Here is a 112,698-nt window from a genome sequence, read left to right as displayed (position 1 = left end):
CGGCGCCAGCCGGTCGGACGGATGGGCGTCGAGGAAGCGGCGGAAGCCGGCCTCGGCCGCGTCGTACTCGCCGCGCATGACGTGATTGTACGCGGCATCGTAGGCGTCGCGCGGGTCGAGCGCCGTCGGCAGCGCCGCCACCTGCGTGCCCGCGGCGGGCGGATAGGTGGCGTCGCTCGCCGTGTCGAGCGGCGGCAGCGCCGCAGAGGGCGTCCCGGCCACCGGTGCGCCACCACCGGACATGGCCGTCAGGTCGAGCGGGCCGCTGCTGAAGTCGAAGCCGCCGGCGCCGTCGAGCGGCAACTGGCCGAGCGACTGCGGCGGCGCCGCAGTGACGGCGGAGGAGCCGGCGGCGACACCCGGCAGCGCGTCGGACGGAGACAACGGCTCCATGGCGAACCCGGAGCCGACGTCGAGGGCGCTGCCGCCGACGGCCGCGCCATCCAGCGTGCCGCCATCGAACGAGCCGGCACCTGGCGCGGCGTCGGCCGGCGGGATCGTCAGCGTCGCGGTGTCGGTGCCGCCGGTGGCGGGCGCCGCGGCAGGGGCGTCGGTGCGCTTCTTGCCGCGACCGGCCTCGAGCTCCTGGAAGCGGAACTCGTTGTCCTCCTGCATGCGTCGGATCTGGTCGGTGAGCTGGCGGATCTGGAAGGTCAGTTCCTCGACCTGGCCGTTGAGGGCGCGCATCTGGCCCTCGATGCGCTCGATGCGCAGCGCCGCCTCGCCGGCCTGGCGGGTGTTGGTCGGCGTATCGCGGATGATCTGGGCGGTATCCCAGCTCTGCTGCGCCGTCGCCGGCGTCGCCACCACCATCAGGACGGATGCGGCGACCGCCGCGCCAAATCCCGCTCCCGCGTAACGCCGCTCCGCACCCAGCATCCGCATCGTCATCGACCGCCTCTCGACCTCAGCCGGCGCCCCGCCCCGGAGCGCCGACGGTTTCCATGCGCCACGGCCGCCGTCAAGACCGCGACGCAAAACGAAGAAGGGCCGCGGCGCAATGCGCTCGCGGCCCCTCGTTTCTCACCCGCTTCTGCGGCCATTTGAGGGCTCGCCCGCGGCCGCCCCGCGACTTCGGCGCGGCGGACCGGCGGTCAGAGCCCGGCCGCTCAGCTGCCGGCGGCGTTCAGCACCGTCACGGCGCGGCGGTTCTGGGTCCAGCAGGATTCGTTGTCGCAGACCGCGACCGGCCGCTCCTTGCCGTAGGAGATGACCCGCAGGCGTGCCGGGTTGATGCCGCGGCTGACGAGGTAGGCGCGGGTGGAGTTGGCGCGGCGGGCACCGAGCGCGAGGTTGTACTCGCGGGTGCCGCGCTCGTCGGCGTGGCCCTCGACGGTGGCGGTGTAGCGGTTGTACTGGGTCAGCCACTGCGCCTGGCGATCGAGGATGGCGGCGGCCTGGGCGTTGATCTCCGAGGAGTCCTCGGTGAAGTAGACGCGGTCGCCGACGTTGACGACGAAGTCCTGCGGCGTGCCCGGCGCAACGGTGCCGGCCGCCGGCACGACGTCCTTCTTGGCGCAGGCCGCGGCGGCGAACACCAGCGCGAAGACGAGGGCGAGACGGGCCACCCGACCCTGACCCGAAAACAGCTGCATGTGGGAATTCTCCTCTGCGCCGGGGGCCCCGGGGCACTGGGGCGGACGATAGAGTCCGATGGTTAAATGGCGGTTGTCCGACATGGTGAACGGCAGTTTAACCGCCGTTCGTGACGCCGTGAAACGTCAGGGCAGCGGCGGCGACCAGGCCGGATCGGAGGCGAAGCCGGAGGTCTCGATGCGCCGCTCGTTGCGGCCGGTGAGGTCGACGGTGAACAGCGACGGACCGCCGCCGCCGCCGCTCTCGCGGAAGAACATCAGCACGCGCCCGTTCGGTGCCCAGGTCGGCCCCTCGTTGTGGAAGCCTTCCGTCAGGATGCGCTCGCCGGTGCCGTCGGGCTTCATCACGCCGATCGAGAACTTGCCCTGGCTCTGGCGCGTGAAGGCGATGAGGTCGCCGCGCGGCGACCAAACCGGCGTCGAATAGCGCCCCGGCCCGAACGAGATGCGCGTCGCCCCGCCGCCGCCGGCGCTCATCACATAGAGCTGCTGCGTGCCGCCACGGTCGGATTCGAAGACGATCTGCGAGCCGTCGGGCGAATAGGATGGGCCGGTGTCGATCGAGGCGGAATTGGTCAGCCGCGACATCTGCTTCGTGGCGATGTCCATGGCGAAGATGTTGGCGTTGCCGTCTTCCTGCAGGCTCATCACCACCTTCGAGCCGTCGGGCGAGAAGCGCGGCGAGAACGACATGTTGGGGAAGTCGCCGAGCTTGACGCGCTGGCCGGTGCCGATGTCGAGCAGGTAGACCTGCGGTGTGCCGCCGCCATAGCTCATGTAGGTGATGCGCTGGCTCGACGGCGAGAAGCGCGGCGTCAGCACCAGGCTGTCGCCGTTGGTCAGCGCGCGCATGTTGGCGCCGTCCTGGTCCATGATGGCCAGCCGCTTGATGCGCTTGTCCTTGGTCCCGCTCTCCGAGACGAAGACGATGCGGGTGTCGAAGTAGCCCTTCTCGCCGGTCAGGCGCTCGTAGACGACATCGGCGATCTTGTGGGCGAGGCGGCGCCAGTTCTCGGCCGAGGTGGTCAGGCTCTGGCCGATCATCTGCTCGCCGGCGAAGACGTCCCACAAGCGGAAGTCGGCGCGCAGGTTGCCGCCCTCCGGCGTGATCGTGCCGGTCACGAGGGCCTGGGCGTTGATCGCCCGCCAGTTGGCGAAGTTCGGCGTCGAGGAGGCGTCGACGGCGCGGTCGATGAAGGCGGCCTGGTCGAGCGGCGAAAACAGCCCGGACGAGCGCAGGTCGTTGGCGATCACCTCGACGATCTGCCGGCCCATCGCCGGGTCGCCGCCGAAGTCCGGCAGCGCGATCGGCATCGGCTCGACGACGCCCTGGTTGATGTCGATCTCGATCAGGGCCGCGGCAGGGGTCACGGCGACGCCGGCGAGGGCGAGGCCGGCCGCCACAGCCGTGGCGACGCCGAGCGCCCGCCTGCGCAGCACCACAAGGCCTGCGGCGACCCGCTCCGACAACGGGCTGCGCCGGGCGAGTTCGGCGGGGATCGAAACGGTGGTCGCGAAGAACATGGGCAGGAACCGCGTCAGGGGGCGCAGGAAAAGGGCGGAGCGGGCGGCGCCGGTAAGCGCGCCGGCAATGGCGGCGGAAAGCGTAGAGAATGTGGCGGTGCGGGTCATCCGCGGAACATCTCGCTGACGGAAAAGTTGATGATCACGTCCTTCCAGGTGTCATACTTGTCGGCCGGCATGAAATCGTAGGGGCCGCACCGCAGCACCGCGCGTCGCGCCGCCTCCGCCATAGGGCGGAAATAGGGGTTGGAATCGGAGTTCTGCACTTCGGGAAAGCCGTCAACGACGCCTTCCGGTGTCAACTTGAATTGGAGGCGGACGACCAACTGGTCCGCTCCCTCGGCGCCGACAGGCGGATTGAAGCAGGGATAGATCGCCGCCTGCAGCGCCGCGAGTTCCGTCTGTGACATCTTCGAAACCGTCGTGCCCCTCGACGAGCCGAGCGCCGTCTGGCCGGCGGGCGTCTGCGTGCCGCCACCGGACGGCTGCTGCTTGTCGAGCAGGGCGGAGATCTTGTCGGAGTTGAACTTGCTCTCCGCGTTCGCCGTGGCGGTCTGGCGCTTCGGCGGCGTCGGCTTGGTCTTCGGCGTGCGGGTCGCCTGCGCCGGCGCGGCCGAGGGCTCGGGCGGCGGCGGGGTGGCCTCGGCCGGCTGTTCCGCGGGCGTCGGGGCGGGCTCCGGCGGAGTGGGCTCCGCCTCCTGGGCCGGCGGCTCTGGTTCGGTAACTTCCGGCTCCGGCTCGGGAGGGGGCGGCGCGCCGGCGTCGGGCGTCGCCGCGACGTTGCCCGGATCGGGCACCGGCGGGGCATCCTGCGAGGTCTGCGAATTGCCGGCGTCTTCCACCGGCGGCGCGTCGGGCGTGTCGGTCTCCACCGTCGAGGCGCGGTCGACCTCGGCGTCCGGGGCGGTCTTCGAGCCGAGGCGCAACGCCGTCAACTCGCCGATCTCGACGAGCTCGACGGGCATCGCGTCCACCGGCTCGGCCGGGTACGGCTTCGCCCCCGGCAGCCCAACGACGGCCCAGGCGACGATCGCGACGTGGCCGAGGATCGAGACGATCGGTCCGACGCGCATCAGCTCAGCTGCCCTGTTCCTCCAGGGTGACGAGACCGATGCGGCGGAAGCCGGCCTGGTTCAGCCGTCCCATCACCTGCATCATCGAGCCGTATTCGGCATCCCGGTCACCGCGCACGAAGATGCGCTCCTCGTAGCCCGCGGTGGCGATCGCCTGCAGCCGCGGCACCAGTTCCTCGACGGTGATCTCCGTGTCCTGCAGGTAGATCTTGCCGTCGCTGCCGACCGACACCGTCAGCGGTTCGGTCTCAGTCTGCAGAGCCTTCGCACGGGTTTCGGGCAAATCGATGGGCACGCCGACAGTGAGCAGCGGCGCCGAGATCATGAAGACGATGAGCAGCACCAGCATGACGTCGACGAACGGCGTCACGTTGATCTCGCTGATCGGCGCCGAGCGGCGCCGGCGATGCCGCCGGCCGCTGCCGCCGCCACCACCCCCGACGGGGCCGACCGAAGCGCCCATCGCTCAGGCCCTCTCGTCGATCTGGCGCGACAGGATCGCCGAGAACTCGTCGGCGAAGCTCTCCATGCGGCTGCCGAGGTGCGACACCTCGGCGTTGAACTTGTTGTAGGCGATGACCGCCGGGATCGCCGCGAGCAGGCCGAGCGCGGTCGCGAACAGCGCCTCGGCGATGCCCGGCGCCACCACGGCGAGGCTCGTGTTGTTGGAGGCGGCGATCGACTGGAAGCTCGTCATGATGCCCCAGACGGTGCCGAACAGGCCGATGAAGGGCGCTGCCGAGCCGACGGTTGCGAGCACCAGCAGGCGCTTTTCCAGCCGCTCCGTCTCGCGGGCGATCGTCACGTCCATGACGCGGTCGATGCGCTGGGACAGCGAGGCGATCGCCGGCCGGTCGCCCTCGTGGCTGCGCTTCCACTCGCGCATCGCCGCGACGAACAGCGCCGCAAGCGCATTGGCGGGGCGTCCGGCGAGGCTGCGGTAGAGCTCCTCGAGCGACTGCCCCGACCAGAACACTTCCTCGAAGCGGTCCATCGTCTTGCGGGTGCGGGCGACGAGGATGAACTTGTCGACGATGATCGCCCAGCACCAGATCGAGGCGATGACCAGCCCGATCATCACCAGCTTGACGACGAGGTGGGCCTGCAGGAACAGCGCGATCAGCGAGATGTCGGCGTGGGGCGCCACCGCCAGCACCTCTGTCGTCACGTCAGCGGGGTTCATCGTCCGTCCATCCTCGTCCTTCGCGGGGGCCGCCCGCCGTGCCGCGGGGGAAGCCATCGGGGCTTCGCACCGGTGCTGCCGCGGTCGCCGCTGGGGCGCCGTGCATCGTCCGTGCCGATCTCGACTTGACGGCGGCGGGCGGTCGGCGACGGCAAACGCTGAACCCGGCCGTCGCCGGGAGCCCGAGCCCGCCGCCGTGCGCCTCCATTGTCGGCAATCGTGTCGAAACTAGGTTCGCACCGCCACCGCGGACGGCCACGCCCGGCCGCGCGCCACCCGCCCCATTCGTGCGCGGAACGTGGTTGACGGCGGGTTAACGGCGGTGGGGAGGGCGGTGGCGAAACCCGCATTGTCGCGAGTGCCGCAGGCGGTCGCGACTGCGCTCGGCGGACCGCTTGTTTGAGGCGGTCAGCCGAGCCGCTCGCGGATCGCCGCCGGCAGCCGGCACGGCCGGCCGTCGCCGTCGATGACGACCACCGTCACGCTCGCCGTCACCAGCACCTCGCCCGCCCGCGCGATCGACTGGTCGAGGACGATGCGGGCGCCGGAGAGTTCGGCCCCGCGCGTCGCCACCTCGAGCACGTCGTCGATCGTCGCGGGCCGGCGGAAGTCGAGCGTCATCGAGCGCACCGCGAACGCCCGCGCCGCCCCGAAGGCACCGGCCGCCATCGCCGCGTGGCCGATGCCGAGGAGCCGCAGGAAATCCGTCCGCCCGCGCTCGAAGAAGCGCAGGTAGCTCGCGTGGTAGACGACACCCGAGAAGTCGGTGTCCTCGTAGTAGACGCGCACCGGCAGCACGTGCCCCCCGTCGACAAGCCGGCCTGCGAGGTCGGGCCAGGGGGCGGACGGGGGCGGGGAGGGGGGGCGGGTCATGACTATCGGGGTACTGCCGGTGCGGCACGGCGGCAAGTGAGATCGGAGCGGCGGCCTCCCACCACGGGCTAGGTGGTGACGCGGGAGGTTCTCCGCCGGCCTCCTTTCACCTCGTCATGGCCCGGCTTGACCGGGCCATCCATCCACCCGGCAACGTCGGCGGTCGTCCGCGCAAGAATGGATCGCCCGGTCAAGCCGGGCGATGACGGTTGGATGGGGCGGAGTAAGCCAACGGCGCGGGGAGCATGGTGTTCGGTCATTGCCGAGTCGTTGGTCTCTACCCGAGCACAGCGCGAACCCTCCCCCCTCGCGGGGGAGGGCAGGGAGGGGGGGCCGCGGGCACGGCGCCCACGACCAGGCGGGGTGCCCGGCCTCGAAGCTCTTTCGCCGCGCTCCCGCGCGGCCCCCTCTCCCGGCGGCTGCGCCGCCGACCTCCCCCGCGAAGGGGGGAGGGGTCGCGACAGCCGTTCGCTTCAAATCTCACTGGACCGAAAGCGCTTCCAACGTTGGCCCGCATTCGCCTCGGCCACCCCCCATCTTCCCCCCCGCCCCACAAACCACTATCTCTGCCGCCGACCCTTAATCCTCCCCGGCCGCCCCCGCGGGCCGGCAACAGGAGCACTCCGGACATGGCAGCCAATCCGGCAACGGCCACCGCAGCCAGCCCCGCCGCGGCCCCCGCCCGCATTCCCGTCACCGTGCTGACGGGCTTCCTCGGCTCCGGCAAGACGACGCTCTTGAACCGCATCCTCACCGAGGACCACGGCAAGCGCTACGCCGTCATCGTCAACGAGTTCGGCGAGGTCGGCATCGACGCCGACCTCCTCGTCGATACCGACGAGGAGGTGTTCGAGATGAACAACGGCTGCATCTGCTGCACCGTCCGCGGCGACCTCATCCGCACCGTCGAGAACCTGCTGAAGCGCAAGGGCGCCTTCGACGCCATCCTCGTCGAGACCACCGGCCTCGCCGACCCGGCCCCGGTCGCCCAGACCTTCTTCATGGACGACACCGTCCGCGCCGCCGCCGCTCTCGATTCCGTCGTCGCGGTGGCCGACGCCAAGCACCTTGCGCTGCGCTTCGCCGACTCGACCGAGGCCGTCGACCAGATCGCGTTTGCCGACGCGATCCTCTTGAACAAGACCGACCTCGTGACGCCGGCCGAGCTCGCCGAGATCGAGCGCGCCATCCGCGCCATCAACCCCTTCGCCACCATCCACCGCACCGAGCGCTGCGCCATCGCGCTCGACAAGGTGCTCGACCGCGGCTCCTTCGACCTCGAGCGCATCCTCACCCTCGACCCGGAGTTCCTCCACGGCGAGGACCACCACCATCACGACCACGACGATCCGAACCACGTGCATGGGCCGGATTGCGGCCACGACCACCATGATCACGATCATCACCACCACCATGATCACCACCACCACCACCACGACCACGTGGCGGCAGCCGGCATCACCTCCGTCTCGCTGACCGCCGGCGACCTCGATCCCGACCGCTTCTTCGCTTGGATCGGCCGCATCACCCAGGAGCAGGGGCCGAGCATCCTGCGCCTCAAGGGCATCCTCGCTTTGAAGGACGACCCGGACCGCTACGTGCTGCAGGGCGTCCACATGATCGTCGAGGGCGACCACCAGCGGCCGTTCAAGCCGGGCGAGCCGCGGCAGAGCCGGCTCGTCTTCATCGGCCGCGACCTCGACCCGAAGGCGCTCGAGGCGGGCTTTACCGCCTGCGCCGCCTGAGCGAGCGGCAGCCCGCCGTGCCCGCCACCACCGCCGTCCGCCTCGCCGTCACCGAGCACGCCCTCGGCGCCTATGTGATCGCCGCCGAGTTCCTCGCCGGCCGCCCGGCCTTCGCGCTCGGCGACGGCACCGTGCGTCTCGATCAGGGCGGTACGCTCACGACGGTGCGCACCCACCCGACCGCGCTGCTCGCCGCCGCCCTCTCGCAGGATGGCGGCACGCTCTATGCCGGCGGCGACGATGGCCGGCTCGTCGCCGTCCATCCCGACGGCACGGCGGAAGACCGCGCCTCGGTCGGCCGCATCTGGATCGACCAGGTGGCGGCCGGCCCGAACGGCGCCATCGGCTTCGCCGGCGGCCGCAACGCCTGGGTGATCCGCCCCGACGGCACGCTGAAGACCTTCGCCCACCCGCGCTCGGTCGGCGGCGTCGCCTTCGCGCCGAAGGGCCTGCGCCTCGCCGTCGCCCGCTATGACGGCGCGACGCTGTGGTGGGCCGGCACCGAGGCGCCGGCGCAGCAGCTCGAATGGAAGGGCATGCATGCCGGCATCACCTGGTCGCCGGACGGCAAGTACCTCGTCACCGCGATGCAGGAGAATGCGCTGCACGGCTGGCGCGTCGCCGACGGCCGCCACATGCGCATGACCGGCTACCCCACCAAGGTGCGCTCGCTGTCGTGGTCGCCGAAGGGCCGCTACCTGGCGTCCGCCGGCGCCAATGCCGCGGTGCTCTGGCCGTTCCACTACAAGGACGGGCCGATGGGCCGGCCGCCGCTCGAGCTCGGCTACCGCGACGTCTTCGCCACCCGCGTCGCCTGCCACCCGGAGGACGACGTGGTGGCGATCGGCTACATCGACGGCGCCATCGACGTCGCCCGCATCGAGGACGCCGCGGTGGTGCGCCTGCGCGAGCCGGACGGCGCGCCGCTGTCGGCGCTCGCCTGGGACGCCGACGGCGGCCGCCTCGCCTTCGGCGGCGAGGGCGGTGCGGCCGGCGTCATCGACCTCGCGGGCTGATCGCGCGGCGACCTGAGCGCGGGGCGAGCCGAGGACGCGCGAGTTGGAACCGCGCGGCCGCCGCGGCGTTCCCGCCCGGCGGCTGACGGGCCGCGGCCGGATACGGCACGGACGCCGGCCCGACCGTCGGCGACAGGGAGAGGCCGATGATCGGCAGGACCATCGCCGTCGCCATCGCCGCCGTGGTCGGCGTCGGCGCCTCGCAGCTTCCCGAGTTCGGCCAGCAGTATCGTCAGCGCCTCGGCGGCGCGGTGGATGAACTGCGCCGCGTCGCCGCGAGCTTCGACCAGGACGCCGCCGACAACGGCCTCGACAGGCCGGCCGCGCTCGCCGAGATGTCGCGCAACCCGAGCGGCCTCGTCCAGGACCGCGCCGCCTCGATGAGCGAGACGATGGAGCGTCTCGGCGACCTCGAGGCCCAGCAGCAGGCCTTCCGCGACGCGGGCGCCTTCGGCCGGCTCTACACGCTGACCACCCATTTCGACCCGCCGCTCGTCAACGCCACCTGGCAGGACTACGAGCCGGCGGTGCCGGTCACCTCCGAGGGCTTCGTCGCCGCCGGCGGCGGCTTCCTCGCGACGCTCCTCCTCCTCCTCGGCCTCGGCCGTCTGGTGCGCCGCAGGCCGTGAGCGTGGAAGGGCAGGGGAAGCCGGAACTCTGGGCCGCAGGCTATACGGCGGCCGAGCTCGACGACGCGCAGGCGCGATTTGGCCTTCACTTCCCGCCCGACCTCGTCGCCTTGCTGCGCGACCGCCGACCTCTGCAGGGCTACGACTGGACGGGTCCGGAGGAGCCGATCCGCCGCAAGCTGTCTTGGCCGCTGGAAGGCCTGCTCTTCGACGTCGAGAATGGGCTGTGGCGGTCTGACTGGGGCGAGCGGCCGGCGCGTGCTGAAGCGCGCGCCGGGATCGTCGCCGCCCTCGTGGCGGCAGCGCCGCCGCTGATCCCGATCCTAGGCCACCGCTACCTGCCGGCGGAGCCCTTTGAGGCCGGCAACCCGGTGCTCTCCGTGTACCAGTCCGACATCATCTACTACGGCCGCGATCTCGAGGACTATTTCGTCCAAGAGTTCGGCGGCGGCACCGGGCCCGTCACCGGCCCCGTCCGCCGCATCCGCTTCTGGTCGGACCTGATCGACGGCGCCGGCACCGGCTGGCCGGCCTGAACCGTCGCGGCCGCCGTCTCACTTCTTCTGCGGGCAGAGCGGGTCGCCGCGCAGGCAGCGGAAGTAGAGGGCGTAGAAGATCGCCTCGGCGGTGGCCGTGGCCACGCCCGAACTCTGCTGCGACGAGGCCATCACCATCACGCCGAGGCCCATCTCGGGCGAGACCAGCGTCTGCGTGGTGAAGCCGGCGATGCCGCCGTCCTTGGCGAGCACGCGCGGCTTGCCGCCGTCCCTGGGGAACACCTGCCAGCCGAGGCCGGCCTGGGCGCGGCCGGACGGGCAGTTCTGCAGTGCCGGCGGGCCGGCCTCGCAGGCGAACGGCGTCTGGGCGAGGCGGAAGGCGTCGCGGATCGGCTTCGGCACCTTCGCCCCGCCGGTGCGGCGGGCGAGCATGGCCGCCTGGGTGAACCGGCTCATGTCGCGGATCGACGACTTCAGGAATCCCGCCGGCGCGACGATCGCCACCCGCTGGTGCTGGGGTTGCGAGGGCGCAAACCTCACCACCGGCCAGGCGACGTAGCCCGAGCCGCCCTCGACCACCGCGATCGCGCGCACCGCCCCGGCGAAGACACGCCCGACCACCCGCGCTTGGGTGCCCCCGACGTCCGTCTGGCCGCCGTCGATACTGAACCTCGGCGGCGTCGCACCGACGGCGATCGGATCGCGCAGCACCACCGCGACGACGCGGCCATTCTCGACGATCACCGGCGCGTCGGGAACGGGCACCCCGTCCCGCAAGAGCCGCGGTCCGAGCTGGTAGCCACTGCCGCCCGCCGTCACCGTGACGCTCGCGATCGTGTGGTCCGGGCCGGCCTGCGCCGACAGCACCGCGCCGCTGCCGCCGCCCCCCTCGATGGTCACCGCCACCGGGCCCGGCGGATAGCTCGCACCGGCGTTCTGCAGGGTGAAGCCGGTGATGGCGCCGCCGGTCACCTCCGCTGCCCCGAAGGCGGGGCTGTAGCCGTTGGCGACGCGCGGCCGCGCGTCCGCCGGCACGGCGAGGAAGGTACTCGCCATGCCGAGCGGCTTCAGCACCCGCGTCCGCACCTCCTCGAACCAGCCGTTGACCGACTTGTCGGTGATCGGCTGGCCGGCCGGCGTGCCGAGAATGAGCCCGACCAGGGCGTTCGAGGTGTTGGAGTAGTTGTAGGGGGCCGGCAGCGACGTCACCGGCGGCGGCGGGTCGGCCTGCCAGTTGCGGAGACGGGTCTGGCGCAGCAGCGTCAGGAAATCCGCCGCGCCATAGGCCTTCAGCCCCGGACGGAAGGCGCCGGCCGGCGGCATGCAGCCGGTCTGCGCCGGCTGCTGGTCGTTCCGGCAGGTCGGCGGCACGTCGAGCAGGCCGGAGGTGAAGATCGCCATCTCGCCGATGGTGATCTGCTGCTTCAGGGCTCCCTGCACGGCGCCGCCGAGCGGGCCGACCGCCGCTGAGAAGTCGGCGAGGTCGTCGTCGAGCGAGATCAGGTCCTCCGCCACCCACTGGGCCAGCACGTTGGTCGTCAGTACCTTGGTGTTGGAGCCGAGCGAGAAGATCGTGTCCGGCCCGACCGGCACGGCGGCGCGCCTCCCGGTGGCGAGCTTGGCGGTGCCGTAGGTGAGGATGACCGGCTTGTCCTCGCCCAGCACGACTGTGACGGCGAGCCCGACCGCCCGGCCGTGGGCGAGCGTCCACCCCGCCAGCGGATCGATGACGGCGGCGAGTGCCGCATTCGCGGTTGGCGTCTCCGCCGCCAGCGCGGACCGGGGGACGGGGCCGGCGAGGAGAAGTGCCGCACTGAGCAGGAGGGCGGACGCGCTCGCGCAGGCCACCGCCCGTGGCCGGAATACAGCCGTCGCCATCGCACACCCCCGGTCGCGATCAGCCCTTCAGCCGCCCTCGCGCAGGCTACCGGAGCGTGCGTGCGGCGGCAACGGCACGCCGCGCCGCCCGCACGCCGGAGCCCGCCTCCCTAGAACTCGATGATCGACTGGAAGCCGCCATAGATCATCCGCTTGCCGTCGAAGGGCAGGTTTTCCATCTGCGGCTTCATGCGCGGGTCGGCGAACACCTTCTGCATCGTCTCGTCGCGGGCGGCGCGCGAGGGATAGGTGGCCCAGGCGAACACCACCACCTCGTCGTCCTTCGCCATCACGGCGCGCGGGAAGGAGGTGTGCTCGCCCACGGACACGTCGTCGGCCAGGCACTCCACATAGGAGAGCGCGCCGTGTTCCATCCACACCTTGCCGGCGAGCGTCGCCGCCTCCTTGTAGGTCTCCATCTTGTCCTTCGGCACGGCCAGCACGAACCCGTCGACATAAGGCATGGCTCTCTCCTTCACGTTGCCCCGCGCGCCCCGAGGACGAATGGGCGGGCCCGGTTCCGACAGGCTGCCTCAACTTTTCGTGCAATGGGGCACCCGGACGAAAGTCTGCCCGAAAATCCGCAAATCGGGTTGTCGGCCCGCACCGGTCGGCGGCGTCCTCGGGGCGACCGTCGCAGCCTGTGGAGGAGTTCGATGCGCGCTTCAAACCTGTCCGTTCGCCACGGTGCCCCGGCGCTCACCGGTCTCGCCTGGCTCGCCGTCTTCTCGGCCGGGCTCGAGGCGGCACCGGCGGTTCGGAGTGGCTACGCCACCGTCGATGACGGCCACCGCGTCTACTACGAGGTCGCCGGTGCCGAGCACGCGGGCGTGCCGATCGTCCTCCTGCACGGCGGCATGATGTCGATCGACACCGCATTCCCGGACCTCATCGAGCGCTTCTCCCGGACCCGCCGCGTCGTCGCCATCGAGGCCCAGGGCCACGGCCACACCGCCGACCGCGACGGCCCGATCACGCTGGATCGGATGGCCGCGGACGTCGTCGGCGTACTCGACCACCTCGGCGTGCCGCGCGCCGATCTCCTCGGCCACAGCCTCGGCGGCATGACCGCCACCCTCGTCACCATCCGCCGGCCCGAGCGCGTGCGCACGCTGACCGTGCTCAGCGCCTCTTTCCACTTCGAGGGCTTCCTGCCCGAACTCGCCGCGATGAACCGCGACCCAACCCGCGCACCCTCGCCGGAGCTCGTGCCGCTGCTCCCCACCCAGCGCCACTTCGCCGAGTGGACGGAGAGCTACCAGCGCAACGCGCCCGACCCCACGGCCCTCGTCGGCGTGCTGGCCCGCGTGCAGGCGTTCCTCGTCGCCTGGCCGGGCTTCACCGTCGCCGAGCTGTCCGCCATCACCGCGCCGACGCTGATCGCCTATGGCGACCGCGACTTCTTCACGCCCGAGAGCATCCACGCCTTCACACGCCTTGTGCCGAACGCGTCGCTCGCCATCCTGCCCGGCACGACGCACACCGAGGTCGTCGACCGTGGCGCCTGGCTGGTGCCGATGGTCGAGGCGCACATCGCCGGCGGCGAGTTCGGTGCGGATTGAAGCAGGGCCGGGCGGCCGGCCGCGCGATCATCGCCGGCCGGCGGCAAGGCGCGTCCGTGAGGGGTGTTCCCGCGATAATCCTCGCTATTCCGCGGGATCGGCGTAAGGTGACGGCTTCGAATTCTTTTGCAGTCGATGTTTTTCGCTTCTTCAGCAAAATGTCTCGACGGCTTCAGGCGATGCCTCGATCCCACTGATCGATCGGTTCAAAAGATCGAAGCCGCCACCGGCGCGGCTCGCCGGTTTCGCTTCTTCACCACGGTGTCCCCATGTCCATCCGTTTTCTCAACGCCAGCCGCAGCTACGACGCCACCCGGCGCAGCGTCTGCTTCTGGGGCCACGACGCCACCTTCGAGATCACCTTCAGCGTCGAAGAAGACGCGCTGCGCCTGATCAGCCCACAGTCGAACCGCGGCGAGGCGGGCTTCCTGCAGGCCTTCGACGCCAACCGCTCGCGCATCGAGACGGCCGCCAGCAAGGCCTACGGCCGCTCGCGCCAGAGCTTCTACCGCCTCTCCGGCGCCGACTTCTGAACCCGTATTCCTGAGCCCGATGGCGGCCAGGGCAGGCCGACGTCGCACGGCGGATGGTCGCCGAGCCGCAGCCCTTGACCTCCATCCGTCATCGCCCGGCTCGACCGGGCGATCCATCCACCCGGTGAGGGCGGAGGGGCGCGGTCCCGCCCGTCATCCCGGCTCGCCCCGCTTTGCATCGCGTCGGGGAGACGCCGGAGAGCGCGCGCGCCCTGCGCTTCCGCCTCACCCCCTTACGGCCACGCAACCGCCGGCGGCATGGAGGAGAGGATCGAGTCGACGTTGCCGCCGGTCTTCAGGCCGAACAGCGTGCCGCGGTCGTAGATGAGGTTGAACTCCACATAGCGGCCGCGCCGCACCATCTGTTCCTGGCGCTCGGCCTCCGTCCACGGTTTCGCGAGGTTCGCCCGCACGATGCGCGGGTAGACGTCGAGCAGCGCCTCGCCGACGGCGCGGGTGAAGGCGAAGTCGGCGTCGCGGTCGCCGCTGTCGAGATAGTCGTAGAAGATGCCGCCGACGCCGCGCTGCTCGCCCCGGTGCTTGATGGTGAAGTAGTCCTCGCACCACGCCTTGTAGCGGTCGTAGTCGGCGACCGGGTGGGCCGCGCAGGCGCCACGCATCGCCGCGTGGAAGGCGATCGTGTCCGGGTCGTCCTGGGTGCGCCGCCGGTCGAGCATCGGCGTCAGATCGCCGCCACCGCCGAACCAGCGCTTCGTCGTCGCCACGAGCCGCGTGTTCATGTGCACCGTCGGCACGTGCGGGCTCCACGGGTGGACGATCAGCGAGATGCCCGAGGCGAGGAAGCGCGGGTCCTCTTCGGCACCGGGGATCTGCGCCCGGAACTCCGGCGCGAACTCGCCGTAGACGGTCGAGACATGCACGCCCGCCTTCTCGAACACTTTTCCGCGCAGCATCCCCATGACGCCGCCGCCACCCGGCGAGCCATCGTGGTCGGTGCGGGTCCACGCCGTGCGCTCGAAGCGGCCGGCCGGCCCGGCGACGGCGCCGGCGAGGCCCTCCGCCTCCGCCTCGATCGCCTCCAGTGCCGCATGGATGCTGTCGCGCAGGCTCTCGAACCACGCCCGCGCCCGTGCCGCGAAGACGTCGTCGTGGGCGCTCGCGGTCGCCGTCTCCGTCGCGCCGGCGGTCGTCGCCGTTGCGTCTGCCGCGTTCTCTGTCGTCACCCGTCCCGTCTCCGTCCCACCCGTGCCGTCGCCGCTCATGCCCGCCGTCCCGTCAGCCCGGCGACCGACGTCGTCACCGCGTGCACCGCGAAGCCGAGGAACAATAGCCCCGAGGCGCGCACGATCCACAGCTCGTGGCGCCGGTAGAAGCGCCGCACCACGCTCGCGCCGGTGACCGCGATGAGCACCACGTAGGAGGCGACGAAGCCGCCGCAGGCCGCCGCCAGCAGCCCGGGCACGCCGGCCCAGTCGAGGCCGGCGGCGTAGCTCGCCAGCACCGCCGTGAAGGTCGCCACCGCCACCGGGTAGCCCTTCGGGTTGGTCAGCCCGAAGATCAGCCCGCGCCGCAACGGCTGCCGCACGACGATGTCGAGCGTGCCGGCGCTCGTCCGCTTCACCGTCACGGCCCGCCAGCCGAGCCAGCCAAGATAGGCGCCGCAGACGAGGCCGAGCACGTCGAACACCACCGAGCCGATCGCCTTCGCCCCGACGATGGCGGTGAGCGCCAGCGTCGTCCAGACGATGTCGCCGACGAAATGGCCCGACAGGAACGCAATCCCCGCCTTCCGCCCCTGGTTCGCCGAGATGCCGAACAGCGCCAGCACCGCCGGCCCGGGCGTGATGCCGTAGACGAAGCCGGCGAAGCCGGAGGCGAGAAGGAGCGAGGTGTTCATGGGGACGGCCGCCGCGCGAGAGTGACGGTTGGGACACGACCATTGCGGCGGGCGCCGGTCAAGCGGCCACGAACCCTCCCCTGGAGGGGGAGGGTCGGCGGCCGCCGGCCGACGGGGTGGGGTGGCGCCGCCGGGAGGCGGCGGAAAGGATAGCAACGGCTGCTCCCGAGCAACTGATGCGCGGGCTCCCGCCCGCGGTCACCCCACCCCGCCGCGCTTCGCGCGTCGACCCTCCCCCTCGAGGGGAGGGTGGCAATCCGGAGCAGTCCAAGGGGCCCGAACTCGCGCCGTTGGCGACGGGGTCGTCCCGCCGCCCCGCCACGGCTACTCTGCCGGCCGCCAGTCTCGGAGCCTCGACATGCCCGCATCACCCCTCCCCACCGCCGCCCCCGCCGCCGTCGGCTTCCGCCCCGATCTCGTCGAGCGCTTCGATGCCGGCGTGCGCTCCGGCCTGCTGCGCGACCTGCACGCCGTCGTCATCGCCCGCCACGGCCGCATCGTGCTGGAGCGCTTCTTCGAAGGGACGGACGAGGCCTGGGGGCGGCCGCTCGGCACCGTCGCCCACGGTCCCGAGACGCTGCACGACCTGCGCTCGGTGACGAAGAGCATCGTCTCAGGCCTTCTCTACGGCATCGCGCTCGCCCGCGGCCTCGTGCCGCCGCCGGAGACGCCGCTCGCCGCCGTCTTCCCCGAGGTCGCCGCCCTAGCCGAGCCCGACCGCGCCGGCCTGAAGATCGTCCACGCCCTGACGATGACGCTCGGCCTCGCGTGGGACGAGAGCCTGCCCTACACCGACCCGAGGAACAGCGAGATCGCCATGGAGGCGGCGGCCGACCGGCTCGCCTTCGTGCTGTCGCAGCCCGTCGTCCACCCGCCCGGCACGCAGTGGACCTATGGCGGCGGCGCCACGGCGCTCATCGGTGCCATCATCGCCCGCGGCACCGGCCGGTCGTTGCAGGACTTCGCCCGCGAGGCGCTGTTTCAGCCGCTCGGCATCGACCGCTTCGAGTGGCACGCCGGCCACGACGGCGTCGTCTCCGCCGCCTCCGGCCTGCGCCTCACCGCCCGCGGCCTGCTGCGCCTCGGCGAACTGCTGCTCGCCCGCGGCCGCGCGTCGGACGGCACCGAGATCGTCCCGGAGGACCTTCTCCAAGCCGCCATCGCGCCGGCGGCAACCGTGGAGCCCGGCTTCGACTATGGCCGCGGCTGGTTCCTCGCCGCTTCCCCCGTGCCTGCCCTCGGTGGCGGCGACCGGCGCTGGGTCGGCGGCTTCGGCAATGGCGGCCAGCGCCTGTTCGTCATGCCGGAGACGGGGATCTCGTGTGCGATCTTCTCCGGTGCCTACAACGCCCCCGATGACTGGGTGACGCCGACCCGCGTCTGGCGCGAGATCGTGCTTTCGAACCTCGTCGCGGCGTGAGCGGGCCGCGTGACGGCGGCGCGGCGCCTCACCCCGCCCCGCCGATCCGCGCCCGCCAATCCTGCGGCGTCAGCCCCGTCCGCCGCCGCAGCATCACGGTGAGCGCGCTCGGCGTGTAGCCGAGTTCGGCCGCCACCACCTTCGCCGGCCGCCCCTCGGCCAGGTGGGCGAGCGCGCCTTCCACCTGCACGAGTTCGCGCCAACGGCGGAAGCTCATGCCGAGCTCGCGGTCGAACAGCCGAGAAAGCGTCTTCGACGAGGCACCCGCCGCCCGCGCCAGCGTCTCGAAGTCCGCCGTCAGCGACGGGTCGGCCACCACCGCTTCGCAGAGCCGCTTCAGCCGCGGCTCGGCCGGCATCGGGATCGGCGAGGCGCCGCCCTCGGCCGCCTCGATCTCCTCGCCGATGAGATCCACCAGCAGCGCGTCGCGGCGGCCGGCCGGCGCGTCCGGGTCGATCGCCTCCAGCGCCAGGATGAGTTCGCGCAGCAGCGGGCTGATGGCGATCGCCTTGCACGGCACCGCCTTCCAGCGCGCCGCCGGGCGGACGTGCAGCGAGGTGATGCGCACCGCCGTCAGCATGGCCGTCTCGTGGGTGAGGGCGGCCGGCAGCCACACCGCCTTCTGCGGCGGCAGGATCCACGAGCCCGCCGGCGTCGTCACCGCCACCACCCCTGACGACGCGTAGAGAAGCTGCGGCCCGGCGTGGGCGTGCGGATCGAGCCGGTGGCCGCGCCGGTAGTCGCGGACGATCAGCGTGAACGGCGCCGCATCCGCAGCGGCGCCGGGGCGCGGCGTCTGCCGCCGCCGGCCCGCCGTCTCGCCGTTCGTGTCCGAAACTCGCAAGCGATTGTCCTCCGGCCGCGCAAATTCGGACTGTCTCGCCTTCCCGTCGCTGGTTAGCGTCAGTGGAAAGGCGGCGCAACGGCCGCTGCGCAACGAGATGCTGGAGGAGACCCCATGCTGCCCTTGTCCGAGGAACAGGTGCTGATGCGGCAGAGCTGCCGCGCCTTCGTCGACGACGTCGTGCTGCCGTTCATCCGGAAGAACTGGAAGGGCGAGTGGAACATGGAGCCGGAGGGCCGGCTGCCCCCGGAAATCCTCGAGGGCTGCGAGGAAATCGGCATCCGCACGCTCGGCGTGCCCGAGCGCTTCGGCGGCGTCGAGCTCGATCCGGCCACCGAGGCGCAGACCTTCGCGATCATCTCCGAGGAGATCGCGCGCGGCGATTCAGGGCTCGCCGACAAGCTGGTGCAGAACTGGAAGATCGCGGTCCTCCTGCGCACCGTCGCGCCGGAGCACCTGCAGGAGAAGTGGTTCGCCCGCCTGCTCGCCGACCCGCAGTTTCTGCTCGCCCACTGCTCCACCGAGCCGCGCGGCGCCTCCGACCGCTGGCTGCCCTACAACGTGCCGGAGGCCGGCATGACCACCCGCGCCGTCCGCGACGGCGACCACTGGGTGATCAACGGCCGCAAGCAGTTCATCTCCAACGGCTACGACGCCAGCCTCTATGTGGTGAACTGCAACTCCAATCCCGAAGTGGGCATGCTGCAGGGCACGTCCAGCTTCCTGGTGCCGCGCGACACGCCGGGCCTCACCGTCGTGCGCTGCAACGAGACGCTCGGCTGCCGCTACATGAACAACGGCGAGCTCGTCTTCGAGGACATGCGCCTGCCGGCCGACCACCTGCTCGTCGAGAACCAGGCGATCGGCCGCCTCGGCGTCTACCACCGGCCGGGCAAGATCGTGCAGGCGGCGAAGAACCTCGGCGTCGGCATGCGCTGCCTGGAGGTGGCTTCGGACTACGTGCAGACCTACGTGCAGGGCGGCCGCATCCTCATCAAGCACCAGGCGGTGGCGCTGCGCATCGCCGACATGGCGGTCCGGCTCGAAGCCGTCCGCGGTATGGTCGAACGCGCCGCCCACGCCGTCGACACCAACGCGCCGAACGCCGACGTGATGTGCAACATGGCGAAGGTGTTCGCGTCGGAAGAGGTGATGAAGGTCGCCATGCACTGCGTCGAGCTGCACGGCGGCAACGGCATGATGCTGGAGTTCGGCGTCGAGAAACTCTTCCGCGACGCCGCGATCTTCCTCCACATGGACGCCACCGTCGACATCTCGAAGTTCAAGATCGTCAAGGGGCTCTATCCGGCCACGGCGGGCAAGTATGCGGGGCCGGAGGGGTAGGCGGGGAGAGGGCGGCGCTCCTGACGGGAGTTGCCTGTGACGGGGCGCCCTGAGACAGTGGCCCCATGACACGCATGAGTAGAAGATCGCTGCTGGCGGGGATGGCGATCGGCACCGCTTGCTTCGGCGCGGGCGTCGGCGCTGCGACGGGGGCAGCCGTGAAGTCGCAGGATGAGATCAGGAAGGCGGAGTTGGAGTGGTGGCGGCAGGCGATCGCCCGCCTTCCCTTCGAACGCGTCGCCGTGCCGGGCGCCGAGGCGATGGCGGCGTGGCGGCGGCTTCGTGATGCCGGTCGGGGCTATCCGGTCGTCGTCGGCGACGAGGAGGCCCTCGGGCGCATCGCCGAGCACTACGTCATGGACGACCCGGGGCTGGTTCCGAATGTCACCGTCCGCCGCCCGGGCGCCGCGGAGGTCATTGAGGCGGCGGGGCGCCTCCGGATTCCGCAGGATCTCTCCGCCTGGCAGGCCGAGGTTTTCGGGCTGGATGGCGAGGTCCTCACGCCGCCGGAGGGTACTTGGCCGAAGATCCCGGCCAGGGCGGCCGAGGGTCCGAGCGTGGCGCGCAACGTGCGCACCGGCGCCTTCCTGCCCGAGGTCTTCATCCTCCTCGTTCCGGCCGCCGAGGGCTACGAGGTGCCAGCCTACTTGAAGTGGGGCGGCTGGAACGCCTGCCCGCCGGACGCCTATCACGTCGCGGTCCTGCGCTCCTGGCATGATCGGTTCGGCGCAGAGCTCGTCGGGCTCGGCTTCGACGTCATGGACCTGATGGTTGGCCGCCCGCCCGACAGTCGCGAGGCGGCTCTCGAACTCGCGCGCGAGGAGTATCTCTACTGCCCGGATTCGATCGATCAGGGCGCCGGCAGCGTCGCCGCCCGGGCCGCGCATCTGATGAACAGCCGCTGGTGGCAGTTCTGGTGGGACTGAAGGCCCGCCGCCGCCGTCGACCTGCTGGCGTCTCCGTTCCGCGCCGCCCTCGCCCGCGTTGGAACCGTCGTATCGGCGTGGTTTAGTCACGCGAGCAAGCGGCGGCCTCAAGCCGCGAAACACGAGGGAGCGCCTCAGTGAGCGTCTATGCGATCCGGCACGGGGAGACCGAGTGGAGCCTCTCGGGGCAGCACACCGGCACCACCGACATTCCGCTCACCGACAACGGCCGCGCGCTCGCCGAAAAGCTGCGGCCGGTGCTGGGCAAGCCCGACTTCAAGCTCGTCCTCGTCAGCCCGATGCGGCGCGCCCGCGACACCTGCGAGATCGCCGGGCTCGCCGGCCGCGCGGAGGTCGATCCCGACCTGATGGAGTGGAACTACGGCGCCTACGAGGGCATCACCTCGGCCGAGATCCACAAGACGCGACCCGGCTGGCAGGTCTTCCGCGACGGCGGCGGCCCGGGCGGCGAGAGCCCGGACGCGGTCGCCGCACGCGCCGACCGTGTGATCGCGCGGGCCCGCGCCGTGAAGGGCGACGTCGCGCTGTTCGCCCACGGCCACATCCTGCGCGTCGTCGCCGCCCGCTGGATCGGCCTGCCGGCGCAGGCGGGCGAGAACTTCCTGCTCGGCACCGGCACGCTCTGCATCCTCGGCGACTATCGCGGCACGCCGGCGATCGACGTCTGGAACGGCCCGCTCGCCTGACGCCCCGCCCGGTGGCCTGACGCCCCGCCCTCGGCCCCACCCGCCCGGTGCCCGGCGACCCCTCTCGCCGGACGACCCGCAGCGTTCCGAAAGAAGTGACCGCCGCCCCCGTCGCGCCGGGCTATGATGCCGGCCGGGGTCGAACGATGCGCGCCTTCCGGTGCGACACGTCAGGCTGGGGGAGAAGCGTCATGGTCGAAGGTCGAATCGGGCTGGTGTCCGCATTCGTGCGCATGCGGCTGCGCCCGGCACTCCTCGTCTCCGCCCTGGTGGCGACGGGGCTTTCGGGCGCCGCCACCGCCGCCGCGGCGGAGGCCCTGCCGGAGTTCATTGGCCCGATCTGCTCCACGACGGACGCCGGCGCCGGGGCGGGGGCGGCCCTCTCGGCCCGCACGGCTCTCGCCTTCCTGTCGTCGGCCCAGGCGCAGGAGGCGGCGCCGGCCCAGGCTGCCGCGCCCGAGCCGGTCATCGATCCGTCCGTCCGTCCGCCCTACCGCGAGCCCGTCGTGCTGGCGAGCGAGGGCGGCGTGCTGGAAGTCCGCCTGACGGCGCGCCAGAGCGAGGCGGTGCTCGATACCGTCGCCGTGCCGGTGAAGAACTTCCTGCTCTACGACTACGAGCTCATCCGCGGCACCGCCTCGAACGGCGAGCGCACCGGCACGCGGCAATATCCGGCGCCGACGCTGCAGGTGTTTCCCGGCGAGAAGCTCGTCGTCCACATGGAGAACGCGCTCTCGGGCCTCACCATCCGCGACTTCTTCAGCCCGGCCTACACGCCGGTCGGCGGCTTCGTGCCGCTCTATCCGCCGCAGCTCGAGACGGCGCCGATCAACCTGCACACCCACGGCCTGCACGTCACGCCGAAGGGCAACGGCGACAACGTGCTCCTCTACATGCCGGCGGGCACGGCCAATACCCACGTCTACGACATCCCCATGAACATGCCGCAGGGGATGTACTGGTATCACCCGCATCTGCACGGGCTGACGTCGCCGCAGGTCTACATGGGCCTTGCCGGCATGCTGGCGATCGGCCGCCCGGACGGCGGCCTGCCGGTCGTCACCGAGCGCGGCCTGCCGGTGCGCTCGATGGCGCTGCAGGTCAACTACGTCGCCGGCCGCGCTCTCGGCCGGGCCGAGCTCAACAACACCTCGTGGCCGATGTGGATGAGCACGATCGTGCCGCCGAAGCCGGGCGAGCTCGAGGACGGCACCTACCGGCCGCTCTTGACGCCGACCGGCTTCGAGGACTGGCCCACCGGCTCGAAGTCCTTCACCGTCTGGTATGCCGGGCCGCTGTCGATCGACAACAAGCGCGCCTTCTTCTCCTACATCCCGAGCAACCTGCAGCGCTTCACCGCCTCGGGCGACGACCGCAGCCTCGACGTGCCGCCCGATCCGGCGCTGCCCGACCACGCGCGCGACGTGCAGTTCACCGTCAACGGCCAGTTCCAGCCGGTGCTGAAGGCGAAGCCCGGCCAGACCGAGATCTGGGTGCTCGCCAACATCTCCGACCTCGCCTACATCACCGTCCGCCTGACCGAAACCGCCACCGGGCGCCATCCGCCGATCATGATCGTCGGCCAGGACGGCAACCCCTACCCGGCGGTCCACACCCCGCCGATCGAGGGCGGCACGCGCCTCGTCATCCCGCCGGCGAGCCGCTTCGCCATCGCCGTGACGATGCCGGCGGAGGGCGACCTCGTCCTCGACATGCCGCCGCTCGGCTACGGCGCCAAGGCGCTGACCGCCCCCGGCGTGCTCTACACCAACACCGGCACCGACAAGGTGCCGGCCGTCCTCGGCAACCTCTCGGTCGAGCCGACGGCGATCAGCTATTTCGACGGGTTCTTCAGCTTCCCGTCGCAGATGCTGCTGCGCGCCGAGCCGGACGAGGGCCGCGGCGAGACGGTGGCGTTCGTCCCCGGCCAGGAACTCGGCGCCTTCACGTCCTTCGACGACGTCTCGGAGGTCACCCCCGACGTGACGCGGACGATCTCGATCGTCGGCGGCTTCCTCAACGACATGGCGAGCAAGGACGACCCGAAGTCGTTCACCTACTCCTTCGACGGCGGCACCTTCCCGAACGTGCCGCTGCTGCAGCCGCGTCTCGGCTCCGTCGAGGAGTGGCGCTTCGTCAACTACAACAACGACGAGCACCCCATCCACATCCACGTCAACGACTTCCAGACGATGGAGAACTACGACCCGACGACTGGCCTGCGCACCGGCCCGGACAAGTTCGGCCTCGACAACGTCAACGTCGCCGCCCCGACGATGGGCTCGGGCGAGGCGGTGGTGGAGCCCGGCTACCTGTCGCTCAGGACGAAGTTCGAGGACTATGGCGGCGTCTTCGTCATGCACTGCCACCGCCTCAACCACGAGGACAACGGGCTGATGATGATCGTCAGCGTCATCCCGGCGGTGTCGAGCTATGCTGTCGCCGTGCCCGGCGCGGCCGGGACGGATGCGACCGTCCGCGTCGTCGACGGCACCGGTGACCGCCCGCTCGCGACCGTCACCCCGTTCCCGGGCTACGCCGGCCTCGTCGCCACCGCGATGGGCGACGTCGACGATGACGGCGTCCTCGATCTCGTCGTCGGCTCCGGTCCGGGGCGGCCGGCCGAGGTCGTGGTCTTTGCGGGTGCTGCCCGCAACGACGCGGCGGCGTTCACCCGGGTGATCGCCCGCTTCGCACCCTTTGGCCCGGAGGTGACCGGTGGCATCACGGTGGCCTCCGCGCAGATCGACGGCGGCAGCGCCGACAACATCATCGTCGGCTCGGCGCCGGGCCAGCCCAGCGAGGTGCGGGTCTACGGCGGCGCGCTCGCCACGACCGACGGCGAGGCGCCGCCGCTGTTCGCGAGCTTCGCCCCCTATGCGGGCGACACGTCCGGCGTGACGATCACGACCGGCCTCACCGACTTCGCTACCGGCCGCTTCTCGATCGTCACGGCGCCCGGGCCCGGCACCGAGGCCGAGGTGAAGCTGTTCGCCTTCCCGCTTCTGACGGTGATCGACCCGGCGGCCGTCGCGGCCGTCGCCGGCCACGGCGAGGTACCGCCTCCCGGCACGCCGCGCCAGACCGCCGCCTTCAAGCCGTTCGGCGACGGCTACACGGGCGGCGTCTCGCTCGCCACCGGCTGGTTCGCCGGCCAGTTCGGCGGCGCCGAGCGCATCGTCGTCGGCCAGACCGACGGCGGCGCGGTGAAGGTGTTCTCCTCCGGCTCGGCCCTCGACGGCGGACCGGACCTCTATCTCCACAGCCCGAACGAGCACGGCCACGGCCCGACCCTGCGCGAGATCGCCGGCTTCACCCCCTTCGAGGGCGGCGGTGCGGTGCGGGTCGCCGCCACCAGCACCACCACCGGCGCCGACCTCCTCGTCGCCGGCGCCGGCCCGGATGGGACGGCCCGCGTCGTGCGCTACGACTTCGACCGCTCGGCACCCGACGCGCGCGACCTCGCGCCGAAGCGCTTGCGTGAGATGGTGCCGGCGGACGCGGCTGCCTTCGGCCTCGGCGGCGACTGAGGCGGGCGGCGCCATCCGTGCAACGCTGCGTCGCCCCCGGTGGGGGACGCCGGCGGCGCCGCCTTGCTTGACACCGCCGGCCGGGCGCCCCTACCGTCCAAGAAGGTATACGCGTCAAAAGCCGTGCATACGGCGACACCGGGCGCAGCGCTGCCGGCCCGGATGGCCGGGCGTCTGAAGCCCGAGGAACTGGAGGAGCGAAGATGGCCCTGGTGATCGATTCCGCGACCGTCGCCGACGAGGATCTCGGCTCCGGAGCCAGCAAGCGCCGCCTGTTCGACGCGACGATCGACAAGAGCGCGCGCACCATCGTCGACCGCATCGCGCTGACGGCGAACGGCAGCGTCCGCCTGAAGGTGCCCTCGAAGGGCGTCACCTACGTTCAGGTGCTCTCCGGCTCGGTGTCGCTGAAGGCGCCGGACGGCGTCCACGGCCTGGAGGACCGCCACGTCGTCTTCCTGCCGCCGGACACCGAGGTGACGGTGCGTGCCTCGACCCGCGCCACCCTCCTCGTCTGCGAGGTGCCCGATGCGGTGGCCCTCGATCCCGAGTACGCCAAGCACCCGGCCGAGTTCCGCGTCATCGACTGGCAGGACGAGCCGCTGCTCGACAGCGTCCACGACGCCCGCAAGCGCATCTATCTCGCCACGCCGAAGCTGTTCGGCAGCAAGGCGATCAAGGCGGAGATGATCATCTATCCGCCGGTGACCTCGGGCGCCAACCATTACCACGAGGGCGCCGACCACTTCATGTACTTCACCGCCGGCAGCGGCACGGCGTTCGCGAACGAGCAGCCGGTGCGCGTCAAGGAAGGCGATCTGATCTATTTCCCCGACGGCGAGCGCCATTACCTGACGTCCGACGACGGCAACGGCGACATGATCTTCGTCGAGTTCTTCACGCCCGGGAATTACGAGACGGTGTGGGTGAACGCCAAGGCGTGCTCCTGGGCGCCCACCGGCAAGAACATCCGCGGCGAGACGGCCTCCCGCGAGATCAAGGCGCACAGCGGCAGCCTGGTGCCTGAGGACGTCTGAGGGACGGCCGTCGGCGGTCGGCAGTAGGCAGTAGGCAGTCGGCAGTCGGCAGTAGGTTCCCCCCAGTCCCGACGCGACCCCTCCCCCCTCGTGGGGGAGGTGGCCGGCGAAGCCGGCCGGAGGGGGCCGCCGCACGCAGTGCGGCGGTGCAACGCCCGAAACTGTCGAGCCGTCACCCGTCACCGCACACCCCCATACCCGCATCCCGTGCACACCCGCCCCGCTCGCCACCCCCGTGGCGAGGCGCGTCGCCTCGTGACATCATCGCGTCGCAGCCGGCGTGGCTTCCTCCCGCGCCTGCGACACGCCGGCGCGCGGGTGGCCCGACGCGCCGGTGGCACCCCCGAAAGGACCACGCGATGAGCTTCGTGAAATCCGGCGACGGCACCGAGATCTTCTACAAGGACTGGGGTCCGAAGACGGCGCAGCCGATCGTCTTCCACCACGGCTGGCCGCTCTCGGCCGACGACTGGGACGCCCAGATGCTGTTCTTCTTGGCAAACGGCTACCGCGTCGTCGCCCACGACCGGCGCGGCCACGGCCGCTCCAGCCAGGTCTGGGACGGCCACGACATGGACCACTACGCCGCCGACGTCGCCGCCGTCGTGCAGCACCTCGACCTGCGCGACGCCGTCCACATCGGCCACTCCACCGGCGGTGGCGAGGTCACCCGCTACGTCGCCCGCCACGGCCAGGGTCGCGTCGCCAAGGCGGTGCTGATCGGCGCCGTGCCGCCCTTGATGCTGAAGACCGAGGCGAACCCCGGCGGCCTGCCGCTGGAGGTGTTCGACGGCTTCCGTGCCGCGCTTGCCGCCAACCGGGCGCAGTTCTATCTCGATGTCCCGACCGGCCCCTTCTACGGCTACAACCGCCCGGGTGCCGAGCCCTCGAAGGGCGTCATCGGCAACTGGTGGCGCCAAGGCATGATGGGCGGCGCCAAGGCGCACTATGACGGCATCAAGGCCTTCTCGGAGACCGACTTCACCGAGGACCTGAAGGCGATCGACGTGCCGACGCTCGTCATGCACGGCGACGACGACCAGATCGTCCCGATCGCCGATTCGGCGCTGCTCGCGGTGAAGCTCCTGAAGCACGGCACGCTGAAGGTCTACGAGGGCTTCTCCCACGGCCTGTGCACGGTCAATGCCGACGTCATCAACGCGGATCTGCTGGCGTTCGTGAAGGGCTGAACCCGTCGCTCAGCGCAACAGCGCGACGAGCAGGCCGGCGACGTGGCGAAGCACCTCGTCGCCGGACCGGCGCGGGTGCCAGGCGAGATGCAGCGGGAAACCCTCCACCGGGATCGGCGGCGGCAGCAGGATGAAGCCCTCTGCCGCCGCCGCGACGCGCGACGGCAGCATCGCGATCATGTCCGACCCGGCGAGCAGCGGCGGCACCATCTGGAAGCTCGGCACCACCACGCCGACCCGCCGCGACAGTCCGCGGCGGGCGAGCTCCGCATCGAGCGGCGCGCGCGTCGCCCCGCGGCCGGAGACGACGACGTGCGGGTAGCGCAGCCACGCCGCGAGGTCGAAGCCAGCGGCGGCGGGGTGGCCTGAGCGCATCGCCACGACATAGTGCTCGGTCAGGACCTCCTCGCGGTGCAGGTCGTCGTCCGCCGCCGGAAACACCGAGATGGCGATGTCCGTGCTGCCCTCGATGAGGCCTTGCCGCGCCGCCTCGGCGCCGCGCCAGGGCTGGATGACGAGATCGACGCCAGGTGCCGTTCGCTGCAGCGCCTGCTGCAAGGGGGCGATGACTATCAACGCCGGGTAGTCCGCCATCTCGAGGCGCAGCATGCCGCGAGCCTCGGCGAGCGGCACGCGTGGCGGGTCGACGAGATCATTGACCCCCGCCAGCACGGTTTTCAGCGGCGCGCGCAGTGCCTGCGCCTTCGCGGTGAGGCGCATCGTGCCACGGCCGCGCTCCAGCAGCGGATCGCGAAAGAGCCGTCGGCAGCGCTGTAGCGCCGCTGTCGCCGCGGGCTGGGAGAGGTTCAGCCGGTCGGCGGCGCGGCTCACATGCGCTTCGTCGAGCAGCGCATCGAGCACAACGAGCAGGTTGAGGTCGATGCCCCGTAAATTCATGAAAGCGATAATAGTGCATACCGAATATCGATTGGATCAATTTTAGTTGCCGCCGCATCGTCTCCTCGTCGCGCCAGGAGGCGACCGCCATGCCGAACACCCTGATCCTCCTCTTCCACCCCGACCTGTCCCAGTCCAAGGCGAACGTTGCGCTGGCGGAGGCCGCCGCTTCCCTGCCGGGCGTCGAGATCGTCGACATGCACGCGGCCTACCCCGCGGGCATCACCCTCGAACGAGACGGTGCCGTGGAGGCGCGCCGCCTCATGGCCGCCGACCGTCTCGTTCTGCAGTTCCCCGTCCGCTGGTATTCGACGCCGCCGCTCCTGAAGGCGTGGCAGGACGCCGTTCTGACGCGGATGTTCTACATCGCCTACGAAGCCGAGGGCCGGGCGCTGGAAGGCCGGCCGCTGATGGTCGCGGCCACCGCCGGCAACACCGCCGAGGCCTACCGGCCGGGCGGCCGCAACCTGTTTCCATTCTCCGCGCTGTTCGCGCCCCTGCAGGCGACCGCCCATCGCTGCGGCCTCGCCTGGGCCGAGCCCTTCGTCGTCTATCGCGCCGACAAGCTCGAGCCGGCGGAGCTGAAGCTGGCGGCGGCCGGATATGCGGCTGCGCTCGCCGGCTTGATGGCGACGCCCACGCGGTCGGCAGGAGAGGCAGCCTGAGCCATGGAAAAGCTGCACGACACGCTCGTCGATCTCGGCCAGGGCACGCCGATCTGGTTCTTCGCCTCGGCGCGGCTGCTGCCGCTCGCCTTGCTGGCGCAGTTCCTCAGCGCCGGCCTCGCGCTGTTTCCCGCCGCCGATCTCTGGGGCCTCCACGCGGCCGTCGGCGTGGCCATCGGGCTGCCGGTCCTGGCCCTCGCGGGCGGTGCCATCGCGGTCGCCCGTCTCCGCGGCTTCGGATGGTGGGCGGGTATTGTCCTGGTGCTCTACAGCGTCCAGGTGGCGCTCGCCGCCGGCGCGGACCCGCTGCTGCTCGGCCTGCACCCTCTCAATGGTGCCCTGCTCCTTGCCGCCAGCCTTGTCCTCCTCGCCAAGGTCGAGCGCCGCCGCGCCGCCACGCAGGGCCCACGGGGCGCCGGCTGAGTGTGCGGTTTGACATCCGGCCGCCGAAGCCGGCAAGACCCGTGGACAGCAAGGCCCGGCGAGCGCTCCGGCGAGCGGCTCGCGGGACGCGCCGCATGGCTGTCGCAGAAGGCCAATCCCATGAAAGCCGTCGTCCTCCAGAAATCCCCCGACCCCGTCCTCGTCCTCTCCGACGTCGCCGATCCCGTCCCCGGCCCCGGTGACGCCCTCGTGCGGGTCGAGGCGTTCTCGCTCAATCTCGGCGAGGTCAGGCGCGGTTACACGATGGCGGCGGCCGGGTGGCGGCCGGGGTGGGATTTCGCAGGCACGGTCGAACAGGCCGCCGCCGACGGCCAGGGCCCGAAGGCCGGCACGCGCGTGGTCGGCTTCCTGGAGGAGGCCGCCTGGGCCGAGCGGCTCGCCGTGCCGGTGCGGGCGCTCGCCGCCCTGCCGGATGTCGTCTCGACGGTGCAGGCGGCGACGCTGCCGGTCGCCGGTCTGACGGCCCTGTTCGCGCTGGAGCGCGCCGGCCCGCTCGTCGGGCGGCGCGTGCTCGTCTCCGGCGCCTCGGGTGGCGTCGGCCATTTCGCCCTGCAGCTGGCGCGCGCCGGCGGGGCGCACGTCGTCGCCGCGGTGCGCCGGCCGGAGCTCGCCGCCGAGGCCGAGGCCGACGGCGCCCACACGGTCGTCGACGACGCGTCGCTGGCGGCCGCCGCGGCGCACGGGCCGTTCGACGTCATCCTCGAATCCGTCGGCGGCGCCGCGCTGTCGAACGCCCTGACGATGCTGACGCGCGCCGGCGTCTGCGTCACCTTCGGCAACTCGTCGCGCACGCCGGCGCCGGTCGACGCCGGCCGCTTCTACCTGACCGGCCGGCCGCGCCTCGAAGGGCTCTACGTGCTGTCGGAACTCCGCCACGTGCCGCCGTCCGAGGGCCTCGGCCGCCTCGCCCGCCTCGTCGCCGACGGCCGGCTGAAGCCGCGCATCACGCTCGAGGCGCCGTGGACGGACATCGAGCGCGTCGCCCGCGCCCTTGTCGACCGCAAGGTCGCCGGCAAGGCGGTGCTCACGATCGGGTGAATCGATCGCGCGCCGCGCGAGCGTTGGCGCCGACAGCCGTCAACACGCCCTCACGCGACGCCGGCGATCTCCGCCAGCGTGATCGACGTCAGCCCGGCCGCCAGGATGTCGCGTTCCACCTGGGCGGCCGGCATCGCCGCGCCGAACAGGTAGCCCTGGCCGGCGGTGCAGCCGGCTTCGGCAAGGAAGTCCGCCTGTTCCTCCGTCTCGACGCCCTCCGCCACCACCTCGATGCCGAGGTTGGCGGCGAGCTCGATCATCGCCCGCACGATCACCGCGCTCGCCGGCTTGCGGTGGACGTCGCGCAGGAACGAGCGGTCGATCTTGATGACGTCGATCGGGAAGTCGCGCAGGTGCGACAGCGAGGCGTAGCCGGTGCCGAAGTCGTCGAGGGCAACGGCGATGCCGGCGTCGTGCAGCTCGGCGAGGATCGCGCCGACGAGGTTGGTGTCCTCGCCGAGCAGGATCCTCTCCGTCACCTCGATCTTCAGCATCGAAGGCGGGATGTCGAGGCGCGCCAGCCGATGCAGCACGCGCTCGGCGAAGTCGGCCGACTTGAAGTAGTACTCCGAGACGTTGATGCTTATGCGTCCGGCCGCGAGGCCTTCGGCCCGCCAGCGGGCGACGTCGGTGGTGGTCAGGGCGAACATCTGGTCGTCGATCTGGCGGGCGCACTCCGGGTCGTCGAAGGCGCGCCAGAACACGCTCGGGCCGCAGACGCCGTTCGGACCCTCGATGCGCACCAGCGCCTCGAAGCCGAGCGGCGAGCGGTCGGGCAGGCGCACCATCGGCTGGTAGTAGGGGGCGATGCGGCCCTCCGTGCCCGCGTTGCGGACGAGGTCGACGGCGGCGCGGCGCTGGTCGAACAGGCCGCCGAGGTCGCGCGTGAAGAAGGCGGTGGTGCCGCGCCCGGTCTTCTTCACCCGGTAGAGCGCCACGTCGGCGCACTTGTGCAGCTCGTCCGGCGTGGTGGCGTCCTGCGGATAGCGGGCGATGCCGATCGAGCCCGACAGGAACAGCCGGCTGCCGTCCACCGGGATCGGCCGGCGCACCTGCGCGGCGATCTCGTTCGCCACCCCCTTCAGCGTCGCCTCGTCGTCCTCCTCGATCACCGCGGCAAACTCGTCGGAGCCGAGCCGCGCCACGAAGGCGTCGCCGCCGGCGGCCGAGGCGAAGCGTTCGGCGACTGTGCGGATCACCTGGTCGCCGGCGCGATGGCCGAGGCTGTCGTTGACCTCCTTGAAGGCATCGAGGTCGAGGATCAGGAGCGCGAGCCCGTGGGCGTCGAGGCGGGCGAACTCGATCGCTTCCGCCAGGCGGGCGAGGAAGCGCGCGCGGTTGGCGAGGCCGGTGAGGCCGTCGACGTTCGAGGCCCGCCACAGCCGCCGTGTCGTCTCGTGCTCGGCGCTGACGTCCTTGATGACGCCGACGAGGCGGCGCGGCGCGCCGTCCTCGGTCTCGATGTCGCCCCGCGTCTTCACGTGCTTGCGCCGGCCCTTCGCCGTCACGATGTCGAGGTCGAACTCGAAGGCGCGCCGGCCGACGAGGGCCTCGGCGAGTTCGCGCTCGGCCACCTTGCGGTCGCCGGCCGGGAAGCAGGCGAGGTTCTTCTCGAGGTCGAACGGCGCGTTCTCCTCGAGATCGTGGATCGCGTAGAACTCCCGCGAGCCGGTGACCTCCTCGGTGTGCAGGTCGAGCCGCCAGGCGCCGATCGAGGCGAGCGTCTCGATCTGCCGGAGATAGAGGGCGTGGCTCGTGGCCTCGCGGCGGCGCTCCTCCGCCTCGCGCTCGGCCCGCTCCGCCCGCCGCTCCGCCCGGTGGCCCTCGATGAGCCCCTCGACGATGGTGGCGAGGGCGCGGAAACGGTCGAGCTGCTCGGCATCGGGCGTGCACGGCTCGCGCCCGAGCACGCACAGCGTGCCGACGTTGAAGCCGCCGTCGATCGTCAGCGGCACGCCGGCATAGAAGCGCAGCTTCTGGCCGCCGGCGACGAAGGGGTTCTCGCTGTAGACCGGGTCGGCGGCGGCGTCGGGAATGACCAGCGGCTCGGAGCCGAGGATGGTGTCGCGGCAGAAGGCGAAGCGGCGCGGCACCGCCGTCGGCTCGATGCCGACGCGCGCCTTGAACCAGACGCGGTGGCTGTCCACCAGCGTCACCAGCCCGACCGGCATGTCGAAGAGCTCGGCGGCCAGCCTCGCCACCGCATCGAAGGCGGGACTCGACGGCGTCCCGAGGATCTCGAGATCCCGCAGCGCCGCCATCCGGCCGGGCTCGTTGTCCGGCTCCCTGTGCGGCATGCGGCTAGGCTCCTCCTGCCCTCATGGTGCGCCGCCGGGGGAGAGCGACGTGACCTTTGAAGGGGGAACGGCCGGGCCGGCCGTCCCGTGCTGCCGGCGCATCCGCCGGTGTCTCGGAACGACCGTCGGCGCTGTCGCTTGCGCCAGACTTGCACTGCGGCGGCGGGGCCGACGATCACGCGAAGGATCGCGCGCGTCTTGGCGTATGATGTGAAGACGCCCGCCCGAAGACGCGGGTTCGTCAACAGGAGTTTTCGTGATGATCCGCACCACCCTCGCCGCCGTGGCCGTCGCCGCCGCCGGCGCCGTTTTCGCCACCGCCGCGCCGGTCCCGGCCACCGCCGCCGTCGTCTATTGCACCGGCCCCGGCTATCCCGCCGGCTGCGTCGTGCGTCCCGGCCCGGTTGTCGTCGCCCCCGCTCCGGTTGTCGTCGCGCCGCGTCCCGTCGTCGTTGCCCCGCGGGCGACCGTCGGCGTCGGTGCCCCCGGCGTCGGTGTCCGTCCCGGTGTCGGCGTCGGCCGCCCCGGCGTCGGCGTCAACCGCGGCGGCCCGGTCAACCGCGTCGGCGTCCGCTGAGCCATTGACGGATCGGTACGCCGCTTGCAACTTTCTGGAGTGTCGCGAGCGGCAAGTCGGTTGCCCGGCACCCGCAGTGCGGGTGTTGGGGTTGTGCCTGGCCGCTCGGGCCGGTGCACGCGATCACGCGATGAACGGGGATTGAATCAGTATGGCTACCTTCGACGCTCTGAACGCCTATGTACTGAGCGGAACCGATCCCAACTTCACGATCGGCAGTCTCTACGGCAGCGGCACGTACAACTGTGTCGACGCGGATGGGAGCGACACGACGTTCGAAACGGGCGACACCGTCACGGTCGACGGCCCGGATGCCTCGTTCGTGGACTTCGAATATGTGGGGTTCTTCGAGAACGGCTGGATCGGCGTCATCGGCGGCTCCTACTTTCTGTTCACCAACTCCACCTATTCGGACGGCGATCCCATCACGTCCGACTCCGCTGCCTTCACCACCTGCTTCCTCGCCGGCACCCACATCGCGACGCCGTCGGGCGAGCGGCCGGTCGAGATGCTGGCGATCGGCGACCTCGTGCTCGGCGCCGACGGCCGGGCCCGGCCGGTGCGCTGGATCGGGCGGCAGGCGGTCGTCGCCGTCTTCGCCGATCCGCAGCGCAACTTCCCCATCCGCATCGTCTCTGGCGCCCTCGGCGAGAACACGCCGTCACGCGACCTCCTCGTCTCGCCGGATCACGCCCTCCTCGTCGACGGCCTGCTCGTGCAGGCCGCCGCCCTCGTCGACGGTGTCGCCGTTCGCCACGAGCCGGCGCCGGCGGAGCGCTTCACCTGGTACCACATCGAGCTGGAAGACCACGCGCTGGTACTCGCCGAGGGGGCGCCGGCCGAGACCTATGTCGACCACGTCACCCGCCGCCGCTTCGACAACTTCGCAGAATACGAGGCGCTCTACGGCGCCGAGGTGCCCGCCATCGCCGAGCTGCCGCTGCCGCGGGTGAAGTCCGCCCGCCAGCTGCCGGCGGCCGTCCGCGCCCGTCTGGATGCCCGCGCAACGGCGATCGGCAAGGTCGCCCTGGCCGCCTGAAGCCCCGACGGGCAGGGGACGGCCGGCGCTCTCACACGGGCGCCGGCCCCGTTCCTCACTCCGCCGCGGCGAGGACCGGCGCCTCGGCCGCCGTCGCCGGGAGCGCCGCGACAGCCTGCGCCCGTTCCTTCTGCCGCGCCTTCAACATCCGGTTCAGCGCCTTGTTCGTGTCCGGCAGCGGGCCGATGAGGTCGGTCGGCGCCGGTCTGCGGCTGGCCGGTCTTCGTCAGCGCCTTGCGCATCTCCTTCGGCGTCGCCACGGCGAGCTTCTTGCCCTTCAGCGCCCCCTGGATCATCGCCACCGCCGCCGTCGTCTACTGCCCGGCCCCGGCTACCCCGCCGGCTGCGTCGTGCGCACCGCCCCGGTCGTCGTCGCGTCGGCCCCCGTCGTCGTCGCGCCGCGTCCCGTCGTCGTGGCCCCGCGCGTCGGCGTCGGCGTCGGCGCCCCCGGCGTCGGCGTCCGTCCGGGTGTCGGCGTCGGCCGCCCCGGCGTCGGCGTCAACCGCGGCGGCCCGGTCAACCGCGTCGGCGTCCGCTGAGGCGAGGCCGGGGAGGCCTGCCGCTTGCAACCTGCCGGTGAGGCATTGACCGAGCGGCAAGCCATTTGCAAACTGTAACGGCGTTCCGGGAGCCATTGTCGGTGGTCACGCACCCGCGATGCGGGTGCGTGACGGTTGTGCGTGGCCGCTCCGGCCGGTGCACCCAATCGACGATCCAACGGGGGACTTGACAGGCATGTCAACTTTCATCGCTGAGAACGCCTATTTGCTGAACGGGGAATCTCCGAACTTCACGATCGGTACTCTCTACGGAACCGGCACCTACGACTGCGTCGACGCAGAGAGCGACACGACGTTCGACGTAGGCGACACCGTCGTCGTCTTCGGTCCGGGTTTCCCCACCGTGAGTTTCACGGCTGTGGGCTTGTTCGAGGGCGGGTGGATCGGCGTCGACCGCGACGCCTACTTCCTGTTCACCAACTCCACCTATGCGGACGGCTCTCCCGTCACCGCCTTGCCTGCCGCCTTCACCGTCTGCTTCCTTGCCGGCACCCACATCGCGACGCCGACGGGCGAGCGGCCGGTCGAAGCGCTCGCAATCGGCGATCTCGTGCTCGGCGTCGACGGCCGGGCCCGGCCGGTGCGCTGGATCGGCCGGCAGGCGGTCGTCGCCGTCTTCGCCGATCCGCAGCGCAACTTCCCCATCCGCGTCACGGCCGGCGCCCTCGGCGACAACACGCCGTCGCGCGACCTGCTCGTCTCGCCGGACCACGCGCTCCTCGTCGACGGCCTGCTCGTGCAGGCCGCCGCCCTCGTCGACGGTGTCGCCGTTCGCCACGAGCCGGCCCCGGCGGAGCGCTTCACCTGGTACCACATCGAGCTGGAAGACCACGCACTGGTACTCGCCGAGGGAGCGCCGGCCGAGACCTATCTCGACCACGTCACCCGCCGACGCTTCGACAACTTCGCCGAATACGAGGCGCTCTACGGCGCCGAGGTGCCCGCCATCGCCGAGCTGCCGCTGCCGCGGGTGAAGTCCGCCCGCCAGCTGCCGGCCGCCGTCCGCGCCCGTCTCGACGTCCGCGCCGCCGAGATCGGCGCCGCCGCCCGGGCTGCCTGAGAGCCCAAGACGGACGGGGGCCAGCCGGCACCTTCACACGGCGCCGGCCCCTCTCCTCACTCCGCCGCGGCGAGGACCGGCGCCTCGGCCGCCGTCACGGGTGCCGCTGCGACAGCCTGCGACCGCTCCTTCTGGCGCGCCTTCAACAGCCGGTTCAGCGCCTTGTTGGTGTCCGGCAGCGGACCGATGAGGTCGGCGCCGGTCTGCGGCTGGCCAGTCTTCGTCAGCGCCTTGCGCATCTCCTTCGGCGTCGCCACCGCGAGCTTCTTGCCCTTCAGCGCCCCCTGGATCATCGCCACCGCGCCGGTGACGATCGGCGAGGCCGACGAGGTGCCGCTGAACTGACCCGTATACTGCTTGCGCCGTGAGCCGCCGTCGAAGGCGTCACCGTAGCCGGTGGTGGCGACATTCTCGCCCCAGCCCTGCACGTCGAGGCGCGAGCCGAAGCTCGAGAAGGACAGACGCTCGCGCGTCGCCGACGAGCCGGCGCCGACGATGATCGCGCCAGAATCCCGCTTCGACCGGTCGAACTTGCGCTTGCAGGCCGGCCCGTCGAGGTCGACTGCGCCGTTTCCGGCCGCCTCGACCACGACGATCCCCTTGGCGGTCGCCGCCTTGATGGCATCGAAGCTCGCCTGGAAGAACTCGACCGGGCCGCAGCCGACCTGGGTCTCGCCGCAGGCCCCGCCGCACACCGCCGTCTGCTGCTCGATCAGGATGACGTCGCCCTTCTTCAGCGCCCCGGTCGCCACGCCGATGGCGAAGGCGACGTCGAAGCCGCGCTCCACCGTATCGGCGGGCGACACCTTGATCGTCGCCTTCGGCGCGAGGCCGGTGACGCCCTTGCCGTTGTCGATCCCCGCGAGCACCCCCAGCACCGCCGTGCCGTGGTTGGTGTCGTTGAAGAAATCGAACGGCGTCAGCTTGCCGAGGATCGCCTTCTCCTTGTCGAGCTTCAGGTCCTCGTGGGCGAACAGCCAGGAGAACTCGATGTCGACGATCGTGACGTTCTTGCCGTCGCCGCCGCGGTGGGTCAGCGTGTCGAGCCGTCCGATGCCCGTCGCCGGTGGCAGCGCGTAGCCCTGCAGGCCGGTGAGGTCGGGCGAGACCGGCAGTGGGCTCGGCGCCGGCTGCGGCTCGGCCACCTCGACGAACGGCAGTGCGTTCAGCCGGGCGGCGAACTCTGCCGCCCCGAGCGAGCCCGTCACCGTCACCACATAGTAGTTGTTGAGGTCGGCCAGCGCCTCGCCGCTCTCCGCTTCGCTCGTGGCGCGCTCGGCATCGAGCTCGGCCTCGCTGCGCGCGTGCAGGCGGCGGAAGTCCGACAGCGCCACCCCGGCCTCGGCCAGCACCGCCCGGAGTGCCTTGTCCTCGACCGAGGAGAGCCCGCGCGTGCGGCCGCTGGCGATGCGCACCTTCACGCCCTCGGAAAACTTCACCACCACCCGCCCGGTGGTGCGCACCGACTGCATCTCGGCGAGCGTCGGCTTGTCCGGCACGGCGCGCGGCGCGAGCGGCGTGTCGGCGAAGGCGGGCAGGGCGCCCAGTACCGCTGCGGCGAGAAGGGCGGCGATCGTGGCGCGCGCCCGCGGGCTCCCGGAAGTGTCGGTCATGCTGTCGTTTCCCCCGCCGTCGCCACGCCGTCGCCGGCGGGCGCGTTTCCAAACCGCGCACCGCGGTGCTCTTCGTCACCGCGTCGCGCGGCATGTCGCAAGCCCCGACCTTTCGTAAGCCACGCCCGCGGCGCTTGTCGATATGCCCCGCCGCGACCGGCGCCGTCTCGCCACCGCCGCCGATCACGATCGCTTCAGTCCGGCCTCAATCGCGGCGCCCACCGCCGCGCGCGATACGCGACCGGGGCGCCGCGAGCCTCAAGGCCCGCGACGCCACGGCGCCGTCGCATTCCCCCGCCACAACCTGCGCTTCCACGCGCCGGCGGCCCCACCGCCGGCCGTCTCGCGTTCCGGTGCCGCCGCCCTCCATGGCCCGCGCCAGTGCGCCCCCCGATTCAGGACGTCGGCCATGTTCTCCTTTTTCGAGCGGCGCATCGACTGGCGCCGCCCCCCGGACGGCCCGCCGCCGGAGGGCCTCGCCGCCTTCTACTGGCACCACGTCCGCCAGGCCTGGCCGTGGTTCGCGCTCCTCATGCTGGCGGGCTTCTTCGTCACCCTCGTCGAGGTGTCGATGTTCGCCTATGTCGGCGACCTCGTGGACATCCTCGGCGCCACCACGCCGGACCGGCTGCTCGCCGAGCACGGCACGCTGCTCGCCTGGATGCTGTTCGTCGTCCTCGTCGCCCGCCCGGCCGCGAACTTCTTCCACGACCTCATCGTCCGCCAGACGATCATCCCGCCGTTCACCGCGCTGGTGCGCTGGCAGTCCCACCGCCACGTCTCGCGCCAGAGCCTGTCGTTCTTCCAGAACGACTTCGCCGGCCGGATCGCCAGCCGCGTCATGCAGACGGCGCCGGCGCTCCGCGCCTCCGTCATCGAGTCGCTGGACGGCGTCTGGTACGCCACCCTCTACGCGCTCTCCGCGCTCGTGCTGTTCGCCGACGCCGACCTCTATCTGGCGATCCCGCTGTTCCTCTGGATCATCGGCTACATCCTGGCGCTCCGGGCCTTCGTGCCGCGCCTGAAGGGCCTGTCGAAGGAGCTCTCCGAGCGCCACTCGCTGCTGACCGGCCGCATCGTCGACGGCTACACCAACGTCATGACGGTGAAGCTCTTCGCCCACGCCGAGCGCGAGGACGGCTACATCGAGGAGGCGATCGACGAGCACGTCGCCGCCTACCGCCGGCAGCTGCGCACCATCACCACCATGGTGATGACGGTGACGACGCTGAACTCGCTGCTGCTTGCCGGCACCGGGCTTGCCGCCGTGCTGCTCTGGTCGAACGGCCTCGTCAGCCTCGGCGCCATCGCGCTGTCGACGGGTCTCGCCATCCGCATCGTCAACATGGCCGGCTGGATCATGTGGGAGGTCACCGGCATCTTCGAGAACATCGGCGCGGTGCAGGAGGGCATGATGACCATCGCCCAGCCGCTCACCGTCGTCGACGCGCCGGCCGCGAAGCCCCTGACGGTCGCCCGCGGTGACGTCCGCTTCGAGCACGTCCGCTTCCACTACGGCCAGGAGTCGGGCGTCTTCGAGGACCTCAATCTGTCCGTCGCCCCCGGCGAGCGCGTCGGCCTCGTCGGCCGCTCCGGTGCCGGCAAGTCGACGCTGGTCGGCCTGCTGCTCCGCTTCCACGACCTCGAGGGCGGCCGCATCCTCGTCGACGGCCAGGATGTCTCGACCGTCACGCAGGAGTCGCTCCGCGCCGCCGTCGGCGTCGTCACCCAGGACACCTCGCTGTTGCACCGCTCGGTGCGCGACAACGTCCGCTACGGCCTGCCCGACGCCGACGAGGCCTCGATCCGGGCGGCGATCGCCCGCGCCAAGGCGGACGAGTTCGTCGAGAGCCTGATCGACCCGAAGGGCCGCACCGGCCTCGACGCCCAGGTCGGCGAGCGCGGCGTCAAGCTTTCCGGCGGCCAGCGCCAGCGCATCGCCATCGCCCGCGTGCTGTTGAAGGACGCGCCGATCCTGGTCCTCGACGAGGCGACGAGCGCGCTCGATTCCGAGGTCGAGGCGGCGATCCAGGACGAGCTCGACACCCTGATGGCCGGCAAGACGGTGATCGCCATCGCCCATCGCCTCTCCACCATCGCCCGCATGGACCGGCTGGTCGTGCTGGACGAGGGGCGGATCGTCGAGACCGGCACGCACGAGGAGCTGATCCGCCGCGGCGGGCTGTATGCGGAGCTGTGGGCGCGGCAGAGCGGCGGGTTCCTGGGGGAGACGGAGGGGGCGCTCAGGGTTGGGTAGGGGGGCGACGGTGCTTGAGTCTGAAGTTACCAACCCCCTCGTCGTCACCCCGGACCAGCGAGCCGCAGGCGAGCGCCCCCGAGCCTGTCGCCGTCCGCAAAACCCGGATAGCGGGCCGGATGCTGCACCGCGCGCATCATCTCGGCATGCGTCCAGTCCTGGTCGCCGAGGTGGTAGGTGACGAGGCCGAGTGCACCGTGCCGGACCGAGAACGACAGGGCCTGCCGTCCCCGCGTGAACGCGCCCGCGGCATAGGGGCCGCCAGCACTGTCGCCGCTGGACGTCACCGCGAAGGTGAATCCGAGCGGGGCGAGCCGGGCCCCGAGGATGGCCGCCCCGGCCGCCAGTTGCTCGTCATGGTTCACGGCGTCATTCCCTCGCTCTCTATCGTCACCCCGGACAAGCGAGCCGCAGGCGAGCGCCGATCCGGGGCCTAGCGCAAGACGGGCGCGCCTCGGGCGCGCGCCATGCCGCGCCTCCAGCGCGACTTCTCTCTTGGATCCCGGATCAGGCGCTCGGCTGCGCCTCGCTGGTCCGGGATGACGGCATTGAGGGATGTGGGATGCGTGCCGCAGCACCGTCGCGTGCCGCAGCACCATCTAACTCTCGCGCTGCGCCCGTATCGCTCACGCATTCAGACGCTCGTAGAGAGCGTCCCACGCAGGGTTCATCTTCTCGATCATGGCGAGCTTCCAGTCCCGCCGCCAGCGCTTCAGGCGCTTCTCGTGGGTGATGGCCGAGACGACGTCTTCGAACGCGGAGTACCAGACGAGCCGCTGGCAACCGTGCTGGTGCGTGAACCCGTCGACCAGGCCTTCGCGATGTTCATAGCTGCGCCGCGGCAGGTCGGTGGTCACACCGGTGTAGAGCGTGCCGTTGCGACCCGAGGCGACGATGTAGACCCATGCGGTCATCGGTGGCGGCCAAGAGAGGGCGTTGGCTCAATGCAACTTCAGGATGCCTTGGACGGCCAAGGCCGGCAAGGGGCCGCGTGGCCGACCCGGGCCTGTGCTCCTCGGCCATCGACACCGTCCATCGCCACCCCCTCCACCGTCACCCCGGCCAAGGGAGGCGCAGCCGACCGCCGAGCCGGGGCCCAGCGTCAAGAGAGCGCGCCGCAGGCGCGCGCAGTGCCGCGCCTCCGGCGCGAATTCTCTCCTGGATCCCGGATCAGGCGCTCGGCTGCGCCTCGCTGGTCCGGGATGACGGCCGAGGGTATTGCACACGGTTCGTCACGTGCCGCGCTCCACTGCCCACTGCCCACTGCCCACTGCCCACTGCCCACTGCCGCTCCCACCCAACTCCACTATAGGAATAAAACCCTTGATACGGACACTATCCCCATCTAAACTCTCCCTCGTCCACTCGGAGGGGCGCAGCCGGAGGCGTACCGGTGCCCGCGGGGTGGACGGCGGTGACCCGCGGCTGGAGAAGACGCGCAAACTCCTTCCCCGGGGGGATCGTGGGTAAAGCCTCCCGCCGCCACCACGAGCGGCGTCCCGGGCCTCCGCGAGGGCGGAGGCAGCTTCGGTCCTTCGGGGCTGAGGCCAGGGAGTAGCGCCTGCGGCGACCTAGGCGAGGAAAGCGCGCCGGCCCGCAGGACCGCCAGGGGGAGCACCGGGACCCAGGCAACACCGCAGAAACGGGGCGCCGAAAGGCGCGGGTGCCGCAAGGCACCCTGCGGCGGGCAACCGCCGCCACCACTACGGATTGCGCCGTTCGGCACCCCGTCCCCTCCACAAGGAGGGGGAAACGACAGGCAAAACCCCGGCGGGAGACCGCGTGGGGGTGGCGGTGTTTCGTCCCGTCCGCCGTCATTCCCGGGCACGTCCCGGAACCCATGCGACGGAGCCGAGGCGGCGGTGCTCGGGGACAGGTGTCAGGCAGGGCTTCGGGGGAGTTTCAGGAGGAAGGGGAGGGTGGGTCTTGCCGCAGCATCGTCGGAAGCAGGTGAGCCGTCGCCGGACAGCACGTCGTTCCCGAGCATTCAACGATGCCGCCACCCGCCCCTCGAGGGGGCGGGTCGACGCGCGCAGCGCGGCGGGGCGGGGTGACCGCGGGCGGGAGCCCGCGCACGACCTCACCGCGGCCAGCGTCGCAGTCTTTCCCGCCGCCTCCCGGCGGCGCCACCCCGCCCCGGCGACCTGCGGTCGCCGACCCGCCCCCTCGAGGGGCGGGTGGGTGCCCCCACTGCCCACTCCCCCACCACCCACCCCCACCCCCGATTGCACCCGCCCACCCCCGCGTCTTCCCGCCGCAATCGGACTCCCCCTTTCCCCAGAATGGCGCTATCGGCCGGACCACGTGTCGCCTCCCATGCTCCCACGACACACCAGAACCGGGAGGCCACCGAAATGTCCCTTCACCGCCTGCTCACCGGCGCGGCCGCGGTCGCGCTCGCCGTCGCGCTGACAGCCCCGGCCTCGGCCGAGACGCTGCGCCTGCTCACCTGGGGCGGCTATGCGCCCGACAACATCATCAAGCTGTTCGAGGAGAAGTACCCCGACATCGACGTCGAGGTGACGCTGTCGAACAACGAGGAGATGGTGGCGAAGCTGCGCGCCACCGATGGCTCCGGCTTCGATCTCGCCCAGCCGGGTTTCAACCGCGTCGCCGCCGCCCAGAACGAGTTCGACATCTACAAGCCGATGGATCTGTCGAAGATCGACGCGGCCCTGTTCGACGAACAGTTCCTGAAGCGGGCCGCCGACGAGACCACCATCGACGGCAAGGTCTATTCGGTGCCGCATCTCTGGGGCACGTCCGGCCTCGTCGTCGACAAGTCGAAGGCGCCGGAGATCGACGACTGGACCGACCTCTGCGACCCCCAGTACAAGGGCAAGACGTCGATGCGGCTGCGCCGCACCATCCTCGTCGGCACCGCCTTCGCCCTCGGCGAGGACCCGTTCGCCGCCTACAAGGACCTGCCCGAATACCAGCGCATCCTCGACAAGGTTTCCGACTACCTGATCGCCTGCAAGGCGAACGTGAAGGCCTACTGGCAGGGCGGCGACGACCTCTCGGCGATGCTGCTCTCGGGCGAGGTGGTGGCGTCCGAGACGTGGGATTCCACCGCCTTCAAGCTGTTCGCCCAGAACCCGAACCTCGTCTACGTGCCGCCGAAGAGCGGCGCGATCGCCTGGATCGACACCTTCACGCTGCCGAAGGGCGGCGAGGCCGATGACGCGGCCTACAAGTGGATCAACTTCGTCATGCAGCCGGAGATCGTCACGATGATGTCGGCCTCCGCCGGCGCCATCGCCGCGGCGAAGGACGGTCGCGCGCTGCTGCCGGCCGACAAGAAGGCCGCCGTCGAGGCCGCCTTCACCGACGAGGACATGGCGAACCTGCGCTTCGCCGCCACCGTGCTGCCGGGCGTCGAGGACCTCGAGGGCAAGGCGCTCGAGAAGATCAAAGCCGCTGCGTCGGAGTAACGTTGGTCGCGGCTTTCTTCCCTTCTCCCACCGTGAGGTGGGAGAAGGTGGCGCGCAGCGCCGGATGAGGGCGGCGCACTTCCCTCACCGTAGTCATTCCCGGCCTTGTGCCGGGAACCCAAGCAACGGCGCCGCGGACGCGGATATTGGCCCGCGGCGTCGTGCGTGCGGCAGAGGGTAGGTTCCCGGCACAAGGCCGGGAATGACCAATACAAAGGGGTTTTCGCGCGTCCGCCTGCCGACGGCCGCGCCGCTTGCATCCGTCGCCCGGATTGCCGACCCTTCCTCTCGCCGCGCACGTCGCCGGCCGAACCCGTCGAGCCCGTCCGTTGCGCGTCCTGTTCCTGCACAACAACTTTCCCGGCCAGTATCGCCGCCTCGCGGCGGCGCTGTCGCGCGAGCCCGGCTTCGAGCTCGCCTGCGCGACGCTCGCCACCAACAGGCAGCCGATCACGATCCGCCGCGTCGACTACACGCCGGCGCGGGAACCGCTCGCTGGCCTGTCGCCGGCGAGCCTGCCTCTCGAGCGCGCCGTCCTCACCGGCGAGGCGGCGGCCGCGGCGATGGCGGGGCTGAAGCGCGACGGCTTCGAGCCGGACGTCGTCTGCGCCCATTCCGGCTGGGGACCGTCGCTGTTCGTCAAGGACGTCTTCCCGAAGGCGAAGCTGCTGTCCTACTTCGAGTGGTTCTACCGCACCGATGGCGCCGACATCGGCTTCCTGCCGGACCAGCCGGTGACGACGGCCGATCGCTTCCGCACCCGCGGCCGCAACGCGCCGATCCTCATGGACCTCGCCGCGATGGACTGGGGAGTCTGCCCGACGCGCTGGCAGGTCGGCCGCTTCCCGTCGCAGTTCCGCCGCCGCATCTCGGTGCTGCACGACGGCGTCGACACCGACTACCTGACGCCCGATCCGGCGGCGACGCTGACGCTGCCCGACGGCCGCGTGCTGAAGGCCGGCGACGAGGTCGTCACCTACGTCGCCCGCGGCATGGAGCCCTATCGCGGCTTTCCCCAGTTAATGGCGGCGGCGGCGAAGCTCACCGCCGAGCGCCCGGCGGCGCACGTCGTCGTCGTCGGGGCGGACCGCGTCGCCTATGGCCGCAAGCGGACGGACGGGCGCACCTTCAAGGAGGCGGCGCTCGCTGATCATGCGCTCGATCCGGCGCGCGTCCACTTCCTCGGGCTGGTGCCGTTCGAGACGCTGCGCCAGGTGTTCCGCGTCTCGGCCGCGCACGTCTACCTGACGGTGCCGTTCGTGCTGTCGTGGTCGATGCTGGAGGCGATGGCGTGCGCGTGCCTGATCGTCGGCTCCGACACGCAGCCGGTGCGCGAGGTGATCGCCGATGGCCGCAACGGGCTGCTGACGGACTTCTTCGACGCCGACCGGCTGGCGGCGCGCTTGGCCGACGTGCTGGCGCGGCCGGAGGCGTTCGCGAGCCTCAGGGCGAACGCCCGTGCCACCATCGTCGGGCGCTACGCGGCGGCGAACCTCGTGCCGGCGCAGCGCCAGCTCCTCGTCGACGTGGCGACGGGGACGCTGCCGGCGGCGACGATCGGCTGAGGCGACCGACGTCAGACGAAGGTGCTTCGCCTCAGCCGTGCAGCACGGTCGGCACGCGGCCGGCCGGCGGCGTGTTGCGGCTGCGGCCGGAGCGGACGATCCCGTCGATCACCGTCATGCCGATGCCCGGCAGATCGCCGAGGCGGATACTGTCGAGGAGGTCCTTGCCGGCGGAGTGCTGGGCCTTGTCCATCAGCACGAAGTCGGCGGAGCGGCCGGCCTCGATCAGCCCGCAGTCGAGGGCCCGCATGCGCGCCGTGTTGCCGGTGGCGAAGCAGATCGCCACCTCCGCCGGCACGTCGCCGAGCGAAGACAGCATCGAAATCATGCGCAGGATTCCCAGCGGCTGTACGCCCGAGCCGGCTGGCGCGTCGGTGCCGAGGATGACGCGGTTGAGTTCGCCCATCTCCTTTGCCGTCCTCAGCGTGTAGAGGGCGGCGCGCTCGTTGCCGTTGTGGACGAGTTCGAGGCCGCGCTTGCAGCCCTCGCAGATGCAGCGGATCTCGGCATCGGGCAGGGCAGTGTGGCCGCCGTTGATGTGGCCGACGACGTCGGTGTCGGCCTCCAGCACCACGTCGGCGCCGATCAGGCCGGAGCCGGGGATCGACGGGCCGCCGGTGTGGATGGTCGACTGGATGCCGTGCTTCCTCGCCCACGCCACCATCTCGCGGGCATTGGCGCCGTCCTTGACGCCGCCGAGGCCGACCTCGCCGAGGAGCCGCACACCGGCGCTCGCGAGATCGGCGAAGTCCTGTTCCACCATCCCCGGCTCGATCACCGGCGCGCCGGCGTGCAGCTTGACGCCGGAGGGCCGGAAGCCGGCGAAGATGCGCTGGGCGGTGATCGCCATCGCCTTCAGCCCGACGATGTCGCGCGGCCGGCCGGGCATGTGCACCTCGCCGGCGGAGATCATCGTGGTGACGCCGCCGTGCAGGCAGGAATCGATCCACCCGATCTGGTTCTGGCGCGGCGTCCAGTCGCCGGCGACGGGGTGGACGTGGCTGTCGATCAGGCCGGGCGCGAGCGCCGCGCCGCCGGCGTCGACCAGCGTCGTCGCGCCCTCGGTGTCGAGGTCGGCGAAGCGGCCGACTGCGGTGATGCGGCCGTCGACGGCGACGACCGCATCGGCGTCGAGGATCGGCCGCTCGAGGTCGCCCGACAGCACGAGCCCGATGTTGGAGATGACGAGCTTCTGCGGACCGCTCGGTGCGGCCGGCGCGTCGTGGGCCATGCGTGCCTCCTCTGGCGAAGGCGACATTGTTGGCATACGAACGAGCTGCGGGCGAGACCCCGCGCCTGCGACGGAGAGGCGACGTTTTGGCGACGGTGACGGACGAGGCGGCGGCGGTCATGACGACGGCGGCAGACGGTGCGGCCGGCGGTGCGGGCTACGTGCTCGACGACCAGGTCGGCTTCCTGCTGCGGCAGGTGCAGCAGCGCCACGTCTCGATCTTCGCCCGCCACTTCGGTGTCGACATGACGCCGATGCAGTGGGCGGCGCTCGCCAAGCTCGCGGAAGTCGGCGAGTGCTCGCAGAACCTGCTCGGCCGTCATACCGCCATGGACGTCGCCACCATCAAGGGCGTCGCCGAACGCCTCGCCAAGCGCGGGCTGACGGCGACGCGGCCGGACCCGGAAGACCGCCGGCGGCTGCTGATCTCGCTGTCGGCGGAAGGGACCAGGCTCTATGGCGAGCTCGCGCCGGTGGCGGCGCGGGTCTCCGAGGAGACGCTCGCGCCGCTGTCGGCTGACGAGCGGGCCATGCTGGCGCGGCTCCTGACGGCGCTCCGGTAACGGTCCGAAGCGCCGTCGAGATCAGGCCGTGAGGCCGTCGAGGAAGCGCTTCGCCAGCGCCGCGTCGGCCTGCGTCAGTCCGTGGCCGGTCGGAAGCGTCTCGTGGCCGACGACGGCGCCGGCCTCGGTGAGCTGCCGAGCCAGCCGGCCGGCGTTCTCCGCCGGGATGATCGGGTCGGAGGCGCCCGACAGGATCAGCACCGGCTTGCCCGACAGATCCGCCTTCGGCGGCTTGGCGAGCGGCACCATCGCACGGATCAGCACCGCGCCGGCAAGCGCCTCGGGCCGCAGCAGCAGCACCGCGGCGGCAATGTTGGCGCCGTTCGAGAAGCCGACGGCGACGGGCGCGGCGAGCCCGTAGGCGTCGCGGGCTTCCGTCACGAAGTCGGCGAGCGCGTTCGCCTGCTTCACCACGTCGGCCTCGTCGAAGACGCCCTCGGCGAGGCGGCGGAAGAAGCGCGGCATGCCGTGCTCCAGCACCTTTCCGCGTGGCGACAGCAGCGCCGAGCCCGGCGCGATCATCCGGCCGAGCGGCAACAGATCGTCCTCGTCGCCGCCCGTGCCGTGCAGCAGCAGCAGCGGCGGGCGACCGGTCGCGGGCTCGTAGCGATGGGTGAAGGAGAGGGTGGTCGCGGTGGCCATGATGGACCTCCTGAAAGGACGTGCGTCCCGCCCCGCCGATTCAGCGGTGCGGGACGCGAGAGACGAGGTCCGGCGCGGCGCGCGTGCCGCCGCCGGGTCTTGGGTTCAGGCGGCTTCCGTCAGGTCCGGCAGCACCGCCTCGATCTCGCTGCGGCGCCTCTCGAGGAAGCGCGGCAGCTTCAGCGCCTGGCCGAGGCTCGCCGCCGGCTCGTCGACGGCGAAGCCCGGGACGTCGGTGGCGATCTCGAACAGGATGCCGCCGGGCTCGCGGAAGTAGACCGAGCGGAAGTAGTCGCGGTTCTTCTGCTCCGTCGTGCGGAGGCGGTGGTTCTCCGCGAGCTTCTTCACCATCTCGGCCTGCCCCGCATCGTCGGCGGCGCGGAAGGCGACGTGGTGGACCGAGCCGCCGCCCATGCGGGCGGGCAGGAAGCCGCCGGCGCCGTGCACGTCGACGATGCCGCCGACGTCCGTGCCTTCGACCTTGTAGCGCACCAGCGTGTCCTCCTTGCCGACCTCGGCGAAGCCGAAGACGTCCGTCAGGATCGCTCCCGTCGGCGCGGCGTCGGCGACGAGCAGGCGGACGCTGTGGAAGCCGCGGATCGCCGCTTCCACCGGCACGTCGCTGCCGCCCCAGGCGGGCTCGCTCTCGGCGCCGGGAACACCGACGACCGACAGGCGCATGCCATCGGGGTCACGGAAGGCGAGCACCGTCTCGCCGAAGCGCTTCACCGGCGCATCGTGCGGCACGCTCTGCTCGACGAGGCGATGCGTCCAGTAGCCGATCGACGCCTCGGGAACGCGGAAGGCGGTCTCCGACGTCTCGCCGACGCCGAGGCGACCGGGCGCGACGTGATCCCACGGGAAGAAGGTGAGGATCGTTCCGGGGTTGCCGGCCTCGTCGCCGAAATAGAAGTGATAGGTGCCGGGATCGTCGAAGTTCACGGTCTTCTTCACGAACCGCAGCCCGAGGGTGCGGGTGTAGAAGTCGAGATTGCGGCGGGCCGGGCCGGCGATCGCCGTGACGTGGTGGATGCCGTTGCGGGTCATCGGATTTACTCCCTCGCAGCGCACCTCGGCGCCGCTTCGTGGACAAGAGATAGGCCGATCGGAGGGGAGTGCCAGCGGGAAGAGGTTGCGTTGGTGCAATGGGCATCTTGCGTTGGTGCCGTTTCGTGTGCGAATGCGCAGGGGGGAGGCAATGCCCTGCGTCGTCATCCCGGACCAGCGAGGCGCAGCCGAGCGCCGATCCGGGACCCAGCGAGAGACTCCGCGCCGGAGGCGCGGCTCAAGCGTCGCGCGTTCCGCGCGACTAGTTTTCCGCTGGGCCCCGGCTCGCTCCGCGTTGCTTCGCGTCCGGGGTGACGCCGATGGGTTGATGAGGATGGGTTGACGACGATGTCAGAGCCAAGCGCCGCACCCGCGACCGACCTCGCAGCCTCCCTCTCCGCCCTCTCGTGGGACGATCTGCGTGTTGTCGCGGCGGTGGCGGAGGCCGGGTCGCTGCCGGCGGCGGCCAGTCGGCTCGGGCTCGACCATTCGACCGTGTTCCGGCGCCTCGGGCGCATCGAGCAGGCGCTGGGACTTGCCCTGTTCGAGCGGCGGCGCGAGGGCTATGCGGCAACGCCGGCGGGCGAGGAGGTGGTGGCGCTCGCCCGCCGTCTCGACGAGGACGTCACCGCGGTGACGCGCCGGCTGGCCGGACGCGCGCCGACACCGTCGGGGGAGGTGCGGGTAACGACGGCGGATTCGCTGCTCGTTCACCTGATGACCCCGTTGTTCGCCCGCTTTCGCGCCCAGTGTCCGGAGGTGCGGCTCGACGTCGTCGTCGCCAACCAGTCGCTCAACCTGTCGAAGCGCGATGCCGACGTGGCGATCCGGGCCGGCGACGATCCGCCGCCGACGCTGATCGGCCGCCGCGTCGCCCGCATCGCCTGGGCACTCTACGGCCGGCGCGACGCGGCCGGCGGCGCTGCGCCCGCGGACACGTCGGACGGCGACGCGGCGATGGACGCTGCCCGCCCGTGGGTCGCTCTCGGCGACGATCTCTCGACGATGAAGGTCGCCCGCTTCCCGGCCGAGACGGAGCCGCCACGCCGCATCGTCTACCGGACGAACTCGGTGCTGGCGCTCGCCGAAGCGGTGGAGGCGGGCATCGGCATCGGTCACCTGCCGTGCTTCGTCGGCGACGTCAGGCCGGACCTCGTACGGCTGGCGGCGCCGGAACCGCGGTTCTCGGCCGATCTCTGGCTGTTGACGCATCCCGACCTGCGCAAGGCGGCGCGGGTCAGGGCGCTGCTCGACTTTCTCGCCGAGGAGATCGCCCGCCACCGGCCGCTGATCGAGGGCGCTGCCGTGCGCGACCGTGGCGCCGGCGACGACCGGTAGTGGTCGTCTCGAGCGGCCGCGGGTGGCAGGCGGCGGTGGAACGCGCGCATAGTCGCCCCGCGCAGTCCTGTCGGCGCAGTTGCGCGGCAAGCACGCCGGCCCGATGCTGGGCCATCCATGAGGGAGCGCTTCTGGTGTGTCTCGACTTCACCCGCCGGACGGTGGCGGCCTGTCTGTTCGTCGCCCTTTCGTTCGCGCCACTGTCGGCGCTGGCGCAGTCCGATCCGCAGCCCGATCCCCTCCCGTCCTGGAACGAGGGGACCACCAAGGCGGCTATCCTGAACTTCGTCGCCGAGGCGGTGCGGGAGGGCGGGCCGGACTTCGTGCCGGTCCCTGAGCGCATCGCCACCTTCGACAACGACGGGACGCTGTGGTCGGAGCAGCCGGTCTATTTCCAGGCCGAGTTCGCCTTCGACCGCGTCCGCGCGCTGGCGCCGCAACACCCGGAGTGGGCGACCGAGGAGCCGTTCAGGACGATCCTCACCGGCGATCGCAGCGCCCTCGCCAATCTCGGCGGGGACGCCTTCGTCGATCTCCTCGCCGCAACTCATGCCGGAATGACGGTCGCGGATTTCCAGGGCGAGGTGAGGCGCTGGCTGGCGACGGCGCGCCACCCGCGCTTCGACAGGCCTTACGACGAGCTCATCTACCAGCCGATGCTGGAGTTGCTCGCCCACCTCAGGGCGAACGGCTTCAAGACCTACATCGTCTCCGGCGGCGGCCTCGACTTCATCCGCACCTACGCGGAGGCGACCTACGGCATTCCGCCCGAGCAGGTGATCGGTTCGACCGTGGTGACGGAGTTTCGCCTCGAGGGTGAGACGCCGACGATCATCCGGCTCCCGCAGGTCGACTTCGTCGACGACGGACCCGGCAAGGCGGTCGCCATCCAGCGCGTCATCGGCCGACGGCCGGTGTTCGCTGCCGGCAACTCCGACGGCGACCTTCAGATGCTGCAGTGGACGACGATGCGGGCCGCGCCGGCCTTCGGCCTCATCGTCCACCACACCGACGCGGTGCGGGAGTGGGCCTACGACAACCCGTCGGTGATCGGCCATCTGCAGGAGGCGCTGAAACAGGCGCCGGAGCGCGGCTGGACGGTGGTCGACATGAAGACCGACTGGAAGGTGATCTATCCGTTCGAGATGAAGTGACCGGGCAGACGGATCGTCCGAGAGGGTGACGGCGGCCCGCTGACCGGGCCGCCGTCGTCGTTTGGATGGACCGGCTCAGGCCGCCTTTGCCGGTGTCCCGGAGGCCGCCGCCTCGGGGGCAGTCGTCGCAGGCGCCGCCGCCTCGATGCGGGCGCGCCGCCGCGTCCGCCAGTCGCCGAGGAAGAGCAGGATCGGCGCGGCGATGAACACCGACGAGGACGCCGCCACGACGATGCCGAACACCATCGGCACCGCGAAGCTCTCGACCGCGCTGCCACCCCAGATCGCCATCGGCAACAGCGCCAGGAAGGCGGTGATCGAGGTGTAGAGCGAGCGGGCGAGCGTCTGGTTGATCGACAGGTCGATCATGTCGCGCAGGCTCATCTGCTTGTAGAGCCGCATGTTCTCGCGCATGCGGTCGTAGACGACGACCTTGTCGTTCACCGAGTAGCCGATCAGCGTCAGGATCGCGGCGATGGCGGTGAGGTTGAAGTCGATGCCGGTGAGGGCGAAGAAGCCCACCGTCTTCGTCACGTCGAGGATCAGCGTGGCGATGGCGCCGACGGCGAACGGCCACTCGAAGCGGGCCCAGATGTAGAACAGCATCGCGATGCTCGCGAGGGTCACGGCCAGCACGCCGGCGGTGGCGAGTTCGCCCGACACCTTCGGGCCGACCACCTCAGTGCGCTCGATCGACGATCCGGGCGCCACCTCGGCGAGCTTGGCGCGGATCTCCGAGACGGCGGTGTTCTGCGCCGCCTCGCCCCCCGCCTGGCGCTCGGCGCGGACCAGCACGGTGTGGTCGTTGCCGAACTCCTGCAGGGCGATCTCGCCGATGCCGAGGGTGCCGAGGCCGGCGCGCAGGGCCGCGAGGTCGGCCGGCTGCTCGGTGACGACCTCCATCTGGATGCCGCCCTTGAAGTCGACGCCGTAGTTGAGGCCCGGATAGAAGAACAGGCCGACCGAGGCGAGCGACAGCACGATCGACACGCCGATGCCGATGAAGCGCCCGCGCATGAAGCGGATGCTGGTGCCGTCGGGGATCAGCTTGATGCCGAACGGCGGCTCGATGCGCAGCACCTTCAGGCGGAAGCGGCGAACGAGCGCCGTCATGATGACGCGCACCACCGAGACGGCGGTGAACATCGAGATGGCGATGCCGAGGCCCATGGTGATGGCGAAGCCGCGCACCGGGCCTGTGCCGAACATGAACAGCAGCACGGTGGCGATCAGCGCCGTGACGTTCGAATCGACGATCGTCGCGAACGCCCGCTTGAAGCCGGCGTCCAGCGCCGCAAAGGCGCCAAGGCCCTTGCGACTTTCCTCGCGGATGCGCTCGTTGATGAGCACGTTGGCGTCGACGGCGAGGCCGATGCCGAGCACGATGCCGGCGATGCCGGGCAGCGTCAGTGTCGCGCCGAGCAGCGACAGTGCCGCGAACGTAAGGATGACGTTGAGGGCGAGGGCGAAGTTGGCGATCAGGCCCCAGCGCCCGTAGAGCGCGATCATGAAGGCGAAGACGAGCCCGAAGCCGATCAGGCCGGTCGCGACGCCCATCTCGATCGCATCGGCACCGAGATCGGCGCCGACGGTGCGCTCCTCGATGACGGTGAGCGGGGCGGGCAGGGCGCCTGCGCGCAGGAGGGCTGCGAGATCGGACGCCTCCTGGACGGTGAAGTTGCCGCTGATCTGGCCGGAGCCCCCGGTGATCGGCTCGCGGATGACGGGGGCCGACAGCACCTTGTCGTCGAGGACGATGGCGAACGGCCGGCCGACATTGGCGCGGGTGATGTCGCCGAACTCGCGGGCGCCGACGCTGTCGAAGCGGAAGGAGACGATCGGCTCGTTGGTCTGGCCGTCGAAGCCGGCGCGGGCGTCTGTGAGGTGGTCGCCGGCGAGCGCCGCGCGCGTCTCCACCGGATAGGTCTCGCCCGGGGTGGTGCCGTCCATGACAGTTACACCGGGGGGCGGCGCGGCTCCGATCGCCACGTCGGCGAGCATGTGGAACGTCATCTTGGCGGTGGAGCCGAGGAGCTCGCGGATGCGCTCGGGGTCCTGCACGCCCGGCAGCTGCACCAGGATGCGATCGGCGCCGACGCGCTGGATCGTCGGCTCGGCGACGCCGACCTGGTCGATGCGGCGGCGGACGATCTCGAGGCTCTGCTGGACGGCGGCGTCGATGCGGTCGCGGATGCCCTGCTCGGTGAGGCGAACTGTCAGCGTGCCGCCGCTGTCGGAGATCGCGAGGTCGGAGGCACCGGCGCCGAGGCCGAAGCTGCCGACCGTGTTGGCGAGGCCGCGGATCGCCTCGTTGGCGCGGCTGGCGTCGGCGGGATTGGCGAGCGCAATGGTGATCTCGTCGCCCTGGCGGCGGATCGAGCTCGTGTCGACGCCGGCGTCGCGCAGGGTGCGGCGGGCGTCGCGCGACAGCGTCTGCAGGCGCTCGTCGACGAGGGCGGCGGAATCGACCTCGAGGACGAGGTGCGAGCCGCCGCGGAGGTCAAGGCCGAGCGAGACCTGATGGTTCGCCCAGGCGGGCAGGCGGTCGAGGACGGATTGCGGCAGGACGTTCGGCAGTGCGGTGAAGACGCCGAACAGGATGATGGCGACATAGGTCGCGACCAGCCAGCGGGAGGTTCGCATGGGGCTGTTCCGGAAATGCGGCTCGCGGCCGGCGCGACGAGGCCGCGCGGCCGGGCGGAAGGACGTGTTCTCGGGAAAGGTCGGCCGCGGGGCGGCCGTGGATCAGGCCGTCGCCGGAGGCGCGCGGGCCTGGTAGCTGTGAGCTGGGCTGCCGGGCGTGCCGGCGACGCGGGGCGCGCCAGTCGCCACGGAACGACCGTCGGCCAGCCGGCCGGAGGCAGGCTCGGGCGCAAGTGCCGGCTCGAGCGGCGCCGGTGCGGCAGCGGGATCGGCCGAGCGCTGGGCGAGGACGGCCTGACGGCCGCCGCTGCGAAGCAATGCCGGGTCGCGGGTATCGGCAGACCCTGCACCGGCGCCGGCGTGGGGGACGCCGCGCAGCGCCTGGACGAGGCCGCCCGGTCCGCTCAGCCCGCCACCGGTGACGAGCAGGAACAGTGCAAGCAGGACCGGCCAGCCGCGCCGCCAGGCGCCGGGCCGTCCGTCTGCATGCTCTCTGTTATGCCGGTCGGTGACCTGCCGCACGGATTGTCCTTCGTCTTCGCCAAGAGCCGTAGCGGCCAAACACGGCGCGGTCTAGGCGAGGAACGCGGAGACCGTCGCCCGGGTGGTCAGCCGCACAGGTCGATCAGGCGTTCGTTCACCCACCCCACCCGGTAACGCTCGAAGCCGCCGTCCTGCAGCCGCTCGCCGGCGCGCCAGAAGCGCACATGCACCCAGGTGCCGGTTTTCTCGGGCAGTAGCATCACCTCGTCGCCGGCGTGCATCCGCTCGACGATCGCGGCGTCCGCGTCCGGCGCCTCGCGCAAGGCGACGAAGCCATCCGGCGTGTCGACCACCTCGCAGAACGCCGTGGCCTGCGCCGGCGAAACGGCAGGCGCGACGAGACCGGTGGCGAGCAGCACGACGACGGTGAGGCGGGTGGTCAGGTTCGAGGACATCGCCGACAACTTCCGAAACGTGACCTCAGCGCACCGGCAGGTCGTCGGCGCAGCGCACGTAGATCGACGGGGCCTCGTCGCCGGTGCGGATCTCGAGTTCGTCGCGGCCGACGAGGCGCAGCGCGATGGTGCCCGCCTCGGGCGCCGGCTCGCCCTCGACGTGGACGGTGGCGGACGAGACCCAGCGATCACCCTCGGCGGGCTTCGGATCGTCGAGGGCGTAGGCGGAGGCGTAGAACTCGACGATCAGCGATGAGACAGCGACGCGACCGTCGCTGACACGCTCGGCGCAGGCCTCGTCGTCCCAGGCCCACGTGCCCTGCATGTCGACGGGCAACGCTCCCTGCGCCGCGAGGGGCGTCGCGCCGATCGTCATGAGCAGGGCCGCGGCGATCGGCAGGTTGAGGCGTCGAACTTGGTGCACGTCGTGGCTCCGGCGATGCGAGGGCGGCTCCCCGGCCCGGCGCGATGGTTGCGCCGCTGGCGCCTGCCGTCAATCGACCCGAGATGTGGCGGGCGGGCCGGCCCGTCACCGCGGCCGCGCCGCAGCCCGGAAATCTTCTATTCAATCGTTTGCACGAACCGATTAGTCTGCCGCTCACGGCCCGGACGAGGCCGGTGCGGGAGGACGGACCGAGCGTGACGACGACAGCCACCGCCATCGAATTCACCGTCAACGGCCGGCCGGCGACGGTGTCCGTCGACGAGGAGACGCCGCTTCTCGACGTGCTTCGCAACAGCCTCGACCTCAAGGGTTCGCGCTTCGGCTGCGGCCTCGAGCAGTGCGGCTGCTGCATGGTGCTGATCGACGGCGCGCTCGAGAAGGCCTGCGCTAAGCCGATGTGGTCGGTCGCCGGCAAGGCGGTGACGACGGTCGAGGGCCTCGGCACGCCGGAGGCGCCGCACCCGCTGCAGCAGGCCTTCCTCGACGAGCAGGCCGGCCAGTGCGGCTACTGCCTGTCGGGCATCCTGGTGGCCGCCAAGGCGCTGCTCGACCGCAACCCGTCGCCGACGCGCCGCGAGATCGCCGAGGCGCTCGACCAGAACATCTGCCGCTGCGGCGCCCACCAGCGCATGGTCCGCGCCGTCGAGAAGGCGGCCGCCGTGCTGCGCGGGGAGACCGCCCGATGAACGCCCCCGCGCTTCCGGCGATGCTCGCCGACAACCCGCGCCTCGACCGCTGGGTCGGCTTCCCGGCCCCCGGCGTCGTCGCCGTGAAGACGGGCCGCGTCGAGATCGGCCAGGGGGCGCTGACGGCGCTCCTGCAGATCGCCGCCGAGGAACTCGACGTCGCGCCGTCGCGCATCCGTCTGCAGTCCGGCGACACCTCGGCGACGGCCAACGAAGGCATCACCGCCGGCAGCCTGTCGGTGGCGATGGGTGGTGGTGCACTGCGCGCGGCCTGCGCCGAGGTGCGGGCCGCCTTCCTCGCCGTGGCCGCGGAGCGTCTCGGCTGCGACGCAGCGGCGCTGTCGGTGTCCGACGGCACGATCCTGAAGGACGGCGCTGCGAGCGGGCTCGACTACTGGGCGCTCGCTGGCGACGTCGATCTCGCCCGCGACGCGGTCGGCGGTGTCGCTGCCAAGCAGGCCGGGGCCTACAGCCTCGTCGGCAAGAGCCTGCCGCGCGTCGACTTGCCCGGCAAGCTGTTCGGCGAGGCGGTGTTCATCCACGACGTGGTCCTTCCCGGAATGCTGCACGCCCGCGTCGTGCGCCAGCCCTGCCGCGGCGCGACGATCGCAGCGATCGACGAAGCGGCGCTCCGCCGGGCGGCGAAGGGCGAGATCGAGATCGTTCGCTCCGGTGATTTCGTCGCCCTCGTCGGCGCCGACGAGATGGCGGTCGAGCGCGCCGGCCTCGCCGCCGAGACGCACGTGACGTGGGACGGTGTCGAGCCGATCTCGCCGCAGGCCGAAGACGCGAAGTGGGTGCTGCAGCAGCCGACGGTCGACAACGCCTACGGCGCGCCGGAGGCCGAGGCGTCGGCCGCGACGAGTGGACAGCGCGTCGAGGCGCGCATTTCGCGCGCACACCTCGCGCACGCCTCGATCGCGCCGTCCTGTGCGCTGGCGTCGTTCCAGGACGGCAAGCTCGAGGTGTGGTCGCACTCGCAGGGCGTCTTCCCGCTGCGCGCCGCGATCGCCGGAATGCTCAAGCTCGATCCGTCTGCGGTGACGGTGCGACACGTGCAGGGGGCCGGCTGCTACGGACACAACGGCGCCGACGACGTCGCGGGCGACGCGGCGGCGATCGCGACGCTGATGCCGGGCAAGCCGATCCGGGTGCGCTGGCGCCGCGAGGAGGAGTTCGGCTTCGAGCCTGTCAGCCCGTCGATGGTGGTGAACGTCAAGGCGATCGTCGGCGACGACGGCAAGCCGGTCGACTGGACCACCGAGATCTGGAGCGGCCGGCACTCGTCGCGGCCTGGGCGCTCGGGCGGCAACCTGCTCGCCGCCGAGGCGCTGCCGAACCCGCCGCCGGCGCCCGCTCCCGGCGACCTGCCGGAATCGGCCGGTGGTGGCGGCACCCGCAACGGCTCGCCGCTCTATGCCATCCCGCAGAAGCGCGTCGTCCACCACCTCATCACCGAGACGCCGGTGCGCACGTCGGCCCTGCGCGGCCTCGGCACGATGCCGAACATCTTCGCCATCGAGACGCTGATCGACGAACTCGCCGAGCGGGCGGGCGTCGACCCGGTCGCCTACCGCCTGTCGATCCTCGACGACGAGCGGGCGAAGGCGGTCGTCGGCCACGCTGCGACGATGGCGGCGTGGGATCCGGCGGCGCCGTCGGGCACCGGCACGGGCCGCGGCATCGGCTTCGCCCGCTACAAGAACAGCGCCGCCTACACGGCCTGCGTGGCCGAGGTGGAGGTAGAGGAGGAGATCCGCGTCCTGCGCATCTGGTGCGCCACCGACACCGGCCTCGTCGTCAATCCGGACGGGGCGATCAACCAGCTCGAGGGCGGCATCGTGCAGTCGGCGAGCTGGGTTTTGAAAGAGCAGGTGCGCTTCTCCGACACCGGCATCGCCTCGCGGGACTGGGACAGCTACCCGGTGCTGCGGTTTACCGAGATGCCGGAGATCTTCGTCGAGCTCGTCAACGACCGCCAGGCGCCATCCCTCGGCGTCGGCGAGGCGACGGCTGGCCCGACGGCGGCGGCGATCGGCAACGCCGTCGCCCACGCGCTGGGCGTCCGGCTGCGCGACCTGCCGCTCACCCGCGAGCGAGTGATGGAAGCGCTGCTGGCTTAGCGGTGCCTGTCTGAGGGGCGCCGGCGGCGAGTCCCTTCTCCCGGCCGAAGGCGGGGAGAAGGTGGCGCGCAGCGCCGGATGAGGGCCCGCCGCGCGGCGGCGGGGGCGGTCCGGATCTCAGTCCGGCTAATCCCGCAGACGGTGTGCCGCGGGCCCCCCCCCTCCCTACCCTCCCCCGCGAGGGGGGAGGGTTTCCGTTGTGCTTTGTGGCATGCGGGTTACCCAAACCTCGACGCGAACCCTCCCCCCTCGCGGGGGAGGTGGCCGGCGAAGCCGGTCGGAGGGGGGGCCGCGAGTATTACGCCGGCCGTCGCTGACACATTCCGCGCATCCCGCGCGTCCCTCATCCCCCTGCCGGGACCTTCTCCCGCTGTCGCGGGAGAAGGGGGAGTTCGGCCTGCTCCGCTAAGTCCTCAGGCTCAGAAACCGACCCGGTCCGCGCCCTTCAGCCCCAGGATCGACCGTGCATCCGCCGGCGTGGCGATCTCGAGGCCGAGGCCTTCGAGGATCTGGCGGACCTTGGTGACCTGCTCGGCGTTCGAGGTGGCGAGCTTGCCCGGGCCGATCCAGAGCGAATCCTCCAGCCCGACGCGGACGTTGCCGCCCATCGCCGCCGCCTGGGCGGCGATCGCAAGCTGGTGGCGGCCGGCGCCGAGCACCGACCAGTGATAGGCGTCGCCGAACAGCCGGTCGGCGGTGCGCTTCATGTGCAGGACGTCCTCGGGGTGCGGGCCGATGCCGCCGAGGATGCCGAAGACGCTCTGGACGAAGAATGGCGGCTTGACCAGGCCGCGCTCGACGAAGTGGGCGAGCGTGTAGAGGTGGCCGATGTCGTAGCACTCGATCTCAAAGCGGGTGCCGTTCTCGGCGCAGGTCGCCAGGATGTGCTCGATGTCGGCGAAGGTGTTCTTGAAGATGCGGTCGCGCGAACTCTCCAGATACGGCCGCTCCCAGGCATGGGTGAACTCGGTGAAGCGACCGAGCATCGGATAGAGGCCGAAGTTCATCGAGCCCATGTTGAGCGAGGCGACCTCCGGCTTGAAGGTGGCGACGGGCCGGAGCCGCTCCTCGATGGTCATCGTCGCGGCGCCGCCGGTCGTGATGTTCACGACGCAGTCGGAGCGCTGCTTGATCACCTTCAGGAACGGCTCGAAACGCGCCGGCGTCTGGTCGGGCAGCCCGGTCTCCGGGTCGCGGGCGTGCAGGTGCACGATCGCCGCCCCCGCCTCGGCCGCGCCGATCGCGGCTTCCGCGATCTCCTGCGGCGTCACCGGCAGATGCGGCGACATCGACGGCGTGTGGATCGATCCCGTCACCGCGCAGGTGATGACGACTTTGCGGGCCATTTTCTGTTTCCTCGGGCTCTGGTGGGCGTCTCGGGTGGGTGTCTCTCTGGGCTAGGCCGACAGCGTTATCCCTGTGCCTCGGTGGCGGCTAGAGCCCGCACGGCAGACCTGCGGCGGGGGTGCTTGCGAGGCGGCCGGGCCGCGCCTATTCAGGCCGCTGGCCCGGCGCGCCTCCAGCCGCGGCCTCCCGCGTGCCGCCTGGGTGCGCCCCTTCACGGAGCCCAAAGCCGATGCTGCGCGCCCTTCTGTTCGACCTCGACGGGACGATGACCGACAGCGATCCGGTCCACCTCGCCGCCTTCAACGCCATGCTTTCGATCCGTGGCGGCTCGCTGTCGGAGGCGGATTTCCGCACGAAGATCTCCGGCAAGAGCAATGACGAGATCGCCCGCGCCCTGTTGCCGGACGCCGACGCGGCGGCGCGGCGCGCCTTCAATGACGAGAAGGAGGCGATGTTCCGCCGCATGGCCTCCGACCTCGCCGAGACGGCCGGCCTGACGCGGCTGCTCGACTGGGCGGAGGCGCGGACGCTTCGGCTCGCGATCGTCTCCAACGCGCCGGCCGACAACGTCACCCACATGACTGAGGCGCTCGGCATCGCCCGCCGCTTCGAACTCGTCATCCACGGCGACGCGGTGAAGCACCCGAAGCCCGATCCCTTCCCCTATCTCGAGGCACTGTCGCGGTTCGGGCTGACGGCGGCCGAGGCGATCGCCTTCGAGGATTCCGTCCCCGGCATCCGCGCCGCCGCCGGGGCGGGTCTGGCGACTGTGGCGATCGCCGGACTCGGCGCGATCGAGCCCCTGAAGGCCGCCGGCGCCACCTTCGCCATCCGCGACTTCGAGGACGAGGCGCTGTGGGCGTTCCTCGCCGAACGGTCGTGAGGCCGGCCCGACTGGACACCCTGCGCAGTCATCGCCATATTTAGTGCCGGAGTTAGAGGGCAGACGGAGTGGCATGATGGCGGACAGCGGAGCGAAGGCCGTGGCCCGGCGCCGTACCGTCACCGGCATTCCCGCCGTGCGCCCAGCCGCGTCGCGGCCGGCCGGGCGCGGCGGTGCCCTTGTTCTCGGTTTCTTCGACGCAGACGGCGACATCTCGGTCGACAGGGTTGCCGACCGGCTCGGCCTGTCGAAGGCACAGCTCGCCGAGACCCTCGGCGTCGCGCCGGAAACGGTCTACCGGGCGGTGCGCGCCAAGGCGCGCCGGACGCAGGCGCGGGTGACCGAAATGCTGGAGATCATCGCCCGCGTCGCCGCGTGGGCCGGCGGCGAACGCCAGGCGCTCGCCTGGTATCGCGGCGAGCCGATCCCCGCCTTCGGCGGCCGCACGGCGGAATCCCTCGTCAAGGATGGCAAGGCCGGCGCCGTGCGCGACTATCTCGACCACGTCGCCACCGGCGGGTTTGCTTGAGGTGGCAGGGCGTCTGCTACCGCGCCCACGATCCGCGCTGGGCATTTTCGCCGATTTCGGGTGAGGTCGCCGCGGCGCGTGGGGGGCGCTTCAATCCGTCCGGCGTGCCGGCGCTCTATCTCGCCCTGACAGTCGACGGCATGTTCGCCGAGATGGGCCACGGCTTACCCCACCGCTTCGAGCCGCTCACCGTCTGCGCCTACGACGTCGCCGTCGAGGACGTCGTCGATCTCCGCGGCGAGGTCGGCCGCTTGGCCGCGGGTGTGACGCTCGCCGATCTTGCCTGCCCGTGGGCGCTCGACCGTGCGGAGGGTCGGACCCCCGCTTCCTGGCGTGTCGCGACGGACCTGATGGCAGCCGGAGCGGCGGGCATCCTCGTGCCGTCCTTCGCCGTCGGGGCAAAGACGGACGCGGCCAACCTGGTCCTCTGGCACTGGGGCGACGCGCAACCCCACAAGGTCAGCGTCTTCGACCCATCCGGCCGGCTGCCGATCGACCAGTCCTCCTGGCCGGCGGGCTGACCGGCGACGGGGCGGTCTGGCGACAGCGGGTCTCTTCACACCGCCGCCGCGTTTGCTGCGACAATGGCTGACGACGAGCGAGGCGAGCATGCGGGCGAGGCGAGCGTGAACGACGCGGACGTGCGCGACATCGAGGCGTGGGTGATCGGCCAGGGGTTGGCGGGGGCGGACGCGTCCGACCTCGTGCGGGGCTTCGCGGAGCGCTGCGCCGCGGCCGGGCTCGGCGTCGGTCGCACCATCATGCTGATCGACACCCTGCACCCGATCTACGAGGGCCGCGCCTACCGCTGGCGCGAGGAGGGCCTGACGGAGCCCGCCGTCGTCGAGTACGGCAGCTCCGACGAGGGCGAGGCGGCCGCCAACTGGCAGAGCAGCGTGTTCTTCCGCATGCTCGAGGACGGCATCGACGAGGTGCGGCACCGGCTCGGCAGAGGCGAGACCGGCGGCTACCGGCTGCTCGAGGAGATGCGCGACGAGGGTTTCCACGATCACGTGGCGCACATCACGAAGTTCCCCGCCGGGGGCACGATCGGCGGCATGGACTGCGTCTATTCCTACATCGCCACCCGGCGCCCGGACGGCTTCTCCGATGAGGGCCTCGCGGCGCTGAGGCGATTGCTGCCGGCGCTGGCGCTCGCGATGAAATGCGGCGCGCTCGCCGGCGTCGCGGCGACGCTGGTGGAGGTCTATCTCGGCCGCGATGCAGGCCGGCGCGTGCTGTCGGGGCGCATCTCGCGCGGCGTCGCCGAAAAGCTCGGCGCGGTGCTGTGGTTCTCCGACCTGCGCGGTTTCACGACGATCACCGACAGCGCCGCACCGGGCGAGATCATCCCGCTTCTCAACGACTATGCGGAGGCGGTGATCACCTCCGTCCACGATGCCGGCGGGGACGTGCTGAAGCTGATCGGCGACGGCACGCTCGCCGTCTTCACCGGTGCCGACCGCGCCGAGGCGTGCCGGGCGGCGCTGAAGGCCGAGCGCAAGCTGCGCCACCGCCTCGGCATCCTGAACGAGCGGCGGGCGGCGGAGGGGCGGCCGGTGACGGGCGTCTATCTCGGCCTGCACGTCGGCGACGTGCTCTACGGCAATATCGGCAGCCGCGAGCGGCTCGACTTCACCGTCGTTGGTCCGGCGGTGAACGAGGTGGCGCGGATCGCCTCGATGTGCCGCTCGGTCGACCGTTTCGTGGTGATGTCGTCGGACTTTGCCGACGCGACGCCCGAGCCGCAGCGCAGCCAGCTCGTGTCGGTCGGGCGCTACGCACTGCGCGGCGTCGGGCGGGCGCAGGAGCTCTTCACCCTCGACCCGGCGATCGCCTGAAGCCCGGCGGGGGCAACCGGCTGGGACGGTGTCAGAGCGTTCCGGGGTAGGAGCCGCCGTCGAGGAGGATGTTCTGGCCGGTCATGTAGCCGGCGTGGGCGCTGGCGATGAAGGCGCACATCATGCCGAACTCCTCCGGCCGGCCGAAGCGCCGCGTCGGGTTCGCCCCGCGGCGGCGGTCCATCAGCGCGTCGGTGTCGACGCCCTCGCGCCTGGCCGCCGCCTCGACCGTGGTGCGCAGCCTGTCGGTCTCGAACGGGCCGGGCAGCAGGTTGTTGATCGTCACGCCGTCGCGGGCGACCTGGCGGGCGAGGCCGGCGACGAAGCCGGTAAGGCCGGCGCGGGCGCCGTTCGAGAGGCCGAGCACGTCGATCGGTGCCTTCACGGCGGCCGACGTGATGTTGATGATGCGGCCGAAGCCGCGGTGCGCCATGCCGTCGACGGTGGCGCGGATCAGCATGATCGGCGTCACCATGTTGGCCTCGAGCGCCGCGTGCCAGGCCGTCTCGTCCCAGTCGCGGAAGTCGCCGGGCGGCGGGCCGCCGGCATTGGTGACGAGGATGTCGGGGGAGGGGCAGGCGGCAAGCACGGCGGCGCGGCCGCCGGCCGTCGTCACGTCGGCGGCGACCGGGTGGACGGTCGAGCCGGTGGCGGCCGAGATCTCGCGGGCGGCGGCCTCGAGCGCCGTGGCGCCGCGGGCAACGATCGTGACCGTCACGCCGGCCTGGGCGAGGGAATCGGCGCAGGCGCGGCCGAGGCCCTTGCTGGCGCCGCAGACCAAGGCCGTGCGGCCCGCAATGCCGAGGTCGATCGCCGCCATGCCGTCCGCTCCCGCTGCCTGATACCGGCCCGTCCGCGTGTTGCGGCGGGCAGCGGCACCTTGATCGGCGCAGGCCGGTTCGGCAACCCCGGCGCCTGGCCCGGCGGGGCCGGGCGATCGTCGGGCACTCGCGACGTCGCGTCTGGCGACGTCGCGCTTCAGGCCTAGCGAGGTATCAGAACGAGAACGGGCGGCGACGGAACAGGCCGTGGTCGATCTCGCGCTGGCGGCGCTCGAGGTCGACGAGGTCCATCGCCTCGCTCAGGTAGTCATACTCGGGATCGAAGTCGCGCGCCCGCTTGAGGGCCGCGGAGATCCGCTTTGCGAAGGGCTTCAGCATCGGAGGTGCTCCTCTTGAAGAACGGGAGCCCGCCGGACGTTTCCGAAGTGATAGATAGTCCCACCACGCGGCGTGAGCTAACCCGCCGCGGGCATTGCTGCTATGCAGCATATGAGATGCTGCGGCGCACGCGGCTCCGCGCAGCGGTGCCCTGTCGGTTCGGCGAAGCCGATGTGATGGCGCTTCAGGGCGGCACCGACACCGTGAAGCCGATCGAGGCGTACCAGGTGGCGAGGTTGGCGACATCCTGGTCGGTGAGGTCCTTCGCCACCACGGTCATCATCTCGTGCTGGCGACGGCCGGTGCGGTAGGCGTTGAGCGATTCCTGCAGGTAGATCTCCGGCTGGCCGGCGAGGGTGGGAGCGTTCGGCAACTGCGAGACGCCATCGAAGCCGTGGCAGGTGGCGCACATCTGGTCTGCCTTGGCGCGGCCGGCGGCGGCGTCCGCGCGGGCGTCGGCCGCGGCGAGACCGGCCAGGAAAACGAGGGCCGCGGCGCCGGCGTGACGCCGCCGGGCGGTCTGATGGGGCATGGTCGGCTTCCACAGGATCACGGGTCGACTGGGCGGATGACTGCGGCACGAGAGACGCAGGGACGGGCGCCACTCCGGCAACGAAGGCGAAGGCCCGCGACGGCGAACGCCGCGGGCCTCGCGCCTCAGTCGCCGTAGGAGATGCGCCAGATCGCGCCGGTGAGGTCGTCGGAGACGAGCAGCGAGCCGTCGAGATAGGGCTGCACGTCCACCGGGCGGCCGAGATAGCGGCCGGTCTTCTCGTCGAGCCAGCCCTCCGCGAACACCTCCGCCTCGCCGGCCGAGCCGTCTTCGTTCAGCGGCGTGAACATCACCCGGGCTCCGACCGGCGTGGTGCGGTTCCACGAGCCGTGCTGGGCGGAGAAGATGCCACCGCGGTATTTCTGCGGGAACGCATCGCCCGTATAGAAGCTGAGACCGAGATCGGCGGCGTGCGCCACCATCTCGACCTCCGGGAAGATCGCGTCGGCCGGCGGCTCGGAATCCTTGTATTCGACGGTGCGGGTGTTGCCGCCGCCATACCAGGGAAAGCCGAAGTGCTGGCCCGGGCCGGTGGCACGGTTGAGCTCGCCGGGCGGGATGTCGTCGCCCATGCCGTCGACCTGGTTGTCGGTGAACCACAACTGGCCGTTCGCCGGATTGAAGGCGATGCCGACGGAGTTGCGGATGCCGCGGGCGTAGACCTGGCGATCGGTGCCGTCACGCCCCATCGAGATGATGCCGCCGATCCCTTCCTTCTCGTAGAGCTCGGCCTTCTCCGGTGGCGGTACGTTGAAGGGCTGGCCGAGGGCGATGTAGAGCCGGTTGTCCGGGCCGATGGCGCAGACGCGGGCACCGTGGTTGAAGCTCTCCTCGCTCGTCGGAATGAGCTGCTCGCCCACCGGGAACACCGCCACGTCCGGCGTCTCGTAGAAGAACTCGGCGGCCGGATAGACGAGCACGCGGTTGTGCTCGGCGATGAACAGGAAGCCGTCCTTCGAGAAGCAGACGCCGTTCGGCACCTTCTTGGCGACGGAGGGGGCGAATTCCTTCACCTCGTCGGCAACGCCGTCGCCGTCGCGGTCGGTGACGGCCCAGGCCTTGGTCTTGCGGGTGCCGACGAAGACGACGCCGACATTGTTGCCGACCGCCATTTGGCGGGCGTCGGGGACGATGGCGAACAGCTCGACCTTGAAGCCGTCGGGCACCTTGATCTTCGCCGCGATGTCGCGAAGCCGGGCCGCCTTCTCGCCCCCCTGGTCGATCGTCGGAATGTCGAGGGGCGTGCCGGTGACCTGGAAGTTGCCGAGCTTTTCGAGGTTGTCCGGAGTGACGGCGGGGGGTTCCTGGGCGAGTGCGGGCATTGCGGCGACGGCGAGCGCGCACGCTCCCGCCAGCCACGGGCCGACCTTCGAGGTCCCTACTCCCCACGCGAGGCGCGTTGCAGACATTGTCGATCTCCTCCCCTGCACCGGCGCGACGGCCGGTGCGACCGAGCCTCTTCGCGGGCTCGCGCCAAAAGTGTGGGCCGAGATGCTTGGTGAGACAAGTGGCTTCGTGAAGGTTTTGCAGTGCGGCAAGAGGTTTCGTCCCCGAGCGGAGAGTCGATATCAAGCAAGAGTCATCCCGTTTTACAAAAATACGCTGGTGATACCTTGTACTCATCGTTCGAAGCCGGTCGACATGCCGACCGCGTGGCCGATCAACGAGACCAATCCGTGGCTTTGGTTGCGCCGGGACGTGAGAGCCGCGGCCGCGCCGCAGCGCTGCCCGCGGCGATGGGGGGGGCGCCGCACGGGCGGTGACGCGCGGGCGTCGCCTGGCGCGCAGCGACCCGTCTGGTTCCGATCGCGGGCGCTTGCATTGGCGCTTCCGAACGGCTAGACAGCCCCCGTCCAGTCGCCTCGCGCGGCTCCGCGCTCCCTTCGTCTAGCGGTCTAGGACGTCGCCCTCTCACGGCGAAAACAGGGGTTCGAGTCCCCTAGGGAGCGCCATTCATTCCAAGCGCTTGATGGCGTGGCTTTGCAGGCCGTCCATTATTCGTTGAACATCCGAGGGCGGAACGCATCGGAGCCACCATCGGCCCTTCAGCTCATCGGCCTCCGCTTCAGCCTCGAACTGTGTCGTCTCCAACCGGATGCCACGCGCCCCTCCTTGGGGTCGGGCCCCGCGACCGGTCGTCATGGTGGCCCTCCGCACATGGGCCCCGGTCAGCCCGCCTGGGTCGCCACCGGCGTGTTGAGGAGTTGCTGCTCCCACAGGTAGGCGATGCCGCTGCCGGCGGCGTGCTGGATGATGACCTGGTTCAACGCGGTGGCGGTCTCGCCCCGAGCCCAGTCGCGCTGCCATTCGGCGGCGAGCGCCATCCAGGTGGTCATGTTCACGCCGGCCGCGATCATGCGCTGAATGGCGACTTGATGCGCCTCGGTGGAAACGGCTCCGGACGCATCGGTGACGACGGTCACGTCCCAACCCTCGCCGGCCGCCTGGATCGCCGGCATCGCCACGCAGACCTCGGTCCACAGGCCGGCCAGCACCAGCTGCTTGCGACCCGTCGCCCTGACCACGTCGACCACCTTCGGATCCTCCCAGGTGTTGATCAGGGTCCGGTCGATCACCTCGTGACCCGGAAAGACGTCGGTGATCTGCGGAAAGATCCGCCCGCCGCGATCCGCGACCACGGTGGTGAGGATGGTGGGGACGCCGAAGACCTTCGCGGCCTTCGCCAGCGCTGTCGAATTGTTGACCACACTATGCGGATCGTGGCTGTTCAGGTTCGCCAGCTGGTAGGGCTGGTGGTCGATCAGGACAAGGACAGAATCGGATGGGCGAAGAAGGGAGCCGAGACCATTGCGATGTGTCATGATATATTTGCCAACTGTTCACTGTGAGGCCGGAGTTTAGCCAGACACGATTGAACGCGGTGCTGGCGACGTGGCGTGGACTTTGTCATTCCGGCGAATGCTGTGATAGGTTTCGATCCTGTCAAACTGTGTCGCGCATTGGGGAACGCCGAATGGACCTCGACGACCTGCAGACGTTCGTGGAAGTCGCAGATGCCGGGGGCGTTTCGGCTGCTGCGCGACGGCTCGGCGTCTCAAAGTCCATCGTCAGCCGGCGGCTTTTCCGGCTTGAAGCGGAACTCGGCGTCCAGCTTGTCGCACGGACCACCCGCGGTGCGGGTCTGACGGAAGCCGGGCTGACGTTTCGCGACCACGCAGCCAGAGTTGGGGCCGAGATCGATGCGGCCAGGGAAACGATCCTGCCCACCGGTGATCTCCGCGGCCACTTCCGGGTGGCGCTGCCGCATTCCTTCGGCCCGACCCACTTCGCCCCTGTGCTCGCGGAAATGGCGCGCCGTAACCCCAAGCTCCACATCCATTCCACCTACAGCGACCGCATCGTTGACCTCGTCGGGGAGGGGTTCGATTGCGCCCTCAGGGTCGGTTACCTCCAGGACTCCAGCCTCCTCGCAAGGCGTGTTGGACCAATCTATGGAAAGCTTGTGGCGAGCCCCGACTACATTCAGGCTCACGGTTTTCCAGAGACTCCGGACGAGATCGTCACTCATCAGTCACTGATGCAGGGGACCGAAACCTGGCTTTTCATGGATGGGGAGAAGATCGTCTCGGTTCAGCCACAAGGCCGCTTCAAGGCAGACAACGCCACGGCGCTCGCTGCTGCTGCGGCAGCAGGACTCGGCATCGCCTGGCTTCCCGACTGCATCACCTATGACTACGTCAGGTCCGGCGCGCTCGTTCCGATCATGACACGCTACCCGCCACCCTCGGCGGGCGCTTATGTCGTTCGCCCGCCGGGTCGGCACCCGTCGCGAAAACTGCGCGTCCTCACCGAAATGCTGATCGAGCATTTCGAGCGCAATCCTCAGCTTTGGGGTCTCGATCGGTAGGGCACGATTGGGCGGAGTCGCGCCGGAAAGCAGCCCTCGTCGTTGGTGTCGCGCCGAGCAGCCTTGCTCGATGACATCGCATGGCGTTCCGCCAAGCGCGACACAGCGTGACGTCGCTCGGAGCTAGCCGCGCAGATGTCGGCTCGTTACTTCACCCCTCAGCCGATCAGCACCGCCCGAACCTTTTCGGGCAGTGAGCGTCGCTCGGGATCTTGTTGCCTCATCGGCTGAAGCGAGGCCGCCCGGACGCTCTGGATAGGAAGACGCGCATGAGCTGGAACCCGGCAATTGAACCTGGCTGCCCCGACGAGGTCGGCATCGACTCGATCGAAACCGTCATCGTGCCTCGTGCCCGCGACCTCGGCGGGTTCGAGGTCCGGCGAGCCTTGCCGGCGCCGAAGCGGCAGATGGTCGGGCCGTTCATCTTCTTCGACCAGGCCGGTCCGGCCGAACTCCTCACCGGGCAGGGCATCGATGTCCGCCCGCACCCGCATATCGGGCTCGCCACCGTCACCTACCTCTATCGGGGCGACTTCCATCACCGGGACAGCACCGGCGCCGACCAGATCATTCGCCCCGGCGCGCTGAACTGGATGGTGGCTGGCCGTGGCGTGACGCACTCGGAGCGAACCTCCGCGGCCGCCCGGAGCGGTCCCAATGGCTTGTTCGGGATCCAGACCTGGCTGGCCCTGCCCGATACACACGAAGATGTGGCGCCCACCTTCGACCATCACCCGAAGGAAACGCTGCCTGTGCTCGAGGATCGCGGCATCTCGGTCCGGCTCATTCTCGGGACCGCCTACGGCATGGTGGCGCCCGCACGAATGTTCTCGGAGACCTTCTATGCGGACGTGAAGCTCGAGGCGGGCAGCCGGCTGCCGATGCCGGACGATCACGAAGACCGGGGCATCTACATCGTCGAGGGTTCGATCTCGATCGCCGGCCAGGATTTCGAGGCGGGCCGGATGATGGTCTTCCGTCCCCGGGACAGGATCACCGTCGCGGCCGGGGCCCAGGGCGCGCGGCTGATGATCCTCGGCGGCGCGACGCTCGGCGGACCGCGCTACATCTGGTGGAACTTCGTCGCCTCGTCCGAGGAGCGCATCGAGGCCGCCAAGGCCGAGTGGCGCGCCGGGGACTGGGGCAACGGCCGCTTCGACCTGCCGGAGGGCGACCGGGCGGAGCACATTCCGCTTCCGGATTGAGCCAGCCGGCCGGGAATGATGACCGGTTGCACCGAGCCGTGACCTGACGTCCGGGTTTCGCGGGGGACAACATATCCAGCGGAGATCTCAAGATGACGAACAGGTGGCCTCACCTCGATTATCTCAGCTGGCGCGAGACCTTCTCCGCCCTGCATCTCTATCTTCAGATTGCTGGCAAGTACAGGCTGGCGCACTCGCCGTGGATGAACCATTCCTGGAACGCGACCTTCTATGTCACGCCGATCGGTTTGGCGTCCTCGCCGATCCCCGACGGCCCCGGCATCGAGATCCTGTTCGATCTTCGCGAGCACCGGGTGGTCGGCACCTGCGGTGACGGTCGCACATCGTCCTTCGCCCTCGAGCCGATGACCGTGGCGGCGTTCCACGCGCGCTTCGTGCGGTTGATCTCGGAGCTCGGCGGGACGCCGACCTTCAACGGCCAACCCAACGAGGTCCCCAACCCGGTCCCCTTCGCCGAAGATCACCGCGACCGGCCCTATGACCGTGACGCCGTGCACCGCTATCATCAGGCGCTGGTGGCGATCGAGAGGGTCCTCAGCCGCTTCCGCACCTCCTTTGTCGGCAAGTCCAGCCCCGTCCATCTGTTCTGGGGCGCTCTCGACCTCGCCGTCACGCGCTTTTCGGGAAGACGGGCTCCGCTTCATCCGGCAGGCATCCCCGCCTTGCCGGACGACGTGGCACGGGAGGCCTACGACCGCGAGGTGTCCTCCGCGGGCTTCTGGCCGGGCGGCAACGGCATCGACTATCCCGCCTTCTACGCCTACGCCTATCCCGCCCCGAACGGCTACCGGGCGGCGGCGGTGCGGCCCGACGCGGCGTTCTGGCATGAAGGCCTGTCCGAGTTCATGCTGCCCTACGATGCCGTGCAGTCGGCCGCCGATCCCGACGAAGCCCTGATGGCCTTCCTCGTGTCGACCTACGAGGCGGCAGCCGATCTGGGCGGATGGGACCGCGACCTTCTGGAATGCGCGCCCGGCCGGCCCCGCCAGGTCCGCCCGTCCGACGCGGCGCAGGCAGGGAGCGCGGCCTCGGTGGGAGACGTGACCGTCGAGCGGGAAGATGGCCCATCGAAGGGGCGCTACCGGCTGATCGTCGATGGCGTCGAGGCGGAAATGACCTACAGCCGGGCCGGCGAGGGCCTGATCATCATCGACCACACCGAGGTGCCGGCCGCCCTGCGTGGCCGCAAGGTCGGCGAGCGGCTGGTACGACAGGCGATCGAGGATGCGCGGCGGGGCGGTGTCGCCATCATCCCCTTGTGCCCGTTCGCGAAAGCGCAGATCGGCCGCCATCCGGAATGGCAGGACGTGCTGCATCGCTCGTGAGAGCGAGGCTGCGGATCGCAAGTCGATCCTCGGCATCCTGATCGGCAAGCACGCGGTTGCCGAGGACGTCGCGCGGAGCGGGACGACAGCCCCGCGGTCACGCGCGCATGAAGCCGCTGCCGCTGCCGCTGACGGGCATCGAAGCAAAGGCAAGGTCATGACCGACACCATGAAGGCGATCGTCCTCGAGACATTCGGCGGGATTGAAGCCTTCCAGGAGCGCGATGTTCCGGTGGGAGAAGTCGGCCCCCGGCAGGTCCGGGTGCGCGTTCACGCCACGGCCATCAATCCGCTGGATTACCAGATCCGGCGCGGCGACTATCCCGACCTCGTCCCGCTCCCCGCCATCATCGGCCACGATGTTTCCGGCGTCGTCGAGGAGACGGGGGCCTCTGTCAGCGAATTCGACATCGGTGACGAGGTATACTACACGCCGAAGATCTTCGGCGGCCCGGGTTCCTACGCCGAGCACCATGTCGCGGACGTCGACCTGGTCGCCCGAAAGCCGCGCAACATCGGCCATCTCGAGGCCGCCAGTCTGACGTTGGTGGGAGGAACGGTGTGGGAGGCTCTGGTGACGCGCGCAGAACTCGGCGTGCACGAGACGATCCTGATCCACGGTGGTGCCGGCGGTGTGGGAACGGTGGCGATCCAACTGGCCAAGGCGATGGGCGCACGCGTCATCACGACGGCGCGTCGCAGCAACGATGAATTCGTGCGATCCCTCGGAGCGGACGAGGTGATCGACTACACCTCCGATGACTATGTTGGAGCCGTCGCGGACCTGACGCAGGGCCAAGGGGTGAACGTCGTCTTCGACACCATCGGCGGCGATACCCTCGCGCGAAGCGCCCTCGCCCTCGCGGATGCGGGACGGTTGGTCAGCATCGTCGACATCGCGCAGCCGCAGAACCTAATCGACGCGTGGGGCAAGAACGCCGCCTACCATTTCGTCTTCACCCGGCAGAACCGAGGAAAGCTCACCGCGCTGACGAACCTTGTCGAGCGTGGGCTGATCAAGCCCGTGATCGGTGCGGTGCTTCCTCTGGCTCGCATTGGCGAAGCCCATGAATTGCTCGAAGGCGGAAGCTCGCGCGGGCTTCGCGGCAAGGTGGCGATCGACGTCGTGGGCCAGACCGTCGAGCTTCCCGCGCAGCGATAGGGGGTGGACCTCGACAGCAGCGCTGTGGCGCGAGATCGAGCGTCTCGCGCGTGCCTTCGCCGATCATGTCGCCATCTGTTGGCCGGCAAGTTCGTCGGGTGCGGAGCGCGTAATCATGGTGGTCTACGAGCCCTCCGACGAGCGGGCCTTGCGTCGGAGGCTCGACCTTTTCGCGCCCGCCGCGCCGACGTCGGCCGGCGGCACCGGCGGTTCGACCACACGCCCTCGGGGCTGCGCTCGCCGGGGCCGCTTCAGGGCCGTCGCTGCGCCATCAGACGCTTCTGGGCGGCGATGCGGAACGGCGCATTCGATGCGCCGTAGCCGCGATATCCCCCACGTCGCTCCACCACTTCGACGATGAAGCCCGTGTCCCACGCCGGGGCATAGAGCTGGAAGTATTCGCCGGCATCGTCGCGGTCATAGAGAATGTTTGCGGCCCGGAGGCCGTCGGACAGCTGGGGATCCAGGCCGAAGCGCGCCTCGACGTCGTCGTAGTAGTTCTGGGAGATCGGGAGCGCCTCGAAACCCCTGCGAGACATCTCGGCAGCAGCGGCGAAGATGTCCCGGCAGGCGAAGGCAATGTGCTGGAGACCGGAGCCGAAACTTTCGGCGATGAAGCGTCCGGCCATGGTCCGCCGGCTGTCGGTGCTGTTGAGGGCCAGCCGGAACGTTCCGTCCGGCGTCTCGATCGCCTGGCTGCGGATGAGGCCGCCGGGGTCGACGACATCGACCAGCGGTGCCTTCTCGGTGCTGAAGATCGACGTGTAGTAGAGCAGCCAGGACAGCATCTCGTCCTGTTCGACGGTCTGCCCGAGATGGTCGATCCTCGTCAGCCCGGCATCGTCGTTCCTGGTGTCGTCGGCGACGTCGAACTCGATCTCCCAGACGCGCGCGAGGGAGGAAACGCCGTCGAGGAAGTAGATGAGCCCGCCGCCGACGCCCCGGATCGCCGGGATGACGAGTTCGCCGGGGCCGACCGTCTGCTCGAAGGTTTCAGCGCCGAGCGCGCGGGCGCGGGCGACCGCCTCGGCGGCATCCGCGACGCGCAGGCCGATCGCATAGGCCGAGGTGCCGTGGGTGAGGAAGGACGAGCGGGCGAGGCCGGCGCGGTCCCGGTTGACGACGATGTTGATCTGCCCCTGCCGGAACAGCGTGACATCCTTGGAGCGGTGCCGGCCGGCCTCCGCGAAGCCGAGCGACGAAAGCGCGGCTTTGAGCGCAGAGCCGCCTTTGTCGTCCGCGGCGAACTCGACGAACTCGATGCCTTCGACAGGGGCCCTGTCCGGCATCGGCGGTACGGAGATGCGGACTCCCGGCTCCTCTCGGCGGACCTGGTCCATGACGGCAACGAGCGAGCGATGCCCGTCGATGGCGATCGCCTTGGAGGAGCCGCCGCGGAAGACGTCGTTGAAGATCTCGAGGGACAGGTAGCCGTCGTAGCCGGTGGCGGCGACGGCCCGCATGAACGCCTTCACCGGCAGGTCGCCTTCGCCCGGCATGTTGCGGAAATGCCGGCTCCAATGGAGCAGGTCCATCGGCACCGCCGGGGCGTCGGCGAGTTGGACGATGAAGATCTTGTCGGCCGGGATGGCACGGATGCTGTCGACGTCGATGCGGCGTGCGAGGGTGTGGAAGGAATCGAGGACGAGGCCGATGTTCGGATGATCGGCTCGCCTGACGATCTCCCACGCATCCCGGTGATCGCTGATGAAGCGCCCCCAGGCGAGCGCTTCGTAGCCGACGCGGATGCCACGTCGGGCAGCGCGCTCGCCGAGTTCGTGGAAGTCTGCGGCGGCGCGGTCGATGCCTCCGAGCGCGGCTTGCGAGACGCTCGAGCAGACGAGGATGAGGTCGGTTCCGAGCTCACCCATCACGTCGAACTTGCGCTCCGCGCGCTCGAACGCGCGTGAGCGAAGCGGCTCCGGCAGTCCCTCGAAGTCTCGGAACGGCTGAAACAGCGTGATGACGAGGCCGGCGTCGCGGGCCATGCGGCCGACATCGCGCGGCGAGCCGTCGAAGGCGAGGAAGTCATTCTCGAAGATCTCGATGCCGTCGAAGCCGGCCGCGGCGATGGCCTGGAGCTTCTCGGCGAAGTCGCCGCTGATCGACACCGTGGCGATCGACGTCCGCATCCCGTCCTCCCACCTTTTATAAACGAACTAGTTCGTACATAACGAATTACTCGTGGGCCGGTTGGTATGCAAGATCGGCTCGTCGGGGCGACGGGCGCGGGCGGGTAGCGGCGCCGCTACTCGGCGTCGAGCCGGTCCGCGCGCATGACGTACCGCAGCACCATGTCGACGACCTGGCCGCGCAGGGTTGCCTGGGCCTCCTGGCTCCCGAGGTCGCGGTCGAAGATGCGCGAGAAGGTCGCCCGGTTGGAGACGTTGAAGAAGCAGAGCGCGCTGATCTGCCAGTGCAGGTCGACGGGGTCGAGACCGGGCCGGAACCACGCCTCCGCCACTCCCCGCGCGTAGATGCTGGCGATGTTGTCGATCGCCGTGACGTTCAGCTGCCGGATGACCTCGGAGCGGTCGAGATAGTCGGCGTGGTGGATGTTCTCGATCATCACCATGCGGATGAAGGATTCGTGCTGGTGGTGATGGTCGAAGGTGAATTCGACCAGACGCCGCAGCGCCTCGACCGGCGGCAGGCCGTCGGTGTCGAGCTCCGCCTCGCCTTCGCGCACGAGCCGGTAGGCGTTCTCCAGCGCGGCGAGGTAGAGGCCCTCCTTGTCGCCGAAGTAGTAGTAGATCATCCGCTTCGACGAGCGGGTGCGCGCGGCGATCTCGTCGATCCGCGCCCCCGACAGCCCGTTCAGCGCGAACTCCTCCGACGCGATCTCGAGGATGTTTCGCCGGGTGCCCTCCGGATCCTGCTGCCGCGTCGGGGCTCCGTCCGCCTTGCGCCGGCGCGTGTCGTCTCGGGTCGCCATCCGCCGCGTCTCGCCCTCGGGTCGTTGACCAAACTATCTAGTTCGTACATTGTCTCGATCAGTCCGTGCCATTTATCGGCGGGGGCCAACGAATGACAAGGGAGCCCGGCTGCGGCTCCCGCGCGGGGAGGCGTCTTGTCCGTCGAGTTGGGCACACTTCGCGAGCGTCTCGCCGGCCTTGCCGACGGCCGTCCCGGCCGCCGGACGGGGAGGGACGGCGGGCTCGTGGTCGGTCTCGTCGGCCGGGGCATCCAGGCCTCCCGCACGCCCTCCATGCACGAGAGCGAAGGCGCCCGGCTCGGGTTGCACTACGCCTACGGGCTGATCGACTTCGACGCGCTGGGGCTGCCCGACGAGGCGCTCGGCGAGGTCCTGGCGGCGGTTCAGGACCTCGGCTTCCGGGGCCTCAACGTCACCCATCCGTTCAAGCGCCGCGTTCTCGCCCACGTCTCGCAGCCGTCACCGGAGACCGTTGTGATCGGCGCCGCCAACACCGTCGTCTTCCGCGACGGCCAGTCGCTCGGGTTCAACACCGACGGCTGGGGCTTCGCCCGCAGCTTCGAGGAGACGATGCAGGGGGCACCGCTGCGCCAGGTCGTGCAGTTCGGTGCCGGCGGCGCCGGGGCGGCGGTCGCCCACGCCCTGATCGAGCTCGGCGTCGAGGACCTGGTGATCGTCGACCTTGACCGGGCAGCGGCCGCGGCGCTGGCCGGCCGCTTCGCGGCGATCGCGCCGGGGCGCGTCCGGGTCGGCAGCGGCGATGTCCGCGGCGCCGACGGTATCGTCAACACGACGCCGATCGGCATGGCGAAATACCCCGGCACACCGCTCGATACGGCCGCCCTGACGCCGGCGCAGTGGGTCGCCGACATCGTCTATTTCCCGGCCGAGACCGAATTGCTGCGCAATGCCCGCGCCATCGGCTGCCGCGTCCTGCCGGGCACGGGCATGGCGATCTACCAGGCGGTCCGGGCCTTCGAGCTCTTCACCGGGCTCGCGCCCGACCCGGTGGCGATGACCGGCCATTTCGAAGCCGCCGCCTGAGGGAGGGCTCACCGAGGCAGGACCGGGACCGGGCGGCGGCCAAAGCAACGATGAATGAAAATCAGACAGGGAGGACTTCCAGATGACGACACGACGCACACTCCTCGCCGCCGGCCTCGCCGGTGCCGGCGCGCTCGCCTTGGCGCGGCCGACGGGGGTCTTCGCGCAGGACAAGCCGAAGCTGCGCTTCTCGGCGGTGTTCTCCGAGCAGGACATCCGCGCCGAGATGATGAAGATGTTCTCGAACGCCATCACCGACGAGTTCATCTTCGAGGGCTACTACGGCGGCAACCTGTTCAAGCAGGGCACCGAACTCGTCGCCCTGCAGCGCGGCAACCTCGAGATGGGCAACATCGCCCCGCAGGACATCTCCAAGCAGATCCCGGCCTGGTCGGTGCTCACGTCCGCCTACCTGTTCCGCGACGCGGCGCATCTGAAGGCGTTCTTCGCGAGCGACGTCGGCCAGGAAATGTCGAAGATGGCCGAGGACCAGCTCGGCGTGCGCATCCTCGGACCGACCTATTTCGGCACCCGCCAGGTCGGACTGAAGCCCGAGAAGGAGATCAAGACGCCCGCCGACATGGCCGGCATCAAGCTCCGCATGCCCGGTGGCGACGCCTGGCAGTTCCTCGGCTCGGCGCTCGGGGCGAACCCGGTCGCGATGGCCTATGCCGAGGTCTACACGGGGCTGCAGACCGGGGCGATCGACGGCCAGGACAACCCGCTGCCGAACGTCGAGAACATGAAGTTCTACGAGGTGATGTCGCAGATCGTCATGACCTCGCACCTCGTCGGCTTCGACCTCCTGGTCGTCTCCAGCAAGGTGTGGAACGAGATGTCGGCGGAGACGCAGGCGGAGTTCCAGAAGGCCGCCGACGAGGCGATCGCCATGAGCACCGAGAAGCACCTCGCCCGCGAGAAGGACCTCGCGGCGACGTTCACCGAGCGCGGCCTCAAGATCTACGAGCCCGACGTCGCGGCCTTCCGCTCGTTCGCGCAGGAGAAGTATCTCGCCTCGGATCTCGCCAAGGACTGGGCGCCGGGGATCGTCGAGAAGATCAACGCTCTCTGACGACAGACCCGGGGCGCGCCGTCCAAGGCGTGCCCCGGTCCGCGCGCCCTCCGGGGCGTCTTCGACCAGCGGCTCGGGCGGGCGAGACGCCCGCCCCCGAGGGAGCACGGCCCTTTGCAGACGATGGTGCGCGGCCTCGGCGCCCGGCTCTACCGGCTGAGCGAGAACCTCATCGCGGCGATGCTGGCGGTGATGTTCGTCGCCTTCCTCGTGCAGATCGTCTTCCGCTACCTGCTCGACCTGCCGGTCGGCTGGACGAACGAACTGTCGCTCGTGCTGTGGATCTGGCTCGTGCTGTGGGGCGCCGCCTTCGTGCTGCGCGAGGACGAGGAGATCCGCTTCGACCTCTTCTATTCCATGGCGGGGCGGCGGACGCGGCGTGTGATGTTCCTCGTCTCGGCGCTGTCGCTGGTCGCGCTCTATGCCGTGTCGCTGCCGGCGGTGGTCGACTACGTGACCTTCATGAAGGTGGAGAAGACCGCCTACCTGAAGATCCGCTTCGACTGGCTGTTCTCGGTCTACGTCGTCTTCGTGGTGGCGGCGATCGCGCGCTATCTCTGGCTCGGCTGGCGCGCCCTGGTCGGTGAGCCGCCCGCTGCGGGCGAGGGCACGGGGTCGGGCCTGTGAACCTCGCGAGCCCGTTCTCGATCTCCCTCGTCGCGATCACTGCGCTCGCCTTCCTCGGCCTGCCGATCGGCCATGCCATGATCGCCGGGTCGGTCCTCTATCTGCTGCTCGCCGGGCTCGACATGGGCACCGTGGCCGAGCAGATCCTCAACGGGATGTACGTGAACTACGTCATCCTCGCCGTGCCGCTGTTCATCCTCGCCGCCGAACTCATGAACATCGGCTCGATGTCGGAGCGGCTGCTGCGCTTCTGCGACGCCTTCGTCGGCCGTTTCCGCGGCGGGCTCGCCCACGTCAACATCCTGCAGAGCATCATCTTCGCAGGCATGTCGGGCTCGGCGATCGCCGACGCCGCCGGCACCGGCCGGATGATCCAACTGATGATGACGAAGGACGGCAAGTACACCGCAAGCTTCGCCGCGGCGCTCACTGCCGTCACCTCCGTCGTCGGGCCGATCATCCCGCCGTCGATCCCGATGATCGTCTACGCGCTCGTGTCGGATGCCTCGATCGGCTACCTGTTCCTGGGCGGTGTCGTTCCGGGCCTGTTGATGGCGCTGGCGCAGATGGCCCTCGTCGCGGCGATCGCGCGCCGGCGGAACTTCCCCGTAGAGCCGCCGATCCCGCTCCGACGGCTGCCCGGCATCACCTGGCGGGCGTTCCCGGTTCTGATGATGCCGGTGGTGCTGCTCGGCGGCATCTATTCGGGCGTGACGACCCCGACCGAGGCCGCCGCCGTGGCCGCCGCCTACGCGCTCCTGATCTCGGCGGTGTTCTACCGCAGCGTCAGCCTCGCCGACCTCTACCGCTCCGTCCTCGTCAGCGCCCGCACGAGCGCCTCGATCGGCATGCTGCTCGCCGGGGCGCTCGTCTTCAACTACGTCATCACCGTCGAGAACATTCCCGCCTCGGTGCAGGCGCTGCTGACGGGCTTCGACCTCTCGCCGCTCGGCTTCCTGATCCTGGTCAACATCCTGCTTCTGCTGCTCGGCTGCGTGCTCGAGGGGACGACGATCCTGCTCGTCATCGTGCCGGTGCTGATCCCGACCGCGCAGGCGCTCGGCATCGACATGGTGCACTTCGGCGTCGTCGTCGTCGTCAACATCATGCTCGGGCTGGTGACGCCGCCCTACGGGCTCTTGCTGTTCATCATGACGCGGATCGCCGAGGTGCCCCTGAAGGCGCTCGTCCTCGACGTGATGCCCTTCCTCTACGTGATGTTCGCCGCGCTGGCGGCGATCACCTTCTTTCCCGATCTCGTGCTCTGGCTCCCGCGCCTGATGGGCTACCAAGGATGAGGCCATGACCGCACCGATCTTCGTCATCAACGGCCCGAACCTCAATCGCCTCGGCACGCGCGAGCCGGAGATCTATGGCCGGGCGACGCTCGCCGACGTGGAGGCGACGTGCCGGGAGGCGGCCGGGGAGAGGCCGCTGCGCTTCCTGCAGTCGAACTACGAGGGCGAGATCGTCGAGTGGATCCACGAGGCGATCGACGCCGGCGCCGGCATCGTCATCAACCCCGCCGGCCTGACGTTCAGCTCGGTGCCGGTCATCGACGCCCTGAAGATGTCCGCCCGACCGGTGATCGAGCTGCACATCTCCAACATCCACCGGCGTGAGGAGATCTACCATCGCTCGCTGGTCTCCAGGGTCGCGACCGCGGTGATCGCCGGCCTCGGGCCGGCCGGCTACCCGGCGGCGGTCGCCGCGATGGCGGGCTTGCTCGACCGCGGGGCCGGCCGCTGACGCCCGGCGGCGGTTGTCATGAAAACGGCGTCTCGTCGAGGAAGCGCCTGAGCACGTTGCCGGTGATGCGGGCGACGTTGTTGTCGTAGTCGGCGTGGCTGAGGCTGCCGGACCAGGCGATCGAGCCGGTGTTGAAGACCGCGCCGCCGTTCGTCGTCTCGAAGAACACCATGTCGGCGGCGATGCGGGCGTTCGTCGGGGCGGTGACGTTCGGGATCATGATCGACACCTCCTCGTTGACGATGCGGTAGGACTCCGAGTGCCCCTCGGACGTGGCGAGCACGAGGGCGTGCGGCGGGGTGCCCAGCGCGACGTCGGCGCGGTCGATCTCGACGCCGGCGGCACCGCCGCCCTGCAGGCCGAAGTCGCCGATCAGTTCGTCGTCGGCGAGCCCCGCGAAGATGAAAGCGGCGCAGGGATCGAGGCTTTCCGGCGTGCGGCGGTAGTAGGTGCCGAGGTCGAAGCCTTCGGCGACGAAGCCGACGCCGCCGATCGACTGCGGCGCCCGCCCGAGCGCCCGCCACAGGCCGCCGCGGCGGCCGTCGAAGCTCTGCACGGCCTCCCCGGGCTGGGTCTCCCAGGTGCGGATCGCCGGTCCACTGCGGCGCACCTCCATGACGCCCGCAAGCTCCGCGTGGAAGCCGACGCGCCAGTAGAAGCCGTTGCCGCCCATCACCATCAGCCGGCCGCCGCCGTCGGTGTAGGCCTTGGTGGCGTCCCACATCTCGCTCGAGAAGTACTCCGGGTGGGTGCCGGTCATCACGACCGGGTAGCGGGCGAGCAGCGCGTGGCCCTCGGCGTGGAGATCGTGATCCGTGATCACGTCGAACGCGGTGCCCGTCGCCTCCAGCCAGTCGAGGATGTGGGTGTCGGCGTTGAACTCGCGCAGCGACGAACCCTTGCCGCCGAACTGGCTGACATAGCCGGGCCGGAGGTTGAGGATCGGCCTGAACCACGAAGAGTAGCAGACGCCGCTGCCGTCGGAGTGGACGTCGTAGAGCGACGGCCCCCACTCGGGATGCTCGTCGATCAGCCGGTTCGCCTCGTGCACGACGAGGAGCCGGCCCGACAACAGTTCGGCGATATCGAACGGCACGGGGTTCAAGTTGGCGTAGGCGAGGTAGGTGGCGGTGGAGGCGAGGAAGGCGACGCGGGCGGTGGCGGTGCCACGCGGCGGCCGCACGAAGAACGGGATACGGTCGGCCATGCCGCCGCCGGTGACGCGGCAGGCATAGACGCCGCTCGGCAGATCGTCCGGCACCGTCAGCGTGACGCTCGGCTCCCAGCCGGCGTCATAGATGTCGTCGTCGTGGAAGTGGATGGCGCCGTATTCGTGCGGGGCGTGGTTGAAGTTGTCCTCCTCGCCTGTCCAGTTCGAGCCGGTCATGCCGCGCGCCGGTAGGTTGACGAGCCGGCCGTCGAGGCGGTTGCGGGAGAGATCGCGGACGGTGGTCGTCTCGATGCCGTCGCTGAAGTCCCACCAGCCGAGGATGTCCGATGCGAGGGCATGGGGGATCGCGTCGGCGCGGGCGCGCTCCATCTCCAGCCGGTCGAAGGCGCGGGCGGCGAGGCGCGGGCGCTCGATCTTGCCGTTGTAGTGGCCGCCGGTGAGCGGCTTGCCGCCGGCCTCGCCCTCGCTCCACGCCGCCATCAGGAACACGGCGCCAGTAGTGGCTCGCCATCCGGGCGGCGCACGGCCCTCGGCGTGGGCCTCCACGTCGCCGGGGCCGGTCGGAAAGACAGGCTCCTGCACCAGCGTGACGGTGCCGGTGGCCGCATCATAGGTCGCGGCGACGAAGGCCCAGCGGCGGGTGACGAGCGGCACGCCGGTGTCGAGCGCGAAGACGTCCCCCGAGCCGTCGCTGATGCGCACGCCGAGCGCGCCGTTCGCCTCGATGACGAGCGCGAAGCCAGCTTTGCCGCTGTCGTCCCACGTGCCGAGCAGCGCCTGCCGGCGGCCGCCGGGGGTGGTCGGCCAGATCGTCGTCTGAACGGTGAAGCTCGTCAGCGCGTCGAGCGCAGGGGAGGGCGGGACCCGAATGGCCGAGCCGCTCCGGCAGGGCTGCTCGCGCGCCGGGTAGCTGCCGGAGGCAGGCGTGTCGATCACCGTCTCCTGGAAGCCCGGACCCTCGGGATTGAGGTCGCCGCAGCGGACGCGGACGATGTCGGCGTCGAAAGAGGTGGTGCCGACGGCGCTCACCATGAAGGAGATGGTGTCGCCCGGCGCGACGCTGATGCGGTCGGCGTAGCCGACGATGTGGTCTCGCGGCATCCTCGTCCTCGGGTCAGGTGGCGCGGGTGCGATGGCCGCGCCGGTCAGGGCTCGATCGTCTCGCCTGTGAGCTGTTTCCACCTGAGGCGGTAGACGACGCGCTCCGCCTCGGCGAGGTCCGTGAAGGTGACGTCCGGATAGGTGACGACGGGATCGCCGCGCCGACCGGTCATCTGCGCCAGCACCCAGCGGCGGTGCGGCTCGACGGCGACGAGGGCGTACTTGCCGGGCACCGGCGCGCCGCGGAACAGCTGCAGGATGAACTGCAGGTTCGGCGTGTGCTTGCCGACGGGCGTCGCGCGGAACTCCTCGTAGAGCGCCCGGCTATCGGCCTTCAGGCGTTCGAGCATCAGCGGGTCGCGCACCGGGATCGGCGTGTCGAGCACCGGATCGAAGTTCGCGCCGTCGCCCCGCTGCATCCTCATCCTCCGACCGCTGGCTCTGCACCGGTCATATCACGCCGTCCGCCTTCAGCGTCGCGATCTCCGCCTCCGACAGCCCGAGCAGCGTGCCGTAGACCTCGGCATTGCCGGCGCCGAGCAGGGGACCCAGGCTGTCGATGCGGCCGGGCGTCTCTGACAGTCGCGGCAGCGGCCCCGGCACGACGACGTCGCCGAGCGTCTCGTCGTGGCGCGTCACCAGGCTCTCGCGGGCCTGGAACTGCGGGTCGGCGAAGATGTCGGCGATGGTGTTGACGCGGGCGCACGGCACCTCGCCGGCGACGCACGCCTCGATCAGCGCGTCGGTCGACATCGAGGCGACGAAGTCGGCGGTGAGCTTGTCGACGGCAGCAGAGTTGGCGATGCGCACCGCCGCCCGGCCGTAGACGTCGTCGGCCGCGAGCCCCGGCCGGCCCATGATGGCGGCGAGGCGGGCGAACATCTTGTCGTTCGTGCAGGCGATCGCCACCCAGCCGCCGTCGGCGGCCTGGAAGTGGCCGTGCGGGCAGGCGTTGGTGGTGCCGGTGCCGAGCCGGCCGCGCGTCGTGCCGAGCGCCGCGAAGGCGGGGGCCAGGTCGTCGAGCATGCGGAAGATCGGCTCGTAGAGGGCAAGGTCGATCGACTGGCCGAGGCCGGTCTGGTCGCGGCTGCGCAGCGCCAAGAGCACGCCGATCGCCCCGTAGGCGCCCGAGACGTAGTCGGCGAGCGAGGTCGAGCCGGGGGTGAGCGGCGGGCCGCCCGGCATGCCAGTGAGGTGCGCGAGGCCCGAGAAGGCGTGGGCGATGCGGGCGAAGCCCGGGCGGTCGCGATAGGGTCCGGTCTGGCCGTAGCCGGAGATGCGCAGCATGATCAGCCGCGGGTTGACCGCCTTCAGGGCGTCATAGCCGATGCCCCACTTCTCGAGCGTGCCGGGGCGGAAGTTCTCGCAGACGACGTCGGCGCCGGCGACGAGCTCGCGGAACAGTTCCTTGCCGCGCTCCTTGCGCAGGTCGAGGGTGATCGAGCGTTTGTTGCGCCCCTCGCTCAGCCAGCAATAGGTGTCGCCGGCGCGCGCCGAGGGCGAGCCGAAGCGGCGGAGCGGATCCCCCTCGCCGGGTTGCTCGACCTTGATCACCTCGGCGCCGAACTCGCCGAGGATCGATGCCGCATAGGGGGCGGCGACGAACGTCGCGATGTCGACGACGCGGATGCCGGCGAGCGGAGCGGGTCTGTCCTGCACCGTGTTCCTCTTGGTACTCGCCTTGCGACTACGACGCCGATGTCGGCTCTGATCTCGAAGCCGCCTCTCTCGTCTTGCAAATTTCCAGGGCGCAATCAAAAACATGAATGTTCTGGGACTAGAGCAAAATGCTATGACCGGGGCATGGATATCCGGCAGTTGCGCTATTTCGTCAGGATCGTCGGCTGCGGCAGCCTCTCCAAGGCGGCGGCGGAACTGCACGTCGCGCAGCCAGCGCTGAGCCAGCACGTCGCCAATCTCGAGGCGGAGCTCGGCGTGCAATTGCTCTCCCGCTCGACGCGCGGCGTCACGGCGACGGAGTGCGGGACGATCCTGCTCGGCCACGCGGAATCGATCCTGCGCCAGATCGACCACGCCGCCCGCGACGTCCGCGACCACTCTGCCAACCCGTCCGGCAAGGTGACGGTCGGCCTGCCGAGCAGCACCTCACTGGTGCTGACGCTGCCACTCCTGACTGAGGTCGAGCGCCGCTATCCGAAGATCCAGCTGAGGATCATCGAGAATCACAGCGGCTTCCTGATGGAGTGGGTGCAGGCCGGCCGCATCGACCTCGCGATCGGCTTCGATACCGGCCAGGCGCCGGGCATCGCGCTCGAGCCGCTCCTCATCGAGGACCTCTATCTCGTCAGCGCGCCAGGCATCTTCGCGGGCGAGCGCAGCGAGGTCACCGCCGACGACTTCTCCGGCCTGCCGCTGATCCTCACGAGCCAGGCGCACGGCGTCCGCTCGCTGATCGAGCGCTACGCCGCCTCGGTCGGCCAGAGCCTGACCATCAAGTCGGAGCTCGACGCGCTGCCGGCGATCAAGCAGCTGGTCGCCTCCGGCTTCGGCTATTCGGTGCTGCCGTGGTCGGCGATCGGCCAGGAGTGCGCCGCCGGCACGCTGCACGGGCTGAAGGTGACGCGGCCGGGCATCACCCGCCACGTCGAGATCGCCACGGCGGCCGACCGGCCGCTGCTGCGCGCCGCCGACACCGTGCGCCGGCTCGTGCGCGAGCTCGCCGTGAGCCTGATCGCCACCGACCGCTGGCGGGGCACGCTGATGCTCTCGCCGCGGCCGGCGGAGCCGGCGCCGCTGCCATAGTCAAAAGCTATCTCGCCATCCGAATTTGGCGCCTTCTCGCTGTCCGGGCCCGTCCATAGTCTTTCTTCCGTCCGTTCAGTGTGCGCACCCGGCTGCCGCTGCATCCGTCGTCGCAATGCGCAGGAACGACACGTCTTCGACGCGCTCGACGATCAATAAAGGGGACTGGATCATGGCTTTTGCACCCGGATGCGCTCCACGACCTCGTGCCGGCCTGATGCGAACGGCGCTCGTCGCGCTCGGCCTCGCAGCCTCCCTGCAGCTTTCCCCGGCGATCGCCGCCGACAAGACCGTAACGCTCGGGGTGCTCGGCGCCTTCGCCGGCCCGTTCGCCGCTGACGCCGTCGAGGGCTACAACGGCGCGCTGCTGGCCGCTGAGGAGATCAACGCCGCCGGCGGCGTCGCCGGCTACCAGTTCAACGTCGAGCAGTTCGACACCAAGGAAATGACGCCGGACAGTGTGCTGAGCGCGGTGGAGCGGCTGAAGGCGACGGAGAACCTCGGCGCCATCGTCACCCCGTTCGGCAGCCTCAGCGGATTCGAGATGGACTACGTGGCGGAGATCGGCGTGCCCTACATGGTCGCCGCCAACTCCAACCAGTATCGCTCGATCATCGCCCCTAACCCGGACAAGTTCAAGAACGTCTGGAGCCTGGCGCCGTCCTACGACGCCTACCAGACCGAGTTCCCGCTGGTGCTGGAAGAGCTGATCAAGTCGGGCAAGTTCACGCCGAAGGAGCGCACGCTCGCGATCATCGGCTCCGACAATCCCTATTCGATGCCGATCTACAACGGCCTGAAGAAGGCGATGGCGGAGAAGGGCTGGACGGTGACGTTCGACGACGTCGTGCCGCCCGTCGAGATCAACGACTGGCGCGTCATGCTGTCGAAGATCCGTGCCAACCCGCCGGCGGTGATCATCAACACCGAGGCGTCGTCGTCGAACGCGGCGGCCTTCATGAACCAGTTCATGGAAGACCCGACCGACTCGCTGCTGTTCATCCAGTACGCCCCGTCGGTGCCGGAGTTCGTCGAGCTGACCCGCAAGAACTCCACCGGCGTGCTCTACAACATGCTCGGCGGCCCGGTGAGCGCGAAGGTGAACGCCCGCACCGCCGAGATCGGCAAGAAGTATACTGACAAGTTCGGCTACGACAGCTCGATCTATGGCTACATCGTTTACGAGATGGTCTATCTCTACAAGGACGCGCTGGAGAAGGTCGGCGACGCCTCGAACTACGCCGCGATCAACGAGTATCTGGCGAACGTCGACAAGGAGATGGTGCACGGGCGGGTGAAGTTCGACCCGGCGACGCACCTGTCGATCCAGGGCGACGACTACCTGCCGATCCAGTTCTACCAGATCTGGGACGGCGAGCGGATCACCATCTATCCTTCCAAGTATGCCACCGGCGACTACCAGGCGCCGCCGTGGACGAAGTGAGGGCGTGACGGCATCGGCGCGCGGGCGGGCGATCCGTCGGCCCGCGCGGCCCACGACGACGAGGATGACGGACGGACGATGACGGACCTCCTGGTGCTCGACGATGTCGGCAAGTCGTTTGGGGCGCTGAGAGCGGTCGACGGCGTCTCGTTCTCGGTGGCGGCCGGCGAGGTGCTCGGCATCGCCGGCCCGAACGGCAGCGGCAAGAGCACGCTGTTCAACATCATCACCGGCATTCCCTTTCGACCCGACCGCGGCGCGATCACCTTCGCCGGCGAGCGCATCGAGCGGCTGGCGCCGCACCTGATCGCGCGCCGCGGCATCGCCCGCACCTTCCAGACCGAGACCGATTTCGAGACGCTGTCGGTCGAAGACAACATGCTGACGGCGCTGGCGCAGCGGCGTGACGGCCTCGGCCATGGCGAGCGGGTGCGGGAAGCGCGGCGGCTCCTCGAGTTTGTCGGCGTCGCCGCGTCTCCCGACCGGACGGCCGGCGAGATTTCGGTGTTCGACCGCAAGAAGCTGATGATCGCCACGGCGCTGGCGCTGCGCCCGAAGCTGCTGCTGCTCGACGAGCCGGCCTCCGGCCTTTCGCAGCCGGAGGTGGAAGGGACGATCGCGCTGATCCGCGCGATCAACGCCACCGGCGTCGCCATCGTGCTGATCGAGCACGTCATCTCGCTGCTGATGTCGGTGTCGGCGCGCCTCGTCGTGCTGAATTTCGGCAGCGTGCTGGCGAGCGGCGACCCTGTCGACGTGGTGCGCGATCCGCGCGTCGTGGAGGCCTATCTCGGTGCCGGAGCGGGTCGTGACCTCGCCGCTGCTTGAGGTCCGGGACCTCGAGACCGGCTACGGCCGCACCCGCGTGCTGCGCGGCGTGTCGATGACGGTCGAGGCCGGTGCGCGCATCGGCATCATCGGTCCGAACGGTCACGGCAAGACGACGCTGATGCGGGCGATCTCCGGCCTGCTCAGGCCGTGGAAGGGCGACATCAGGCTTGCCTATGCCTCGATCGCGGGCGCCACGCCGGCAGCGATCGTCGGTGCCGGCCTCGTGCACGTGCCGCAGGGCAACGCGCTGTTTCCGGACATGACGGTCGAGGAGAACCTCCGGCTCGGCGCCTACCAGCGGCGGCTGCGCGCCGGCCACCGCGAGACGATGGAGGAGGTGTTCGCCCTCTTCCCGCGGCTTGCCGAGCGGCGTCGCCAGCTCTGCCGGACGCTGTCGGGGGGCGAGCGGCAGATGGTGTCGATCGGTGTCGGGCTGATGGCGAAGCCGAAGCTCCTGATGCTCGACGAGCCGACGCTCGGCCTGTCGCCGAAGCTGAAGGAGGAGCTTTCGCAGGCGATCGTGGCGATCTCCGCCGCCGGCATGCCGCTCCTCCTCGTCGAGCAGGACGTGAAGTTTCTGCTCGCGCTGACGACACGCTTCTACCTTTTGCACGAGGGGCGGATGGAGCGGGAGTTCGCCGCCGGCGACGCGCTCGACAACCGCGAGATCATGGACATGTATTTTGGCCTCGCTTGACGCGATCCTGCCGGCGCTGCAGTCGATCCTGGTGAGCGGGCTGGTGCTCGCCTCGCTCTACGCGCTGATGGCGATCGGCCTGTCCTTGGTGTGGACGACGCTCGGCGTCTTCAACTTCGCCCACGGCGTGTTCATGACGCTCGGCGCCTATATCGCCTGGACGGTGGCCGACGACCGCGGCCTCGGCTTCGGCCTCGCCGCCGGCTTCGCCGTCGCGGTGGCGGCTGTGGCCGGCCTCGGCGTGCTCGCCGACAAGCTGCTGGTCTCGCCCTTCCTCGGCCGCAAGGACATCGTGCTGATCGCGGTGATGACCACGCTGTCGGCCGCGTTCTTCCTGGAAAACGCCGCGCTGCTGATCTGGGGGCCGCGCATCAAGCAGCTCGACAAGCTGGTCGAGGGCAACGTGCGGCTCGCCGGCGTGCCGATCTCGGCGCACGAGTTCGTCATCATCCTCTTGGCGCCGCTCGTGCTGTTCGCGCTGTGGGCGTTCCTGAAGTTCAGTTGGATCGGCGCCGCCATCCGCGCGGTGGCGCAGAACCGCGACGCGGCGCTGCTCGTCGGCATCGATGTGCGGCTCGCCTATTCGGTCGCCTTCGCGCTGTCGGCCGGGCTCGCCGGCATGGCCGGGGTGCTGCTCGGGGCGATCCGCTTCATCACCCCCGGCATGGGGGCGGAGCCGCTGCTGAAGGCGTTCATCGTCGTCATCCTCGGCGGGCTCGGCTCGTTCGCCGGCACCGCCGTGGGCGCCTATGCGGTCGGGTTCCTCGAATCCTCCAGCACCTACTTCGTCGGCGCCTACTGGACGCAGGCGATCCTGTTCGCGCTGTTCATCCTGATCCTTATCCTCAGGCCGACCGGCCTGCTCGGCAGGCGGTGAGGCGATGGGCGCGCTGAAACCGGCGACGATCGCCAAGGCGGCCTTCTTCGCCGCCCTCATCCTGCTGCCGCTCGTCAGCGACAGCAGCTATGTCCGCCACGTCTCGATCGTCGCCATCCTCTATGCGGTGATGGTGTCGAGCTGGAACCTGACGCTCGGCTATGCCGGCGTCTTCAACTTCGGCCACATGGCCTTCTTCGCCATCGGCGCCTATGCCGCCGGCATCCTGACGAAGGTCTATGACTTCTCGCCCTGGCTCGGGCTGCCGGCCGGCATCGCCGCCGCGGTGATCGCGAGCGTCGTCGTCTGCATCCCGGTGCTCAGGCTGAAGGGTATCTATGTGGTGCTCGTCACCTTCGCCTTCTCGCAGCTCTGCTTCCAGATCGTGCTGAACCAGCGCGACCTCACCGGCGGCAGCTTCGGGCTTGTGCAGATCCCGCCGCTGTCGATCGGCGACTTCTCGTTCCGCGACCACCAGAACCTCGGCTACTACTACGCGGCGCTGGTGCTGCTCGCCCTCTCGACGCTGTTCTGCGCCCGGCTGATGCGCTCCGACTTCGGCCGCACCGTCGTCGCGCTGCGTGACAACGAGGCCTATGCGACGAGCCGCGGCGTCGCGCTCGCCCGCGTGCGGCTCATGATCTTCATGGCGAGCGCGATCTTCACCGGCGCCACCGGCGCGCTCTATGCGCAGTACACCCGCTCGGCGAGCCCCGACATGTTCGGCTTCGCCTTCATCACGCTGGCGCTCTCGATGCTGCTGCTCGGCGGCATCGGCACGATCTGGGGGCCGATCCTCGGGGCGGTGGTGTTCACGCTCGTCTCGGAATCGATGGTCGGGCTCGGGCCGGGGCGCTACCTCGTCATCGCGGTGATGATCGTCGTCATCCTGCGCTTCTTCCCGCGCGGCCTGATCGCGGCGCTGGAGGCCGTCGGCCGCCGCCTGGCGCGGCGCCCCGATCCGCCGCCGGCACCGTCCGCGAGCCGCGACGCGGCCGGCTCCCCGGTCGCCTGAGCCGCCACCTGTCCATCCAAGAACAACGACACGCGAGGACCGCATGGACCGCTACAAGATGTACATCGGCGGAGAGTGGTGCGAGGCCGCCTCCGGCGCGTGGTTCGAGACCGAGAACCCGTTCACCGGCAAGGTGTGGGCCGAGGTTGCGCGCGGCGGGGAGGCGGATGCGGCGCGCGCCGCCGAGGCCGCCCACAAGGCCTTCACCACCGGCCCGTGGCCGACGCTGACGGCGACGCAGCGCGGCGCTCTCTTGCGCCGCGTCGGCGACCTCATCGCCGAGCGGGCGGAGTTCCTCGCCGACTGCGAGGTGCGCGACAACGGCAAGCTGAAGGTCGAGATGCTCGGCCAGCTCCGCTACATCCCGCAGTGGTTCTATTATTACGGCGGACTGGCGGACAAGATCGAGGGTGCGGTCATCCCGATCGATAAGCCCGGCGTCTTCAACTATACCCTGCACGAACCGCTCGGCGTCTGCGTGGCAATCACCGCGTGGAACTCGCCGCTGCTGCTCGCCACCTGGAAGATCGCGCCGGCACTCGCCGCCGGCAACACCGTCATCATCAAGCCGTCGGAGTTCACCTCCACCTCGGCGCTCGAATACGTCAAGCTGTTCGAGGAGGCGGGCTTTCCGCCGGGTGTCGTCAACGTGGTCACCGGCTACGGGCCGGAGGTCGGCCAGCCGCTGATCGAGCATCCGCTGGTGCGCAAGATCGCCTTCACCGGCTCGGTGGCGTCGGGCGAGCGCGTCAACATGGCGGCTGCGAAGGGCCTGAAGCGCATCAGCCTCGAGCTCGGCGGCAAGTCGCCGAACATCGTCTTCGCCGACGCCAACCTCGACAACGCGGTCAAGGGCGCAATCGCCGGTATCTTCGCCGCCTCCGGCCAGACCTGCATCGCCGGCTCGCGGCTGCTGCTGCACGACAGCATCCACGACGAGTTCCTCGACCGCCTGCTCGCCATGGCCGGCAGTGCGAAGATGGGCGATCCGATGGACATGGGCACCGAGATCGGGCCGATCACCACTCGCCCGCAGTACCAGAAGACGCTCGACTACATCGACATCGCCCGCGCCGACGGCGCGACGCTCAGGCTCGGCGGCGGCAAGGCGACGCGCGCCGGCTGCGGCGACGGCTGGTTCGTCGAGCCGACGATCTTCTCCGGCGTCGAGAACGGCATGCGGATCGCGCAGGAGGAGGTGTTCGGCCCGATCCTCTCGGTCATCCGCTTCAAGGACGACGAGGACGCCATCCGCATCGCCAACGACGTCGTCTATGGGCTGGCCGCCGGCGTGTGGACGCAGGACATCACGCGGGCGCTGACGATGACGAAGCGGCTGCAGGCGGGCACCGTCTGGGTGAACACCTACCGGGCGGTGTCGTTCACCTCACCGATGGGTGGCTACAAGAGTTCGGGCATCGGCCGCGTCAACGGGCAGGAGATGATCCTCGACTACCTGCAGACGAAGAGCGCCTGGATCGACACCAACCCGACCTTCCCGAGCCCGTTCGCGCTGCGCTGACGGCCTCCGGCGCCGGCCTCGCCCGGCGCCAGCCCCATCGACGCCGACACCCTACCTTGCAGGAGCTTGCCGTGCCCCACCGCTTCATCTCGACGCCGAAGGTGTTCCAGTCGTCGTCACCGTTCTCGCAGGCCGTCGCCGCCACCGGCGCGCGGACGATCTACATCGCCGGCCAGGTGTCGCAGGACGAGACCGGCGCCAATGTCGGCATCGGCGATCCCGCCGTCCAGGCCGACCGCGTCCTTGCCAACATGCAGGCGCTGGTGGAGGCCGACGGCGCGACGATGGCGGACGTCTGCCGCATCGTCGTCTACGTCACCGACCGCGCCTTCCTCGGCGACGTGATGAAGGCGCGGCAGAAGTACTTCGCCAAGCCATATCCGGCGACCACGGTACTGGTTGTCGCCGGCCTCGCCCATCCCGACTGGCTCGTCGAGATCGACGGCGTCGCCAACGTGGAGGAGTAGGCGGCCGGTCTCGCGCCGCCGCCGCTATCCCAGTCAATGCCGCAAGGCGCCAGACCTAGAGTTATCCAGATTTCAACTCACGCACATGCCTAAGTCCGACCGGGGTGCGTCTCTGCGTCGGTTGCGGGTAGTAGGAGATCGAGTAGCGCGGGCGAATTGCGCTGCGTGACCACTTGAAAGTGGCACGCCGCCAGGAACGCGATCGGCGACCATGTGCACACTCGCTGCGTTCAATAGCCAAGTGCAATTCCATCCTTGCGAGGATCGGAGCCGCCGACAAGCAGGCCCCGCGCGTGGTCGATGAAGATCGCCTGGCTACCGCCGAGCGGCTTCACAGCCCGCTCGATACGGTGGCCGCGCCGCGCGAGGTCGGCAGCCACCTCATTCGGAATGGTCTTCTCGAGTTGCAGTGTTCCGCCGAAGGCGAAGCTCCGCGGTACCTCCGACGCCTGTTGCGGGTCGAGGCCGTCGTCGAGCATCGCCGAGAGGAACTGCGCGTGGCCAGAGGCCTGGTAGTGTCCGCCCATCACGCCGAACGGCATCACCGCGCGTCCGTCCTTGACCAGCATGCCGGGAATGATTGTGTGCAACGGCCGTTTGCGCGGCGCAATGGCGTTCGGATGCCCGGGCAGGACGCGGAAGATTGAGCCGCGGCTGTGCAGCAGGATGCCACTTCTCGGCGCCATGATGCCGCTGCCGAACTCTGCGAACAGCGAGTTGATGAAGGAAATCGCATTGCCGTCGCGGTCGACGACGGCAATGTAGACGGTGTCCTTGTGTTCCGGCTCGTCCCAGTCGACAGCCTCGGATGCGACGTCCACCCGAATGCGGGCGCGAACGGACGCGGCGTAGACCGGGTTGAGCCATTGAGACACGTCGGCGGGCGCACCGCTCGGATCGCCGATCGCGGCGTCGCGCGTCCGATAGGCGGCCTTGGTCGCCTCGGCGAAGAGGTGGATGCGCTCAGGTTCGCTCAGTCCCCCCGCCGCCACATCGTAGCCGCCCAGCGTGCCGAGGATCATGAGGGCGACCACGCCCTGGCCGTTCGGCGGGCATTCGTAGACGTCGTGTCCGCGGTAGGGGGACGCGATCGGTGTTTCGTAGACGCTCCGCTGAGCGGCGAAGTCGTCGAGGGAGTGCAGCCCGCCGAGAGAGCGGAGGCGGGTGACCATGTCCTCGGCGATCGGTCCTTCATAAAAGGCGTCGCGGCCCTCGCGTGCGATCCGGCGTAAGGTCTCCGCCAGGAGCGGGTTGATGACACGGTCGCCGCACAGGAGCGGAGCGCCGTTCTTCATGAGGATGCGCGAGGCGACAGCATCTTCGGCGATCTGGCGCGACGAGCCGGCAAAGTCGAAGGCAACGCGCGGCGCCACGGGGCATCCGGCTTCGGCGAGGTCGATCGCCGGCTGCAGCAATTCCGCCATGTCGCGCGAGCCGTGGTCGGCATGCAGGCGGAACCAGGCATCGATGCAGCCCGGCACCGTGACGGCGTGCGGCGTGCGCTCGTCGATCGCAGTGAAACCGCGCTCCAGATACCAGTCGAGCGTCGCTGCTGCCGGCGTCCGGCCAGAGCCGTTGAGGGCGATCGGCAGCCCGCCGGCCGGCGAATAGAGGACGAAGCAGTCGCCGCCGATGCTCGTCATGTGCGGCTCGGCAAGGCACAGCACCGCCGCAGCGGCGATCGCCGCATCGACGGCGTTGCCGCCGCGGCGCAGGACCTCGATGGCGGCGAGCGTCGCGAGCGGATGGGAGGTCGCTGCCATGCCATTGACGCCGAGCGCAAGGGGCATGGAGCAGGCTGGAAGCCCGGCGCGGTCATTTTGCTCTGGGCAGCGCGTAGTCCGTCGCAGTCGTGGGAACTTGTGCGTAGTGGCGGAGGGCAGGAACCGGATGCGGGCCTTCATCTCTAGTTGCCTCGCATTGGCTCGCATTTGCGCAAATCTCTGCATTCGCAGCACACTTGAGCCATCCCGTCGCAACTGCTGTCACCGTTGGAACTATGCCATTATTGTCCTCCGCGATGGCCCGGCCGGTCAGGCCGACGCGATCTCGTCGATTAGTCGATTGCCGGCGAAATGAGGACCGTTGAAGAGGTAGATCGGGTAGTCGACGCAGGCGGCGAACTCCGGCTGGCGGTCGCCTGCCTTTGCGGGACGGACGCCGCCGCCGACGAGTGGCCGAAACGCTTCCACGATGATGCACAGTCGATCCCGACCCAGCCGATCCGCTAGCGCGTCCGCATAGTCGCGGGCGGTCGCCGGCGTTCGGGCGTGCACACCGACGCCGTCCTGGAAGAACACGCCGACATCGCCCGGCAGCCATCCGGTGAGCCAGTCTGCCAGCGTCGCAGCGCCGACGTTGGCACTGTCGTAGACACTGATCCACAACGGCCGCGGCAGCGGCGCCAGCAGGCCGACGAGCTGTGTCGCCTCCTGCCAGGTCGGGTCGACCTCGACCGGAAAGCACCATCCGACGACGTTGAGGGGCGTCGGCAGGAAGGCGAGCGCCAGTGAGCGGCTGGCGAGTTCCGCCACCGTTGCCCGCGCCTCGCCCTCGCCGAAGCGCCCGGCGAGGCCGAGGAACACCTCCTCGGCCCACGGCGCGCGGGCGATGCGGCGCCAGTCCGGCAGCACCGGCACCGTCGGCAGACCCGCCCCAGCGACGAATGACAGCCCATCGACGACGATCCACTGCATGCATTGAGTTCTCAGCCCTAAGCAGCGGCTTTTCGCGATCGAGTACCTGGCCGATCTCGACGACAAGCATGCCGCCATTCGATTCGACCGACGCCGACTGGAGTGTCTGGCTGCGCGCCGTTGGACTAGGCCGCGGTGTCCCATCGGGCGGTATGCACTTCAACAACTACCCGCTGCTGATCCAGGCGGGGGTCAATGGCCAGGGCGACGCCCTCGGCTGGGGCCATCTTGTCGAGGACCTGATCAAGAGTGGTGCCCTGGTGCAGTGCCTGCCGACGACGCTTTTGCTGAAACCGGCCTTTTTCCTGGCCACCTCGGAGAATGTCCATCTGAGGCCGGAAGCGGCGACCTTCTGCGAATGGATCGTGGCAGAGACTGAACGGCTAAGGGCCTGACCCAAAAGTTTGTGGCACACGCCTCGGCTGCATGATTCCTGTCCCGTGATCGGAGATCGGGAGAGCGGTTCAGGATGTGGACGGCTGAGCATCGCGAGAGGTTCGAGCGGGTCGGCGGGCGCTATCCGAGCGATCTATGACGCGGTACGGGACTTGCTGGACCTGGCCTGCCCCCTTTGAAGTGGTCCTCCCTGAGGTATGGATTTTGAGCCCATTTGGAGGACGGACAGATGGCGAGGAAGCGGCATAAGCCGGAGGAGATCGTCGCGAAGCTGCGGCAGGTTGAGGTGCTGACGGCGCAGGGTCAATCCCTTGCGGAGGCGATCCGGTCGATCGGGGTGACGGACGTGACCTACTACCGCTGGCGGACGAGGACAGCGGGCTGAAGGGCGACCAGGTGAGGCGCCTGAAGGAGCTCGAGGCGGCGAATGCCCGGCTGCGCAACCCCGGCCGGCTCCAGCGGACGCGCTTACCGTGGCGGACACCCGACACATGAACCAACAATCGAATCGGACCACCGACGTGGGGCTGGTCAGGAGGACGTTGAACTTCGCGGTATCGACGAGCGATGCGGTGGTCGCCCAGTGCTCGGCGCCGCCGTCGGAGCCCGCGAAGAGCGCGTTCTTGCGGGTGAGAGCGATCGGACGGATCGATCGTTCTACGACGGTCACATCGATCTCGATGCGGCCGTTGTCGAAGATGCGACAAAAGCAGCTCGTGCTCGGTCTGCATCTCCGTCAGCTTGAGCGCTATGCCGCCGCCGGCGTTGCGATTCGTCGCGATGAAGCGGCCTGCTTTGTCGGTGACGGCGTAGCGGGGTACGAGAAACTCCAGGCTACACTCAACTCAAATGTGGAAACTCCGAGGGCCAAACGCAGCATGGGTGCATCGAGAATCGGGCGAGCGGCGAGGGCCTACTCGGTAGTGTTCGCGGCCATCGCGCTGTTGGCCATCAAACCGGTACTGGCCGACGAGGCGGCAACGCGCGGCGAGAAGGTGGTGGGTCAGTGGTGCCGGCTATGTCACCTCCGGGCAACTGACCCGCCAAATCCCGACATGGCACCGCCCTATGAGGAGATTGTCCAACGTCCCGGTCGCGACGAGGCCTACTTCGTCCGATTTCTAGAGGAAGATCACTTTCCGATGACAATCTACCGCCTGTTCGATGACGAGAAGCGCGATGTGGTCGCTTACCTTCTCTCGCTGCAACGGAAATGAGTTCCGGATTTTCTAGGCCGGTCTTGCGCTCGCTTCAGTCCCCGGAGGCTTCTGTGTCGGCTGTGCCTGACCAGACACCGCGGTGGATATGGGTTTAGAGATTATCGGCCCTTGTTGCCGGGCAAGCCCCGGAGGGTGCTACGGGCGGACGACAGGACGGTGCTGAACTGCATCTGCTGGCGCCTGCACACCGGCTTTGGTCCTGGGCCGACATCCCGGACTGCTGCGGCCCGTTCAAGCCCCGCTACAACCGCTTCGTTCGAGGCCCGAAAAACGGCGTGTGGGACCGCATCTTCGAGGCGGTCTCGAAGGCCTACGACGGCGACATCCAGATGATCGATTTCACCACCATCCGCGTCCGCCAGCACGGTGCGAACGCCAAAAAGGGCGGCCTTCCCGCCGCTCCCCACCGCCGGGAACAACCCTGACCACAGATGCTTGGGGCGCTTGAGGGGGCGGGCTGAAGGCCAAAACCCACGCCGTAGTCGACACCAACGGCCTGCCGATCGCTCTCTCCTCACACCCGGGCAGGCCCACGACGGGGCGGGTGACCGCGGCCTGATTGACATGGTCGCTGTTGATTTGAGTTGGTCCCCGGAATCCGGACAGGGAGCTAAGCATGGTCCGGCCTGACGGAAGGACGAGCTCGATGACGGGGAAGAGGAAGCGGTATTCTGCGGATTTCAAGGCGAAGGTGGCCCTGGAGGCGCTGTGCGGGGAGCCGACGGTGGCTCAGATGGCCGCCAGGCACGGCGTCCACCAGACCATGGTCAACGCCTAGAAGAAGCAGGACGTCGAGGCAATGGCCACGGTGTTCTCCGTCAAGGCGGAAGCGGTCGATGCCGCCCGCGAGGGCGAGAGCGACCAGCTCCATGCCAATATCGGCTAACTGGTGGTGGAACGGGATTTTATGCGTCGCGCCTCCGGGCGCTGCGCGTGGGGGCGAGACGGGAGATGATCGAACCGGATCACCCTCAGCTGCTGATCACGCGCCAGTGCGCCCTGGTCGGCATCAGTTGGTCGGCCTTCTACGGCGGCCTGCGGACCGAAAGCCTCGAAACCCTCGCCATCATGCGAGCGATCGACGGCCAGTTCCTCAAGACGCTTTGGTCCGGCTCGCAGCAGATGGTGCGCCATCTTCGCCGGCGGGGACATGAGGTCGGGCACAAGCGCGTGCGGTGCCTCATGGCCCGCATGGGGCTGGCCGCCATCTACCAGCGGCCGAAGACCACGGTGCGGCATCCACAGCACCGCGTCTTCCCCTATCCCCTGCGGACCATGGCGATCGAGGAGCCTGACCAGTCTGGTGCGCCGACATCACCTACATACCGATGCGACGCCGCTTCCTGTACTTGGTCGCCATCATGGGCTGGCACAGCCGCAGGGTTCTGTCCTGGCGGCTGAGTAGCACCATGGAGGCCGACTTCTGCATCGAGGCGCTGGAAGAGGCCTTGTCCCGGTTCGGACGGCCCGGCATCTTCAACACCGACCAGGGCAGCCAGTTCACCCGCCCGCGCTTCACCGAGGTGCTGTTGGACCCCGGCGTGCGGATCTCCATGGATGCCGCGGCCGGTGGATGGACAACGTGTTCATCGAGCGCCTCTGGCGGTCGCTGAAGTACGAGGGCATCTACCTCAAGGCCTTCAAGACCGGTTCCGAGACCCGGGCGGGGATCGGCAGGTGGTTCAGCTACTACAACCGCGTGAGGCCTCACTCGGCCCTCGACGGCAGAACGCCGGAGGAGGTCCACACGGCCTGCGACGGCATTGATAAGGCGGCGTGACAGACACCAGAACCAAGCTTAGCAAAGTCGCCAATCTGTCCGCCGAATGGGGACCACCTCGATGAGCGTTCATTTGCCCTTCGAAAACACCTACGTGCGGCTGCCAGATCGCTTTTATGCGCGCATAGCGCCGACGCCGACCACGGCGCCGCGCCTCATTAGGCTGAATCGGCCGCTCGCTGCGGACCTCGGCCTCGTCGCGGCGATGCTGGAGAGCTCGGAGGGGGTCGATGTCCTCGCCGGCAATCGTGTGCCGGAAGGTGCCGACCCGGTGGCCCTCGCATACGCCGGCCACCAGTTTGGCCAGTTCGTGCCGCAACTCGGCGACGGGCGGGCAATTCTGCTCGGCGAGGTCGTCGGCCGGGATGGCGTACGCCGAGACATCCAACTCAAGGGCGCCGGTCCAACGCCGTTCTCGCGCTCCGGCGATGGGCGGGCATCGCTCGGGCCCGTCATGCGCGAGTATCTCGTCAGTGAGGCTATGAACGCGCTGGGCGTCCCGACAACTCGGGCACTAGCCGCCGTCGTCACCGGTGAACGGGTGATCCGGGAGGAGATCCTGCCCGGTGCCGTGCTGACTCGCGTAGCGAAGAGCCATGTGCGCGTCGGCACGTTCCAGTTCTTTGCTGCCCGCGGTGACATCGAAGGCATCCGGCTCCTCGCCGATCACGTCATCAGCCGACACTACCCGCAGGTGCGCGCGGCGGCGCAACCGTATCTGGCCCTGCTTGAGGCGGTCGTGACCGCCCAGGCTGCTCTCGTCGCGCACTGGATGTCGATTGGCTTCATCCACGGCGTCATGAACACCGACAACATGTCGATCGCCGGCGAGACGATCGACTACGGTCCGTGCGCATTCATGGACGGTTTCGATCCGGAACAGGTCTACAGCTCCATCGACCGCGGCTGCCGCTATTCCTACGGTAACCAGCCGCGCATCGCTCAATGGAACCTCGCGCGCCTCGCCGAGACGCTGCTCGAGCTTATCGACGCGGACGGGACGGCAGCGGTCGAGCAGGCGAAGGTCGCGATCAACGGCTTCTCGACACATTTTGAAGCATCTTTCATCGATCTGATGCGGCGCAAGCTCGGCTTGGGCAGCGCCCGCGACGGCGATCTCGACCTCGTGAAGAGCCTGCTCGGTACCATGGCGCAGGCACGTTCGGACTTCACCCTTACCTTCCGCCACCTCTGTGCCGCAGCTGGAGGTGAGGATGCCGCACTCAGGGGGCTGTTCACAGGACCCGCGAAAATCGACGCCTGGCTCGCCGGCTGGCGCGAGCGGCTCGCGACAGAAGGGGGAGACGATGCCGAGCGGGCGGCGCGGATGCGGCAGGCGAACCCGCTCTTCATCCCGCGCAACCACCGCGTCGAGGAGGCGATCCGAGCGGGTATCGCCAACGATTTCGGCCCGTTCGAGCGGCTCTCGGCGGTGCTGGCACGGCCCTATGACAATCAACCTGAGAGCGCCGCCTACGCAAGACCGCCAAAGCCGGACGAGGTCGTGCTGAGCACGTTCTGCGGCACCTGATCTGGGATCTTCGCTGCGTGAGGATCGAGCACTAAGGCGGCGAGGATTGTGCGCGAAGGCACGGCGTTCGGGCGCACCACCAGTGCGGGTGTCGCTTCTGGCTTCGGCTTGGCGGTCCCAAGGTCGCTCTCATGTTCCATGGCCGCATCCACCTTCGCCGGGTCGACGCTGCCATCAGCTTCGAGCAGGATCCGGCCGGTCTTCGTAGCCTTCATGACGGCGACGTGGGAGACACCGCGGCTGCGCGCGTAGGCGCGGATCGACACGCCCACGCTGCTCCTCCGGGGGCAAAAAATTCTAACGTGATGATGCACTTATCCGCTTGGCTTGCGGGCAATGCAGAGCCTTTATGTCGCCATCAGGAACGGAGGTGACGATGCGCAGCTCCAAGAACAACGCCAAGGCCCTCGAAGCCTTCATCCAGCGCAAGGCAGAGATCGACGCCGCGCGGGCGCGGATCAAGACGCTGAGCGACGAGCACTTCAACGTTCATCCAGACGAGGTGAACTGGGGAGACGTCGGAACGCTCGACGACTACGCCAAACTCCTGAAGCGCATCATCGACAGTGCCTTCCATGAGGGCGAGTTCGCCGACTGAAAGAGCATCTACCTGCGCCAGCCCGCCGCGAGGCGGGCTCGGGGTCGTAGGAGGGTCGCGATCAACGCGGCCCCGCTCTTGGAGCCGACCCGATGACCAAGCTCTCCGACACCCAGTTCGCAATCCTGACCGCGACCGCCCAGCGTCCCGGCCACCTCGCACTTCCTCTGCCGAGCAATCTGGGCGGCGGCGCCACCGCCAAGGTCGTCGGCTCGATGATCGCCAAGGGCCTCCTCGCCGAGGTCTATGCCGACAAGGGCGACCCGCTCTGGCACGAGAATGGTGACGGCTGCGGCATGACGCTGGTTGCGACCGAAGCCGGGCTCGCCGCCATCGGCCTTGAGCCCGAAGCGGCCGACAGCGCGCCCACGGGCGCCGACAAGGCGCCGAGCGTGGACGTCGCGACCGACACACCGGGGCAGGGGGCGATCCCGCACCCAAGGCGCGCACTACGCGCGCCGGCACGAAGCAGGCGATGCTGATAGAGATGCTCCGCGCCGAGACCGGCGCGACCATCGGCGAGATCGTAGCCGCAACCGGATGGCAGCCGCACACGGTGCGCGGAGCGATCGCAGGCACGCTGAAGAAGAACCTCGGGCTCGACGTCACCCCCGAGAAGGTCGACGGGCGCGGGCGAGTCTATCGCATCGGCTCGGATGCTGCGGCATAAGAAAGCCATGGGAGCAGGTGGCTTTGCTGCGCTGTGTGTTGAACGCGAGGCGGTGAGGTAACGAGGGAACTGGCGCCACGGCCCCGAAGTGTCAAGGCAGGACAGTTCGTCAATCGCGACTCCTGCCGGTCTTGGAAGCTCAGGCATTGGATCGGTCCGAAAATGAAAGCGGGTCAATCCTCACCAATTAATAAAGCATCAGTAGCTATTTATTCTGAAACTCTAAATAGATTCCGATCGTATAATCCAATATACTCGTGTTTGACCAGCGTAAATATTTCGAAATCGATGGGGTATCGTGCCGTCAAATTGAAAACTGTCGCCGGCATCTAATTCGAATACTGAGGTGCCGATCGTCAGCTCAAAGCGACCCTCAACAACCATTCCAGCTTTCTCGCCGTTGCGCATCCACGCGTCGGGCCCCGATGTTGCCTTGGGTTCGAGTACGAGCATCAGCATCTCGAGGTCGGATGTTCGCGACGGGGACAGCAGCTCCTTGCTTAGCCCGGGGTGTGCGAACTGGATGCGTAGACGGTCATCTTTGCGCATGATGACGCTGCGTTGGTCGGCTTTCTGCCCGCTCATTTCTACGAAGAGTTCACTGAGAGGGACACCCAAGGCCCCCCCCACTCGCTGCAGCGTCGTTAGCGAGGGCATTGTTTGCCCCCGCTCGATGTGACTGAGCATTGCGACCGATACACGGGACGCCCGGGATAGCTCGGCCAGCGACATTTTCCGCATCGTGCGGATCTGCCTGAGACGAGCACCAAACTCGTCCATCGCGAAGGAGAGGACTTCAGGCAGATCGTCGGTTTGGGGCTCGGTCACGCGGTTCCTCGGCTTAGCTGGCCTATTGCGCCAACCATCACATATTTCACTGAGAGGCGAAATTCCACCGGTCGATTTCGCTTTGTGATCTGCGCCGCTTATCGGATCTCCGTCCGGACGGGCCGCCATCTACCGTCGGTGGGAGCTTCTGGGCGAGTCGAGATTTTATATTGACAGGAGAATTGATCCTTGATCATTTCGTTAGCGCGATAATTTTGGAGATGACGTGGCTAGCATGGGTATCGAACTGCCAGGGAGCGGCATCGAGGCCAACCAAGCTGCTGACCGCAGCGAGGTTCTCGCTCGCATCGGCGTCGAGGTCGGCGGCACGTTCACCGATTTCATTGCGATTGAAGGCGACGAGATCCGTCTGCTGAAGGTGCCTAGTACGCCGGCCGAACCCGAGAGAGCGGTCGTGGATGCGCTCGACGCCTCGGGCGTCGATGTCTCCCAGGTTGCCGACTTCGTCCATGGGTCGACGGTCGCAACCAACACCATCCTCGAGCGCCGCGGCGCGCCGACGGCGTTCGTGGCGACGTCGGGCTTCCGTGACATTCTCGAGATTCAGCGTCACGACCGGCGACAAATCTTCGCCATCGACTATCAAAAGCCGTTGCCGATCGTGATGCGGCAGCACTGCTTCGAAGTCCGCGAGCGGATCGACGGGAAGGGCCATGTCGTCCTGCCGCTCGACCTTGTCGAGACAAGGAGCCGCCTCATTCCGGCCCTGAAGGCAGGCGGCTTCACGTCGGTTGCCATCTGCCTGCTCAATGCGCACGAGAACGGTGCGCACGAGGAGCAACTCGCCGCGCTGATCCGAGAGGAACTCGACCTCCTCGTCACCACGTCGTCATCCATAGTCCGCGAATTCCGAGAGTACGAGCGCGCCTCTACCACGGTGCTGTCGACCTACGTGCAGCCCGTCATCAACCGTTACCTCGGCCGCCTCGAGGAAGCGGTGAGCGCGCGCGGCTTCGGTGGCAAACTCAGCATCATGCAGTCGAATGGCGGCCGCATCCCCATCGATGGAATGCGCCAGAGCTGCATCTCGGCCTTCCTGTCCGGCCCGGCCGCGGGCGTGGTGGGCGCCATCCGCCAGGCATCGCGCTCGAACATCGACGACATCATCACCTTCGACATGGGTGGCACGTCGTCGGACGTCTGCCTCGTAAGCGGCGGTCACGCCGAAATTGCCGTGCAGTCGGAGGTGGACGGGTTGCCGATTCGCTACCCGATGACCGACATCGTCACGATCGGCGCCGGTGGGGGCAGCATCGTCTCGGTCGATGACGGCGGCATGCTGCACGTCGGCCCGCACAGTGCGGGCGCGCGCCCGGGCCCCGCCTGCTACGGCCGCGGTGGCACGTTGCCGACCCTGACCGATGCCCACGTCATCTGCGGCACGCTGCAGCCGCACACCTTCCTTGGCGGAACCATGCCGCTCGATCGCGAGGCGGCATTCCAAGCGTTCGAACCGATTGCCAGGCTTCTGGGAACTACCGTCGAGGCGGCGGCGGACGGCGCCCTGTCGCTCGCCGCATCAAATATCGTGCGGGCCATCCAGACCGTTTCCACCGAGCGCGGCCGCGATCCCCGCGACTATGCGTTGATGCCCTTCGGCGGCGCCGGCCCGCTCTGCGCCACCGAGATCGCCGACGAGCTCGGCGCCGACCGGGTGATCGTGCCGCCCAACCCGGGCGTCATGTCGGCCTTCGGGCTGTTGGCCGCCGATCACATGATCATCGACGTTGCTTCCGTCCGCGAAGTCGTGGAGGCCGCCGCCATTCCGCGACTGCAGGCCCAGATCGCCAGCATGGCGGAGGATGTCGCGGATCGCTATGCCGCGATGCAGATGGGGGGCGGCACGGTCCACCGCATCCAGTTCGACATGCGCTTTGCCGGCCAGGCGTTCGAGCTGCAGGTCGGCCTGACACCCGAGGAACTGGCAACCTTGACGGCGCCGGATCTCGCCCGGCGCTTCAAGCTCACCTACGCCGGCGTCTTCATGAACACCGATGCCCTCGAGCGTGCCATCGAGATCATCTCGGTGCGGCTGATCAGCATCAAGGAGAACAAGAACGTCCCGGTGCTGCGCTGGACGAGTTCGCTCGAGAGTTCCGACACTGTCGTGCCGGTCTATCGCAGCGGCCGCCGCCAGCAGTGCCGCGAACTCACCGTCGACCTTCTGTCGAACGGCGCGTCCATTGATGGTCCGGTGCTGATCGTCAGCGATACCAGCAGCGTCTTCGCGGACGCCGGCTGGCGGGTGAGGCGCGACGACGGCGACAATCTCCTGCTGACCAAGGTCGCGTCATGACCCTTTCGCGCTCCGCCTTCGCCATCATCAGCCAGAACCTCCTGGCAATCCCGCGCGAGATGGGCGCCAAGCTCATCCAGTCGGCGTTCTCCACCATCGTGCGCGAGGCCCGCGACTGTTCGGCGGCGCTGCTCGACGCCAAAGGCCGCGTCATCGCACAGGTGGACCAGAACCCCATCTTGCTCGGCTCGATGTCGGCGACGTTCCGCTGGTCACTCGACTATCTGCGCCACGTCCCGATCGGGCCCGACGACTTCGTCATTACCAACGATCCCTATGCCGGTGGGCAGCACCTGCAGGACGTTTTCATCTTTTTCCCGGTTTTCGCCGGAGATCGGATCGTCGGCTATACCGCGACCGTCGCCCACCATCTCGACATCGGCGGGGCCGGCGCCGGCATCAGCGCCAGCGCGGTCGATGTCTACGGCGAAGGGCTTCGGCTGCCGCCGATCGTGATGAACTATACGCGAGACTGGAACGGCGGCGCGCTCGAGCGGATCATCGCGGCGAACGTGCGCGTTCCCGATCTCACCATCGGCGACTTCAACGCCCAGTTCGCGGCCAACGCCATCGGCCGCGCTCGCTTCGCCGGCCTGATCGAAAAATATGGCTTCGAGGTCATCGACCAGGTCGCGGCCGAGACACTCGACTACACCGAGAAGATGATGCGTGGCGCGATCGCGCGGATCCCCGACGGCACCTACACGGGCACCGACTACATCGACGATGACGGCGACGGCGGCGGGCCGGTCCCGGTCTGCGTGACGGTGACGGTTGCCGGCGAAGAGATCGAGGTCGACTTCGAGGGGACGGGGCCGCAGGTCAGCGGCAACATGAACTCCCCCTACGCCGCCTCTGTCTCGGCGGTCTTGTGTGCACTGAAGGCACTGCTGACGCCGTCGCACGTTCCGTTCAACCAGGGCGGCGAGCGGGCGGTGACGATCAAGGCGCCGCTCGGCTGCCTGCTCAATCCCCGGCCGCCAGCGGCCGTGAGGGCGCGCCTCGAAGCCTGTTACCGCGCCTACAATGCAATCATGCTGGCGCTCGCGCCGGTGCTTCCCGAAAAGGTTGCGGCGCCGGGATTCGACACGCTGACGGTCGCCTCGCTCACCCGGCTGGGCGAGAAGGGATACTCCGTCTATCTGGAGGTCTTCGGCGGCGGTAACGGCGCGACGCAGGGCGCGGACGGCTGCAGCGCGGTGGATTCGCCGCTCTCCAACTGCACCAACACGCCTGTCGAGAGCGCCGACCGGGGCTACGACTTCTTCCGTGTCACGGCTTACGAGATCGTCCCCGATAGCTGCGGCCACGGCACGACGCGTGGCGGGCTCGGCTTCCGCAAGCGCTTCGAGATCCTCAAGGATGGCGTCGTGCTCGCCTTCTATGGCGACCGCTTCAAGCTAGCCGCCCGCGGCATCTTCGGCGGCACCGACGCAACGGTCGGCGGGTTCTCCATCGAGCGCGACGGCGAGATCATCCAACTGTCGCCGCGGCAGAGCCACAGCCTGCGCACCGGCGACATTGTCACCGTCGCCCTCGGCGGCGGCGGCGGCTACGGCAAGACCGATGACCGCGACCCGGCACGGGTCCTAGCCGACATAGATGCGGGCTTCGTCAGCGAGGCCGTGGCGCGAGACGTCTACCACCACCAGCGCGGCTAATGGGAGAGAGTGATGAAAAGCAGTGGTTTATGGTTGGCCGCCTTCGGTTTGCTGGCCGCCTCCGGCAGCGTCGCAAATGCGGACGTTTCCGACAAGCTCGTCAAGATTGGCATCCTGAACGATCAGTCTAGCCTTTATGCTGATGCTTCCGGCCCGGGCTCGGTGGTCGCCGCCAAGATGGCTGTCGAGGACATGGGGTCGATTGACGGCGTGCGCGTCGACGTCATCTCCGCCGACCATCAGAACAAGGCCGACATCGGCGCCCAGATCGCGCGCGGCTGGTACGAAAACGACCAGGTCGACGTCATCGTGGACTACGGCAACTCCGCCGTCGCGCTCGCCGTCCAGGCCCTGACGAAGGAATTCAAGAAGGCGTCGCTGGCGACCGCCGTCGGCTCGCGCCGCATCACAGGCGACTCCTGCTCGCCATACTCAATCCACTGGACCTACGACAGCTACGGGCTCGCCAGCACCGCCGCAAAGGCGGTGACCGAGGGCGGCGGCGATAAGTGGTACTTCATCACCGTCGACTACGCGCTCGGCCATGCGCTGGAGCAGGACGCGGCCGACATCGTCAAGCAGAACGGCGGCGAGGTCGTCGGAGCGTCGCGCCACCCGCTCGGCACCACCGACTTCGCGTCGCTGCTCTACCAGGCGCAGGGCGCCGGCGCCAATGTGCTGGGCCTCGCGAACAATGGCGGAGATGCTATCAACACCATCAAGCAGGCGCGCGAGTTCCGACTGCCCGAGCAGGGCATGCAAATCGCTGGACTGTTCCTGAATTTTTCCGACATCGCGCCAATCGGCCTCGAGCAGGCCCAGGGAATCCTGATTGCCCAGGCGTTCTATTGGGACCAGGACGACGAGAGCCGCGCCTTCGCCGAGCGCTTCGAGAAGATCCATGGCGCCAAGCCGACGATGACGCAGGCCGGTGTCTACTCAGCGGTCCTACACTACCTGAAGTCGGTTAAGGCGACCGGCAGCGACGATGCGGCGATCGTCATCCCCGACATGAAGGCCAAGCCGGTCGACGACTTCTTCGGCAAGGGCGGCCGCATCCGCGAAGACGGCCGCACGATGTTCGACATGTCGCTGTTCCGAATCAAGTCGCCCGACGAGTCCAAGTACCCGGATGACTACCTGGAGCTGATCAAGACGATCCCCGGCGAAGAGGTCTACTTCCCGATCGAGCGATCCGAGTGCGACTTCATCAAAAAATAATTTCACGATCTGATCCCGCCAGAGGCGCGGCGATCGACTGGAGCAGAGAATGAATATTCAGCACATTCAGCCCAACGCGCGTCTCAGCCGAGCCGTCGTCGGCAACGGCCAGGTCTTCGTAACGGGCCAGGTTGCCAAGACCCGGACGAAGGACTGCGCCGGACAGACCGAAGAGGTCCTCGCCATCATCGACGAACTGCTGGCGGAAGCTGGCACGGACCGCAGCCGGATGCTCTATGCGCAGGTCTGGCTGAGGGAGATCGAGCGGGATTTCGCGGCCATGAACGGTGTCTGGGAGAAGTGGATCTCAGGGCATACACCGCCCGCCCGCGCCACGGTCGAGGCCAAGCTCGCGGCCCCCGACCTGCTCGTTGAGATCGCTGTGACGGCTCTCGCCGGCAACTGACGCCACTAACCGCGTCGATCCTGGAATGAGGACAGTTTCATGGAGACTACCGTCGTTCTAGAAGCGAAAGGCGTTTCGAAGACGTTTCTCGGCTTCAAGGCGGTAGATGACGTCAGTCTCTCCGTGCACCAGGGAACTGTCCACGCCTTGATCGGCCCCAACGGGGCCGGCAAGACGACCATGTTCAACCTCATGACGAGGTTCATCGACCCGACGGCGGGAGACATTCTGCTGTTCGGCGAGAGGATCACCCGGGTCAAGCCATCGACGATCGCACGGCGGGGACTGGTACGCTCGTTCCAGATCTCCGCCGTGTACCCCCATCTAAGCGTTCTCGAGAACGTTCGTCTCGCCATCCAACGGCGACACGGCAGCTCGATGGACTTCTGGAGATCACAGAAGGCGCTTGCCCGCTTAGACGCCGAAGCCGGGGAGATGCTGGACTCCGTGGGCCTCGCCGACCTGACCCACCAACTGGCTGGCTCGCTCCCCTACGGCCGGCGGCGCATCCTGGAAATCGCCGCGACTTTGGCACTTAAGCCCAGGGTCATCTTGCTAGACGAGCCGATGGCCGGCGTCGGCGTCGAGGACATCGAGCGCATCTCGCGGCTCGTCCGTGCGCTTGTTCCGGCCCACACGGTTCTGATGGTCGAGCATAATCTTTCGGTCGTCTCGACGATCTCCGACCACGTCACGGTTCTCGCCCGAGGCAGCGTGCTCGCCCATGGCACCTACGCCGAGGTCGCTGCCGATCCACGGGTCATCGAGGCCTATATCGGCAGCCCGGAGGAGGCCGCATGACGCGCGGCGCTCGACGACCCGCATCCATCCCGCTCCCCCCGTTTCGCAGGCGCCTGCCATGATGATGCTCTTCGGCATCCCGCTGCCGGCCTTGTTCGGACAGCTCGTTATCGGCCTCATCAATGGGTCGTTCTACGCCGTGCTCAGCCTCGGTTTTGCGGTCATCTTCGGCCTGTTGAACATCGTCAATTTCGCGCACGGCGCATTCTATATGGTCGGCGCTTTCAGCGCCTGGATGCTGCTGAACTATCTCGGGCTCGGATACTGGCCGGCACTCGTCCTCGCGCCGGTCATCGTCGGCTGTCTCGGCATGGTTCTCGAGCGCCTCGTTATCTCACGGCTCTACAAGCTCGATGGACTTTACGTGCTGCTTTTGACCTTCGGCTGCACGCTGGTGATTCAGGGCGGCTTCCGGATCGTTTACGGCAATTCGGGAATGCCGTACCCGGTTCCGGACCTGCTGAAAGGCGGCTTCCTGATCACCGACTCGCTCTACCTGCCGGCCTACCGTGGCTGGGTCGTGCTGGTGTCGATCGTCATCTGTCTCGCGACCTGGCTGGTGATTGAGAAGACAAAAATTGGCTCCTATCTGCGCGCCGCGACCGAGAACGCGGCGATGACGGAAGCATTCGGCATCAACGTGCCACGGCTCCTGACGATCACATTCGGCATCGGCGTCGGCCTGGCAGCGCTGGCGGGCGTGCTGGCCGCGCCGATCTACTCGGTCAATCCGACCATGGGGGGCGAACTGATCATCGTCGTGTTCGCCGTCGTGGTGATCGGCGGCATGGGTTCGATACTCGGCTCGATCCTGACCGGCTTTGCCCTTGGCGTCCTGGAGGGTCTGACCAAGGTCGTCTACCCAGAGGCCTCAGGCGTCGTGATCTTCGTCATCATGGTCGTCGTCCTCTGCGTGAAGCCTGCCGGCCTCTTCGGAAAGTCATCCTGATGGCGAGTTACGCATCCCTCACCGCCACGAAGGCCGGGGCCGGCGAGAGCGACACGCTCGTCAGCTGGCGCGTCTTCATCCTTCTCGCGGTGCTTCTGGCCTTCGCACCGATTGTCGTCTACCCGATCTTCGTGCTGAAGGTCCTGTGCTTCGCCTTGTTCGCGAGCGCCGTGAACCTGCTGCTCGGCTTCGGCGGGCTCCTGTCCTTCGGCCACGCCGCCTATTTCGGTATCGCCGCCTACGCGACGGCCTACTTCGCCAAGACCTTTCAGCTCACCCCCGAGATCGCCATTCTGGTCGGCGTCGCCGGATCGGCGGCGCTCGCCGCTGTCTTCGGGCTGGTCGCAATCCGCCGGCAGGGCGTCTTCTTCGCGATGATCACGCTTGCGCTGGCGCAGATGCTGTACTTCGTCTTCCTGCAGTCGTCCTTCACCGGCGGTGAGGACGGCATCCAGGCCGTGCCGCGCGGCTATCTCTTTGGCCTCATCGACCTGAGGGACACCACCGCCCTCTACGTCTTCATCGCCACAGTCTTTCTTCTCGCCATCCTTTTCCTGCACCGGATCGTCCACTCGCCGTTCGGTCAGGTGATCAAGGCGATCCGGGACAACGAGCCGCGTGCCATCTCAATGGGCTACGACGCCCAGCGCTTCAAATATCTCCTGTTCATTCTCTCGGGCGCCTTGGCGGGGCTCGCCGGGTCCATGAAGACCATCGTCTTCCAGCTCGCCACCCTGAGCGACGTGCACTGGTCGACATCGGGCGCCGTCGTGCTGATGGTGCTCATCGGCGGCATGGGAACCATCCTCGGCCCGATCGCCGGCGCGCTCATCGTCGTCGCCATCGAGAACTACCTGGCCCACCTCGGGGCGTGGGTGACCTTCGTGCAGGGGTGGATATTCATCGCTGCAGTGCTGCTGTTCCGGCGCGGCGCGATCGGCGAACTCGCCAGCCGTCTGAAGATTCGACTCTGAACCGCGCGGGGCAACCGATCATGACTATCACTACCGCCCCGGATCAGCCGGCGTCGTCGGCTTCGGCCCCGATGTTTAAGGTGGCGAACCTGACGGGCGGCTACGGCCTGTCGCAGGCGCTGCATGGGGTCAACTTCGAGGTCTTCGAGGGCGAGGTAGTCACCCTGCTGGGCCGCAATGGTGCCGGCAAGAGCTCCACCCTACGCGCCATCATGGGTATGCTCTCGCACCGCCAGGGCTCGATTCAGTTCCGCGGCCGTGAGCTGATCGACCTGCCGACCCGCACCATCGCGCGCCTCGGCATAGGGTACTGTCCCGAGGAGCGCGCCGTCTTTTCCAGTCTTTCCGTCGAGGAAAACCTGCTGCTGCCGCCGCGCATTGCCGATGGTGGCATGGCGGTCGCGCAAATCTACGAGTTGTTCCCCAATCTCGAATCCCGGAAGGCCTCGCCGGGCACGCGATTATCGGGTGGCGAGCAGCAGATGCTGGCGATTGCCCGAATTCTGCGCACGGGAGCCAAACTTCTGTTGCTCGACGAGCCGACCGAAGGACTGGCGCCGGTCATCGTACAACAGATCGGGCGGACGATCGCGACGCTCAAGGAGCAGGGCTACACCATCGTTCTCGTCGAGCAGAATATTCGATTTGCTGCGAAGGTCGCCGATCGGCACTACGTTGTCGACCAGGGCGTCATCGTGGATGAGTTCGATGCCGCCGAAGTCGGCACGCACATGAGTAAGCTCCAAGCCCACCTCTGAACCTTATCCGAGTGCCGGGTGACGCAAACGACCTCCGAGGGTGTTGTCGGAACGTCCGGGGCACCCGAATGGGGAAGGAGGTTGAGCGTGGCCGTGCCGGAGAGAGCGGTGAGAGCGGAGCTCTCCGATCAACCCGCGCCAATCGGAACCATCAGGAGATACTTGTCGGTGGCGCCGCTGCAAACGCCGCGGTGCGCCTGGCCTCAAGCTCTACCGATCCGGCATTGGCGTCCCAGCGGCGCCGGCCAATGTAGAGAGCGGCCGCGTCAGACCAGGCGCACCGCGATGATGGTGCAGCCGTCGAAGCCGGGGTAGTTACTTGAGGGCGCACCTGGAAAGTTCATGGTGTGTTCTGAAAGTTGATAGGTCACTGCGCGGAGCGGTCCATCGGGGTCAGCGCTGGCTGGGGAGGACGGGAGACGCACGCCGACAGCGATGCCTCTTGCCGGCGCTGCGCCCACAGTGTGCCCGCCGAGTTGGGAAATCGAAAGCACGTTTCCGAGCGCCAAAGCGCTCAGCAGCGGCTGCTTCCCGTGACCCCTGTCGGGGAGGGAGTTCGTCGTCGGAGGTAGATTGTGAAAGGGGATCGGTAGCGCTCCGGCGGGCCTCCGGACACCGCGACCAATAGCGCTGAGCGCACCGGTTACACAGTGCGGGGGCGAGGCGGAGAGCACGGAGGCTGGTAACCGGTGCGTGTTGGCTACCACCGCGAAATCGGCAGGGCACGAAGATAAACAAAGGATTGCAGTAGCTTAGCGCACCATCCGGTAACCGAAGGCGGTAACTGGTAACTCAAAATTCTATGGTGCCGGTGGCGCGGTTCCGGGCGGCCCCTCCCCCCGCACTCCGTGCACCCCGCCGGAGGAACCAGAGGGGGGAGGGGGTGCCCGCCCGCGCCTCTCGCCACCGTGCCCAAGACATACCCCAAATCCGCAGGATCGGTCTCGACCTGCAGTGTCTCACCCAAAAATTGTCGCTGAGGCGATTGCACTTGACGCCCAGCACACAGCCCCCACGTACCGCTGCCAACTTTGCCCGGGGGCAAGCGCGGCTGCGAGGCGGCTACCGACCGTCGGCACGTTGGTGGGACGACAGGTCAACAAGGTGAGTGACAGCATGGGATTTTCTACGGGAGCAGAGCAATTCTATCACGGCACGCGGGCAGATCTTCAAGTCGGCGATTTGATCCGAGTGGGGTTCAGATCGAACTATCGGGACGGCATTCCGATGTCCTGGGTCTACTTTAGCCAGACCCTCGAGGCCGCAATCTGGGGCGCAGAGCTGGCGACTGGCGAAGGACGGGAGCGGATTTACGTCGTTGAGCCGACCGGTGAGTACGTCGACGACCCCAATCTTACGGACAAGAAGTATCCAGGGAATCCCACGAAGTCGTATCGGTCTCGCGAACCCCTCAGGATCGTGGGCGAGGTCACGGAGTGGGAGGCGCACACGCCCGAGCGACTTCAGCAAATGAAGGACGGGTTGGCAGCGCTGCGAGCAGCGGGCAAGGGCATCGTCATCGATTGACCGAGAATGCTGCGTCGCCGCCATCGGGCGCCGCCTGTTGTGTCTCCTTGGGGCAAGCCGTCACCAACGCGGGTTGCCCCGACGCTCCGCGTGCTCAACCACGTACCGCTGCGATCGCTTCGGTGGCGGGCGGCGACCACTCAGCCGCCAGACGATCACGCTGAGGGCGTACTCCCAGCGGCGGTGGGCCGTGGCGCGCGAGACGCCGAAGCGCCAGCAGATCGGCTTCCACGGCGTCCGCTCAGCGCGTGCCCACACGAGCTTGGCGTCGTCCGGCTCCAGCCACTGCAGCCAGGGCAGCGTCGCCTCCATGCGCGTGATGGCATCCGGCGGCGGCGGTCCGCGAGGTAGCCGCGGCGCTTCCTGGCCGACGAGATCGGAGAACTCGTAGACGATGCGCGGACAGGTGCTGAAGTATCCCTGCACCTTCACCTCGGGCAGCCGCTTCAGAACGTCGGCGGCTTCGTTGAGGCGCTCCTCAACCTGATCACGGGTCCAGGCGTCCATGACAGACCTCCTTGCGCATGCCGTAGAATTTGTCCCCGAGTTGGCGAACGAGTTCGCGCTCGGGCCAGGTGAGGCGGGGATCGGCCTCACTGACGACGAGGACCATCTGCTCGAGCCAGCCCTATTGCTTGACCTGCTCGGGATTGCGGCGATGTCCGCCGAAGCCTCGCGGAGCCCACCTCATCGGATGCCTCCCTTGGTCTCGATCGCCCAAAGGAGCAGTGCGACGGCGTCCGCCTCGTTGTCGTCGGCGGGGGAGAAGCCTTGCGCCCTGGCGGCAGCGATCATCGCTTCTTTCGGCGCGTTGCCCTTGCCGGTGGCGTGACGCTTGATGGTGCCGACGGGGACGCCCTCGTAGGGGATGTCACGCTGCTCGGCCCAGGCGGTGAGCGTCGCCATCAGCCCACCGTAGATGTGGCTGGCGTCGGTGCCGGCGTGACGGCGCACCTCCTCGAACCAGATGGTGGAGAGTGGCCCGGACAGGCGGTCGAGCTCGGTCAGCCAGTTGGCGAGCCGCAGGTAGCGCATGCCGCGCCGTCGAAGCGACCGGGGCGGAACGATGCGGTGCCGGAGGTGATGAGGCCGTCGGATCCCCGCAGCGCCCAGCCGGTCGCGGTGCCGAGATCGAGGGCGAGGATGCAGGGCATCGGGACCGCTGCCGGTTCGGCGCGGGCTGAGTGCACGAGGGTCCGCGAGAACATCATGAAGGCTCACGGCGCGTGGGCCTTCGGCTTTGGTCACGGCAAGAGAATCACGCGGGCGGGGGCGGTTCAATGGAAATGCGGGCCGAGGCCAGGGATTGCGTCTGGTCCCACTAGGTCCCACCTCAAACTGAAGTGGGACCTAGTGGAACCAGACCACAAGGTAGGACCCGACCTCGAGGTGCGGATAGGCCCAAATGCAGAAGGGGCACCCCTTCGGATGCCCCTGTCACGCCGGTCTTGTAGGGAGGTCGCTTCGATCACTCTGTCCCGGGCGGCTTCCGATAGCGCCATTCGCGCGCCTCTCCGGCCCGTGCTCGATACCGTTCCCACTGTCGTGACTTCAGCCATGCGCCGACCCGCATCTGGTCGCTCTTCGTCCAGTTCGCCGGCTCGATCCTGAGCGCCCGTTCGAGAATCTCGCCAACGGGAACGTCGCGGAGCGGCTCCGGTAGTGCGAACTCCTCGTCCTGCCAATCCTGATCACCGGCGCTCGCATCGACCGCTGGCTCACCCACGACACCCGCAGCGTCAACCGAGGCCACGGAGATTGCACAGGAAGCCGGGGATGCCGGCGACCTCAAAGACGCTACGGACCACGTGCGCCCAGCTTTCGAAGGAGCCGATGGTGCCGGTGTCGCGCCCGGCGTGGACCGGATACGACTTAGCGCGGGCGCTCCTAACAAATGGCTGCCTTCGGACGGGCTCAGTCGAGGGGGCAGCCCTGC

General features: G+C 69.3%; 104 protein-coding genes, 1 tRNA gene and 4 pseudogenes (1 of these 109 only partly in view). 67 read left to right on the top strand and 42 right to left on the bottom strand.

Annotation, left to right across the window (positions count from 1 at the left end):
• The 7 genes from ybgF to ybgC all read right to left on the bottom strand — a co-directional run.
• A protein-coding gene (gene ybgF, locus RUR49_RS25700) for a tol-pal system protein YbgF (RefSeq protein ID WP_409149526.1) crosses the window boundary here: on the bottom strand, positions 1–891 show its 5' portion. 264 nt of this gene lie to the left of the window's left edge; only the first 891 of its 1,155 coding nucleotides appear in the window; the start codon lies at positions 889–891; its stop codon lies off the left edge, out of view.
• A 218-nt stretch (positions 892–1,109) separates the two neighbouring features.
• Positions 1,110–1,595: a peptidoglycan-associated lipoprotein Pal gene (gene pal / locus RUR49_RS25695; RefSeq protein WP_409149524.1), complete on the bottom strand. Its 486-nt coding sequence runs from the start codon at positions 1,593–1,595 to the stop codon at positions 1,110–1,112.
• Between the two features lie 126 nt (positions 1,596–1,721).
• A complete protein-coding gene (gene tolB, locus RUR49_RS25690; protein WP_409149681.1) occupies positions 1,722–3,119 on the bottom strand; it encodes a Tol-Pal system beta propeller repeat protein TolB in 1,398 nt (465 codons plus the stop codon).
• A gap of 104 nt (positions 3,120–3,223) precedes the next feature.
• Positions 3,224–4,192 (bottom strand): cell envelope biogenesis protein TolA, encoded by a 969-nt coding sequence (locus RUR49_RS25685; RefSeq protein ID WP_409149522.1) that lies wholly within the window; start codon positions 4,190–4,192, stop codon positions 3,224–3,226.
• Positions 4,193–4,196: 4 nt separating this feature from the next.
• Positions 4,197–4,655 carry a protein TolR gene (tolR, locus tag RUR49_RS25680; RefSeq protein WP_409149520.1) on the bottom strand — a complete coding sequence of 153 codons (459 nt, stop codon included), beginning with the start codon at positions 4,653–4,655 and terminating at the stop codon, positions 4,197–4,199.
• A gap of 3 nt (positions 4,656–4,658) precedes the next feature.
• Positions 4,659–5,375: a protein TolQ gene (gene tolQ, locus RUR49_RS25675; RefSeq protein ID WP_409149518.1), complete on the bottom strand. Its 717-nt coding sequence runs from the start codon at positions 5,373–5,375 to the stop codon at positions 4,659–4,661.
• 408 nt (positions 5,376–5,783) lie between these two features.
• Positions 5,784–6,248 carry a tol-pal system-associated acyl-CoA thioesterase gene (gene ybgC, locus RUR49_RS25670; protein ID WP_409149517.1) on the bottom strand — a complete coding sequence of 155 codons (465 nt, stop codon included), beginning with the start codon at positions 6,246–6,248 and terminating at the stop codon, positions 5,784–5,786.
• Between the two features lie 629 nt (positions 6,249–6,877).
• Between ybgC and RUR49_RS25665 the strand changes: the two genes are divergently transcribed.
• The 4 genes from RUR49_RS25665 to RUR49_RS25650 all read left to right on the top strand — a co-directional run bounded on the left by RUR49_RS25665 (position 6,878) and on the right by RUR49_RS25650 (position 10,174).
• A complete protein-coding gene (locus RUR49_RS25665; protein ID WP_409149515.1) occupies positions 6,878–7,993 on the top strand; it encodes a CobW family GTP-binding protein in 1,116 nt (371 codons plus the stop codon).
• A 17-nt stretch (positions 7,994–8,010) separates the two neighbouring features.
• Positions 8,011–9,009 (top strand): WD40 repeat domain-containing protein, encoded by a 999-nt coding sequence (locus tag RUR49_RS25660; RefSeq protein ID WP_409149513.1) that lies wholly within the window; start codon positions 8,011–8,013, stop codon positions 9,007–9,009.
• Positions 9,010–9,155: 146 nt separating this feature from the next.
• On the top strand, positions 9,156–9,638 hold the full coding sequence (locus RUR49_RS25655; protein ID WP_409149511.1) for a DUF2937 family protein: 483 nt from the start codon (positions 9,156–9,158) through the stop codon (positions 9,636–9,638).
• Entirely contained in the window at positions 9,635–10,174 is a 540-nt protein-coding gene (locus tag RUR49_RS25650) for a hypothetical protein (protein WP_409149509.1), read from the top strand. Before RUR49_RS25655 ends, RUR49_RS25650 begins: the two co-directional genes overlap by 4 nt.
• 18 nt (positions 10,175–10,192) lie before the next feature.
• Here the strand turns inward: RUR49_RS25650 and RUR49_RS25645 are convergent, their stop codons facing one another.
• Together RUR49_RS25645 and RUR49_RS25640 are read right to left on the bottom strand one after the other, a co-directional pair.
• Positions 10,193–12,013, bottom strand: coding sequence for a serine hydrolase (locus RUR49_RS25645; RefSeq protein ID WP_409149507.1), 1,821 nt, complete (start codon positions 12,011–12,013; stop codon positions 10,193–10,195).
• A 110-nt stretch (positions 12,014–12,123) separates the two neighbouring features.
• Complete coding sequence (locus RUR49_RS25640) at positions 12,124–12,477, bottom strand: DUF1428 domain-containing protein (RefSeq protein ID WP_409149505.1); 354 nt, start codon at positions 12,475–12,477, stop codon at positions 12,124–12,126.
• A 192-nt stretch (positions 12,478–12,669) separates the two neighbouring features.
• On the opposite strand from RUR49_RS25640, the gene RUR49_RS25635 reads away from it, so the two are divergent.
• Positions 12,670–13,575 (top strand): alpha/beta fold hydrolase, encoded by a 906-nt coding sequence (locus RUR49_RS25635; RefSeq protein WP_409149504.1) that lies wholly within the window; start codon positions 12,670–12,672, stop codon positions 13,573–13,575.
• Positions 13,576–13,844: 269 nt separating this feature from the next.
• Positions 13,845–14,108 (top strand): DUF1488 domain-containing protein, encoded by a 264-nt coding sequence (locus RUR49_RS25630; RefSeq protein WP_409149502.1) that lies wholly within the window; start codon positions 13,845–13,847, stop codon positions 14,106–14,108.
• 233 nt (positions 14,109–14,341) lie between these two features.
• Here the strand turns inward: RUR49_RS25630 and hemF are convergent, their stop codons facing one another.
• Both hemF and RUR49_RS25620 read right to left on the bottom strand, forming a co-directional pair.
• Positions 14,342–15,292 carry an oxygen-dependent coproporphyrinogen oxidase gene (gene hemF, locus RUR49_RS25625; protein WP_409149500.1) on the bottom strand — a complete coding sequence of 317 codons (951 nt, stop codon included), beginning with the start codon at positions 15,290–15,292 and terminating at the stop codon, positions 14,342–14,344.
• Positions 15,293–15,327: 35 nt separating this feature from the next.
• Positions 15,328–15,966: a LysE family translocator gene (locus tag RUR49_RS25620; protein ID WP_409149498.1), complete on the bottom strand. Its 639-nt coding sequence runs from the start codon at positions 15,964–15,966 to the stop codon at positions 15,328–15,330.
• Positions 15,967–16,324: 358 nt separating this feature from the next.
• On the opposite strand from RUR49_RS25620, the gene RUR49_RS25615 reads away from it, so the two are divergent.
• The gene (locus tag RUR49_RS25615; RefSeq protein WP_409149496.1) at positions 16,325–17,386 is read left to right on the top strand and encodes a serine hydrolase domain-containing protein; all 1,062 of its coding nucleotides are present in this window, start codon (positions 16,325–16,327) and stop codon (positions 17,384–17,386) included.
• Positions 17,387–17,414: 28 nt separating this feature from the next.
• Here the strand turns inward: RUR49_RS25615 and RUR49_RS25610 are convergent, their stop codons facing one another.
• Entirely contained in the window at positions 17,415–18,230 is an 816-nt protein-coding gene (locus tag RUR49_RS25610; protein WP_409149494.1) for an AraC family transcriptional regulator, read from the bottom strand.
• A gap of 114 nt (positions 18,231–18,344) precedes the next feature.
• Between RUR49_RS25610 and RUR49_RS25605 the strand changes: the two genes are divergently transcribed.
• From RUR49_RS25605 to RUR49_RS25580, 6 genes are all read left to right on the top strand, one after another.
• The gene (locus tag RUR49_RS25605) at positions 18,345–19,574 is read left to right on the top strand and encodes an acyl-CoA dehydrogenase family protein (protein WP_409149492.1); all 1,230 of its coding nucleotides are present in this window, start codon (positions 18,345–18,347) and stop codon (positions 19,572–19,574) included.
• 74 nt (positions 19,575–19,648) lie between these two features.
• On the top strand, positions 19,649–20,500 hold the full coding sequence (locus RUR49_RS25600; RefSeq protein WP_409149490.1) for a DUF4253 domain-containing protein: 852 nt from the start codon (positions 19,649–19,651) through the stop codon (positions 20,498–20,500).
• Positions 20,501–20,637: 137 nt separating this feature from the next.
• Complete coding sequence (locus tag RUR49_RS25595; RefSeq protein ID WP_409149488.1) at positions 20,638–21,207, top strand: histidine phosphatase family protein; 570 nt, start codon at positions 20,638–20,640, stop codon at positions 21,205–21,207.
• 191 nt (positions 21,208–21,398) lie between these two features.
• On the top strand, positions 21,399–24,737 hold the full coding sequence (locus RUR49_RS25590) for a multicopper oxidase family protein (protein WP_409149486.1): 3,339 nt from the start codon (positions 21,399–21,401) through the stop codon (positions 24,735–24,737).
• Between the two features lie 203 nt (positions 24,738–24,940).
• Positions 24,941–25,774, top strand: coding sequence for a cupin domain-containing protein (locus RUR49_RS25585; protein WP_409149484.1), 834 nt, complete (start codon positions 24,941–24,943; stop codon positions 25,772–25,774).
• Positions 25,775–26,133: 359 nt separating this feature from the next.
• Complete coding sequence (locus tag RUR49_RS25580) at positions 26,134–26,964, top strand: alpha/beta fold hydrolase (protein ID WP_409149482.1); 831 nt, start codon at positions 26,134–26,136, stop codon at positions 26,962–26,964.
• A gap of 9 nt (positions 26,965–26,973) precedes the next feature.
• Here the strand turns inward: RUR49_RS25580 and RUR49_RS25575 are convergent, their stop codons facing one another.
• A complete protein-coding gene (locus tag RUR49_RS25575; protein WP_409149480.1) occupies positions 26,974–27,861 on the bottom strand; it encodes a LysR family transcriptional regulator in 888 nt (295 codons plus the stop codon).
• Between the two features lie 89 nt (positions 27,862–27,950).
• Between RUR49_RS25575 and RUR49_RS25570 the strand changes: the two genes are divergently transcribed.
• From RUR49_RS25570 to RUR49_RS25560, 3 genes are all read left to right on the top strand, one after another.
• Complete coding sequence (locus RUR49_RS25570; RefSeq protein ID WP_409149478.1) at positions 27,951–28,526, top strand: NAD(P)H-dependent oxidoreductase; 576 nt, start codon at positions 27,951–27,953, stop codon at positions 28,524–28,526.
• A gap of 3 nt (positions 28,527–28,529) precedes the next feature.
• Positions 28,530–28,949: a DUF6220 domain-containing protein gene (locus RUR49_RS25565; protein WP_409149476.1), complete on the top strand. Its 420-nt coding sequence runs from the start codon at positions 28,530–28,532 to the stop codon at positions 28,947–28,949.
• A gap of 120 nt (positions 28,950–29,069) precedes the next feature.
• Positions 29,070–30,008, top strand: a complete 939-nt coding sequence (locus RUR49_RS25560) for a zinc-binding dehydrogenase (protein WP_409149474.1) — start codon at positions 29,070–29,072, stop codon at positions 30,006–30,008.
• A 50-nt stretch (positions 30,009–30,058) separates the two neighbouring features.
• Here RUR49_RS25560 and RUR49_RS25555 read toward each other — a convergent pair whose 3' ends face one another.
• Complete coding sequence (locus RUR49_RS25555) at positions 30,059–32,305, bottom strand: EAL domain-containing protein (RefSeq protein WP_409149472.1); 2,247 nt, start codon at positions 32,303–32,305, stop codon at positions 30,059–30,061.
• A gap of 259 nt (positions 32,306–32,564) precedes the next feature.
• On the opposite strand from RUR49_RS25555, the gene RUR49_RS25550 reads away from it, so the two are divergent.
• The 4 genes from RUR49_RS25550 to RUR49_RS25535 all read left to right on the top strand — a co-directional run bounded on the left by RUR49_RS25550 (position 32,565) and on the right by RUR49_RS25535 (position 35,541).
• Positions 32,565–32,882 (top strand): hypothetical protein, encoded by a 318-nt coding sequence (locus RUR49_RS25550; protein WP_409149470.1) that lies wholly within the window; start codon positions 32,565–32,567, stop codon positions 32,880–32,882.
• A 151-nt stretch (positions 32,883–33,033) separates the two neighbouring features.
• On the top strand, positions 33,034–33,921 hold the full coding sequence (locus RUR49_RS25545) for a Hint domain-containing protein (RefSeq protein ID WP_409149468.1): 888 nt from the start codon (positions 33,034–33,036) through the stop codon (positions 33,919–33,921).
• A 350-nt stretch (positions 33,922–34,271) separates the two neighbouring features.
• Positions 34,272–34,460, top strand: a complete 189-nt coding sequence (locus RUR49_RS25540; RefSeq protein ID WP_409149466.1) for a hypothetical protein — start codon at positions 34,272–34,274, stop codon at positions 34,458–34,460.
• A gap of 196 nt (positions 34,461–34,656) precedes the next feature.
• Positions 34,657–35,541, top strand: coding sequence for a Hint domain-containing protein (locus RUR49_RS25535; RefSeq protein ID WP_409149464.1), 885 nt, complete (start codon positions 34,657–34,659; stop codon positions 35,539–35,541).
• 56 nt (positions 35,542–35,597) lie between these two features.
• On the opposite strand, the gene RUR49_RS25530 is transcribed toward RUR49_RS25535, so the two are convergent.
• Positions 35,598–37,154: a S8 family peptidase gene (locus RUR49_RS25530; protein WP_409149462.1), complete on the bottom strand. Its 1,557-nt coding sequence runs from the start codon at positions 37,152–37,154 to the stop codon at positions 35,598–35,600.
• 409 nt (positions 37,155–37,563) lie between these two features.
• Between RUR49_RS25530 and RUR49_RS25525 the strand changes: the two genes are divergently transcribed.
• The gene (locus tag RUR49_RS25525) at positions 37,564–39,411 is read left to right on the top strand and encodes an ABC transporter ATP-binding protein (RefSeq protein WP_409149460.1); all 1,848 of its coding nucleotides are present in this window, start codon (positions 37,564–37,566) and stop codon (positions 39,409–39,411) included.
• Between the two features lie 44 nt (positions 39,412–39,455).
• On the opposite strand, the gene RUR49_RS25520 is transcribed toward RUR49_RS25525, so the two are convergent.
• Together RUR49_RS25520 and RUR49_RS25515 are read right to left on the bottom strand one after the other, a co-directional pair.
• On the bottom strand, positions 39,456–39,776 hold the full coding sequence (locus tag RUR49_RS25520) for a hypothetical protein (RefSeq protein ID WP_409149458.1): 321 nt from the start codon (positions 39,774–39,776) through the stop codon (positions 39,456–39,458).
• 261 nt (positions 39,777–40,037) lie between these two features.
• On the bottom strand, positions 40,038–40,325 hold the full coding sequence (locus RUR49_RS25515; protein ID WP_409149456.1) for a GIY-YIG nuclease family protein: 288 nt from the start codon (positions 40,323–40,325) through the stop codon (positions 40,038–40,040).
• A gap of 1,440 nt (positions 40,326–41,765) precedes the next feature.
• Here RUR49_RS25515 and RUR49_RS25510 point away from each other — a divergent pair.
• Positions 41,766–42,845 (top strand): extracellular solute-binding protein, encoded by a 1,080-nt coding sequence (locus RUR49_RS25510; protein ID WP_409149454.1) that lies wholly within the window; start codon positions 41,766–41,768, stop codon positions 42,843–42,845.
• Between the two features lie 329 nt (positions 42,846–43,174).
• Positions 43,175–44,410 carry a glycosyltransferase gene (locus RUR49_RS25505; RefSeq protein ID WP_409149453.1) on the top strand — a complete coding sequence of 412 codons (1,236 nt, stop codon included), beginning with the start codon at positions 43,175–43,177 and terminating at the stop codon, positions 44,408–44,410.
• 31 nt (positions 44,411–44,441) lie between these two features.
• On the opposite strand, the gene RUR49_RS25500 is transcribed toward RUR49_RS25505, so the two are convergent.
• Positions 44,442–45,641 carry an amidohydrolase family protein gene (locus RUR49_RS25500; protein WP_409149451.1) on the bottom strand — a complete coding sequence of 400 codons (1,200 nt, stop codon included), beginning with the start codon at positions 45,639–45,641 and terminating at the stop codon, positions 44,442–44,444.
• A gap of 119 nt (positions 45,642–45,760) precedes the next feature.
• Between RUR49_RS25500 and RUR49_RS25495 the strand changes: the two genes are divergently transcribed.
• Positions 45,761–46,204: a MarR family winged helix-turn-helix transcriptional regulator gene (locus RUR49_RS25495; protein ID WP_409149679.1), complete on the top strand. Its 444-nt coding sequence runs from the start codon at positions 45,761–45,763 to the stop codon at positions 46,202–46,204.
• A gap of 21 nt (positions 46,205–46,225) precedes the next feature.
• On the opposite strand, the gene RUR49_RS25490 is transcribed toward RUR49_RS25495, so the two are convergent.
• Complete coding sequence (locus RUR49_RS25490; protein ID WP_409149449.1) at positions 46,226–46,846, bottom strand: alpha/beta hydrolase; 621 nt, start codon at positions 46,844–46,846, stop codon at positions 46,226–46,228.
• A 105-nt stretch (positions 46,847–46,951) separates the two neighbouring features.
• On the bottom strand, positions 46,952–47,893 hold the full coding sequence (locus RUR49_RS25485) for a ring-cleaving dioxygenase (RefSeq protein WP_409149447.1): 942 nt from the start codon (positions 47,891–47,893) through the stop codon (positions 46,952–46,954).
• Between the two features lie 348 nt (positions 47,894–48,241).
• On the opposite strand from RUR49_RS25485, the gene RUR49_RS25480 reads away from it, so the two are divergent.
• Both RUR49_RS25480 and RUR49_RS25475 read left to right on the top strand, forming a co-directional pair.
• Positions 48,242–49,231 (top strand): LysR family transcriptional regulator, encoded by a 990-nt coding sequence (locus RUR49_RS25480; RefSeq protein WP_409149445.1) that lies wholly within the window; start codon positions 48,242–48,244, stop codon positions 49,229–49,231.
• Between the two features lie 134 nt (positions 49,232–49,365).
• Complete coding sequence (locus RUR49_RS25475) at positions 49,366–50,385, top strand: HAD family hydrolase (protein WP_409149443.1); 1,020 nt, start codon at positions 49,366–49,368, stop codon at positions 50,383–50,385.
• 75 nt (positions 50,386–50,460) lie between these two features.
• Here RUR49_RS25475 and secD read toward each other — a convergent pair whose 3' ends face one another.
• From secD to RUR49_RS25455, 4 genes are all read right to left on the bottom strand, one after another.
• Complete coding sequence (secD, locus tag RUR49_RS25470) at positions 50,461–53,028, bottom strand: protein translocase subunit SecD (protein ID WP_409149441.1); 2,568 nt, start codon at positions 53,026–53,028, stop codon at positions 50,461–50,463.
• Positions 53,029–53,130: 102 nt separating this feature from the next.
• Positions 53,131–53,550, bottom strand: a complete 420-nt coding sequence (locus RUR49_RS25465) for a hypothetical protein (protein ID WP_409149439.1) — start codon at positions 53,548–53,550, stop codon at positions 53,131–53,133.
• 86 nt (positions 53,551–53,636) lie between these two features.
• Positions 53,637–53,966 (bottom strand): SH3 domain-containing protein, encoded by a 330-nt coding sequence (locus RUR49_RS25460; RefSeq protein ID WP_409149437.1) that lies wholly within the window; start codon positions 53,964–53,966, stop codon positions 53,637–53,639.
• 25 nt (positions 53,967–53,991) lie between these two features.
• A complete protein-coding gene (locus RUR49_RS25455) occupies positions 53,992–54,390 on the bottom strand; it encodes a hypothetical protein (RefSeq protein ID WP_409149435.1) in 399 nt (132 codons plus the stop codon).
• Between the two features lie 215 nt (positions 54,391–54,605).
• On the opposite strand from RUR49_RS25455, the gene RUR49_RS25450 reads away from it, so the two are divergent.
• On the top strand, positions 54,606–55,097 hold the full coding sequence (locus RUR49_RS25450) for a (2Fe-2S)-binding protein (protein ID WP_409149433.1): 492 nt from the start codon (positions 54,606–54,608) through the stop codon (positions 55,095–55,097).
• Entirely contained in the window at positions 55,094–57,220 is a 2,127-nt protein-coding gene (locus RUR49_RS25445) for a molybdopterin cofactor-binding domain-containing protein (RefSeq protein ID WP_409149431.1), read from the top strand. Before RUR49_RS25450 ends, RUR49_RS25445 begins: the two co-directional genes overlap by 4 nt.
• A 419-nt stretch (positions 57,221–57,639) precedes the next feature.
• Here RUR49_RS25445 and RUR49_RS25440 read toward each other — a convergent pair whose 3' ends face one another.
• Positions 57,640–58,566: a 3-keto-5-aminohexanoate cleavage protein gene (locus RUR49_RS25440; protein ID WP_409149429.1), complete on the bottom strand. Its 927-nt coding sequence runs from the start codon at positions 58,564–58,566 to the stop codon at positions 57,640–57,642.
• 230 nt (positions 58,567–58,796) lie between these two features.
• On the opposite strand from RUR49_RS25440, the gene RUR49_RS25435 reads away from it, so the two are divergent.
• The 4 genes from RUR49_RS25435 (at position 58,797) to RUR49_RS25420 (ending at position 61,820) form a co-directional block, all read left to right on the top strand.
• On the top strand, positions 58,797–59,450 hold the full coding sequence (locus tag RUR49_RS25435) for an HAD family hydrolase (protein WP_409149427.1): 654 nt from the start codon (positions 58,797–58,799) through the stop codon (positions 59,448–59,450).
• Positions 59,451–59,586: 136 nt separating this feature from the next.
• Positions 59,587–59,979 carry an antitoxin Xre/MbcA/ParS toxin-binding domain-containing protein gene (locus tag RUR49_RS25430; RefSeq protein ID WP_409149677.1) on the top strand — a complete coding sequence of 131 codons (393 nt, stop codon included), beginning with the start codon at positions 59,587–59,589 and terminating at the stop codon, positions 59,977–59,979.
• Positions 59,976–60,500 (top strand): RES family NAD+ phosphorylase, encoded by a 525-nt coding sequence (locus RUR49_RS25425; protein WP_409149425.1) that lies wholly within the window; start codon positions 59,976–59,978, stop codon positions 60,498–60,500. The genes RUR49_RS25430 and RUR49_RS25425 overlap by 4 nt, the downstream gene beginning before the upstream one ends.
• A gap of 105 nt (positions 60,501–60,605) precedes the next feature.
• Positions 60,606–61,820 (top strand): adenylate/guanylate cyclase domain-containing protein, encoded by a 1,215-nt coding sequence (locus RUR49_RS25420; RefSeq protein ID WP_409149423.1) that lies wholly within the window; start codon positions 60,606–60,608, stop codon positions 61,818–61,820.
• A 31-nt stretch (positions 61,821–61,851) separates the two neighbouring features.
• Here the strand turns inward: RUR49_RS25420 and RUR49_RS25415 are convergent, their stop codons facing one another.
• The 4 genes from RUR49_RS25415 to RUR49_RS25400 form a co-directional block, all read right to left on the bottom strand.
• A complete protein-coding gene (locus tag RUR49_RS25415; protein WP_409149675.1) occupies positions 61,852–62,631 on the bottom strand; it encodes an SDR family oxidoreductase in 780 nt (259 codons plus the stop codon).
• Between the two features lie 184 nt (positions 62,632–62,815).
• A complete protein-coding gene (locus tag RUR49_RS25410; RefSeq protein ID WP_409149422.1) occupies positions 62,816–62,980 on the bottom strand; it encodes a DUF3563 family protein in 165 nt (54 codons plus the stop codon).
• A gap of 184 nt (positions 62,981–63,164) precedes the next feature.
• On the bottom strand, positions 63,165–63,512 hold the full coding sequence (locus RUR49_RS25405) for a c-type cytochrome (RefSeq protein ID WP_409149420.1): 348 nt from the start codon (positions 63,510–63,512) through the stop codon (positions 63,165–63,167).
• Between the two features lie 125 nt (positions 63,513–63,637).
• A complete protein-coding gene (locus RUR49_RS25400) occupies positions 63,638–64,855 on the bottom strand; it encodes a PQQ-dependent sugar dehydrogenase (RefSeq protein WP_409149673.1) in 1,218 nt (405 codons plus the stop codon).
• 554 nt (positions 64,856–65,409) lie between these two features.
• Here RUR49_RS25400 and RUR49_RS25395 point away from each other — a divergent pair.
• Positions 65,410–65,485, top strand: a tRNA-Glu gene (locus tag RUR49_RS25395).
• Positions 65,486–65,701: 216 nt separating this feature from the next.
• Here RUR49_RS25395 and RUR49_RS25390 read toward each other — a convergent pair.
• On the bottom strand, positions 65,702–66,355 hold the full coding sequence (locus RUR49_RS25390) for a hydrolase (RefSeq protein ID WP_409149418.1): 654 nt from the start codon (positions 66,353–66,355) through the stop codon (positions 65,702–65,704).
• Between the two features lie 152 nt (positions 66,356–66,507).
• On the opposite strand from RUR49_RS25390, the gene RUR49_RS25385 reads away from it, so the two are divergent.
• From RUR49_RS25385 to RUR49_RS25370, 4 genes are all read left to right on the top strand, one after another.
• Positions 66,508–67,401 (top strand): LysR family transcriptional regulator, encoded by an 894-nt coding sequence (locus RUR49_RS25385; RefSeq protein ID WP_409149416.1) that lies wholly within the window; start codon positions 66,508–66,510, stop codon positions 67,399–67,401.
• Positions 67,402–67,670: 269 nt separating this feature from the next.
• A complete protein-coding gene (locus RUR49_RS25380; protein WP_409149414.1) occupies positions 67,671–68,606 on the top strand; it encodes a pirin family protein in 936 nt (311 codons plus the stop codon).
• 92 nt (positions 68,607–68,698) lie between these two features.
• A complete protein-coding gene (locus RUR49_RS25375; RefSeq protein ID WP_409149412.1) occupies positions 68,699–69,952 on the top strand; it encodes a DUF5996 family protein in 1,254 nt (417 codons plus the stop codon).
• 157 nt (positions 69,953–70,109) lie between these two features.
• On the top strand, positions 70,110–71,114 hold the full coding sequence (locus RUR49_RS25370) for a zinc-dependent alcohol dehydrogenase family protein (protein WP_409149410.1): 1,005 nt from the start codon (positions 70,110–70,112) through the stop codon (positions 71,112–71,114).
• A 251-nt stretch (positions 71,115–71,365) separates the two neighbouring features.
• Here the strand turns inward: RUR49_RS25370 and RUR49_RS25365 are convergent, their stop codons facing one another.
• Both RUR49_RS25365 and RUR49_RS25360 read right to left on the bottom strand, forming a co-directional pair.
• Positions 71,366–73,246, bottom strand: a complete 1,881-nt coding sequence (locus RUR49_RS25365; protein WP_409149408.1) for a bifunctional sugar phosphate isomerase/epimerase/4-hydroxyphenylpyruvate dioxygenase family protein — start codon at positions 73,244–73,246, stop codon at positions 71,366–71,368.
• Between the two features lie 116 nt (positions 73,247–73,362).
• Positions 73,363–74,049, bottom strand: a complete 687-nt coding sequence (locus RUR49_RS25360; protein ID WP_409149406.1) for a TetR/AcrR family transcriptional regulator — start codon at positions 74,047–74,049, stop codon at positions 73,363–73,365.
• Between the two features lie 135 nt (positions 74,050–74,184).
• Here RUR49_RS25360 and RUR49_RS25355 point away from each other — a divergent pair, with 135 nt between their 5' ends.
• From RUR49_RS25355 to RUR49_RS25335, 5 genes are all read left to right on the top strand, one after another.
• Entirely contained in the window at positions 74,185–75,093 is a 909-nt protein-coding gene (locus tag RUR49_RS25355) for a shikimate dehydrogenase (protein ID WP_409149404.1), read from the top strand.
• An 82-nt stretch (positions 75,094–75,175) separates the two neighbouring features.
• A complete protein-coding gene (gene dctP / locus RUR49_RS25350) occupies positions 75,176–76,165 on the top strand; it encodes a TRAP transporter substrate-binding protein DctP (RefSeq protein ID WP_409149402.1) in 990 nt (329 codons plus the stop codon).
• Between the two features lie 123 nt (positions 76,166–76,288).
• Positions 76,289–76,792, top strand: coding sequence for a TRAP transporter small permease (locus tag RUR49_RS25345; RefSeq protein WP_409149671.1), 504 nt, complete (start codon positions 76,289–76,291; stop codon positions 76,790–76,792).
• On the top strand, positions 76,789–78,090 hold the full coding sequence (locus RUR49_RS25340; protein ID WP_409149400.1) for a TRAP transporter large permease: 1,302 nt from the start codon (positions 76,789–76,791) through the stop codon (positions 78,088–78,090). The genes RUR49_RS25345 and RUR49_RS25340 overlap by 4 nt, the downstream gene beginning before the upstream one ends.
• A 4-nt stretch (positions 78,091–78,094) precedes the next feature.
• A complete protein-coding gene (locus RUR49_RS25335) occupies positions 78,095–78,541 on the top strand; it encodes a type II 3-dehydroquinate dehydratase (protein ID WP_409149398.1) in 447 nt (148 codons plus the stop codon).
• A 16-nt stretch (positions 78,542–78,557) separates the two neighbouring features.
• On the opposite strand, the gene RUR49_RS25330 is transcribed toward RUR49_RS25335, so the two are convergent.
• The 3 genes from RUR49_RS25330 to RUR49_RS25320 are packed head-to-tail and all read right to left on the bottom strand — an operon-like array spanning position 78,558 to position 82,472.
• The gene (locus tag RUR49_RS25330) at positions 78,558–80,813 is read right to left on the bottom strand and encodes a N,N-dimethylformamidase beta subunit family domain-containing protein (protein ID WP_409149396.1); all 2,256 of its coding nucleotides are present in this window, start codon (positions 80,811–80,813) and stop codon (positions 78,558–78,560) included.
• 44 nt (positions 80,814–80,857) lie between these two features.
• Positions 80,858–81,232 (bottom strand): hypothetical protein, encoded by a 375-nt coding sequence (locus RUR49_RS25325; RefSeq protein WP_409149394.1) that lies wholly within the window; start codon positions 81,230–81,232, stop codon positions 80,858–80,860.
• Between the two features lie 31 nt (positions 81,233–81,263).
• Complete coding sequence (locus RUR49_RS25320) at positions 81,264–82,472, bottom strand: CaiB/BaiF CoA transferase family protein (RefSeq protein WP_409149392.1); 1,209 nt, start codon at positions 82,470–82,472, stop codon at positions 81,264–81,266.
• Between the two features lie 159 nt (positions 82,473–82,631).
• On the opposite strand from RUR49_RS25320, the gene RUR49_RS25315 reads away from it, so the two are divergent.
• The 8 genes from RUR49_RS25315 (at position 82,632) to RUR49_RS25280 (ending at position 90,429) form a co-directional block, all read left to right on the top strand.
• Positions 82,632–83,576 carry a LysR substrate-binding domain-containing protein gene (locus tag RUR49_RS25315; RefSeq protein ID WP_409149390.1) on the top strand — a complete coding sequence of 315 codons (945 nt, stop codon included), beginning with the start codon at positions 82,632–82,634 and terminating at the stop codon, positions 83,574–83,576.
• 217 nt (positions 83,577–83,793) lie between these two features.
• A complete protein-coding gene (locus RUR49_RS25310) occupies positions 83,794–85,020 on the top strand; it encodes an ABC transporter substrate-binding protein (RefSeq protein WP_409149388.1) in 1,227 nt (408 codons plus the stop codon).
• A 78-nt stretch (positions 85,021–85,098) separates the two neighbouring features.
• Entirely contained in the window at positions 85,099–85,848 is a 750-nt protein-coding gene (locus tag RUR49_RS25305) for an ABC transporter ATP-binding protein (protein ID WP_409149386.1), read from the top strand.
• A complete protein-coding gene (locus RUR49_RS25300; protein ID WP_409149384.1) occupies positions 85,829–86,548 on the top strand; it encodes an ABC transporter ATP-binding protein in 720 nt (239 codons plus the stop codon). The genes RUR49_RS25305 and RUR49_RS25300 overlap by 20 nt, the downstream gene beginning before the upstream one ends.
• Positions 86,535–87,425: a branched-chain amino acid ABC transporter permease gene (locus RUR49_RS25295; RefSeq protein ID WP_409149382.1), complete on the top strand. Its 891-nt coding sequence runs from the start codon at positions 86,535–86,537 to the stop codon at positions 87,423–87,425. The genes RUR49_RS25300 and RUR49_RS25295 overlap by 14 nt, the downstream gene beginning before the upstream one ends.
• Positions 87,426–87,429: 4 nt before the next feature.
• On the top strand, positions 87,430–88,440 hold the full coding sequence (locus tag RUR49_RS25290; RefSeq protein WP_409149380.1) for a branched-chain amino acid ABC transporter permease: 1,011 nt from the start codon (positions 87,430–87,432) through the stop codon (positions 88,438–88,440).
• Between the two features lie 43 nt (positions 88,441–88,483).
• Positions 88,484–89,962 (top strand): aldehyde dehydrogenase, encoded by a 1,479-nt coding sequence (locus RUR49_RS25285; RefSeq protein WP_409149378.1) that lies wholly within the window; start codon positions 88,484–88,486, stop codon positions 89,960–89,962.
• A gap of 71 nt (positions 89,963–90,033) precedes the next feature.
• Complete coding sequence (locus RUR49_RS25280; RefSeq protein WP_409149376.1) at positions 90,034–90,429, top strand: RidA family protein; 396 nt, start codon at positions 90,034–90,036, stop codon at positions 90,427–90,429.
• Between the two features lie 230 nt (positions 90,430–90,659).
• Here RUR49_RS25280 and ggt read toward each other — a convergent pair whose 3' ends face one another.
• The gene (gene ggt, locus RUR49_RS25275; RefSeq protein WP_409149669.1) at positions 90,660–92,192 is read right to left on the bottom strand and encodes a gamma-glutamyltransferase; all 1,533 of its coding nucleotides are present in this window, start codon (positions 92,190–92,192) and stop codon (positions 90,660–90,662) included.
• 270 nt (positions 92,193–92,462) lie between these two features.
• Entirely contained in the window at positions 92,463–93,125 is a 663-nt protein-coding gene (locus tag RUR49_RS25270) for a hypothetical protein (RefSeq protein WP_409149374.1), read from the bottom strand.
• Positions 93,126–93,193: 68 nt separating this feature from the next.
• On the opposite strand from RUR49_RS25270, the gene RUR49_RS25265 reads away from it, so the two are divergent.
• On the top strand, positions 93,194–93,520 hold the full coding sequence (locus tag RUR49_RS25265; RefSeq protein ID WP_409149372.1) for a hypothetical protein: 327 nt from the start codon (positions 93,194–93,196) through the stop codon (positions 93,518–93,520).
• A 230-nt stretch (positions 93,521–93,750) separates the two neighbouring features.
• Positions 93,751–93,962 (top strand): annotated as a pseudogene (locus RUR49_RS25260) (transposase); the annotation flags it as partial.
• Positions 93,963–94,062: 100 nt separating this feature from the next.
• Here the strand turns inward: RUR49_RS25260 and RUR49_RS25255 are convergent.
• Positions 94,063–94,224, bottom strand: a pseudogene (locus tag RUR49_RS25255) (transposase); the annotation flags it as partial.
• 792 nt (positions 94,225–95,016) lie between these two features.
• Between RUR49_RS25255 and RUR49_RS25250 the strand changes: the two are divergent.
• The 3 genes and pseudogenes from RUR49_RS25250 to RUR49_RS25240 all read left to right on the top strand — a co-directional run bounded on the left by RUR49_RS25250 (position 95,017) and on the right by RUR49_RS25240 (position 98,052).
• Complete coding sequence (locus RUR49_RS25250) at positions 95,017–95,166, top strand: hypothetical protein (protein ID WP_409149370.1); 150 nt, start codon at positions 95,017–95,019, stop codon at positions 95,164–95,166.
• Positions 95,167–95,387: 221 nt separating this feature from the next.
• A pseudogene (locus tag RUR49_RS25245) lies at positions 95,388–96,521 on the top strand (IS3 family transposase).
• 61 nt (positions 96,522–96,582) lie between these two features.
• Positions 96,583–98,052 carry a protein adenylyltransferase SelO gene (locus tag RUR49_RS25240; RefSeq protein WP_409149368.1) on the top strand — a complete coding sequence of 490 codons (1,470 nt, stop codon included), beginning with the start codon at positions 96,583–96,585 and terminating at the stop codon, positions 98,050–98,052.
• Here the strand turns inward: RUR49_RS25240 and RUR49_RS25235 are convergent.
• Positions 97,995–98,324 (bottom strand): hypothetical protein, encoded by a 330-nt coding sequence (locus tag RUR49_RS25235; protein WP_409149366.1) that lies wholly within the window; start codon positions 98,322–98,324, stop codon positions 97,995–97,997. The two genes, RUR49_RS25240 and RUR49_RS25235, sit on opposite strands and share 58 nt — an antisense overlap.
• Before the next feature lie 104 nt (positions 98,325–98,428).
• Between RUR49_RS25235 and RUR49_RS25230 the strand changes: the two genes are divergently transcribed.
• The 3 genes from RUR49_RS25230 (at position 98,429) to RUR49_RS25220 (ending at position 99,320) form a co-directional block, all read left to right on the top strand.
• Complete coding sequence (locus tag RUR49_RS25230) at positions 98,429–98,650, top strand: hypothetical protein (protein WP_409149364.1); 222 nt, start codon at positions 98,429–98,431, stop codon at positions 98,648–98,650.
• Positions 98,651–98,742: 92 nt separating this feature from the next.
• The gene (locus tag RUR49_RS25225; protein ID WP_409149362.1) at positions 98,743–99,132 is read left to right on the top strand and encodes a hypothetical protein; all 390 of its coding nucleotides are present in this window, start codon (positions 98,743–98,745) and stop codon (positions 99,130–99,132) included.
• The gene (locus tag RUR49_RS25220) at positions 99,126–99,320 is read left to right on the top strand and encodes a DUF3489 domain-containing protein (protein WP_409149360.1); all 195 of its coding nucleotides are present in this window, start codon (positions 99,126–99,128) and stop codon (positions 99,318–99,320) included. Before RUR49_RS25225 ends, RUR49_RS25220 begins: the two co-directional genes overlap by 7 nt.
• A 222-nt stretch (positions 99,321–99,542) precedes the next feature.
• Here the strand turns inward: RUR49_RS25220 and RUR49_RS25215 are convergent, their stop codons facing one another.
• Positions 99,543–100,148 carry a helix-turn-helix domain-containing protein gene (locus RUR49_RS25215; protein ID WP_409149358.1) on the bottom strand — a complete coding sequence of 202 codons (606 nt, stop codon included), beginning with the start codon at positions 100,146–100,148 and terminating at the stop codon, positions 99,543–99,545.
• Between the two features lie 235 nt (positions 100,149–100,383).
• On the opposite strand from RUR49_RS25215, the gene RUR49_RS25210 reads away from it, so the two are divergent.
• From RUR49_RS25210 to arr, 9 genes are all read left to right on the top strand, one after another.
• Entirely contained in the window at positions 100,384–102,465 is a 2,082-nt protein-coding gene (locus tag RUR49_RS25210) for a hydantoinase/oxoprolinase family protein (protein WP_409149356.1), read from the top strand.
• On the top strand, positions 102,462–104,126 hold the full coding sequence (locus RUR49_RS25205; RefSeq protein ID WP_409149354.1) for a hydantoinase B/oxoprolinase family protein: 1,665 nt from the start codon (positions 102,462–102,464) through the stop codon (positions 104,124–104,126). The genes RUR49_RS25210 and RUR49_RS25205 overlap by 4 nt, the downstream gene beginning before the upstream one ends.
• 12 nt (positions 104,127–104,138) lie before the next feature.
• Positions 104,139–105,347, top strand: coding sequence for an ABC transporter substrate-binding protein (locus RUR49_RS25200; protein WP_409149352.1), 1,209 nt, complete (start codon positions 104,139–104,141; stop codon positions 105,345–105,347).
• A gap of 49 nt (positions 105,348–105,396) precedes the next feature.
• Positions 105,397–105,753 carry a RidA family protein gene (locus RUR49_RS25195; RefSeq protein WP_409149350.1) on the top strand — a complete coding sequence of 119 codons (357 nt, stop codon included), beginning with the start codon at positions 105,397–105,399 and terminating at the stop codon, positions 105,751–105,753.
• A 39-nt stretch (positions 105,754–105,792) separates the two neighbouring features.
• On the top strand, positions 105,793–106,554 hold the full coding sequence (locus RUR49_RS25190) for an ABC transporter ATP-binding protein (RefSeq protein ID WP_409149348.1): 762 nt from the start codon (positions 105,793–105,795) through the stop codon (positions 106,552–106,554).
• Positions 106,555–106,612: 58 nt separating this feature from the next.
• Complete coding sequence (locus tag RUR49_RS25185; RefSeq protein WP_409149346.1) at positions 106,613–107,503, top strand: branched-chain amino acid ABC transporter permease; 891 nt, start codon at positions 106,613–106,615, stop codon at positions 107,501–107,503.
• Positions 107,503–108,477 (top strand): branched-chain amino acid ABC transporter permease, encoded by a 975-nt coding sequence (locus RUR49_RS25180; protein WP_409149344.1) that lies wholly within the window; start codon positions 107,503–107,505, stop codon positions 108,475–108,477. The genes RUR49_RS25185 and RUR49_RS25180 overlap by 1 nt, the downstream gene beginning before the upstream one ends.
• 71 nt (positions 108,478–108,548) lie before the next feature.
• Positions 108,549–109,235, top strand: a complete 687-nt coding sequence (locus RUR49_RS25175; protein WP_409149667.1) for an ABC transporter ATP-binding protein — start codon at positions 108,549–108,551, stop codon at positions 109,233–109,235.
• Between the two features lie 1,116 nt (positions 109,236–110,351).
• Entirely contained in the window at positions 110,352–110,762 is a 411-nt protein-coding gene (arr, locus tag RUR49_RS25170; protein WP_409149665.1) for an NAD(+)--rifampin ADP-ribosyltransferase, read from the top strand.
• Positions 110,763–110,822: 60 nt separating this feature from the next.
• Here arr and RUR49_RS25165 read toward each other — a convergent pair whose 3' ends face one another.
• Positions 110,823–111,269 (bottom strand): DUF6362 family protein, encoded by a 447-nt coding sequence (locus tag RUR49_RS25165; RefSeq protein WP_409149342.1) that lies wholly within the window; start codon positions 111,267–111,269, stop codon positions 110,823–110,825.
• 180 nt (positions 111,270–111,449) lie between these two features.
• Positions 111,450–111,916: pseudogene (locus RUR49_RS25160) on the bottom strand (hypothetical protein).
• Between the last annotated feature and the right edge of the window lie 782 nt (positions 111,917–112,698).

The sequence above is a fragment of the Pseudoxanthobacter sp. M-2 genome (assembly GCF_046156265.1).
Lineage (GTDB): Bacteria > Pseudomonadota > Alphaproteobacteria > Rhizobiales > Segnochrobactraceae > CAMDHY01.
Note: the sequence above shows the minus strand (reverse complement) of the source record. Positions and strands in the feature narration are given on the sequence as shown.

Bases quoted from the DNA above. Each gene is read 5' to 3' on its own strand.
- RUR49_RS25230 (WP_409149364.1), top strand. From the start codon at position 98,429: ATGCGCAGCTCCAAGAACAACGCCAAGGCCCTCGAAGCCTTCATCCAG.
- RUR49_RS25440 (WP_409149429.1), bottom strand. From the start codon at position 58,566: ATGGCCCGCAAAGTCGTCATCACCTGCGCGGTGACGGGATCGATCCAC.
- RUR49_RS25310 (WP_409149388.1), top strand. From the start codon at position 83,794: ATGCGAACGGCGCTCGTCGCGCTCGGCCTCGCAGCCTCCCTGCAGCTT.
- RUR49_RS25570 (WP_409149478.1), top strand. From the start codon at position 27,951: ATGCCGAACACCCTGATCCTCCTCTTCCACCCCGACCTGTCCCAGTCC.
- RUR49_RS25685 (WP_409149522.1), bottom strand. From the start codon at position 4,192: ATGCGCGTCGGACCGATCGTCTCGATCCTCGGCCACGTCGCGATCGTC.
- RUR49_RS25445 (WP_409149431.1), top strand. From the start codon at position 55,094: ATGAACGCCCCCGCGCTTCCGGCGATGCTCGCCGACAACCCGCGCCTC.
- RUR49_RS25490 (WP_409149449.1), bottom strand. From the start codon at position 46,846: ATGGCCACCGCGACCACCCTCTCCTTCACCCATCGCTACGAGCCCGCG.
- RUR49_RS25405 (WP_409149420.1), bottom strand. From the start codon at position 63,512: ATGCCCCATCAGACCGCCCGGCGGCGTCACGCCGGCGCCGCGGCCCTC.
- RUR49_RS25380 (WP_409149414.1), top strand. From the start codon at position 67,671: ATGAGCTGGAACCCGGCAATTGAACCTGGCTGCCCCGACGAGGTCGGC.
- RUR49_RS25545 (WP_409149468.1), top strand. From the start codon at position 33,034: ATGGCTACCTTCGACGCTCTGAACGCCTATGTACTGAGCGGAACCGAT.
- pal (WP_409149524.1), bottom strand. From the start codon at position 1,595: ATGCAGCTGTTTTCGGGTCAGGGTCGGGTGGCCCGTCTCGCCCTCGTC.
- tolB (WP_409149681.1), bottom strand. From the start codon at position 3,119: ATGTTCTTCGCGACCACCGTTTCGATCCCCGCCGAACTCGCCCGGCGC.
- RUR49_RS25550 (WP_409149470.1), top strand. From the start codon at position 32,565: ATGATCCGCACCACCCTCGCCGCCGTGGCCGTCGCCGCCGCCGGCGCC.
- RUR49_RS25335 (WP_409149398.1), top strand. From the start codon at position 78,095: ATGACCGCACCGATCTTCGTCATCAACGGCCCGAACCTCAATCGCCTC.
- ggt (WP_409149669.1), bottom strand. From the start codon at position 92,192: ATGGCAGCGACCTCCCATCCGCTCGCGACGCTCGCCGCCATCGAGGTC.
- RUR49_RS25200 (WP_409149352.1), top strand. From the start codon at position 104,139: ATGAAAAGCAGTGGTTTATGGTTGGCCGCCTTCGGTTTGCTGGCCGCC.
- RUR49_RS25240 (WP_409149368.1), top strand. From the start codon at position 96,583: ATGAGCGTTCATTTGCCCTTCGAAAACACCTACGTGCGGCTGCCAGAT.
- RUR49_RS25620 (WP_409149498.1), bottom strand. From the start codon at position 15,966: ATGAACACCTCGCTCCTTCTCGCCTCCGGCTTCGCCGGCTTCGTCTAC.
- arr (WP_409149665.1), top strand. From the start codon at position 110,352: ATGGGATTTTCTACGGGAGCAGAGCAATTCTATCACGGCACGCGGGCA.
- RUR49_RS25530 (WP_409149462.1), bottom strand. From the start codon at position 37,154: ATGACCGACACTTCCGGGAGCCCGCGGGCGCGCGCCACGATCGCCGCC.
- RUR49_RS25365 (WP_409149408.1), bottom strand. From the start codon at position 73,246: ATGCGGACGTCGATCGCCACGGTGTCGATCAGCGGCGACTTCGCCGAG.
- RUR49_RS25220 (WP_409149360.1), top strand. From the start codon at position 99,126: ATGCTGATAGAGATGCTCCGCGCCGAGACCGGCGCGACCATCGGCGAG.
- RUR49_RS25645 (WP_409149507.1), bottom strand. From the start codon at position 12,013: ATGGCGACGGCTGTATTCCGGCCACGGGCGGTGGCCTGCGCGAGCGCG.
- RUR49_RS25385 (WP_409149416.1), top strand. From the start codon at position 66,508: ATGGACCTCGACGACCTGCAGACGTTCGTGGAAGTCGCAGATGCCGGG.
- ybgC (WP_409149517.1), bottom strand. From the start codon at position 6,248: ATGACCCGCCCCCCCTCCCCGCCCCCGTCCGCCCCCTGGCCCGACCTC.
- RUR49_RS25345 (WP_409149671.1), top strand. From the start codon at position 76,289: ATGGTGCGCGGCCTCGGCGCCCGGCTCTACCGGCTGAGCGAGAACCTC.
- RUR49_RS25480 (WP_409149445.1), top strand. From the start codon at position 48,242: ATGTCAGAGCCAAGCGCCGCACCCGCGACCGACCTCGCAGCCTCCCTC.
- RUR49_RS25175 (WP_409149667.1), top strand. From the start codon at position 108,549: ATGTTTAAGGTGGCGAACCTGACGGGCGGCTACGGCCTGTCGCAGGCG.
- RUR49_RS25270 (WP_409149374.1), bottom strand. From the start codon at position 93,125: ATGCAGTGGATCGTCGTCGATGGGCTGTCATTCGTCGCTGGGGCGGGT.
- RUR49_RS25360 (WP_409149406.1), bottom strand. From the start codon at position 74,049: ATGGCGACCCGAGACGACACGCGCCGGCGCAAGGCGGACGGAGCCCCG.
- RUR49_RS25495 (WP_409149679.1), top strand. From the start codon at position 45,761: ATGACGACGGCGGCAGACGGTGCGGCCGGCGGTGCGGGCTACGTGCTC.
- RUR49_RS25195 (WP_409149350.1), top strand. From the start codon at position 105,397: ATGAATATTCAGCACATTCAGCCCAACGCGCGTCTCAGCCGAGCCGTC.
- RUR49_RS25285 (WP_409149378.1), top strand. From the start codon at position 88,484: ATGGACCGCTACAAGATGTACATCGGCGGAGAGTGGTGCGAGGCCGCC.
- RUR49_RS25435 (WP_409149427.1), top strand. From the start codon at position 58,797: ATGCTGCGCGCCCTTCTGTTCGACCTCGACGGGACGATGACCGACAGC.
- RUR49_RS25190 (WP_409149348.1), top strand. From the start codon at position 105,793: ATGGAGACTACCGTCGTTCTAGAAGCGAAAGGCGTTTCGAAGACGTTT.
- tolQ (WP_409149518.1), bottom strand. From the start codon at position 5,375: ATGAACCCCGCTGACGTGACGACAGAGGTGCTGGCGGTGGCGCCCCAC.
- RUR49_RS25555 (WP_409149472.1), bottom strand. From the start codon at position 32,305: ATGCCGCACAGGGAGCCGGACAACGAGCCCGGCCGGATGGCGGCGCTG.
- RUR49_RS25460 (WP_409149437.1), bottom strand. From the start codon at position 53,966: ATGTCCTCGAACCTGACCACCCGCCTCACCGTCGTCGTGCTGCTCGCC.
- RUR49_RS25370 (WP_409149410.1), top strand. From the start codon at position 70,110: ATGACCGACACCATGAAGGCGATCGTCCTCGAGACATTCGGCGGGATT.
- RUR49_RS25655 (WP_409149511.1), top strand. From the start codon at position 9,156: ATGATCGGCAGGACCATCGCCGTCGCCATCGCCGCCGTGGTCGGCGTC.
- RUR49_RS25615 (WP_409149496.1), top strand. From the start codon at position 16,325: ATGCCCGCATCACCCCTCCCCACCGCCGCCCCCGCCGCCGTCGGCTTC.
- RUR49_RS25515 (WP_409149456.1), bottom strand. From the start codon at position 40,325: ATGACCGCATGGGTCTACATCGTCGCCTCGGGTCGCAACGGCACGCTC.
- RUR49_RS25400 (WP_409149673.1), bottom strand. From the start codon at position 64,855: ATGCCCGCACTCGCCCAGGAACCCCCCGCCGTCACTCCGGACAACCTC.
- dctP (WP_409149402.1), top strand. From the start codon at position 75,176: ATGACGACACGACGCACACTCCTCGCCGCCGGCCTCGCCGGTGCCGGC.
- RUR49_RS25630 (WP_409149502.1), top strand. From the start codon at position 13,845: ATGTCCATCCGTTTTCTCAACGCCAGCCGCAGCTACGACGCCACCCGG.
- RUR49_RS25600 (WP_409149490.1), top strand. From the start codon at position 19,649: ATGAGTAGAAGATCGCTGCTGGCGGGGATGGCGATCGGCACCGCTTGC.
- RUR49_RS25180 (WP_409149344.1), top strand. From the start codon at position 107,503: ATGGCGAGTTACGCATCCCTCACCGCCACGAAGGCCGGGGCCGGCGAG.
- secD (WP_409149441.1), bottom strand. From the start codon at position 53,028: ATGCGAACCTCCCGCTGGCTGGTCGCGACCTATGTCGCCATCATCCTG.
- RUR49_RS25580 (WP_409149482.1), top strand. From the start codon at position 26,134: ATGAGCTTCGTGAAATCCGGCGACGGCACCGAGATCTTCTACAAGGAC.
- RUR49_RS25305 (WP_409149386.1), top strand. From the start codon at position 85,099: ATGACGGACCTCCTGGTGCTCGACGATGTCGGCAAGTCGTTTGGGGCG.
- RUR49_RS25640 (WP_409149505.1), bottom strand. From the start codon at position 12,477: ATGCCTTATGTCGACGGGTTCGTGCTGGCCGTGCCGAAGGACAAGATG.
- RUR49_RS25325 (WP_409149394.1), bottom strand. From the start codon at position 81,232: ATGCAGCGGGGCGACGGCGCGAACTTCGATCCGGTGCTCGACACGCCG.
- RUR49_RS25330 (WP_409149396.1), bottom strand. From the start codon at position 80,813: ATGCCGCGAGACCACATCGTCGGCTACGCCGACCGCATCAGCGTCGCG.
- RUR49_RS25665 (WP_409149515.1), top strand. From the start codon at position 6,878: ATGGCAGCCAATCCGGCAACGGCCACCGCAGCCAGCCCCGCCGCGGCC.
- RUR49_RS25535 (WP_409149464.1), top strand. From the start codon at position 34,657: ATGTCAACTTTCATCGCTGAGAACGCCTATTTGCTGAACGGGGAATCT.
- RUR49_RS25375 (WP_409149412.1), top strand. From the start codon at position 68,699: ATGACGAACAGGTGGCCTCACCTCGATTATCTCAGCTGGCGCGAGACC.
- RUR49_RS25225 (WP_409149362.1), top strand. From the start codon at position 98,743: ATGACCAAGCTCTCCGACACCCAGTTCGCAATCCTGACCGCGACCGCC.
- RUR49_RS25565 (WP_409149476.1), top strand. From the start codon at position 28,530: ATGGAAAAGCTGCACGACACGCTCGTCGATCTCGGCCAGGGCACGCCG.
- RUR49_RS25510 (WP_409149454.1), top strand. From the start codon at position 41,766: ATGTCCCTTCACCGCCTGCTCACCGGCGCGGCCGCGGTCGCGCTCGCC.
- RUR49_RS25605 (WP_409149492.1), top strand. From the start codon at position 18,345: ATGCTGCCCTTGTCCGAGGAACAGGTGCTGATGCGGCAGAGCTGCCGC.
- RUR49_RS25165 (WP_409149342.1), bottom strand. From the start codon at position 111,269: ATGGACGCCTGGACCCGTGATCAGGTTGAGGAGCGCCTCAACGAAGCC.
- RUR49_RS25390 (WP_409149418.1), bottom strand. From the start codon at position 66,355: ATGACACATCGCAATGGTCTCGGCTCCCTTCTTCGCCCATCCGATTCT.
- RUR49_RS25290 (WP_409149380.1), top strand. From the start codon at position 87,430: ATGGGCGCGCTGAAACCGGCGACGATCGCCAAGGCGGCCTTCTTCGCC.
- RUR49_RS25410 (WP_409149422.1), bottom strand. From the start codon at position 62,980: ATGCTGAAGCCCTTCGCAAAGCGGATCTCCGCGGCCCTCAAGCGGGCG.
- RUR49_RS25185 (WP_409149346.1), top strand. From the start codon at position 106,613: ATGATGATGCTCTTCGGCATCCCGCTGCCGGCCTTGTTCGGACAGCTC.
- RUR49_RS25575 (WP_409149480.1), bottom strand. From the start codon at position 27,861: ATGAATTTACGGGGCATCGACCTCAACCTGCTCGTTGTGCTCGATGCG.
- tolR (WP_409149520.1), bottom strand. From the start codon at position 4,655: ATGGGCGCTTCGGTCGGCCCCGTCGGGGGTGGTGGCGGCGGCAGCGGC.
- RUR49_RS25635 (WP_409149504.1), top strand. From the start codon at position 12,670: ATGCGCGCTTCAAACCTGTCCGTTCGCCACGGTGCCCCGGCGCTCACC.
- RUR49_RS25525 (WP_409149460.1), top strand. From the start codon at position 37,564: ATGTTCTCCTTTTTCGAGCGGCGCATCGACTGGCGCCGCCCCCCGGAC.
- RUR49_RS25585 (WP_409149484.1), top strand. From the start codon at position 24,941: ATGGCCCTGGTGATCGATTCCGCGACCGTCGCCGACGAGGATCTCGGC.
- RUR49_RS25500 (WP_409149451.1), bottom strand. From the start codon at position 45,641: ATGGCCCACGACGCGCCGGCCGCACCGAGCGGTCCGCAGAAGCTCGTC.
- RUR49_RS25485 (WP_409149447.1), bottom strand. From the start codon at position 47,893: ATGACCCGCAACGGCATCCACCACGTCACGGCGATCGCCGGCCCGGCC.
- RUR49_RS25205 (WP_409149354.1), top strand. From the start codon at position 102,462: ATGACCCTTTCGCGCTCCGCCTTCGCCATCATCAGCCAGAACCTCCTG.
- RUR49_RS25590 (WP_409149486.1), top strand. From the start codon at position 21,399: ATGGTCGAAGGTCGAATCGGGCTGGTGTCCGCATTCGTGCGCATGCGG.
- RUR49_RS25560 (WP_409149474.1), top strand. From the start codon at position 29,070: ATGAAAGCCGTCGTCCTCCAGAAATCCCCCGACCCCGTCCTCGTCCTC.
- RUR49_RS25265 (WP_409149372.1), top strand. From the start codon at position 93,194: ATGCCGCCATTCGATTCGACCGACGCCGACTGGAGTGTCTGGCTGCGC.
- RUR49_RS25210 (WP_409149356.1), top strand. From the start codon at position 100,384: ATGGGTATCGAACTGCCAGGGAGCGGCATCGAGGCCAACCAAGCTGCT.